102 protein-coding genes and 1 pseudogene (2 of these 103 cut by a window edge) are annotated in these 114,098 nt (G+C 65.1%); 51 read left to right on the top strand and 52 right to left on the bottom strand.

Translation table 11 applies throughout. From position 1 onward, the window contains the following. Nucleotides 1-386, top strand: partial view of a hypothetical protein gene (locus AC3A4M_RS04540; RefSeq protein ID WP_498734223.1) — the 3' portion only. Its footprint begins 211 nt before the window's first position; only the last 386 of its 597 coding nucleotides appear in the window; the start codon falls outside the window, past its left edge; it ends in the stop codon at nt 384-386. A 317-nt stretch (nt 387-703) separates the two neighbouring features. On the opposite strand, the gene AC3A4M_RS04535 is transcribed toward AC3A4M_RS04540, so the two are convergent. Next, nucleotides 704-2,074, bottom strand: coding sequence for a DUF6421 family protein (locus AC3A4M_RS04535; RefSeq protein WP_498734783.1), 1,371 nt, complete (start codon nt 2,072-2,074; stop codon nt 704-706). Nucleotides 2,075-2,366: 292 nt separating this feature from the next. On the opposite strand from AC3A4M_RS04535, the gene AC3A4M_RS04530 reads away from it, so the two are divergent. The 5 genes from AC3A4M_RS04530 to surE all read left to right on the top strand — a co-directional run bounded on the left by AC3A4M_RS04530 (nt 2,367) and on the right by surE (nt 10,432). Then, nucleotides 2,367-3,869 (top strand): amino acid permease, encoded by a 1,503-nt coding sequence (locus AC3A4M_RS04530; protein WP_498734222.1) that lies wholly within the window; start codon nt 2,367-2,369, stop codon nt 3,867-3,869. 231 nt (nt 3,870-4,100) lie between these two features. Then, entirely contained in the window at nt 4,101-6,968 is a 2,868-nt protein-coding gene (locus AC3A4M_RS04525) for a S8 family serine peptidase (protein WP_498734221.1), read from the top strand. 894 nt (nt 6,969-7,862) lie between these two features. Further along, nucleotides 7,863-8,516 carry a DUF2278 family protein gene (locus tag AC3A4M_RS04520; RefSeq protein ID WP_498734220.1) on the top strand — a complete coding sequence of 218 codons (654 nt, stop codon included), beginning with the start codon at nt 7,863-7,865 and terminating at the stop codon, nt 8,514-8,516. A gap of 156 nt (nt 8,517-8,672) precedes the next feature. Further along, nucleotides 8,673-9,659, top strand: a complete 987-nt coding sequence (locus AC3A4M_RS04515) for a 1-phosphofructokinase family hexose kinase (protein ID WP_498734219.1) — start codon at nt 8,673-8,675, stop codon at nt 9,657-9,659. After that, nucleotides 9,656-10,432 carry a 5'/3'-nucleotidase SurE gene (surE, locus tag AC3A4M_RS04510; RefSeq protein WP_498734218.1) on the top strand — a complete coding sequence of 259 codons (777 nt, stop codon included), beginning with the start codon at nt 9,656-9,658 and terminating at the stop codon, nt 10,430-10,432. The genes AC3A4M_RS04515 and surE overlap by 4 nt, the downstream gene beginning before the upstream one ends. 66 nt (nt 10,433-10,498) lie before the next feature. Here surE and AC3A4M_RS04505 read toward each other — a convergent pair whose 3' ends face one another. Next, nucleotides 10,499-11,209 carry a TetR/AcrR family transcriptional regulator C-terminal domain-containing protein gene (locus tag AC3A4M_RS04505; RefSeq protein ID WP_498734217.1) on the bottom strand — a complete coding sequence of 237 codons (711 nt, stop codon included), beginning with the start codon at nt 11,207-11,209 and terminating at the stop codon, nt 10,499-10,501. Nucleotides 11,210-11,846: 637 nt separating this feature from the next. On the opposite strand from AC3A4M_RS04505, the gene AC3A4M_RS04500 reads away from it, so the two are divergent. From AC3A4M_RS04500 to AC3A4M_RS04490, 3 genes are all read left to right on the top strand, one after another. Further along, nucleotides 11,847-13,232, top strand: coding sequence for a GAF domain-containing serine/threonine-protein kinase (locus AC3A4M_RS04500; RefSeq protein WP_498734216.1), 1,386 nt, complete (start codon nt 11,847-11,849; stop codon nt 13,230-13,232). Between the two features lie 161 nt (nt 13,233-13,393). Next, the gene (locus AC3A4M_RS04495; RefSeq protein ID WP_498734215.1) at nt 13,394-14,293 is read left to right on the top strand and encodes a diacylglycerol/lipid kinase family protein; all 900 of its coding nucleotides are present in this window, start codon (nt 13,394-13,396) and stop codon (nt 14,291-14,293) included. Nucleotides 14,294-14,489: 196 nt separating this feature from the next. Further along, a complete protein-coding gene (locus AC3A4M_RS04490) occupies nt 14,490-15,221 on the top strand; it encodes an alpha/beta fold hydrolase (RefSeq protein ID WP_498734214.1) in 732 nt (243 codons plus the stop codon). Between the two features lie 65 nt (nt 15,222-15,286). Here AC3A4M_RS04490 and AC3A4M_RS04485 read toward each other — a convergent pair whose 3' ends face one another. Next, nucleotides 15,287-16,018 carry a GAF and ANTAR domain-containing protein gene (locus AC3A4M_RS04485; RefSeq protein ID WP_498734213.1) on the bottom strand — a complete coding sequence of 244 codons (732 nt, stop codon included), beginning with the start codon at nt 16,016-16,018 and terminating at the stop codon, nt 15,287-15,289. A gap of 140 nt (nt 16,019-16,158) precedes the next feature. Between AC3A4M_RS04485 and AC3A4M_RS04480 the strand changes: the two genes are divergently transcribed. Beyond that, complete coding sequence (locus AC3A4M_RS04480; protein ID WP_498734212.1) at nt 16,159-16,956, top strand: alpha/beta fold hydrolase; 798 nt, start codon at nt 16,159-16,161, stop codon at nt 16,954-16,956. A 29-nt stretch (nt 16,957-16,985) separates the two neighbouring features. Here the strand turns inward: AC3A4M_RS04480 and AC3A4M_RS04475 are convergent, their stop codons facing one another. The 4 genes from AC3A4M_RS04475 to AC3A4M_RS04460 form a co-directional block, all read right to left on the bottom strand. Next, nucleotides 16,986-17,852, bottom strand: coding sequence for a potassium channel family protein (locus AC3A4M_RS04475; protein WP_498734211.1), 867 nt, complete (start codon nt 17,850-17,852; stop codon nt 16,986-16,988). A gap of 70 nt (nt 17,853-17,922) precedes the next feature. Then, nucleotides 17,923-18,987 (bottom strand): ROK family glucokinase, encoded by a 1,065-nt coding sequence (locus AC3A4M_RS04470; protein WP_498734210.1) that lies wholly within the window; start codon nt 18,985-18,987, stop codon nt 17,923-17,925. 63 nt (nt 18,988-19,050) lie between these two features. Continuing rightward, the gene (locus tag AC3A4M_RS04465) at nt 19,051-19,698 is read right to left on the bottom strand and encodes a DUF998 domain-containing protein (protein WP_498734209.1); all 648 of its coding nucleotides are present in this window, start codon (nt 19,696-19,698) and stop codon (nt 19,051-19,053) included. A 15-nt stretch (nt 19,699-19,713) separates the two neighbouring features. Continuing rightward, nucleotides 19,714-20,178, bottom strand: a complete 465-nt coding sequence (locus AC3A4M_RS04460; protein WP_498734208.1) for a GNAT family N-acetyltransferase — start codon at nt 20,176-20,178, stop codon at nt 19,714-19,716. A gap of 119 nt (nt 20,179-20,297) precedes the next feature. On the opposite strand from AC3A4M_RS04460, the gene ppk2 reads away from it, so the two are divergent. Next, on the top strand, nt 20,298-21,233 hold the full coding sequence (ppk2, locus tag AC3A4M_RS04455; RefSeq protein WP_498734207.1) for a polyphosphate kinase 2: 936 nt from the start codon (nt 20,298-20,300) through the stop codon (nt 21,231-21,233). Between the two features lie 48 nt (nt 21,234-21,281). Then, the gene (locus AC3A4M_RS04450) at nt 21,282-22,601 is read left to right on the top strand and encodes an alanine racemase (protein WP_498734206.1); all 1,320 of its coding nucleotides are present in this window, start codon (nt 21,282-21,284) and stop codon (nt 22,599-22,601) included. Nucleotides 22,602-22,636: 35 nt separating this feature from the next. Here the strand turns inward: AC3A4M_RS04450 and AC3A4M_RS04445 are convergent, their stop codons facing one another. Further along, complete coding sequence (locus tag AC3A4M_RS04445) at nt 22,637-24,313, bottom strand: RecQ family ATP-dependent DNA helicase (RefSeq protein WP_498734205.1); 1,677 nt, start codon at nt 24,311-24,313, stop codon at nt 22,637-22,639. A gap of 456 nt (nt 24,314-24,769) precedes the next feature. Between AC3A4M_RS04445 and AC3A4M_RS04440 the strand changes: the two genes are divergently transcribed. After that, a complete protein-coding gene (locus AC3A4M_RS04440; RefSeq protein WP_498734204.1) occupies nt 24,770-26,464 on the top strand; it encodes an amidohydrolase in 1,695 nt (564 codons plus the stop codon). A gap of 112 nt (nt 26,465-26,576) precedes the next feature. Beyond that, nucleotides 26,577-27,761, top strand: a complete 1,185-nt coding sequence (locus tag AC3A4M_RS04435; protein ID WP_498734203.1) for an MFS transporter — start codon at nt 26,577-26,579, stop codon at nt 27,759-27,761. 19 nt (nt 27,762-27,780) lie between these two features. Here AC3A4M_RS04435 and AC3A4M_RS04430 read toward each other — a convergent pair whose 3' ends face one another. From AC3A4M_RS04430 to AC3A4M_RS04420, 3 genes are all read right to left on the bottom strand, one after another. Continuing rightward, complete coding sequence (locus AC3A4M_RS04430; protein ID WP_498734202.1) at nt 27,781-28,221, bottom strand: Hsp20/alpha crystallin family protein; 441 nt, start codon at nt 28,219-28,221, stop codon at nt 27,781-27,783. Nucleotides 28,222-28,313: 92 nt separating this feature from the next. Further along, entirely contained in the window at nt 28,314-28,466 is a 153-nt protein-coding gene (locus tag AC3A4M_RS04425; protein ID WP_498734201.1) for a hypothetical protein, read from the bottom strand. 36 nt (nt 28,467-28,502) lie between these two features. Continuing rightward, nucleotides 28,503-30,329, bottom strand: coding sequence for an ABC transporter ATP-binding protein (locus AC3A4M_RS04420; protein ID WP_498734200.1), 1,827 nt, complete (start codon nt 30,327-30,329; stop codon nt 28,503-28,505). Nucleotides 30,330-30,454: 125 nt separating this feature from the next. On the opposite strand from AC3A4M_RS04420, the gene AC3A4M_RS04415 reads away from it, so the two are divergent. Both AC3A4M_RS04415 and AC3A4M_RS04410 read left to right on the top strand, forming a co-directional pair. Continuing rightward, the gene (locus AC3A4M_RS04415; RefSeq protein WP_498734199.1) at nt 30,455-30,916 is read left to right on the top strand and encodes a MarR family winged helix-turn-helix transcriptional regulator; all 462 of its coding nucleotides are present in this window, start codon (nt 30,455-30,457) and stop codon (nt 30,914-30,916) included. A 73-nt stretch (nt 30,917-30,989) separates the two neighbouring features. Beyond that, complete coding sequence (locus tag AC3A4M_RS04410) at nt 30,990-31,544, top strand: hypothetical protein (protein ID WP_498734198.1); 555 nt, start codon at nt 30,990-30,992, stop codon at nt 31,542-31,544. 25 nt (nt 31,545-31,569) lie between these two features. Here AC3A4M_RS04410 and AC3A4M_RS04405 read toward each other — a convergent pair whose 3' ends face one another. Then, nucleotides 31,570-31,917: a hypothetical protein gene (locus tag AC3A4M_RS04405; RefSeq protein WP_498734197.1), complete on the bottom strand. Its 348-nt coding sequence runs from the start codon at nt 31,915-31,917 to the stop codon at nt 31,570-31,572. A gap of 220 nt (nt 31,918-32,137) precedes the next feature. On the opposite strand from AC3A4M_RS04405, the gene AC3A4M_RS04400 reads away from it, so the two are divergent. Then, complete coding sequence (locus AC3A4M_RS04400; RefSeq protein WP_498734781.1) at nt 32,138-32,833, top strand: response regulator; 696 nt, start codon at nt 32,138-32,140, stop codon at nt 32,831-32,833. 48 nt (nt 32,834-32,881) lie between these two features. On the opposite strand, the gene AC3A4M_RS04395 is transcribed toward AC3A4M_RS04400, so the two are convergent. Then, complete coding sequence (locus AC3A4M_RS04395) at nt 32,882-34,456, bottom strand: GAF domain-containing sensor histidine kinase (RefSeq protein ID WP_498734196.1); 1,575 nt, start codon at nt 34,454-34,456, stop codon at nt 32,882-32,884. 380 nt (nt 34,457-34,836) lie between these two features. Between AC3A4M_RS04395 and AC3A4M_RS04390 the strand changes: the two genes are divergently transcribed. Then, complete coding sequence (locus AC3A4M_RS04390; RefSeq protein ID WP_498734195.1) at nt 34,837-35,094, top strand: hypothetical protein; 258 nt, start codon at nt 34,837-34,839, stop codon at nt 35,092-35,094. A 242-nt stretch (nt 35,095-35,336) separates the two neighbouring features. Next, complete coding sequence (locus tag AC3A4M_RS04385) at nt 35,337-35,687, top strand: hypothetical protein (RefSeq protein ID WP_498734194.1); 351 nt, start codon at nt 35,337-35,339, stop codon at nt 35,685-35,687. Nucleotides 35,688-35,718: 31 nt separating this feature from the next. Here AC3A4M_RS04385 and AC3A4M_RS04380 read toward each other — a convergent pair whose 3' ends face one another. Next, a complete protein-coding gene (locus AC3A4M_RS04380) occupies nt 35,719-36,222 on the bottom strand; it encodes a hypothetical protein (protein ID WP_498734193.1) in 504 nt (167 codons plus the stop codon). A 233-nt stretch (nt 36,223-36,455) separates the two neighbouring features. Here AC3A4M_RS04380 and AC3A4M_RS04375 point away from each other — a divergent pair, with 233 nt between their 5' ends. The 3 genes from AC3A4M_RS04375 to AC3A4M_RS04365 all read left to right on the top strand — a co-directional run bounded on the left by AC3A4M_RS04375 (nt 36,456) and on the right by AC3A4M_RS04365 (nt 40,555). Then, complete coding sequence (locus tag AC3A4M_RS04375) at nt 36,456-37,010, top strand: hypothetical protein (protein WP_498734192.1); 555 nt, start codon at nt 36,456-36,458, stop codon at nt 37,008-37,010. A gap of 36 nt (nt 37,011-37,046) precedes the next feature. Continuing rightward, nucleotides 37,047-38,378, top strand: coding sequence for a DUF2254 domain-containing protein (locus AC3A4M_RS04370; RefSeq protein ID WP_498734191.1), 1,332 nt, complete (start codon nt 37,047-37,049; stop codon nt 38,376-38,378). Nucleotides 38,379-38,464: 86 nt separating this feature from the next. Further along, nucleotides 38,465-40,555, top strand: a complete 2,091-nt coding sequence (locus tag AC3A4M_RS04365) for a transglycosylase domain-containing protein (protein ID WP_498734190.1) — start codon at nt 38,465-38,467, stop codon at nt 40,553-40,555. Here AC3A4M_RS04365 and AC3A4M_RS04360 read toward each other — a convergent pair. Continuing rightward, nucleotides 40,552-40,977 (bottom strand): hypothetical protein, encoded by a 426-nt coding sequence (locus tag AC3A4M_RS04360; protein ID WP_498734189.1) that lies wholly within the window; start codon nt 40,975-40,977, stop codon nt 40,552-40,554. The two genes, AC3A4M_RS04365 and AC3A4M_RS04360, sit on opposite strands and share 4 nt — an antisense overlap. Before the next feature lie 410 nt (nt 40,978-41,387). Here AC3A4M_RS04360 and AC3A4M_RS04355 point away from each other — a divergent pair, with 410 nt between their 5' ends. Further along, on the top strand, nt 41,388-41,528 hold the full coding sequence (locus AC3A4M_RS04355; protein ID WP_498734188.1) for a hypothetical protein: 141 nt from the start codon (nt 41,388-41,390) through the stop codon (nt 41,526-41,528). Between the two features lie 46 nt (nt 41,529-41,574). On the opposite strand, the gene AC3A4M_RS04350 is transcribed toward AC3A4M_RS04355, so the two are convergent. Together AC3A4M_RS04350 and AC3A4M_RS04345 are read right to left on the bottom strand one after the other, a co-directional pair. After that, nucleotides 41,575-42,618: a matrixin family metalloprotease gene (locus AC3A4M_RS04350; protein WP_498734187.1), complete on the bottom strand. Its 1,044-nt coding sequence runs from the start codon at nt 42,616-42,618 to the stop codon at nt 41,575-41,577. A gap of 67 nt (nt 42,619-42,685) precedes the next feature. Then, nucleotides 42,686-42,997: a hypothetical protein gene (locus AC3A4M_RS04345; protein ID WP_498734186.1), complete on the bottom strand. Its 312-nt coding sequence runs from the start codon at nt 42,995-42,997 to the stop codon at nt 42,686-42,688. A gap of 221 nt (nt 42,998-43,218) precedes the next feature. Between AC3A4M_RS04345 and AC3A4M_RS04340 the strand changes: the two genes are divergently transcribed. The 3 genes from AC3A4M_RS04340 to AC3A4M_RS04330 all read left to right on the top strand — a co-directional run bounded on the left by AC3A4M_RS04340 (nt 43,219) and on the right by AC3A4M_RS04330 (nt 47,614). Then, nucleotides 43,219-46,098: a GH25 family lysozyme gene (locus AC3A4M_RS04340; protein WP_498734185.1), complete on the top strand. Its 2,880-nt coding sequence runs from the start codon at nt 43,219-43,221 to the stop codon at nt 46,096-46,098. 177 nt (nt 46,099-46,275) lie between these two features. Continuing rightward, on the top strand, nt 46,276-46,758 hold the full coding sequence (locus AC3A4M_RS04335; protein ID WP_498734184.1) for an SRPBCC family protein: 483 nt from the start codon (nt 46,276-46,278) through the stop codon (nt 46,756-46,758). Between the two features lie 7 nt (nt 46,759-46,765). After that, nucleotides 46,766-47,614 (top strand): LssY C-terminal domain-containing protein, encoded by an 849-nt coding sequence (locus AC3A4M_RS04330; protein ID WP_498734183.1) that lies wholly within the window; start codon nt 46,766-46,768, stop codon nt 47,612-47,614. Here AC3A4M_RS04330 and AC3A4M_RS04325 read toward each other — a convergent pair. Then, the gene (locus tag AC3A4M_RS04325; protein ID WP_498734182.1) at nt 47,611-48,018 is read right to left on the bottom strand and encodes a hypothetical protein; all 408 of its coding nucleotides are present in this window, start codon (nt 48,016-48,018) and stop codon (nt 47,611-47,613) included. The genes AC3A4M_RS04330 and AC3A4M_RS04325 overlap by 4 nt on opposite strands. A gap of 296 nt (nt 48,019-48,314) precedes the next feature. Between AC3A4M_RS04325 and AC3A4M_RS04320 the strand changes: the two genes are divergently transcribed. The 3 genes from AC3A4M_RS04320 (at nt 48,315) to AC3A4M_RS04310 (ending at nt 50,935) form a co-directional block, all read left to right on the top strand. Next, nucleotides 48,315-48,638, top strand: coding sequence for an AI-2E family transporter (locus AC3A4M_RS04320; RefSeq protein WP_498734181.1), 324 nt, complete (start codon nt 48,315-48,317; stop codon nt 48,636-48,638). Nucleotides 48,639-48,720: 82 nt separating this feature from the next. After that, nucleotides 48,721-49,071, top strand: a complete 351-nt coding sequence (locus AC3A4M_RS04315; RefSeq protein WP_498734180.1) for a hypothetical protein — start codon at nt 48,721-48,723, stop codon at nt 49,069-49,071. A 268-nt stretch (nt 49,072-49,339) separates the two neighbouring features. Next, the gene (locus tag AC3A4M_RS04310; RefSeq protein ID WP_498734179.1) at nt 49,340-50,935 is read left to right on the top strand and encodes an LpqB family beta-propeller domain-containing protein; all 1,596 of its coding nucleotides are present in this window, start codon (nt 49,340-49,342) and stop codon (nt 50,933-50,935) included. 57 nt (nt 50,936-50,992) lie between these two features. Here AC3A4M_RS04310 and AC3A4M_RS04305 read toward each other — a convergent pair whose 3' ends face one another. The 5 genes from AC3A4M_RS04305 to AC3A4M_RS04285 all read right to left on the bottom strand — a co-directional run bounded on the left by AC3A4M_RS04305 (nt 50,993) and on the right by AC3A4M_RS04285 (nt 53,906). Next, a complete protein-coding gene (locus AC3A4M_RS04305; RefSeq protein ID WP_498734178.1) occupies nt 50,993-51,454 on the bottom strand; it encodes a DUF4383 domain-containing protein in 462 nt (153 codons plus the stop codon). A 104-nt stretch (nt 51,455-51,558) separates the two neighbouring features. After that, nucleotides 51,559-51,978 (bottom strand): hypothetical protein, encoded by a 420-nt coding sequence (locus tag AC3A4M_RS04300; protein ID WP_498734177.1) that lies wholly within the window; start codon nt 51,976-51,978, stop codon nt 51,559-51,561. Nucleotides 51,979-52,028: 50 nt separating this feature from the next. Next, nucleotides 52,029-52,454, bottom strand: coding sequence for a PRC-barrel domain-containing protein (locus AC3A4M_RS04295; RefSeq protein WP_498734176.1), 426 nt, complete (start codon nt 52,452-52,454; stop codon nt 52,029-52,031). Nucleotides 52,455-52,761: 307 nt separating this feature from the next. Beyond that, nucleotides 52,762-53,055, bottom strand: a complete 294-nt coding sequence (locus AC3A4M_RS04290; protein ID WP_498734175.1) for a DUF1540 domain-containing protein — start codon at nt 53,053-53,055, stop codon at nt 52,762-52,764. 86 nt (nt 53,056-53,141) lie between these two features. Next, nucleotides 53,142-53,906: a hypothetical protein gene (locus AC3A4M_RS04285; RefSeq protein WP_498734174.1), complete on the bottom strand. Its 765-nt coding sequence runs from the start codon at nt 53,904-53,906 to the stop codon at nt 53,142-53,144. Nucleotides 53,907-54,348: 442 nt separating this feature from the next. Here AC3A4M_RS04285 and AC3A4M_RS04280 point away from each other — a divergent pair, with 442 nt between their 5' ends. The 6 genes from AC3A4M_RS04280 (at nt 54,349) to AC3A4M_RS04255 (ending at nt 63,101) form a co-directional block, all read left to right on the top strand. Next, complete coding sequence (locus tag AC3A4M_RS04280; protein ID WP_498734173.1) at nt 54,349-58,377, top strand: Pls/PosA family non-ribosomal peptide synthetase; 4,029 nt, start codon at nt 54,349-54,351, stop codon at nt 58,375-58,377. 49 nt (nt 58,378-58,426) lie between these two features. Beyond that, nucleotides 58,427-59,362, top strand: coding sequence for a 4-hydroxy-tetrahydrodipicolinate synthase (gene dapA, locus AC3A4M_RS04275; RefSeq protein WP_498734172.1), 936 nt, complete (start codon nt 58,427-58,429; stop codon nt 59,360-59,362). Beyond that, nucleotides 59,337-60,677 (top strand): heparan-alpha-glucosaminide N-acetyltransferase domain-containing protein, encoded by a 1,341-nt coding sequence (locus tag AC3A4M_RS04270; protein ID WP_498734171.1) that lies wholly within the window; start codon nt 59,337-59,339, stop codon nt 60,675-60,677. Before dapA ends, AC3A4M_RS04270 begins: the two co-directional genes overlap by 26 nt. A gap of 42 nt (nt 60,678-60,719) precedes the next feature. Next, entirely contained in the window at nt 60,720-60,863 is a 144-nt protein-coding gene (locus AC3A4M_RS04265) for a hypothetical protein (protein ID WP_498734170.1), read from the top strand. A gap of 243 nt (nt 60,864-61,106) precedes the next feature. Beyond that, nucleotides 61,107-62,396, top strand: a complete 1,290-nt coding sequence (locus tag AC3A4M_RS04260) for a S8 family peptidase (protein WP_498734169.1) — start codon at nt 61,107-61,109, stop codon at nt 62,394-62,396. A gap of 12 nt (nt 62,397-62,408) precedes the next feature. Beyond that, on the top strand, nt 62,409-63,101 hold the full coding sequence (locus AC3A4M_RS04255; protein ID WP_498734168.1) for a TMEM175 family protein: 693 nt from the start codon (nt 62,409-62,411) through the stop codon (nt 63,099-63,101). A gap of 134 nt (nt 63,102-63,235) precedes the next feature. Here AC3A4M_RS04255 and AC3A4M_RS04250 read toward each other — a convergent pair whose 3' ends face one another. The 4 genes from AC3A4M_RS04250 to AC3A4M_RS04235 all read right to left on the bottom strand — a co-directional run bounded on the left by AC3A4M_RS04250 (nt 63,236) and on the right by AC3A4M_RS04235 (nt 66,472). Next, a complete protein-coding gene (locus tag AC3A4M_RS04250) occupies nt 63,236-63,457 on the bottom strand; it encodes an SCO4848 family membrane protein (protein ID WP_498734167.1) in 222 nt (73 codons plus the stop codon). Nucleotides 63,458-63,470: 13 nt separating this feature from the next. Then, a complete protein-coding gene (locus AC3A4M_RS04245; RefSeq protein ID WP_498728753.1) occupies nt 63,471-63,971 on the bottom strand; it encodes a DUF2505 domain-containing protein in 501 nt (166 codons plus the stop codon). Nucleotides 63,972-64,047: 76 nt separating this feature from the next. Continuing rightward, nucleotides 64,048-64,257 carry a helix-turn-helix domain-containing protein gene (locus tag AC3A4M_RS04240; protein WP_498728751.1) on the bottom strand — a complete coding sequence of 70 codons (210 nt, stop codon included), beginning with the start codon at nt 64,255-64,257 and terminating at the stop codon, nt 64,048-64,050. A 115-nt stretch (nt 64,258-64,372) separates the two neighbouring features. Continuing rightward, on the bottom strand, nt 64,373-66,472 hold the full coding sequence (locus tag AC3A4M_RS04235; RefSeq protein WP_498734166.1) for a M1 family metallopeptidase: 2,100 nt from the start codon (nt 66,470-66,472) through the stop codon (nt 64,373-64,375). A 282-nt stretch (nt 66,473-66,754) separates the two neighbouring features. On the opposite strand from AC3A4M_RS04235, the gene AC3A4M_RS04230 reads away from it, so the two are divergent. Further along, the gene (locus AC3A4M_RS04230; protein ID WP_498734165.1) at nt 66,755-67,033 is read left to right on the top strand and encodes a DUF1707 domain-containing protein; all 279 of its coding nucleotides are present in this window, start codon (nt 66,755-66,757) and stop codon (nt 67,031-67,033) included. A 9-nt stretch (nt 67,034-67,042) separates the two neighbouring features. Here the strand turns inward: AC3A4M_RS04230 and AC3A4M_RS04225 are convergent, their stop codons facing one another. Continuing rightward, entirely contained in the window at nt 67,043-67,924 is an 882-nt protein-coding gene (locus AC3A4M_RS04225) for an HNH endonuclease (protein WP_498734164.1), read from the bottom strand. 22 nt (nt 67,925-67,946) lie between these two features. Beyond that, nucleotides 67,947-69,260, bottom strand: a complete 1,314-nt coding sequence (locus AC3A4M_RS04220; protein WP_498734163.1) for a UDP-glucose dehydrogenase family protein — start codon at nt 69,258-69,260, stop codon at nt 67,947-67,949. A gap of 294 nt (nt 69,261-69,554) precedes the next feature. Between AC3A4M_RS04220 and AC3A4M_RS04215 the strand changes: the two genes are divergently transcribed. From AC3A4M_RS04215 to AC3A4M_RS04205, 3 genes are all read left to right on the top strand, one after another. Continuing rightward, nucleotides 69,555-70,397 (top strand): hypothetical protein, encoded by an 843-nt coding sequence (locus tag AC3A4M_RS04215; protein ID WP_498734162.1) that lies wholly within the window; start codon nt 69,555-69,557, stop codon nt 70,395-70,397. Between the two features lie 24 nt (nt 70,398-70,421). Beyond that, the gene (locus AC3A4M_RS04210) at nt 70,422-71,447 is read left to right on the top strand and encodes a M20/M25/M40 family metallo-hydrolase (protein WP_498734161.1); all 1,026 of its coding nucleotides are present in this window, start codon (nt 70,422-70,424) and stop codon (nt 71,445-71,447) included. Between the two features lie 205 nt (nt 71,448-71,652). Further along, a complete protein-coding gene (locus AC3A4M_RS04205) occupies nt 71,653-73,179 on the top strand; it encodes a M28 family peptidase (protein ID WP_498734160.1) in 1,527 nt (508 codons plus the stop codon). Between the two features lie 24 nt (nt 73,180-73,203). Here AC3A4M_RS04205 and AC3A4M_RS04200 read toward each other — a convergent pair whose 3' ends face one another. Together AC3A4M_RS04200 and AC3A4M_RS04195 are read right to left on the bottom strand one after the other, a co-directional pair. Beyond that, nucleotides 73,204-73,842 (bottom strand): VanZ family protein, encoded by a 639-nt coding sequence (locus AC3A4M_RS04200; RefSeq protein ID WP_498734159.1) that lies wholly within the window; start codon nt 73,840-73,842, stop codon nt 73,204-73,206. 50 nt (nt 73,843-73,892) lie between these two features. Next, complete coding sequence (locus AC3A4M_RS04195) at nt 73,893-75,611, bottom strand: sensor histidine kinase (protein ID WP_498734158.1); 1,719 nt, start codon at nt 75,609-75,611, stop codon at nt 73,893-73,895. Between the two features lie 213 nt (nt 75,612-75,824). On the opposite strand from AC3A4M_RS04195, the gene AC3A4M_RS04190 reads away from it, so the two are divergent. Next, nucleotides 75,825-76,655, top strand: a complete 831-nt coding sequence (locus tag AC3A4M_RS04190; protein ID WP_498734157.1) for a response regulator transcription factor — start codon at nt 75,825-75,827, stop codon at nt 76,653-76,655. A 49-nt stretch (nt 76,656-76,704) separates the two neighbouring features. Here AC3A4M_RS04190 and AC3A4M_RS04185 read toward each other — a convergent pair whose 3' ends face one another. The 4 genes from AC3A4M_RS04185 to deoC form a co-directional block, all read right to left on the bottom strand. Further along, on the bottom strand, nt 76,705-77,106 hold the full coding sequence (locus AC3A4M_RS04185) for a hypothetical protein (protein ID WP_498734156.1): 402 nt from the start codon (nt 77,104-77,106) through the stop codon (nt 76,705-76,707). A 263-nt stretch (nt 77,107-77,369) separates the two neighbouring features. Then, entirely contained in the window at nt 77,370-78,716 is a 1,347-nt protein-coding gene (gene nhaA / locus AC3A4M_RS04180; protein WP_498734780.1) for a Na+/H+ antiporter NhaA, read from the bottom strand. A 263-nt stretch (nt 78,717-78,979) separates the two neighbouring features. Further along, complete coding sequence (locus AC3A4M_RS04175; RefSeq protein WP_074698728.1) at nt 78,980-79,219, bottom strand: hypothetical protein; 240 nt, start codon at nt 79,217-79,219, stop codon at nt 78,980-78,982. Nucleotides 79,220-79,275: 56 nt separating this feature from the next. Then, a complete protein-coding gene (deoC, locus tag AC3A4M_RS04170; RefSeq protein WP_498734155.1) occupies nt 79,276-79,983 on the bottom strand; it encodes a deoxyribose-phosphate aldolase in 708 nt (235 codons plus the stop codon). 131 nt (nt 79,984-80,114) lie between these two features. Between deoC and AC3A4M_RS04165 the strand changes: the two genes are divergently transcribed. The 4 genes from AC3A4M_RS04165 to AC3A4M_RS04150 all read left to right on the top strand — a co-directional run bounded on the left by AC3A4M_RS04165 (nt 80,115) and on the right by AC3A4M_RS04150 (nt 85,230). Then, nucleotides 80,115-81,770, top strand: coding sequence for an ATP-binding protein (locus tag AC3A4M_RS04165; protein ID WP_498734154.1), 1,656 nt, complete (start codon nt 80,115-80,117; stop codon nt 81,768-81,770). Between the two features lie 81 nt (nt 81,771-81,851). Then, nucleotides 81,852-83,387: a putative bifunctional diguanylate cyclase/phosphodiesterase gene (locus AC3A4M_RS04160; RefSeq protein WP_498734153.1), complete on the top strand. Its 1,536-nt coding sequence runs from the start codon at nt 81,852-81,854 to the stop codon at nt 83,385-83,387. A gap of 9 nt (nt 83,388-83,396) precedes the next feature. Further along, nucleotides 83,397-84,194: a class I SAM-dependent methyltransferase gene (locus tag AC3A4M_RS04155; RefSeq protein WP_498734152.1), complete on the top strand. Its 798-nt coding sequence runs from the start codon at nt 83,397-83,399 to the stop codon at nt 84,192-84,194. 127 nt (nt 84,195-84,321) lie between these two features. After that, nucleotides 84,322-85,230, top strand: coding sequence for a formate/nitrite transporter family protein (locus AC3A4M_RS04150; protein ID WP_498734151.1), 909 nt, complete (start codon nt 84,322-84,324; stop codon nt 85,228-85,230). Nucleotides 85,231-85,240: 10 nt separating this feature from the next. Here AC3A4M_RS04150 and AC3A4M_RS04145 read toward each other — a convergent pair whose 3' ends face one another. From AC3A4M_RS04145 to AC3A4M_RS04135, 3 genes are all read right to left on the bottom strand, one after another. Then, entirely contained in the window at nt 85,241-85,462 is a 222-nt protein-coding gene (locus AC3A4M_RS04145; RefSeq protein ID WP_498734150.1) for a hypothetical protein, read from the bottom strand. A 133-nt stretch (nt 85,463-85,595) separates the two neighbouring features. Further along, complete coding sequence (locus AC3A4M_RS04140; RefSeq protein WP_498734149.1) at nt 85,596-86,432, bottom strand: hypothetical protein; 837 nt, start codon at nt 86,430-86,432, stop codon at nt 85,596-85,598. A gap of 149 nt (nt 86,433-86,581) precedes the next feature. Then, nucleotides 86,582-87,367 carry a VOC family protein gene (locus AC3A4M_RS04135; protein ID WP_498734148.1) on the bottom strand — a complete coding sequence of 262 codons (786 nt, stop codon included), beginning with the start codon at nt 87,365-87,367 and terminating at the stop codon, nt 86,582-86,584. Nucleotides 87,368-87,626: 259 nt separating this feature from the next. Here AC3A4M_RS04135 and AC3A4M_RS04130 point away from each other — a divergent pair, with 259 nt between their 5' ends. Beyond that, a complete protein-coding gene (locus AC3A4M_RS04130; RefSeq protein ID WP_498734147.1) occupies nt 87,627-89,090 on the top strand; it encodes an aldehyde dehydrogenase family protein in 1,464 nt (487 codons plus the stop codon). A gap of 146 nt (nt 89,091-89,236) precedes the next feature. Beyond that, nucleotides 89,237-89,575 (top strand): hypothetical protein, encoded by a 339-nt coding sequence (locus AC3A4M_RS04125; protein WP_498734146.1) that lies wholly within the window; start codon nt 89,237-89,239, stop codon nt 89,573-89,575. Nucleotides 89,576-89,597: 22 nt separating this feature from the next. Here the strand turns inward: AC3A4M_RS04125 and AC3A4M_RS04120 are convergent, their stop codons facing one another. From AC3A4M_RS04120 to nirB, 4 genes are all read right to left on the bottom strand, one after another. Continuing rightward, nucleotides 89,598-90,578 (bottom strand): hypothetical protein, encoded by a 981-nt coding sequence (locus AC3A4M_RS04120; protein WP_498734145.1) that lies wholly within the window; start codon nt 90,576-90,578, stop codon nt 89,598-89,600. Nucleotides 90,579-90,850: 272 nt separating this feature from the next. Further along, entirely contained in the window at nt 90,851-92,050 is a 1,200-nt protein-coding gene (locus AC3A4M_RS04115) for a uroporphyrinogen-III synthase (protein ID WP_498734144.1), read from the bottom strand. After that, a complete protein-coding gene (gene cobA / locus AC3A4M_RS04110; RefSeq protein WP_498734143.1) occupies nt 92,047-93,072 on the bottom strand; it encodes a uroporphyrinogen-III C-methyltransferase in 1,026 nt (341 codons plus the stop codon). Before cobA ends, AC3A4M_RS04115 begins: the two co-directional genes overlap by 4 nt. A 36-nt stretch (nt 93,073-93,108) precedes the next feature. Beyond that, nucleotides 93,109-95,877 carry a nitrite reductase large subunit NirB gene (gene nirB / locus AC3A4M_RS04105; protein ID WP_498734142.1) on the bottom strand — a complete coding sequence of 923 codons (2,769 nt, stop codon included), beginning with the start codon at nt 95,875-95,877 and terminating at the stop codon, nt 93,109-93,111. A gap of 398 nt (nt 95,878-96,275) precedes the next feature. Here nirB and nirD point away from each other — a divergent pair, with 398 nt between their 5' ends. After that, a complete protein-coding gene (gene nirD / locus AC3A4M_RS04100; protein WP_498734141.1) occupies nt 96,276-96,698 on the top strand; it encodes a nitrite reductase small subunit NirD in 423 nt (140 codons plus the stop codon). Further along, the gene (locus tag AC3A4M_RS04095) at nt 96,695-97,510 is read left to right on the top strand and encodes a sirohydrochlorin chelatase (protein WP_498734140.1); all 816 of its coding nucleotides are present in this window, start codon (nt 96,695-96,697) and stop codon (nt 97,508-97,510) included. Before nirD ends, AC3A4M_RS04095 begins: the two co-directional genes overlap by 4 nt. Nucleotides 97,511-97,633: 123 nt before the next feature. On the opposite strand, the gene AC3A4M_RS04090 is transcribed toward AC3A4M_RS04095, so the two are convergent. The 4 genes and pseudogenes from AC3A4M_RS04090 to AC3A4M_RS04075 all read right to left on the bottom strand — a co-directional run. Beyond that, nucleotides 97,634-99,454, bottom strand: a complete 1,821-nt coding sequence (locus AC3A4M_RS04090) for a phospho-sugar mutase (RefSeq protein ID WP_498734777.1) — start codon at nt 99,452-99,454, stop codon at nt 97,634-97,636. A 75-nt stretch (nt 99,455-99,529) separates the two neighbouring features. Next, nucleotides 99,530-100,330 carry a purine-nucleoside phosphorylase gene (locus AC3A4M_RS04085; RefSeq protein WP_498734139.1) on the bottom strand — a complete coding sequence of 267 codons (801 nt, stop codon included), beginning with the start codon at nt 100,328-100,330 and terminating at the stop codon, nt 99,530-99,532. A gap of 116 nt (nt 100,331-100,446) precedes the next feature. Beyond that, nucleotides 100,447-101,247: a nuclease-related domain-containing protein gene (locus AC3A4M_RS04080; RefSeq protein ID WP_498734775.1), complete on the bottom strand. Its 801-nt coding sequence runs from the start codon at nt 101,245-101,247 to the stop codon at nt 100,447-100,449. A gap of 249 nt (nt 101,248-101,496) precedes the next feature. Then, nucleotides 101,497-101,679, bottom strand: a pseudogene (locus tag AC3A4M_RS04075) (J domain-containing protein); the annotation flags it as partial. A gap of 159 nt (nt 101,680-101,838) precedes the next feature. Between AC3A4M_RS04075 and AC3A4M_RS04070 the strand changes: the two are divergent. Together AC3A4M_RS04070 and AC3A4M_RS04065 are read left to right on the top strand one after the other, a co-directional pair. Continuing rightward, nucleotides 101,839-103,242: an NAD(P)H-quinone dehydrogenase gene (locus AC3A4M_RS04070; protein WP_498734138.1), complete on the top strand. Its 1,404-nt coding sequence runs from the start codon at nt 101,839-101,841 to the stop codon at nt 103,240-103,242. A 193-nt stretch (nt 103,243-103,435) separates the two neighbouring features. Further along, complete coding sequence (locus AC3A4M_RS04065) at nt 103,436-104,167, top strand: SGNH/GDSL hydrolase family protein (protein ID WP_498734137.1); 732 nt, start codon at nt 103,436-103,438, stop codon at nt 104,165-104,167. Between the two features lie 235 nt (nt 104,168-104,402). Here AC3A4M_RS04065 and AC3A4M_RS04060 read toward each other — a convergent pair whose 3' ends face one another. The 4 genes from AC3A4M_RS04060 to AC3A4M_RS04045 all read right to left on the bottom strand — a co-directional run bounded on the left by AC3A4M_RS04060 (nt 104,403) and on the right by AC3A4M_RS04045 (nt 109,620). After that, on the bottom strand, nt 104,403-105,023 hold the full coding sequence (locus AC3A4M_RS04060) for a DUF3060 domain-containing protein (protein WP_498734136.1): 621 nt from the start codon (nt 105,021-105,023) through the stop codon (nt 104,403-104,405). Between the two features lie 182 nt (nt 105,024-105,205). Beyond that, on the bottom strand, nt 105,206-107,707 hold the full coding sequence (locus tag AC3A4M_RS04055) for a Tex family protein (protein ID WP_498734135.1): 2,502 nt from the start codon (nt 107,705-107,707) through the stop codon (nt 105,206-105,208). A gap of 59 nt (nt 107,708-107,766) precedes the next feature. Beyond that, nucleotides 107,767-108,072, bottom strand: a complete 306-nt coding sequence (locus AC3A4M_RS04050; RefSeq protein ID WP_498734134.1) for a hypothetical protein — start codon at nt 108,070-108,072, stop codon at nt 107,767-107,769. A 339-nt stretch (nt 108,073-108,411) separates the two neighbouring features. Continuing rightward, nucleotides 108,412-109,620, bottom strand: coding sequence for a Bcr/CflA family efflux MFS transporter (locus AC3A4M_RS04045; protein WP_498734133.1), 1,209 nt, complete (start codon nt 109,618-109,620; stop codon nt 108,412-108,414). Between the two features lie 189 nt (nt 109,621-109,809). Here AC3A4M_RS04045 and AC3A4M_RS04040 point away from each other — a divergent pair, with 189 nt between their 5' ends. Continuing rightward, nucleotides 109,810-111,213 carry an MFS transporter gene (locus AC3A4M_RS04040; RefSeq protein ID WP_498734132.1) on the top strand — a complete coding sequence of 468 codons (1,404 nt, stop codon included), beginning with the start codon at nt 109,810-109,812 and terminating at the stop codon, nt 111,211-111,213. A gap of 83 nt (nt 111,214-111,296) precedes the next feature. Here AC3A4M_RS04040 and AC3A4M_RS04035 read toward each other — a convergent pair whose 3' ends face one another. Together AC3A4M_RS04035 and AC3A4M_RS04030 are read right to left on the bottom strand one after the other, a co-directional pair. Beyond that, a complete protein-coding gene (locus AC3A4M_RS04035) occupies nt 111,297-111,563 on the bottom strand; it encodes a GlsB/YeaQ/YmgE family stress response membrane protein (RefSeq protein WP_498734131.1) in 267 nt (88 codons plus the stop codon). Nucleotides 111,564-111,802: 239 nt separating this feature from the next. Beyond that, a protein-coding gene (locus AC3A4M_RS04030) for a peroxidase family protein (protein WP_498734130.1) crosses the window boundary here: on the bottom strand, nt 111,803-114,098 show its 3' portion. Its footprint extends 2,726 nt past the window's final position; only the last 2,296 of its 5,022 coding nucleotides appear in the window; its start codon lies off the right edge, out of view; the stop codon is at nt 111,803-111,805.

Genomic DNA, 114,098 nt, shown 5'->3' with positions numbered 1-114,098 from the left:
TCACGAAGGTCAAAAAGGTTGACGGGTTCGAACCGGAGCTGCTGAAGAAGCTCAAGCAATGGCCGCCGGCCGCACCGGAGCAGCCCATCAGCCTCTCCAGTGCAGAGGCCATCATCCGCGCGGCGGGCGAGAGCCGGGAAGCCCTTACGATCCACCAGGAGAAAGACAAGCCCGATGCCTGCTTTATCGGCGCCCCGGTCGACTGGGGCAAAAATAGCGTCTGGCTGCTCGAACTCGACAGGCACGCCCGCTGGGATACAGAGATGACCAAGTACCGGCTCAAGGACATCACCCGCATCGACTTCGGCGGCGGTTACGAGGACGCCCTGCTGACCGTTTCAGGAGCCAAGCCCGATCGTAGTTCCGATGGACACGAAGGAAAGTGAGCGCGGCAACCCGATCCGTTCCTCAACCCGTTGTATGCCGGTCATTTGGCGCTTACCGTTGATTCCAACGGCAGGAGCTGGTTATGGAATTTTCCCTCTTCGTCATTGTCTTCGCACTCGCTTTCGCCCCTTTAGTGGTGCTGATCTGTGGGCCCGACATACGGCAAGGCAAACCCGTTGCGCGGCGCCACCGTGCCCCTTCAGGCGTGGCGGCTTCCCATCGGGCTAGGGGAAAAAGGATCGTTGACCCAGTACCCCGGTGAGTGGTGCAGGGATTACGACGGCGGGTGGGCACCCGCCGTCGTTGTTCGTGCGTTTCAGTCCTCCCGGGTGTCCGACGTGCCGGTGATCCCGGCGGTTGATTCGATCACCGCGCGCATCTTCTTTTCCAGCGCCTCGTAGAACATGGAGAGCGGGAACTCATCGTCGAGCACCTGGTCGGTCAGGCCGCGGGGCGGGCCGGCGAGCGGGAGGGCGGCAGGACCCTGCGCCCAGACGGACGCCGGGTGCGGCGTGACCGTCCCGCTGATCAGCTTGTAGGCGGCGAGCCAGTGGGCCGTTTTCGGTCGGTCGATGGAGCGCCAGTAGAGCTCTTCGATCCGTATGCCCAGTTCAATCACGACGTCGGGAACGTCGGCCCAGTCGATGGAGAGCTTGCCGTCCGTCCAGTGGAGAACCTTGTGCTGGTGCAGCCAGGCGAAGAGCAGTTGCCCGCCCAGCCCGTCGTAGTTGCGGGTGCGGCTGCCGGTGATCGCGAACCGGAAGATGCGGTCGAAGACGACCGCGTACTGGACGAGTTTGGCGTGCGAGCGGGCCTCGGGGGAGGACTCTTCGTCCCGCTCGATCAGGACGGATTCGCGGAAGGCGGTCAGGTCACAGCGCAGCTCCTCCAACGTGTAGAGGAAGAAGGGCATGCGCTGCTTGATCATGAAGGGATCGAACGGCAGGTCCCCGCGCATGTGCGTCCGGTCGTGGATCAGGTCCCACATCACGAAGGTTTCTTCGGCCAGGCGCTGGTCCTGCAACAGCTCCTGCGCCTCGGCGGGAAGCTCGAGGGACGTGATCTCGCTGGCGGCCCGCACCACCCGGCGGAACCGGGCTGCCTCGCGGTCGGCGAAGATGCCGCCCCAGCTGAACTGCGGGGTGCTCCGGACGGCAACGCTTTCGGGGAAGAGCACCGCCGAGTTCGTGTTGTACCCGGGGGTGAAGTCGAGGAAGCGGATGGGGACGAAGAGCTTGTTGGAGTAACTGCCGGCCTCCAGTTCGCCGACGAAGTCGGGCCAAAGCACTTCCACCAGCACGGCTTCCATGAACCGGTTGCTGCTGCCGTTCTGGGTGTACATGGGAAAGACGACGAGGTGCTTGAGCCCGTCCACACGGTGCTGCTGGGGTTGGAAGGCAACCAGGGAGTCGAGGAAGTCCGGAACCTGGAAGTCCGAGGCGGCCCACTTTTCCAGATCGGCCCGCAGGAGTGAAAGGTACTCGGTGTCATGCGGGAAGTAGCCGGCGAGCTCGCCGACCGAGTTCGCGATGACCTCGACGGCGTTACTAGCCTGGCCGTGGTGCGCCGGGTCGGGGACGGAACCGTCCTGCGCCTGCAGAAGCTGCAGCTCCGTCGCTGCCTGCTTCAGGGCGATCCAAGCAGGATGCCCGGTCAATTCGCGATCCGACACCGCCGGGTATTCGATGCGCTCAAGGGTGGTTTCCACAAAACGTCCTTTCAACTGGGAATTCGTCAACTGGAATTCGGCTCGAACGCTAGCAGAGGTCCAAGAGGTATTTACCCTCACTAGGTTCTTGCGTTAGTAAGTCTTATGCTCATGCCAGCTTTCTCCACTCCTTCCATAAGGGTTTTTCCGATTGGCCAGCAACAATTCCCGAACTCCGGTGGCGTGTGGTTATTCGTGTTAGCTTGATCACTGTTTTCCGGCGGGCCCACCGGATCACCCCACCACTCGCTGCTACTTTCCCGGAGGCACCATGGGACCTAGTTCCCCCTCGCATACCGACGTTCCAGCCGACACATCCGGTTCGCCCTCGCCGACCCCAGACCCACTATCTGCGCCGAATCCGCCCGAGTCCGGGCTGCGCCGGTCGATGGAGGCCCGCCATCTGGTCATGATCGCGATGGGCGGGGTCATCGGGTCAGGATTGTTCCTGAGCTCGGGCTATACCATCGCGCAGGCGGGACCGCTCGGGGCCGTCCTTGCCTATCTGGTGGGCGCCGTCGTCGTCTATCTGGTGATGGCCTGCCTGGGCGAGCTCGCGGTGATCTATCCGGTCTCCGGCGCCTTCCACATCTACGCTGCCCGCGCCATCGGTCCGGCCACCGGCTTTGCCACGGCCTGGCTCTATTGGCTGTGCTGGGCCGTGGCGCTCGGCTCGGAGTTCACGGCCGCCGGCCTGCTGATGCAGCGCTGGTTCCCGGACGTGGATGTCTGGATCTGGTGCCTGGTCTTCGCCGCCGTGCTGTTCACCCTCAACGCGATCTCGTCGCGGGTCTTCGGCGAATCCGAGTTCTGGTTCGCGCTGATCAAGGTCAGCGCGGTTATCGGGCTGATCGTGCTGGGCGGGGCCGCGCTGTTCGGGTTCCACCCGCTGGCCGAAGGCAACTATCCGTTCCTGGCGGAGAACTTCAACACGGCCGAAGGGCTCTTTCCCAACGGCTTCACGGGCGTGCTGGTGACGTGCCTGGTGGTGTTCTATGCCTTTTCCGGCTCCGAACTCATCGGCGTCGCGGCCGGGGAGACGGCCGACCCGGGAACCAACATTCCCAAAGCCATGCGAACCACCGTCATCCGCCTGGCCGTGTTCTTTGTCGGCGCGATCATCGTGGTCGCGGCGACCATCCCGTACGACCAGGTGACGCTGAACGAAAGCCCGTTTGTGACGGTCTTCGCCACAATCGGCATTCCGTACGCCGCGGATCTGATGAATTTTGTCATCATCACCGCCCTGCTGTCCGCGGGAAACTGCGGGCTCTTCTCCTGCGCCCGCATGCTCTTTTCGCTCTCCGACGAAGGCCATGCGCCCAAGGCGTTCAAGAAACTGACCAAGCGCGGGATCCCGCTGGTAGCCCTCTGCGTGAGCATGCTGGGCGGGCTTGCCTCCCTGGTCAGCGGTTTCGTGGCACCCTCCACGGTCTTCCTGGTGCTGGTCTCGATAGCCGGCTTCGCGACCGTGGGGGTCTGGATGTCCATCACTGCAGCGCACTTCTTCAACCGGCGGGCGTTCATCAGGAACGGCGGCGATGTGGGCACGTTGGCGTACCGGGCACCGCTGTTCCCGCTGGTGCCGATCCTGGCCTTCAGCCTCTGCGTCGTCTCCCTGATCGGCCTCGCGTTTGACCCCAACCAAGTCAGCGCGCTCTACTTCGGCATCCCGTTTGTATGCGCCTGCTATGCCTTCTTCTACCTGAAGTACGGCCGGCGGAAGGCCGGACAACCCCTGCACAGGGAGCTGGCAGAGGCGCGGGATTCCTGATCCAGCACTGACGTCTTGAAGAAGTTCATTGTTTTGATTACGACGGCGGGTGCCCGGCTAGCGGAAGCCGGGCACCCGACGTCGTAATCTCGGTCCCCATTATTTGGCTCCTCCATGGTGCGAAGCCGGGGATAAAACGTACAATCAATACCGGAAGTGTTCGCGGCGCTTCCGTTTTGAAGTGCTTTTTTTGCGCCGTCTCCCCAGCGGTGCACCATTGACAGGATGCCTATGTCTCAGCTCCGTCCCCGCCGGCTCACTTCTGGAACCGCCTCGTTCTGCGCAGCGGCGCTGCTGGGCAGCCTGCTGTTTCCCGCCGTGGCGGCCGCCGCCGAAAAACCGGCCCCGGCCGCCGAAGAGCCGCGAGCCGCAGCTGAAAAACTGCTCCCCGGCGACGGCGAAGAACCCCTTCCGGTAGCGCCGGAAGCCGGTCTCGAGCGGGAAGATGTGCCGGCGTCGGGCCGGTATGTGGTGAAGTTCAAGGAGAAGGCCGGGCGCAGTTCCGCCGGCCGCGCCCATGCCTACGGGAAGACGGCCAAAGACCTGGGCATCTCCGTCAAGGAGGTCCGGACCACCGCCACCGGAGCGCAGGTGATCGAAACCGCCGCCACGCTTGACTCCACCGCAACCGAGGACCTCGTGGCCGGGCTGGAGGCCAATCCCGACGTTGACTACGTGGAGCCGGATCCGCTGCTGCAGCCGGCAGCGGCGGCGCCTAATGACCCGCTGTATGAACTGCAATGGAACTTCTGGGAAGAACGGGCCGGGCTGCGCGTGCCCGGCGCGTGGGATGCCGGCCGCGGCGAGGGCGCCGTGGTCGCCGTCGTCGATACCGGCATTACCAACCACAGCGATCTCAACGCCAACATGCTGCCGGGCTACGACATGATCTCCGATCCCGCTATGTCCCGCGATGGAAACGGCCGCGACCCCGACGCGCGTGACGCGGGGGACTGGTACGGTGCCTACGAATGCGGCTCCAACACCGGCAGCGCTGGCTCGTCCTGGCATGGCACACACGTGGCCGGAATCGTGGGCGCGGTAACCGGCAACGGCAAGGGCGTGGCCGGCGTGGCCCCCGGCGCCAAGGTCCTCCCGGTCCGAGCGCTCGGTGCATGCGGCGGCTACATGTCCGACATCGCCGACGGCATCATCTGGGCAGCCGGCGGCACGGTGCCCGGCGTGCCGGCCAACCCGACTCCGGCGGACGTGGTCAACATGTCCCTGGGCGGCAGCGGAATCTGCTCCAACACCTCGCAGGCCGCGATCGACTACGCCTACAACGCCGGAGCCGCCGTGGTGGTCGCCGCCGGCAACGAGAACCGGGACGCCCTGAACGCGACCCCGGCGAACTGCGAGCATGTCATCACCGTGGCCGCCAGCGGCCGCGAGGGCAACCGCGCCGCATACTCGAACTACGGTTCCGTGGTGGACGTGACCGCTCCGGGCGGGGACATGAGCACCGCCAACAGCAGCGGCATCGCCTCCACACTGAACGACGGCGCCACGACGCCCGGCACCGAATCGTACTACTACTCGCAGGGCACCTCGATGGCGGCACCGCATGTGGCCGGGGTGGCTGCGCTGATGATCGCCGGCTCCGGCGGAACCATGACGCCGGCCGCCGTGGAGCAGCGGCTCAAGGACACCGCACGGCCGCTGCCGGGTGCTTGCACGCAGGGTTGCGGTGCGGGGCTGGTGGATGCAGCCGCCGCGGTGGGGTCCGCCCCGTCGCCGACCCCGGAGCCGCCCGTCGTCGAGGTGGTGCCGAAAAACGTGGTCTTCACCGACAAGGACGGCACCGCCGCCGATACCTACACGGTTCCGTCGGTCGAGGGGGTCCGCTACCAGGCCAACGGCAAGACGGTCGCTGCCGGCAGCCACCAGGGTTCGGGCACAGTAATGGTCACCGCGGCGGCGCAGCCGGGGTACACCCTGCGGGAAGGCTCCACCACGGAATGGTCCCATTCCTTCAGCGCGTCTGCCATCCAGGTGGACACCGCCGCACCGGCACTGGCCGGCTCCACCGTGACGCCGGAAACGCTGAACCTCGCGGACGGTACGGACACGGTCACCGTGAAGGTCCAGGTGACGGACGCAACCGGTGCAGTGCCGCCGTCGGTCCAACTGGAGCACCAGGGGACCGGTGAAACCGTGGGCTTCGGCGAGATGGGGCTGGTCGCCGGCGACGTCAAGAACGGCACCTGGGAGCGGGCCATGACGCTTCCCGAGGGAGCGGCTGCCGGCACGTGGGACGTGACGCTGTATCCGCTGCGGGACACCTTGGGCAACTCGTCCGGGGACTTCCGGAACCTGGGCAGCGTAGAGGTCACGGCCGACGCCGCGCCGGAGGCGAGCCCCTCGATCACGTCGCAGGGCGAGATCGTGGCCTTCGATTCCTACGGCAGGCTCTGGAACTACGGACACAGCGGAACCGGCTCCACCCGGGTCATGATCGGTGCGTCCGGCTGGACAACCATGGACGAGATCCACACGGTGGACTGGAATGCCGACGGTTACATCGACATCATCGCCCAGTCCAAGTCCGGCAGGCTTAACTACTACCAGGCCAAGCGCGACGGCGGCTTTACCCGCCACACCATCGGCAGCAGCGGCTGGGCGCCCTACGACCTGACCGTCACCAAGTGGCGGACCGGCGATAAGTACCCGGTGGTGATCGCCAAGAACAGCTCCACCGGAAAGCTCTACGTATACCCCAACGACTCCGGCACCTGGCTTTCCCCGCGGTACGTGCTGGGCAGCAGCGGCTGGAGCGACTACACACTGACCGCGATGGACTGGGACCGGGACGGGCAGAAGGACGTCGTCGCCAAAACCCCGGCCGGGCAGCTCAAGCTCTACCGCGGCAACGGCTCCGGAAAGTTCGTCAGCGAGACCCGCCAGATTGTGGGCAGCTCCGGCTGGAACTCGATGAGCAACATCGTCACCTCCAACGGCTACGCCGGGGAGGGGACCGCCGGGCTGATCGCCAGGGGCAGCGACGGCAGGCTCTGGTACTACCAGGCCAACAAGGGCAGCTGGGCCGAGCGGGACCTCATCGGTACCGGCTGGTCGAGCTACACCGTGGCCGCGCAGTAGAACCGAAGGACGACGGCGGCTCCCCGCGACACGAAAGGCTAACGTTTAATCCCGCATCTTTCGCGCGGGTATGACGATGCTGTAGTTTATTGTCAGCGGTGAAGGAAAATGTTGGTGCAGCTTCCTTCATCTGCCGGCGCAGTTGGGGCGTTGGGGAACGATACTTCCTGTTGGGGAACACTTTTTTCCTTGCGTGCCCTAGTGCGTTTAGTACTGGGATGCTCTCAGTTCTGTAACTGCCGGGCACGTGCTTCACTTGATCCCCCGAAATCGGGTCAGCGCGTGCCCGGCTCAGCAGACTGTTGTGGTCCCGTTTGGAAATACGCGATAGACAGTTGGGGAACTGCATGAATCTACGACGTTTGCGGCGCAAATGGCGCCGTATGAAACCCGAAGCGCAGCGCGGCATTGCGAACGCAACAGTAGCGGTCCTGGGCGTGATGGTCCTGGCCGCCGGAGTCTACTCCATCACCCTGTAACCGCACAGCACGCCCGTTCGTTCAGCACGGGGTCGGGGCCCCGAGGGGCAAGGACGAGCCGGCTATCCTCTTCGCCACTGACAGCCAATACGGTCAGGTCCGTCCAGTAAGAGGAACTGAGACCGCTGCTCCACGCCTCCACGCTGACGAACAGGCGAGGCAACGTACAGCTGTGTTCCGGATCGGGTGTGGTGGACTCCTTGGCCATCACCCTTTCCGTCGACAGCACCGGTCCCGTACAGCCCACCACCGTCGGAGTGAACCTGCGGCCCTAAGCCGACCACCCGCCGTCGTGCTTTGACTGTTTTTCCTGCTCAGGGGCACGGTCCAGTGTGGGATAGGTTCTGGCGGGAGGCCGGGATCCGTGCCTAGGATGTGAGGAACAGCCCAGCATCGGGCAGGTGAGGTGGTTCCTATGGCACTGAATCATGGGTACGGGGTGGTCGCGGGAGTCAAGGAGGACTACTTCCGGGATCCACCGAACGACTACGGGCAGTACTTTCACGGGAACCTGCGGCTGCGCACGCCGGCGGGTGTCTACCAGTGTGCGATCGACGTCGATAGCAAGGCCGTGCCGAACGGCGTGCAGTGGCGGGTCATCGAGTTGCGGCCCTCAATGCTCCAGGGCGTGGACAAACTCGACGACGGCTGGCATCCGCTGGAGTCCACACCGGATTCCGGTGCGCTGGACTTCATCCGCAATAAGGATCTGAGCTGGCGGCACCATCTGGGGTGCATTCCGGGCCTGCTGGCTGCGGTGTTCCGGGTGCATTTCCCCGTGCGGTGGAAGTCGGGCGTGAGTACCGAGGCGCTCGCCGACCTCGAGCCGCTGCTTGAGGTTTCGCAGCGGATCTGGGTGTTCGGCGAACCGTTCGAGGACGGGCTTGGCATGCACAACATCCACCAGAACCAGGGCGATCCGCTCGATTCGCAGTGGTCGGCGGAAAACGGGATCTGGCAGGACGGTGCCACCCTGGTGCAGCGGCAGGACGGCTCGTTTGCGATGTTCTGCAACAAGTTCGTCACCCAGTCGGTCCGGACGGACGAGCACGGGAAGCCGCGGAAATAGCGAACCCCATTGTCCGGTCCTTGAAGCGGGGTTAGTGTCGGAAGCAGGATCCATTCCATCCGAGACCGCAATCAATATCGGGCGGGGGCGCAGTTGCGCGGCTGCCCGAGGCAAGGAGGCTGGCATGGCTGAACGCCGGATTGAGAGGAGCCTGCGATGGGTTCCGTAGTGATATTTGCTCCGTCGCCGGTGCTGACCGTGACCGTGGAGGACGTGGAAGGGACCGCTGACATCCACCTCCACGCCGGCGGCCAGGGCGTGTGGCAGGCCAGGATGCTCACCGCCCTGGGGGCTTCGGTCACGATGTGCGGGGTGTTTTCCGGGGAGACCGGCCGCATTGTGCGCCATCTGATCGCCGACGAAGGCGTCCATGTCCTCTCGATCGAGGGCCAGGGCAACGGCGGCGCCTACATCCACGACCGTCGGAACGGTGGCCGGAAGGTCATCGCCGAATCTCCGGGTGACAAGCTCTCCCGCCACGAGCTCGACGAGCTGTACGGCCTGACCCTCAAGGCGGGAATGGACGCCGGAACGGTGATCCTCAGCGGCGCCGCCCGGGAAGACGCGGTACCGGCCGATGTGTACCGGCGGCTGGCGGCGGACCTCGGTACCGCGGGCTGCCGGGTCATTACCGACCTGACGGGCGAGCGGCTGGCCGCATCATTGGCCGGCGGCCTGGCCGTGGTTAAGATCGCCGACGACGAGCTCGTGGAGTCCGGCCGCGCCGCCAGCTCCAGCCCCGCCGACATTGTCGAGGCGATGCGCAAGCTGAACGAGGAAGGGGCGGAAACGGTGATTGTCACCCGCGCCCACCTGCCGTCCCTGCTGCTGGAAGAGGGCGAGGTCAGCGAGATACACATGCCGGAGATGCAGAGTGTGGACACCAGCGGAGCCGGGGATTCGCTGACTGCCGGCGTCGCGGCAACGCTGTCCGACGGCGGCTCCATGCATGAAGCTGTGGTGCTGGGAACTGCTGCGGGCGCGCTGAACGTGACCCGGCACGGCTTGGGCACCGGCGAGGCCGCGGCGATCCACAAGCTGAGCAGCCTGGTGAAGGTGGCTCCCTTCGAGGGCGAGGCCGAAGCAGACCAGTCGCAGCAAATTAGTCCGGACGAGCTCGCGCAGAAGATACGGAAACAATGAACAAGCCGAAAATGGTCCTGATCACGAACGACGACGGCATCGACTCCCCGGGGCTGCATGCTTTGGCTGCCGGTGCGGTGGAGGCCGGGCTCAACGTCACGGTTGCCGCACCGGTGGTGGAAGCCAGCGGTAGCAGCGCCTCCATCACCGCCCGGGAGGACGAGGGCCGCATCCGCATCGAGGAGCGGAATCTGGAAGGCCTAGACGGTGTTCCGGCGTTCGCGGTGCACGGCGCGCCGGGCTTCATCGCCATGATTGCTACCCATGGTGCCTTCGGCGACCCGCCCGACGTCGTACTTTCCGGAGTGAACCGCGGCGCGAATGTCGGACGCGTGATCCTGCACTCCGGCACGGTCGGTGCAGCGCTGACCGCGGGCATCAACGGCGGCCACGGGATGGCAGTGTCGTTGGATACCGGCATGCATCCCGCGCACCTGTACTGGGACAACGCCGCGCGGCTGGCGACCGGGCTGCTGCCGTTCCTGCTGGAGCAGGAGGCCGGCACGGTGCTGAACCTCAATGTGCCCAACACGGACTCGCCTGAACTGCCCGAATACCGTACGGCCACGCTTGCCGAATTCGGTATCGTCCAGACCACCATGGCCGAACGCGGGCAGCAGCATCTTCGCCTGGCCATTGCGGACAGCAAGGAGGAGGCGCCGCCGGAGAGCGACTTCGCGCTGCTGGCAGCCGGCTTCGCCACCGTGACCAGCATCCAGCCGGTGACCGAAAACAAGCTTCCGGATCTGGAGCGGAGCCTGCCGCGCACGTAACCCGGAAGGAGAAAGCCTAGCCGAACAACGCGTTGAGGAATCCGCTTCGCAGACGGGACGGAATTCCTACGTGACTGTTCGTGGACGGGACGTGAGCCGGGCTGCGAGGCCTGAGAGCAGGACGCTGAGTCCCTCATCGAGTTCGGCGGCACCGTCGTAATCTGCCAGGGCGGATGCCAGGGCGCGCAAGTGCGGGAATTGCTTTGCGGGTAAGCGGTGCAGGCCGAGGCGGAGCAGGGCTTCGTTTTCTTCGGGGTCCACGATGAATTCCTGCAGTTCGTTGAGGATGTGGCCGTACAGGAAGCCGTAGTAGGCCCGGTAGACGTGCAGGGAGTCCTCTGCACCGAATCCGGCTTCGGCCAGCAGTGACAGGATCTGCTCCAGGGGGCGGAGTGTGCCCAGGGGTCGTAATCCCAGCGGAGTGGACAGGGGACGCGTTACCAGCAGGGGAACGACGTTGGGGTGCCGGAGCGCCAGCAACCGCAGTTCATGGGCAATCCGACGCAGCTGCCCCTGCCAGTCCTGGTCGTCCGGGACGATGGCGAGCTCGTTCAGGACCAGTTCCGTTACGCCGTCCAGCAGTGCTGCACGGTTGTCGGCGTAGCGGTACAGGCTCATCGGGTCCCTGCCCAGTTCCTGCCCGAGCCGGCGCATCGTCAGGGCTTCCAGACCTTCCGCATCCACGAGTTCCAGTGCGGCCGAAAGCACCGCCTCGCGGGTCAGCCTCGCCCTGCCGTGGGGGACATGGTCCGGCCGGGAATCGTTTGAGGGGGACATCGTTTCCATCCTGATGGGAGCGGCAGCGGAACGTGGGCCGCTTTTCAGTCCGCCGGGCTTGCATTACCCGTAGTCTACGCCTAAAGTCTACAGTGTAGGGGCGTCGCTTCGACTTCGTCCTATCGGCCGCCACCCGAGTCAGGGACGGCGGCTGCTTCGGTGCTTGGTGCGCGGTTCCGAAGTCATTTGCTGCTGTAGCGAAACGGCGGCACCAAGGCACCCAGAGGAAAAGAGCCACCATGGCACACTCCCACTTCGAGCGATTCCTGCAGGAAGCTACCGCCCCTGACCTTGAATCGGACTGCACACTTGCCCCCGATCCTTTGTACGGTCTTTACGTCAGCTGGTGCGAAGTCACTCGGACTCCGCGGCGGCCGGAGAAGACCTTCCGGGCTGCCATGAGGAGCCGCGTCGGTGCCGGGCCCAACGGCCTGTGTATGAAAGGTCCGGCCGCGGCTGATTACTTCCTGGCCAGCTACCCAAGACTGACCTGAACCCGGTTCACGGCACCGCGCCGCGAGGATCCCGGCACGGCAAATCCGCCACTGGTAGTAAATGACTTGGTTCTGCCGACTTGCGTTCATCCCGCTTCGGGACTGCGTTCAGCGTCCAAGGCCACTGACTTGAGGGAAATCTGATGTTGGGCATGATTGAAAGAGGGCACCTGCTCAACGGGCGGTACCAGGTCGAGGAGCTCGTCGGCCGCGGGGGTCAATCCAGCGTATACCGGGCAGTCGATCAACTGCTGGAACGGGACGTCGCGGTCAAGGTATTCCATGGGGGCCGGCACGGCAACGCCACGCACGCCCGCCGGCAGGAATCCGAACTGCGGATTCTGGCCGGGATGAGCCACCATGCGCTTGTCACGTTGTTCGATGCCGACGTAGACCCCGCGAACGCATCCGTCTCCTATCTGGTCATGGAGCTTGTGCGCGGCCCGGATCTTCGCCGGCGCCGCGCACAGTCACCGATCTCAGCTGCGCATGTGGCCCTGATTGGCCACGATCTTGCTGACGGCCTGGCCTATATGCACCATCACGGCATCGTCCACCGGGACGTCAAACCGGCCAACGTTCTCCTAGTCGACTACAACCACCAGAATCCGAGGCCGCGTGCCAAGCTGAGTGATTTCGGCGTCGCCATGATCCTGGAAGACGACGGGCGCGACGACGGGATCGCCTCGGGAACGCCGCACTACCTGAGTCCGGAGCAGGCTGCCGGGGAACCTGTAGGCCCGTCCTGCGACGTGTACTCACTCGGACTGGTCCTGCTCGAGGCACTGACCGGCGAGGTGGCCTTTCCAGGTGCCCCGATCCAGTCGGCACTGGCCCGGTTGCTGCATCCTCCGCAGATCCCGGCCGGCCTTGCGCCCCGATGGGCCGGACTGCTGACCTCCATGCTCTCTCGCGACCCCTCCTCCCGGCCGTCAGCCCTGGAGGTCTCCCTGGCGCTGCGGCAGGAAATTTCCCGGGGCGCAGGGAGGCGCAGGGTTGACTCCTCCCCGTGGAATGATGAGGAGTCCAGGATGCAGGCGGTGCACCGGTACAGGATTCTGGACACTCTTCCCGACGGCATGTTCGACCGGGTGACTGCGATCGCGGCACGGGTATTCTCCGTGCCCGTCGCGATTGTGAGCATAGTGGACCATGACCGCATCTGGTTCAAAACCCACTACGGCACGGAGGTCGAACAAATCGGCAGGGATCCGGGCCTGTGTGCCTCAGCCATTCTTCAAGACGGCCCATGGATCATCCCGGACGCAACCACCGATCCAAGGACCCTAACCAATCCCTTGGTGGCAGGGGAATTCGGGTTGCAGTTCTATGCCGGCGTCCCGTTGCGCACACCCGACGGCTACAACCTCGGAACCCTCTGCGTGATCGACCGCGAACCGCGGGAATTCACCGACGATGACGCCCGGACACTGGAAGACCTGGCCGCGATCGTGATGAATGATCTGGAGCTGCGGCTGCAGACAAGGCAGAGCATTGCCGCGGGCCAACCGGTACCAGTCATGGCCTAGCCAGACGCGTCCGGGATAGGGGACAGCAGCGCAAGCGTTCCGGCAGGCTGCCAGTACGCGTAGCGCCGTGGATTTGGAAACCCGCAGAATCAGCGGGCACACAGTTTTTCCGATAGAGGAGGGGTCCGGCATGGTTCCCGACTCAAGTACTTGGAGTGGTCATGGATTTGGCGCGGACTTTTGAATCGATCGTCATCATTTTTAATCCCAACAGCACCGGTGACGCGCCCAAACTGGCGGGGCAGCTCCGCGACCGGTTGGGTGAACTGCTGACCTACACACCGGAAATCGTGCTGCAGCCGACCGGGCACGCCGGGCACGCCGTCACGTTGGCCCGCGACGCCGCCGCCGGAGGAGGAAATGTCCTGATCGTGTCCGTCAGCGGCGACGGCGGGTACAACGAAGCGGTCAACGGGGTCATGCAGGCCGGCAACCCCAACGCGGTGTGTGCTGTCATGGCCGCCGGAAACGCCAACGACCACCGCAGGACTACGGGCACCATGCCGCTGGCAGAAGCCATCGTCCAAGGTGGGGTACGCCATATCGACCTGCTACGGATGCACACTGGCCGGGGACCGGACACCCCTGCTGAATATGCGCACTCCTACATCGGATTCGGCCTGACACCGGTGATGGCCATCGATCTGGAAAAGGGCAGCAAAGGGGCCCTCAAAGAAATGGTCTCCGTGGTGCGCACGTTTTCAAAGTTTCAGCCCTTCGAAATACGCCAAACGGACCGCAAGCGCCGGAAGTTCGACAGCATCGTCTTCGCCAACATTGCCGAAATGGCGAAGTACGCGACGCTCAGTGAGGCCGACGACAAGCTCTCGGACGGAAAGTTCGAAGTAGTCATCTTCCCGCACCTGCCCAAGTGGCGGGTCCTGCTGACGGCCCTGCGCGCCACCACCCAAGGCCTCGGAGACCAGCCTAGCGTGAGCAGTTACGAGTTCACCACACTGAAGCCCCTGCCGTACCAGATCGACGGCGAAGTGAAGTCCGTTGACGCCGGAACTTTCGTCAAGGTCGAGTGCGCACCGTCCGCCCTGCCCATTCTCGGGTGAGCGCATTGCAGGAAAGGAAAGATCAAGGCCCCGACCGCTGGCCACGGACTGAACCCTACGCGACGGCACCTTCGCAGGGTTCACGAAAGGTAGACCGATGCAGCGCACTGCTCAGATAAGCAAGGCGGCCTTGGCCGGAGTTGCACGGACGCGCCAAACCCGCGTGGGGCCGCATGATGCGCTCACGGCAAGGATCGTGACCACAGGTTCCCTGGACGCCCACGTGTATTCTTTGGCCGGCCCTCACACGACGTCGGTTACCGCGGTTTTCGTGCTGCTGCATGGTATCGGCATGTCCCGCCGCTACTACCGCAGACTGCAGCAGATCCTAGCGGGGCACGGGGACGTCCATTCCTTCGACCTGCCGGGATTCGGCGCAGCCGCCAAACCGGACCGGCAGATTTCAGTGGCTGAGTATGCCGCGGTCATAGCCGGCACGCTCGATGAGCTGGGCACCGGACCCGTCGTGGTGATCGGGCATTCCATGGGCACGCAGTTCGCCACCGAACTTGCCCTTTTGCGCCCTGACTTAGTCTCGCACGTTGTGCTGATCGGCCCCGTTGTTGATTCAGCGCGCCGGAATGTCCTGATCCAGGCCCTCCTGCTGGGGGCCAACTCGCTCAGGGAAAGCCCGGCGGGCAACGCCATAGTGTTTACCGACTACCTGCGCTCCGGCATACGCTGGTATCTGACCGAACTGCCGGTAATGATGTCCTACGATTTGGAAAAGCGAGTGAGCCGGATCGCCCAGCCCGTACTGGTAGTCCGGGGCTCCCGCGATCCCGTGGCGCCCCGGTCCTGGTGCCAAAACCTGACCGCCATCGCGGCGCGCGGCCGCTTCCTGGAAATACCGGGCAAACCGCACATCGTCCACTACGGTGCAGCCGCTGGGACAGCAGCCGCCATACTGGCCTTCGCCCGAGCTTAGATCCGGGCCAAAGCCTTTGCCCCTGGTCGTCGCGCACGGCGGGACGAGTGACAGCGGAGTCCGGCTTAGTCCTCGAAAAAGGTCTCCGCCGGTCCTTGGCCGATGGAGGACACGATTCCCGCTGCAACTTCGCGGAGCTTGACGTTCCGGCTGCTGGAGGCGTTCTTCAGGATGCTGAAGGCCTCGTCCTGGCTGCAGCGGTTCTGGCCCATGATGATACCGACGGCCAGATCGATAGTGGTCCGCGAGTCCATTGCCCGCTTCAGGTGGTCAGCAGTTTCGGACCTGTGGGCCAGACGCAGAGCCAGCTGCAGCGACCGCGACGCCTGGGCGGCATAGCCTTCGGCGATACGCACGGCGTCCGCTCCGAAGGTGTCCGGTTCCCGCGCATAGAAGTTCAACGCGGCACCGCCGCTTTGACCCAGGATCAGCGGCACTCCCATCATGGAGTAGAAGCCGAATTCGGCAACGGCGGCGAAGTAGTCCGGCCACCGGTTATCCGTGCGCACATCGGCTATGACCGTTGTTTGCTCGGTGGCAATGGCGTGCAGACATGGCCCGTCGCCAAAACCGTACTGGACCTCGTCCAGTAGCTTGGCCTGCGCGCTGCTGCTGGCTACCGTGAGTGCCCGCTTGTCCCGCTTGAGAGTCACTCCGCAGTGCACCTCGACGCCCCCGCCAAGGATGTCGGAGGAAAAGACGGCCAGATCCTCGAGGAAGTCGTCAACATCCTCGCTGCTGAGGATCAGGTCCTGGAGCTGTTCCGCGACGGGGGTCTCCGCGTAGTTCTTGGTCATCGCTCAAGTCTAAAGTGCGTGGGCCTGAAAAGAACGGGCCTTTTGTGCCGGGGTCGGCTCGGTCGCCGCGGGGTTCTCCGCGTTCCTCGCCCTGTCGGGGCCATGGACGGGCGGTTTGGGATGCGCGTAGCGTTGTATCTATGAGCGAGATCCGTGTGAACGGGGTGTCCCTCTACTACGAGGAACATGGCGACGGCGTTCCGATCCTGTGCATCCACGGCACCGGCAGCTCGGCGAAAGTCTGGGGCGAGGCGGTGGACGAGCTTGCCAAGCGCGGACGAACGATCATCTACGACCGGCGCGGCTGCACCCGCAGTGAGCGGCCGGAACCGTACGCGATGACCTCGGTGGGTGAACATACCGAGGACGCCGCGGCGCTGCTGCAGGCACTCAAGGCGACCCCCGCCGTCGTTATTGGACGCAGTTACGGCGGCGAGATCGCCGTTGACCTGGTGCAACGCTACCCGGGGCTGGTCCGGGCCCTTGTCCTGCTGGAGCCGGCTATCGTGACCATGACGGCGGAAGCCCATGCGTGGGAGGGTGCCCTGGAGGCAAACGTCGCCGCGGCTGCCGCAACCGGTGGACCGGAGGCTGGGGCGGACTGTTTCTACCGCGAGATCCTCGGCGACGAGGGCTGGACGCACTTGCCCGATGCTTGGCGGCGCATGGTGCTCAATAACGCTCCTGCCGTTATGGCCGAACTGAAGGGCGGGTCCTCCAGGCCGGACCACGAGCAGTTGGCCCACGTGCGAAAGCCAGTGTTGATTGTTTCTGGTGCCACGTCGCCGCCGGTCTTCCGCGCCGTCGACAATGTTCTGGCCGACCTGATCCCCGGGGCACGCCACGAGGTCGTGGAGGGCGGGCATCTCATCAATCCGGCTTCCGCCGAAGTGCTGGCGTTTCTCGACGGGCAACTGGCAGACGGCGGAGGGCGTTAGGGCAGTTTCGGCCCGAGGCGGGCGGTGGCTCAGTCCCGGTGGCCGTGGTCTGCCTCGAATGCGCGGAAAACCTCGCGGGTGCTTGTGCCTTCGAGCGTGAACTCGTCCCGCAGGTAACGGGCCAGTTCCGTTAGCGAGGTCTCCAGCACCTCGGCGGTGAGGTTGACGTCCTTGCTGGGCGACTGTTGTCCGGCCGCGGAAAGATCCAATGCATAAGAGAGGGAAACGGCAAGGGATACATCAGGGGATGTATCCCGAAAGTAGTAGGTCTCCGTGGTTTGGCTCAGGTCAATGCGTGCCTGGGCAATGCTGTCCGCTACGGATTCCAGTGCGCTGCAGGCCACGGCGGGTTCGAGGTGCCGCAGTTTGTCCACGTACCCGTTTTTGCTCATTGACGACAGTTTCAGCGCCAGCGTCCTGCGGCGCGAAAGGGCAGGGTAAATCTGCATGAACCAGGAAACCGCGGCGGTGAGCAGGCCGAATCCGGTAACGGCCTGGAAGGTAGAGGCCCAGCGGATCCAGTTATCGATGGGAACGACGTCGCCGTAGCCAAGCGTGGACAGCGTCATGACCGAGACGTACAGTGCCTCCGCGGCATTCGAATACCTGGTCTCATCCAGTCCCGATGAATAGGAGAACCCGTCGGGAAAGTGCGGGTAGTAGATCAGCGCCCAGCCCACTGCTTGGAGCGCGGTCCAGGTGAGGATCACGGAGACGATGGCCAGCGGGCCGGCGTACTTCCGGATCGCTTGGTTGCCCCTGAAGAGTTTCCACATTCCGTTGACCACGAAGTGGCTCAGATGGCTCCGCCCCGTTGGCCGGAGCACGGAATGAAAAATGTCGTTCAGCCCGGCAACAATCAGAACGACGCCCAGCAGGGTGAAGAGCCACATCATCCTTATTGTCTAGCACGCCGGCCCTGCGGGTGGGGCAGGCGGGTGAAGCGTGCGTCCTGCCCAGAGCGGCTTACCGCCAGGAGAAGCGGGCAATGTCGGCGGCGCCGATAAGCCCTGCCTTCGGACCCAGTGCCGCCAGCTCAATCGGTGCTGCTGGACGGAAACCGCGGCCGGTGAGGTTGCGTCCGAATGCACGGCGGGTCGGTTCCAGCAGCAGCTCGCCTGCTTCGGAGAGTCCGCCACCGATCACGAACATCCCTGGGTCCAGGGCCGCCGCAAGGTTGGCCAGGCCCAGGCCGAGCCACTCGCCGATGTCTTCGATCAACTGGATGCTGGCCGGATCGCCCTCACGGGCCAGGGAAGTAACGACGGCGCCCGTAATCTCCTCCGCGCGGCCATCCACTGCGCGGAGCCACTCATGGGCAACCGGGGAGTTGGCGCGAGCAAGTTCCCGCGCCTCGCGGCCGAGGGCGTTGCCTGAGGCGTATTGTTCCCAGCAGCCGCGGTTCCCGCATTCACAGCGGTGGCCGTGCGGAACGATGACCTGGTGGCCGAACTCGCCGGCCACGCCCCAGTTGCCCCGTTCGAGCCGCCCGTCGATGACGATGGAACCTCCGATACCGGTTCCCAGCGTGATGCAGACCAGCCGGCTCTGGCCGCTGCCCGCGCCGAAACGGCATTCCGCCCAGGCTGCGGCATCGGCGTCGTTGGCCAGCGAAACCCTGCGGTGCAGCAGCTTTTCTAGGTTGGTGCGGACCGGCTCGTTGCGCCAGGCCAGATGCGGGCTGAACAGCACGGTGCTGCCGCTGCGGTCCATCCAGCCGGCGGCGCCGATGCCGACCGACAGGATGCGGTGGTTAGCCGACAAGGAGCGGACAAGGGAGACGATGACGTGCTCGACTTCGCGGGGATCGTGCCCCGGGGTGGCGCGGATTTCTTCGGCGAGGATGCGGCCGTCCGCGTCGACGACGCCGGCGGCGACTTTGGTGCCCCCGATATCGATCCCGATGGAAAGGCCCCGGCGGGTCAGTCTGCTGGGCAGCCGGAGCTGGGGGCGTGCACGCGGAACCCGGTCGCGACGCAGGGCAGCGGAATGGACCCTGAGGGTGCTCGGGCGGTCCGGATCAGCTCTCATTCGTCCCATATTAGGGGTACGCGGCTGGGCGACGCGGGAGCCGGGTTGGGGTGATCCGACTGATCAGGGGTCGGACCGGCGGATAGCGGCGGCGACGGCGAAAGCCCAGCCGAGGATGCCGACCAAACAGATCCGCTCCGCCAAGCCGAGCAGGTCGGGAGCAAAGCCAATGGTCATGCCAAGAGACGCGAGTCCGGCGCCGGCCAGCAGGGTGAAGGCCAGTGCTGCCGGATAGGCGCTGCGCAGTTGCGGACTGGTCCGGATCCACAGTGTCAGCAGGACGAAGGCCGCCAACGCGGCGAGGAACCCGAGACTCGCGACGTAAAGGTGGATGGTGCCTTCGGCAGTGGAAACCTGCAGACCGGATGCGCCGGCAGCATGGACATCGGCCGAAAAGAACGCCAGAACACCCGAGCACACGCCTCCGACTGCCAGGAGCCAGGAACCGGTACGCCGCAATCCCGTCGCCTGCCCCGTACCGCCGATGGCCGCAATCACGCAGAAAGTCATGACGGCGCGGCCGAGGAAATTGAGGTTCATGACCCAGCCGAACGGGCCAACCGCGAGGTTGCTCTCGGCGTCGCTGATCGGATTGTAGTGCGGCGGCAGCAGGTGAAGGACAATATCCACCGCAGCGTAGATCACGGCGCCGGCCATCGCAGCCGCCGCGTATCGGCGTCGGCCTGCCGTGAGCGGCTGCGTTGTTGTCATAGGCCCAGCATTCCACTAAAGCGGGAGCACCATCTTGTAGCTGGTCATCGCTACGCCATGTGTGACGCGGTGCTGCTCCGCGACCACGGCGAAGCCATGTTGCTCGAACAAGTGCCGCGCCGTAATGCTCGCGTTGGTATACAGCTCGGATGCGCCGGCTCCTACTGCCATGCCGTGGAGATGCGTCAGGAGGGCGCCGGCGACACCGCGCCGACCGAACTTGGGGGCGACAAACATCATCTCGATGTAGCCATCGGCTCCGACGTCGGAGAAGCCTGCGACCTCGCCTCCAATCGTGGCCACGTAGGTATTGCGTGCCTTCCTCGCCAAGTTCCATTGGACGGCATCCCGTTCAGCTGGCCGCGCCCATGCCGCGATCTGCTCCCTTGAGTAGTGCACTGAAGCCGTCTCCGTCACCGCCGCCAGGAATACGCCCAGCGTCGCTGCGGCATCGGTTTCGGCGTAGGGGCGGATCTCCATCCCCTGATTCCATCACGCACTGCGGCCGCCGGTCGTCGTCGCAGGCGGAGCGAGTTCACCAATCGTTCACCCGGCGTTGTTAGAGTGCCGTGAATTCGCGAGCCGGAAGGGGTGGTGGGATGACTCAGGACGGCAAACATTGGTCGATTGAGAATCAAGGCTGGGTCAGGGAGAACCTGCGCGAGGCCATCGACCAGCTGGTGAAGCTGGGCTACTCGGTCAGGGGCGGGCAGGGCGAGGACCCGGAGCTTATTGATCCCGGTGGTTCGGCGGTGGAGACGTGGCGGGATGACTACCCGTACGACGAACGGATGTCCCGGGAAGAATACGAGCTGGAGAAATACCGGCTGCAGGTGGAACTGCTGAAGTTCCAGTACTGGAGCCAGGACCATGACCTCAAGCACGTGATCGTTTTCGAAGGCCGGGACGCCGCGGGCAAGGGCGGGACGATCAAGCGCTTTGCGGAGCATCTGAATCCTCGGGCCGCCCGGACGGTGGCGCTGGGAAAACCCTCTGACCGCGAACAGGGCCAGTGGTATTTCCAGCGCTACATCCACCATCTGCCCACGGCCGGCGAGATCGTGCTGTTCGACCGCTCCTGGTACAACCGGGCCAACGTGGAGCGTGTGATGGAGTTCTGCAGTGCGGTGGAGTACGAGACCTTCATGGACCAGGCTCCGGTCTTCGAACGGATGCTGGTGGACTCCGGAATCCACCTCACAAAGTTCTGGTTCTCGGTGACGCGGCACGAACAACGTACCCGATTCGCGATCCGCCAGATCGACCCGGTGCGCCGCTGGAAGCTCTCGCCGATGGACCTTGCCTCCCTGGACCGCTGGGAGGACTACACCCAGGCGAAGGAAGACACGTTCCTGCGCACCGATTCGGACCACGCGCCGTGGATCACCATCAAGTCCAATGACAAGAAGCGGGCGCGGGTCAACGCGATGCGCTTTTTCCTCAACCAGTTCGACTACGAGGACAAGGACAGCTCCGTGGTTTACGAGCCGGATCCGCTGATTGTGCGTCGCGGCCGCGAGGCAGTAGGCGACTGACCCGCAAAGGTGAGCCCCGCCGTCGTTGGCCCACTACGCTGGAGACAAATGCCAACGACGACGACGAAAGGCGGGGCAACGTTGAACCCACAGCAGCAGGTACAGCAGGCCCGGATGATCAGCGCGGAGGACAAGGGGTTGCCGGTCGACGCGGCCGGCCGGACCGTTGAGGAGTACGCCGCGGCCGGTCCGGATCTGGCGGATTTCTGGACGCCCTTGTTGGTGCTGGACGAGGGAGCCCTGGCGCACAATGTCGCGTTCATGGCCGGCTGGCTGGGCGAGCGGGACCTGGAACTGATGCCGCATGGCAAGACCACCATGGCGCCGCAGCTTTGGCAGCAGCAGCTCGACGCGGGAGCCACGGGCATCACTGTGGCCAATCCGAGCCAGCTGCGGGTGGGGCGGGCCCGTTCCTTCAACGCGCTCCTGCTGGCCAACCAGCTCACGGACCCGAACGCCATCCGCTGGGTCGCCGGCGAGCTTCAGGATCCCGAGTGCTCCATCTGGTCCTGGCTGGATAATCCCGCTGCCATCGGCGTTGCCGAAGAAGCCCTGGCCGGGGTCACGCTGGCCCGGCCGCTGTCCGTGCTGGTGGAGCTCGGGGCGCCGGGAGGACGGACCGGCTGCCGCAGTGTGGACGAGGCGGTTGCGCTCGCCGAAGCGGTGAACGCCTCACCGGTCCTGCGGCTGGCCGGGGTGGCCGGCTACGAGGGAGCGCTCGGGCACGACCGGGACAAGGCGACGCTGGACTTCCTCCACCGCTACGTTTCGGATCTGTTGGAGCTGCACCGGCGGATCGGCTATCTGTACGACGACGGCGACGTGCTGGTGACCTGCGGCGGCAGCAACTATCCCGACGTCGTCAGCGAACTGTTCGCGCAGGCGCGGAAGTCCGACACGGCGCGGTACGTCCTGCGGTCCGGCGCGTACATCACCCATGACCACGGGATATACCACGCACTGTCGCCCTTCGACCCGGACCGCGCGTCCACTAGTGACGAGACCCTGGTGCCGGCGGCCCGCGCCGTGTGCAGGGTGCTGTCCCAGCCGGAGCCCGGCCTGGCCCTGCTCGACGGCGGCAAACGCGACTTCCCCTACGACGAGGGTTTTCCGATCCCGCTGACCGCCGTGTCGCGGGCGACGGGTCAGGCTTCCGACCTGCGCAGGGCCACGGTGAGCGGGATGAATGACCAGCACTCGTTCCTGCGGACGGCCGACGGCGCCGAGCCCGCCGTGGGGGATCTGGTAGTGCTGGGGCTCTCGCACCCGTGCACCATGTTCGACAAATGGCGGCTCATCCCCGCGGTTGAGACCTTCACACCCGGAGCCAGTGCCAAGGTCACCCGCCTGATCGAGACGTTCTTCTAAGCAGGGCGGGCAGCTGCGGAACGGGACCCGCGGGATTAAGCCGCGCCGCCGCCGTCGTACGTCAGCAGTCCTTCATCTTCCTCGATAGCCTTCAAGGCCAGGTCCCGGTACCCCACCGAGTCGAAGAGCACGGTGATGCGGTCCGGCTGGGTGCCCATGACAATGCCGTGGCCCCACTCGCGGTGCGTCACCGGCCGCTGGATCTCGTAGCCCTCCGGCATGGCGGCCTCGTGAGCTTCGGCTTCCGCCTTGGAACTCTCTTCACAGTTGTCGCAGTTGCCGCAGTATCCGTCCGTCTCCTCGCCGAAGTAGTTCAGCAGCCAGTCCCGCCGGCAGGTGTCCGTCTCGGCGTAGCCGCGCGCCATTTCGATGCGCGACTTGTCGATCAGCCGGCGCGATTCGGATTCGGCCAGTGCCTTCTCCACCGCTTCCTCAGTGCTGACGGAGCCGACGGCGCGATAGCCCCTGCGGTTCACCGCGATGCTGCCGCTGTGCTCGAGCAGGTTCAGCACCCGGGTCTGCTTTCGCGGCGTCAGCCCGGTGTGGTCGCGCAGCCCGGCGGCACGGATGGGGGAGTGGTCGCGGACGGTCTCGAACACCGCGGCCAGGTCCTCTTCGGCCGGGGTGCCGCCGACAAAGAACTGCTGCATCCCCAGGTCCTCGGAGCGGTAGTGCAGCACGGCGCGGGCGGGCTCGCCGTCCCGACCGGCCCGGCCGATCTCCTGGTAGTAGCTGTCCAGCGAGTCGGTGATGTCCGCGTGCACCACAAACCGCACGTCCGGCTTGTCGATCCCCATGCCGAATGCGGTGGTGGCCACCACGACATCAACCTCATTGGCGTGGAAACGCTCGTGGATGGCCTTCCGCTCCGAGGCTTTGCGGCCGGCGTGGTAGGCATCCGTCCGCAGTCCGCGCTCAGCGAGCTCCGCCGCGTAGAATTCGGTGTCCTTGCGCGTTGCGGCGTAGAGCAGCCCCGGCCCCTGGAGCTCCGCGAGCTGGTCCAGCACGGCCTCCTGCTTGCCACGTTCCTCGTGGTGGCGCTGCACGTTCAGGTTAAGGTTCGGCCGGTCAAAACTGTGCACAAAGGTATGCGGCTCGCGCATGCCCAGCCGGTCCACAATCTCGTTGCGGGTCTGCGGCGAGGCGGTGGCGGTCAGCGCGATCACCGGCGGATGGCCCAGCCGCTTCACCACCGCAGTCAGGGTGAGGTAGTCCGGCCGGAAATCGTGGCCCCATGACGAGATGCAGTGCGCCTCGTCCACCACAAACAGGCTGATGTCCTGCTTGGCGAGCCGCGCCATGGTCTCCTCGCGCGCCAGCTGCTCCGGCGCCAGGAAAATGAACTTCGCCTCCCCGTTCTCCAGCGCGTCCCACGCCGCCCGCTCGGCCTTGGCCCGCACCTGCGAGTTGATCGCGAAGGCCCGCTCCGCCTGCAGGTCCGCGTTGATGGCCTGCACCTGGTCGCGCTGGAGTGCCAAAAGCGGCGAAACAACGACGGCGGTGCCCGGCATTGCCATGCCCGGCACCTGATACACGGCCGACTTTCCGTGCCCTGTGGGCATGACGGCGAGAACGTCCCTGCCGCCGGCGGCTGCTTCCATGGCTTCGAGCTGACCCTCGCGGAGGGTCTCGATGCCGAAGGAATGCTCGGCGATGTCTCGCAGCTGCTCCGCCGTCGGCTGTTCTGAAGTTTTTTGATCTACGTTTGCCACTTCTCGATCTTCTCCCGTGATCGACCGGGATGGGGGAATAGGGCGATATTGGGCCAAGCGCCCAACATTACGCAGTTTGTAACAAACGATTCACCATTGGGTGCGGTGAATTGGCAGACTGTACAAGGCACAGCTGGCCGCGATTATCTTCCCCCAAGATATTGGCCGCTTCCGGACCGGATGCTTTCCCCCATTCATCCGTCCGGGACGCCCGAAGACCCCCGCTCCGAGACTGGCGGGGGTCTTCGCTTCTTAACCGGGCAGCTCTGCCCAACTACCCAGCGTGCTTACAGCTCGGCCAACCACCGGCGTTCACGTGTGGTTCCCCCAGATTCCTTATGGAGGCTCTTCATAATTCTCCTGCGGTAGAAAACAAGAGTCATGCACCGAGAGACAACTCGATGTCGCCCCGCGGCCCCTAGTGTGAATTGAAACACAGCAGAGGAAAGGTGCAGCATGTCGGGAATCTACGCAGATTTACTTCTCATCAACGGTGTCATCGACACTTTGGACGCTGGGCAACCACGTGTTTCAACGCTTGGAATCAGGGACGGAAAAGTGGCCGCGCTTGGCGACCAAGCCGAAAGAATGCGCGGCGCCGAGACCGAGATCGTTGACCTTCAAGGCGCGTACGTCATGCCGGGACTGCTGGACGTTCATAATCACCACATGATCGCTGGCCAGATGGATCTGTTCGAACTGGATGTTCCGCCGACGCTGAGCCTGGATGAATTCCTGACTGCGATCGGCGAATACGCGGCCGGGCTGGGGCCAGACGAGTGGGTAGTGGGCGGTAGCTGGGGATCCGGCCTCTTAGCCCAGATGAACACCGTGGAGGCGCTGGCCCGGTTCGATGCAGCCACAGGTGGGAGACCGGCACTGCTCAAAGACGATAGCAAGCACAACCGCTGGGCCAACTCCCGTGCATTGCTGCTGGCAGGAATTACGGAAGGCACGGCCGATCCAGATGGCGGCCAGATCCTGCGGGATGATACAGGCGCCGCGACCGGCGTCTTGATTGAAGCCGGCGGCGTGCTGGTCGAAAAGACCCTGGCAGAACTGCAGCCGGTGTCCACCGAGGACCTGGCGAAGGCGGCCGCCCGTGGAATCCAGATCCTCCACTCCTATGGTGTTACCGGTTTCCAAGATGCGGCGGCATCGCTGCAACTCATGCAGGCGTTGAAGGAATTGGACGTTGCCGGGCAGCTACAAGCTTGGGTCGTCACGTCGATGCAGGCCAATGACTTCATCTTCGGCACCCATCCGCTCGGGGAAGGGATCATCTCCCACCGGCAGGAACTGCGGAGCGAACACCACAGGCCTGACTTCATCAAGATCTTTTTGGACGGCGTACCGCCCGCCGGCACCGCGGCCTTCATCGAGCCGTACCTGCCGGCGGCCGGTTTCCCTGACTGCCATTGCGGCGGAACGACTATGGATCCGTCCGAGCTGGAGGGATGGTTGCTGCGGACTGCGGCCCGTGGCATATCCGCCAAAGTCCATTGCACCGGTGATGCCTCCGTACGGATGGTCCTTGACGCCGTCGAAAAGGTGCGCGCGGCTGGTTACACGAGCCCGAAATACCATGTCGCCCATGGCCAGTTTGTGCATCCCGACGACATAATCCGCTTCGCCGAGCTGGACGTTACCGCCGATATCTCGCCCTCGCTCTGGTTCCCCGGAGTAATTTCCGAAGCCATCGCTACGGTGCTCCCAGCAGAACGGGCCTCCAAGATGCAGCCGAACCGTTCGCTCATCGACGCCGGCGCACGCGTGGCGGGCGGCTCGGACTGGCCCGTCAGCGTTTCGCCGAATGCCTGGGAAGGCATTTATGGATTGGTCACGCGTCAGGATCCAACCGGCGAGTTCCCCGGGACCCTCTGGCCGGAGCAGGCCATTACTTTGGAGGAAGCAATCCGCGTGTACACCACCGCTTGTGCCGAAGCGATGGGTGTGGACGACGTAACCGGTTCCCTGAGCGTGGGCAAATCTGCCGATTTCGTTTTTCTCAGTGACAACCCCCATGCCATCGATATCGACAAGGTGCGGTACATCTCTGCCCGGCAGACGTGGTTTGCCGGGCGGAAGGTCTTCGACGCCGACTCGTTGACGGAACCTGCAGATGGGGACTTCGCTGCAGCCAGTTCCTGATCGGACAGGCGCCGCGCGCCTTTTCCGCAGATAAGACACTCCAACTGAACCGACGAGGAGCCCGGCCAGCCTAGGCGGCCGGGTGATCCGTCCTGCCCGAAAGAAGTTCCCAATGTCCACAGTTTTGAAACCACCGGGAGCGGCATCCGCTACGGATCGCGGCACCTATGTTTACATCGCGGTCTACAGCGCCGTGCTCTATACCGTCCTTTTGATCGCACCAGTGATCGCCGGAAAGCTGATCGAACAGTTTGCGCTGACTCCGGTGCAGGTAGGCACCCTGTTCTCCTTGGAACTGGGGGCATTCAGCCTGGCTACCGTACCCGCGTATTTGTGGCTGAAACGAATCAACCTACGAACGGCAACCTACCTGTTCACCGCCGTCGTCATTATCGGAAACGTCGTCTCAGGCTTCCTGGACGACTTCGGCATGCTGATGGCGGCCCGCGTTGTTACGTCTCTGGCTGCGGGCTCCATTACCGTGATCATCCTGACGCTCAGCGGCAAGACAGCGAATCCCAGCCGCGCGTTCGGCGTTTTCGTGGTATTCCAGCTGGCCATGGGCGCGCTGATCCTGGCCGTTTTCCCCGCCCTCTATGCGAACGCCGGAGTGGCAGCGATCTACTGGACTTTGGCCGGTTTTGCCGTCCTGTGCTTGCTGGTCGTCAACAGGATCGACGGCGAAGTCTTGCGGAATGCGGAACCAGTCGCAATTACCGCCGGAGCAAAGGTTCCGTTGCATAAATTCATTATCGGCATGGCTGCGGTGCTGCTGTTCTACATCGCGCTCAGCGGGGTATGGTCCTTCATGGCGCAGATTTCGGCCGGCGCCGGAATCGATCTCTCCGCCAGCAGCATTGTGCTTTCCATCGCGACGGTGGCGGGTATCGTCTCGGCTCTGGTCGCGACCATCCTGGGCGATACGCCGCGGCGGAGGATGTATCTGATCGCCGGCTATGTAGCGATGACCGCCAGCGTTGTCCTGCTTTTCGGAGCTCCCGGCCTGGTCCGCTTTGCTATCGCTGCCATCATCTTCAAATTCGCTTGGACGTTCATCCTCCCGTACCTGCTCTCCTCGCTCTCCGATCTCTCCGCCAGTGGGCAGATCATGAACACCACCAACTTGATGATCGGCAGCGGTTTTGCCATCGGGCCGATTGTCAGCGGGGCGCTGATCGAGGCCAGCGGCGGCTTCGGTGGCATGCTCATGCTGGCGCTGATGGGCGTTTTGGGCTCACTCACCTGCGTGATGGCGGTCCAGCGGAGCAAGCAACCTCGTATGACCCGTTCCAAGTAAATGCGGTAGCAGTGTCTGTTCACCCGCGGTTGATCTGCACCCTGCGCGGCGGAGCTCCAGCCGGCTTGGGCGGCATCGGCGTCCGGACTTCCAGTACGCCGTCGCGGTAGGTGGCGTTGATGTCATCCGGGTTCACGCCATCCGGCAGCGTGACATCGCGGGTGAACGAGCCGTACCTGAACTCCGAGCGGTAAGTGTCCTTGTCCCGGTGCTCGGTCTGTTCCCTGCGCTCGGCCCTGATGTGCAGGACGCCGTCCGACACGGAAACGTCCACGTCCTGGTCCGGGTCGATGCCCGGCAGTTCGGCGCGCACCACCATGGTCTGCCCGTCCACGAACTCCTCGACCCGGATGCCGGAAGAGGATTCCATTTCCGTATCGAACAGGCGGCGGAGCGGTTCCAGCAGTTCGCCGGGGGACCTACGGGGGTCGAACGGAAGCCTCTTGTGCTGCTCAGCCATGGCCGTGTCCTTTCAACGGGATTTCTTCTAGATTCCCACCGGAGCCATGCGGTGACAAGGACAAGCCCTCGACCGTGATGCGGGCCCCGCCGTTAGTCCTGTTCGCGGGTGAGCAGCAGGACGGCGCCGGAGATCACCAGCACGGCCAGGCCAACGTAGAGCAGGAACTTCACGGCCTGGACGGCGATGCCCAGCACCAGCAGGACGATGGCCGCAATCAGGAGGACGGTCAGCAATTGCTTCATGGTCCCAGTATGCCGCAGCCCCTCGCCCCTGCCCGTTCAGGCAGCCAGCGCGGCGTAGCGGCCGTTTTCTTCCACCAGCGTATGGTGCGTCCCGGTCTCAACGATCCGTCCGCCGTCGAGCACTGCAATCTGGTCAGCGTTGCGGACAGTGGAGAGCCGGTGCGCAATGGTGATGGTGGTCCGGCCCTGCGCCAGCCGGTCGAAGGCTTCCTGCACGGCGCGTTCGGTCCGGGTGTCCAGCGCGCTGGTGGCCTCGTCGAGGATGAGCACCTGCGGGTTGCGCAGCAGCGTCCGGGCGATCGCGATGCGCTGCTTTTCGCCGCCGGAGAAGCGATGGCCGCGGGAACCCACCATGGTGTCGTAGCCGTCCGGCAGCGCCATGATGTGCTCGTGGATCTGCGCGTCGCGGGCGGCCTGTTCGATCTGTGCATCGGTGGCGTCCGGCTTGGCATAGCGCAGGTTTTCGCGCACGGTGGTGTGCAGCAGGTAGGTGTCCTGGCTGACCATGCCGACCACGGAGGCCAGGTCCGCCAGCGCCATGGTGCGGATATCCACGCCGTCGATGGTGATGCGGCCGGCACCGGGATCGTGCAGGCGGGCAGCCATGGAAGCGAGCGTGCTCTTGCCCGAACCGGTCTGCCCCACCAGCGCCAGGGTGGTGCCGGCCGGGACGTCCAGGCTGACGCCGTCGATCGCGGGAAGTTCACTGCCCGGGTAGCTGAAGCTGACTTCCTCGAAGCGGACGTGGCCCTTGAGCTCGGCAGGAACAACGACGGCGGGGGAGGCCGGACCCTTGATCTCCACCGGCAAATCGAGGTACTCGAAGATGCGCGCGAACAGGGCCAGCGAGCTGGTCAGCGTGATGCCGACGTTCAGCAGTCCCATCAGGGGCCGGAACAGTCCGCTCTGCAGTGCGGTGAACGCCACCACGGTACCGATGGTCATGTTCCCGGCGGTGGCGGGCAGGCCTGCGGCGAGGTAGATGACGGCGGGCACGGCCGCGAAAATGATGCTCATGGTGGCCATCCGCCAGCGGCCTGCGAGTTCGGAGCGCAGTTCCAGGTCCGTGAGCCGCCCGGAGGACTCGGTGAAGCGGGCAGCCAGCGCCGGTCCGGTGCCCAGGGTCTTGCTGAGCTGGATGCCGCTGACGGAAAGAGACTCTTCGATGGTGACGTTCATGTTCGCCAGCTCGCGCTGCTTGCGGGCGGTGATTTCGCGCCGCATGGTGGCGACCTTGCGGGTGAGGATCACGGCCGGTGGCATCACCAGCAGCGAGATCAGGCTCAGCTGCCAGGACAAGGCCACCATGGCGACGGCGGTGGCCACCACCGTGGTCAGGTTCGCCGCGATGCTCGTGGCAGTGGAGGTGACAACCGTCTGCATGCCGCCGATGTCGTTGGTGATGCGGGACTGCACTTCGCCGCCGCGGGTGCGGGTGAAGAAGCCGATCGACTGGCGCTGCAGGTGCGCGAACACGTCAGAGCGCAGACGATGCATGACCTGCTGCCCGATCCGGGTGCTGATCCAGGTCTGGACCACGCCGAAGGCGGCCGTGATGACGGCGACGGCCAGCATGCCGGCGGTCAGGAAAACCAGCAGCCGGACGTCCTGCTCGGGCAGCGCGGTGTCGATGACGGCGCGCAGCAGGAAGGGCGAGGCCATCGAGACCACGGAGGACGCGATGATGATGGCGGTGACCAGCGTGAGCTGCCAGCGGTAGGGGCGGAACAGCGCCGCGATGCGCCGCAGCGAAACGTGCTGCGCCTGGTCGCGTTCGGTAGCAGTGGGCGCGCGGCCCGGTCCGCCGCCTCGGCCGCCGCCGGGGCCGAAGCTGATGGTATTGATGGATTCCGTGGGAACCACCCCGTTTCTCTCGAGGGGTGCCAGGCCGTTCTGATGGACGGCCGGTTGATGACTGAGGAACCAGCAGAATTGCTGAGGTAACCTCACTATGAGGGTACAACCGCTTCCGCTGATAGTCTATTCCCGTGGCTGATGAAAACCTGCTGGATTCTTTTTGGGCCGTAGCCCGGCGGCTGCGGCACCTCTCCCGGGACGCGCTGGCGCCGTGGGATGTTGCCCCATCACAGTCACGGGCGCTGGGCATGCTCAGGCGCCACGGCCAGCTGCGGCTGGGGGAACTCTCCGAACGGCTTCACATTGTTCCGCGCTCCGCCACCGAAGTCGTGGACGGACTGCAGGAGCGCGGCTGGTGTGTGCGCCAGCCGGACCCCGCCGACCGCCGTGCCACCGTTGTCACCCTGACCGATGCCGGCCGCGAGCTGTCCGAGGCCATTCGTGCGGCGCAGTTGGAGCAGGCCGAGAAGTTCTTCGCGGTCCTGGCCCACGAGGAGCGCGCCGAGCTCGCGGCCACCCTTGGCCGGCTCCTGCGGACCGAAGAAGACGCCGCCCTGGCCGCCGACCGGGCGTCCGAGAACCGCGGCCAGTAGGTCTCGCCAACGCGGGCTATCCGTGCTGTGATGGAATGACTCCAGATCGTCCCAGTCTCGCAGCGGAGCGGATATGTCCAGCCAGGAACTCATCCCCGTAAAGCTTCCGGCACTCAGCCGGGGCGCCAAGAAAACCCTTCTGGTCATCGGCGTGTACGGCGTGGGCCTGTGCTGGTTCGGGGCCATCGCACTGCTGTTCACTGTGCCCGGACTTGTCTATGCGATACCGCACCTATTGTTCTTCCCCGTGCTGTTCAGTTCAGGGCTATACGCAGCCTGGCGGCTCTGGCTGAGAGAGCCGGTTGACGTTTCTGCAGACGGGCGGCACCGGAAGCCTCCGCAGGGCCAACACCGGAAGATTGCGGGGCGGCAGCAGCACCGGCAGTCCGGTACGACGACGAAACTCGGCCGGTACCCGGCCAGCCACCCCCGCTTCTTCAACGGCCTTGCGGTGGTCGCAGCCTACGCTGCAGTGCTCTGCTGGATCGGCATGATGGGTCTGCTGGCCGCCGGCAACGGACTGGCAGGAGTCGGCCCGCTTGTCCTCATCCCCATCCTGGCGACGCTGTCTGCCGTGGCCATCGCGCGCTTCGTGAGAAGGTCCAGGCCCCGGCGGACCCTGCCCTAGCAACTAGGGGGTGCCGCCAGGAGCGTCAGAGCCAGAAGAGGAACGTCGCGGCGACCAGCCCCACCACCACGGTCGCGCCGCCGGCGATCCAGAGCGGTTTGCGGCGCGAGGCCGGCTCCGCCGTCGTTGTTTCAGGTTTTGGCGCCGGTACATAGCGCGTTGCCGAGGAGGGCTGGCCTTGCGCGGGAGGGACGATCTGGATCATTCCGGTTCGCAGTTCCTTGCGGGCGGGCAGGGCAGGCTGGGCCGGTACGGATAGTTTGGTGGGCAAGGGGACTACGGGGATCATGCCAGTTGGGGGTACCGGATCGGCAGCACCGCTGCGGATGTCGCGCCGGCGGGGGTAAGGGGCGTTTTCAGCCGGGGGATTCATCAACTCGACTTTCAGCCGGGCAAGCCGGACGTCGGATGGGAGTGTTTTCTCCATCCTATGGGCCGCGCCCGCCTCAAATGCCCTAGCCAGATAGCGTTTCGATCACATTTGGCCGAAGGAGCTTCGCCACTTGGAGAATCCGGTGGATCCGGTAAGAATGAACTAGGGGACCGGACCGTATGACGGAGCACATGGGGGTGCCATCGTGATTGGGGAACAGGTGGACGAGGCAGCGCGCGGTCAGCCGGATTCGGCGGATCGCACCATCAGGGTTTTTATTCTCGATGACCACGAGCTGGTCAGGCGCGGGCTCCAGGACCTGCTGGAGGGCGAGGGCTTCGAGGTCATCGGCCAGGCAGGCTCGGCGCGGGAGGCAACTGGCCTGATTCCCGTCCTGCGTCCGGACGTGTCCATTCTCGATGCGCGGCTGCCGGACGGCACCGGGATCGAGGTCTGCCGGGACGTGCTCTCGGTGGATCCGTCGCTGCGGTGCGTGATTCTGACAAGTTACGACGACGAACGTTCCCTGCGCAGCGCGGTCATCGCCGGAGCGCTGGGCTACGTGCTCAAGCAGATCGTCGGGACTGATCTCGTGGCGGAGCTGCGCAAGGCCGCCAACGGGGAGTCGCTTTTCGAGCCGGATCTGAAGGCCCGGATCCTGCAGGGCCTGGCCCGGCCCGAGGCGGCGGACCCGCGGCTGGAAGCGCTGAGCCCGCAGGAGCTGCGCATCCTGGCGCTGATCGGCGAGGGCCTGACCAACCGGCAGATCGGCGACCAGCTGTTCCTGGCCGAGAAGACGGTCAAGAACTACGTGTCCTCCATCCTGGCCAAGCTCGGGTTCGAACGCCGGACACAGGCGGCGGTGTTTGTGGCCAAGGCCGCCGGCGAAGCGCAGCCGGACGGGGCCGGGCAGTAGCTGGCGGGGTAGCGGTCGCCGGACGACCGCTGGCGTCCACGTGAGCGGTTATGCCAGAGGTGCCGTCCAGACCACGCTTGTGCCCTTGCCCGGAGCGCTCTTGATGTCCAGCGTGCCGTGAAGTTCCTCCGCACGCTGCTCGAGGTTGGCCAGGCCGCTGCGGCGCAGGGGATTGGCGAAGCCGCGGCCGTTGTCCTCGATGGTCAGCCGGATGCGGTTGTCGACAGCTGCCACGGAGACCTCGATATGGTCGGCATCCGAATGCCGCACCGCGTTGCTGAGCCCTTCCCGGATGACGGCCAGCAGGTGTTCGGCCACCTTGTCCGGCACGTCCGAATCGATGGGACCGGAAATTTCGAGCCGGGGGGTGAAGGCTGATGCGCGGGTACCATCCTGTACCGCCCGGACAATCCTGCTGCTGAGGACTTCCTCCTGGGCATCGGCACGCAGGGAGTAGATGGTGTCGCGCAGCTCGCGGATGGCTTCGTCGAGTTCCCGGGTGACGTCGGAGATCCGCTCCTGGGCGCTGTCCTCCATGGCGTAGCGGCGCAAGCTTTGCAAGCTCAGACCGGCGGCAAACAAACGCTGGATAACGACGTCGTGCAAATCCCGGGCAATCCGGTCCCGGTCGGCAAAGAGCACCAGCTGTTCACGCAGCCGCTGGCCCTGCGCCAGCTCCATGGTGAGCGAGGCATGCGTGCAGAAGATCTCTGCCATATCCAGATCAACGGGGTGGAAACCGTCGGCCCCGGCCGCCCGGCAGAGCACCAGCAGGCTGGGTTCGCCGCCGCGCGGGGACAGCCGGGCCACCAGCGCGGCCCCCAGCCCCTCCGCTTTTTCGGGATCCACCAGATCTGCCGCTTCGCAGAGCACGGGCTTTCCGGTCTCCAGCACGGAGCGTAGAACGGTGAGCGAGACCGGGACACTCTGGCGGACAACTTCGCCCGCACGCTCGCCCGCGGCAGCTTCGCACCGGGCGATCATCCCGTCCTGGGCCGGGGTAGCGAACACCGCCAGGGCAGCCCCGGACGGTGCCAGCGCGTGGTCGACGATCAGATCTCGCGGGTCCTGCGACTTTGAAGGCAACCGCATGCTCAATTCCATCGAGGCCTGCAGCCACTGCTCACGGCGGCGCAAGGCTTCGAACAAGCGGGCATTTTGTATCGCCACGCCTGCCGCCGCGGCAAGAGTGGAGACAAATTCCTCGTCCCGGGCCGTGAAGCTGCCGCCGCCCTTCTTCTCCGTCAGGTACAGGCTGCCGAAGACTGCGCCCCGGACGCGGATTGGCACCCCGAGGAATGACTGCATCGGCGGATGGTTGGGCGGAAAGCCATGGGCGTCCGCGTGTCCGCTGAGCGGATTGAGCCGCAGCGCCACGGGTTCGCGCAGCAGCAGCCCGAGTACGCCGTGCCCGGTTGGCAGGTCCCCGATGCGGTGGTGTTCTTCCTCGTCGAGACCCACCGTAATGAAGTGGCTCAGCGAGGTGCCGTCTTCACCGGCAACGCCCAGCGCTCCGTACTGGGCATCCACCAATTGACACGCGGATTCCACTACCCGCCGCAGGACAGTTTCCAGGCTCAGATCTTCGGCGACGGACATCACGGCTGCCAGTAGGTGTTTCATCCGGCCCTGCCGTCAGCCGGCGTATCGGGAATTCTCATACGTCCCCCAACCGATGTTCGTACTCTGCAGCCCGGCTGTTGCGCTAAAGCTCTGGACTGTTATCTAAGTTGCCGGGGGCAACACCCGTCAAGCTCTTACGGCGGCGGATCAGGCCGTCGTACTGCCACAGAGAGGTCCGGAACGTGGGAACCACCCGCCGTCGTACGTGCTGAATGGTTCAATCAGGGGCGATTTGCACCTTTATAACAATTGGGGGACGAAAGGCCCTCCTCTTTCCAAGGTCTGTAGGGCAGACTCTTGGTCATGCGGCTTCTGACGGCTGCTGCGCCGGCACAATGACGTCCGGCACAAGTCTTGAGCAAGACCGGAGGAAACCCCCTATGGTTCTACCCGCCTGGCACGATGACGAAACGGCAACAGCGGTCCCCACGATCGGGACCGGGCCGGAACTGCCCTTCTGCGAGACCTGCCGCTCGGATCAGTATTTGATTATCGAGGAGTTTGTCCCGCCCCGGCTGCAGCCCGGGACAGGTCTTACCTCGGCCGAGGCCAGCTACAGCTGCCTCAAATGCGGGCAATTCAGCGGCCATGATGTGCCCTCGGACTGGGAGCCGCCAGGGTGGTTCTGGTACGCCTGACCCGAAGGCGGGACTTTGGGCCCTATTGGCAATGGCCGGGGCACGGGAGCCTGTAGGAGGTGCATATCGGGAGCCAGCAGGGGGGACTGGCCGCACCACGTAAGTGGCAATCCCGATTCCGTACCGGTCCCGAGCAAAGGCGCACGGGTCCCCAGTACGGAAATGCAGCCGTGGACCGCCTAGGCTATCGGCGGTCCACGGCAGCCATCAGCAGTTCCCCGGAGAGTCTCAGAAGGACGGGTATGACAACCACACAGCTAGAACGCAATGCTGCAGGCCAGACCGGATTCGCCGGCGCTGCCAGTCGGAAACTCAAGGTGCTGGTGCGCCTGGACACCACGATGCAGTCCGCGCGGATCCAGGTGGGCGGAACGGTGACGATTCAAAACCTCAAGGCGCTCTATGCCATTGCCCGGCGCACCAACGCGCTGGTGCCCGGCATGGAAATAGTTGTCGATCTGTCCAAGGCCCACGCCGGTGCCGATGCACTGGCGGATCTGCAGACCGCGGTAGAGCGCGGCTGCCTGCCGGAGAAGTCCGACCCGCTGCATTCCGAATGCCGGCTGCAGGTGCTCGAGCCCCTGGCAGCTTAGATATTCCTCAGGGCGTCAGGGCGACGGCGGTCTAAGAGGCCGGATCCGAGGCCGTCTCCGAGGCGTTGGGGGACGGAGCGCCCGGCGGCAGGTACTGGCGGTAGGGTTCCAAGGTGCCGTCGAAGACCGGGACCAGCAGTTCGGCGCTCTCGGAGCCGACCGTGACGGTGACCGGCAAACGCGAGCCCGGCGGTTCGGCGACAGTCGGGAGCTGGTGGGGGTTGGTGTCGAAGCCGTAATCGGTGCCGCCGTCCACCGTTACCGTCACTTCACTGTTGGCATCCGTGATGGTGACCTCGGTGGGCTCGTCGGCGGTGTTGGAGAGCGTGCCCAGCAGGCGGCCCGGCTGGCCTTCGGCCGCGGCGACGATCAGCAGGCTCCGCACCTGCATGGGCCCAATGTCCGCGTTTACCCCGTTGGCCACCGGGTCCGTTTCTTCCACGTCCGTTTCTGCGCAGCTTGAGAGCGTGAAGGCCATGGCGAGAGCCGCCAGCACGGCGATCAGATGCCGCAGGGCGGTGCCTGGTTTTCTCATGATGGGGTCCTAACGCTGATCGTCCAACAGGTACGTATATGCCCAACATAAGCACACTGATCAATCCGGACAACGGAATTGACCGGATCGTAACCGGCCTGGCGCGGACGCAGAACGGGGAGATAACGCCGCGCGTTCCCTGGTCCCGGTTCCGTCACGTCCGTTGACCTCTCTTCCGGCGTGTTTCTACGGTGAAAGCAGCTCAATCAACCGCACACCGAAGGAGCAGGACCATGTCGATTCATCATTCCAAGAGTGAGAAATCCAGGAGCTGGATCGTCCGCCTGGGGCTTCCGGGCGCCCTCGTTTTCGCGTCACTTGGCCTGGCCGGCTGCGGAACGTCGGGACCCGAGAGCGGGGTCGACGTTGAGGACGTCCAAGAGGCTGCCGACGATCCCTTGGGCGCCGAGGCGCCGCGCTCGGCGTCCCCGTCGGTGCCCGGCGGCCCCTATGAGGGACTGTATGACCAGAAGTTCGTTGACGAACTGGACTCGCTCGAAGGCCAGACCGTCACGGTCTCGGCCGACGTGAACAAGGTGGTGGCGCCGGAGGCCTTCACGATCGCCGGCACCGAGGATACGGCTGTTGAGCCATTGCTGGTGATTTACGACGGCGACCTGGCCGACCTCGAGCCAGGCGAACCTGTGCAGGTCAAAGGCGTGGTCCACACGGTGCTGGACCTGCCGTACGTCGAAGACGATCTCGGCGCGGACCTCGACGACCCCCTTTACGCCGCATGGGACCAGGAACCGTACATCATGGCAGTCAATGTGGATATGAGCCCCTGAGACTGACAACAGCCCCGGCTGGGGCAGAATGAGGGCATGAAGAGGCGCAGTGAACGCATCCGGGACGCCCTGCGGACCCAGCTTTGGCCGGTGCCGGCGGTCGCCGTCGTTCTCTCGGTAGTTCTGGGCATTGTCCTTCCCCGCCTCGATTCAGCTGTCGACGACGACCTGCCGCCGACTGTGACGGCCCTGCTGTTCGGCGGCGGGCCTGAGGCCGCGCGTTCGGTGCTGGAAGCTATTTCCGGGTCCCTGATCACGGTTACCTCGCTGACCTTTTCCCTCACGGTGGTCACGCTGCAGCTGGCCAGCAGCCAGTTCTCCCCGCGGCTGCTGCGCACGTTCACGCGCGACCGGTTTGTGCACGTGACGCTTGCTTTGTTCCTGGCCACGTTCGTCTTCGCGCTGACCGTGCTGCGGAGTGTGCGGACCCAGCAGGACGAGGACGGGCCGTTCGTCCCGGAAATCTCCGTCACCGTCTCGTTTGTGCTGTCGCTGGCCAGCGTGATGGGACTTGTCCTGTTCCTCGCGCACCTGACGCGCGAAATCCGGGTGGAAACGATGATGCGCAACGTGCACGAGGAAACCAAAGTCACCATTGACCGGATCTTTCCCGCCGGCGCCCCGCCCCAACCGCAGGAGCCCGAACCGGGTCCGGGCAGCATTCCCATCTTCTCCGCCCGCTCGGGATTCCTGACGAGCATCGACGAAGAAGCGCTGCTGCAGGCGGCGCGGGAGACCGGGACGGTGGTGCGGATCGACCGGGAGCCGGGCAGCTCGCTGATCGAAGGCGTGCCCTTTGCCTGCGCTTGGAAGGACGGTTCCGGCGGCGCACCTGGTGCCGAGGAAGCCGCGGAGCTGGAGAAGCTGGTGAACGAGGCGGTGGCCACCGGCTTCGAGCGCACCAATGTGCAGGATGTGGCGTTCGGCTTCCGTCAGCTGGTGGACGTGGCGGCCCGCGCGCTGTCCCCGGGGATCAACGACCCGACCACGGCGATCCATGTGCTGGGCCACCTGTCCAGCCTGCTGTGCACCCTGGTGGACCGGAATCCGGGACCGCGCATGATGACTGACGACGACGACGGCGGCCGGGTCCGCGTGGTGCTTGCGCTGCCGGATCTCGAGGAGCTGCTGGACCTGGCCGTCAGCCAACCGCGTCTGTACGGCGCCAAGGACCCGATGGTGGCCGCGCGGCTGATCGAGCTGCTGCGGGAAGTGGCCTGGTGCGACAAGGACCGGCGCTACCGTGACGCCCTCGCACTGCAGTTGGACCAGTTGCGCAGCGCTGTCGAAGCGGCCTCGTTGGAGGACGCCGAGCGCAACCGCCTGATGCAGGCGGCGAACGAAACTGCCGCCCTGCTCCCAGACTGAGCGTCCCGTCGTCGTTCTCGGATTGTAATTCACAGTGGTTGCTTACTCGAAGCAAACGGTCAGGGTTGCAACTTACAGTTAAAACCATGCGCATTCACAAGACTCCTTTGCTGGACAGCTCGACGAAGCTGGGCAAACTGGCCCTCTTCTTCGGGGTGAGCGTGCTGTGCGGCGTCCTGGCGGCCGGGCTCCTGGTCCCGTCCGTCGCCGTGGCCGCCGCGGGAGCCAACACTTCGGTGGACATTTTCGACCAGCTGCCAAGCGATCTCGAGACCAGTCCCATGGATGAGCCTTCCACCATCTATTCCGCGGACGGCGAGCTCATTGCCACCTTCTATGCGGAGAACCGGGTGCCCGTGACGCTGGACGAGGTGTCGCAGCACATGCAGGATGCCATCATCTCCATCGAGGACACGCGGTACTACGAGCACAACGGGGTGGACCTGCAGGGCATCATGCGCGCCGCGGCCAGCAACCTCGCCGGCGGCAGCCTGCAGGGAGCGTCCACCCTGACCATGCAGTACGTGAACAACGTGCTGATCGACAACGGCGTGGAAGCGGGAAAGAGTGTCGATGAGCTAACCATCAGCGGCACCAAGAACATCACGGACAAACTGCGGGAGGCCAAGCTGGCTATCGCCGTCGAACGGGAGTACTCGAAAGAGGAAATCCTGCAGGGCTACCTGAACATTGTGCTGTTCAGCGGCCAGACCTACGGTGTGGAGGCGGCCGCGCAGACCTACTTCGGGATTCCGGCCGCCGAGCTGAACATCGCGCAGTCCGCCATGCTCGCCGGCATGGTGCAGTCGCCGAACTACTTCAACCCGGTCACCAATCCGGAGGCCACCAAGGAGCGCCGGGACACGGTGCTGGGGGCGATGCTGCGCAACGGGAAGATCACCCAGAAAGAGTACGACGACGCCGTCGCCTCGGATCTGGAGATTGACCTGCAAACGGTGCAGTCGGGCTGCGTGGGGGCTGAGTCCGCCGCCTACTTCTGCAACTACGTGGAAAACCTGGTGATGCAGTCCGACGCCTTCGGTGAAGATGCCGCAGAGCGCGCCAAGCTGCTGGCCCGCGGCGGCCTCAAGATCCAGACCACGCTGGATTCGCGGCTGCAGGAGGAAGCTCAGGAGCAGATCGAGGAGCAGGTGCCCGTGGGCGACGCGTCCGGCGCCGGCTCGGCCATGGTCTCGGTTGAACCGGGTACCGGGAAGATCCTCGCAATGGCGCAGAACACCAACTACACGCCCGAAGCAGGCGAGGGCAACACCGAGCTGAACTTCAACGTGGACCCGGATATGGGCGGAACGCCGTACGGCTTCCAGCCGGGCTCCACCGTGAAGCCGTTCACCACCGTTGCCTGGCTCGAGGCCGGGAATGCGTTGAGCGACGTGGTGGACGCCAGCCGCACCTACTATCCCGGCGGGTACAACTGGACGGCCAGCTGCCTGCCGGCTACCGCGTACTTCAGCGAGTGGGATTTCAAGAACGCGCTGCCCGGCTACGACCGCCCGATGACCGTGAGCGAGGGGCTGACCTCGTCGGTCAACTCGGCGACTGCGGCCCAGGCAGCCATGCTGGACCTGTGCGAAATCCGTGATGTGTATAGCAAGCTGGGCGTCCACCGTGCGGTGGACGGTGAGCCGATGGTCGTGAACAATCCGTCCTTCGTGATCGGCGGGCAGGAAGTCTCCCCGCTGACCATGGCCGCCGCGTTCGCCGCCTTCGCCAGCGGGGGAGAGTACTGCGAACCGATCGCCCTGACCGAGGTCACCGACTCCGAAGGCAAGAGCTACGAGATCCCGGAACCGGCGTGCGAGCAGGTTCTGGCACCGGGTGTCGCGGCAGCCATCAGCAAGCCGCTGCAGGACCTGGTGCAGGAGATGCCGGGTAACATCTCGCCCATCGGGGTGCCGGCCGCAGCCAAGACCGGCACCACCGACCTCTCCGAGCAGACCTGGACGGTTGGCTACACCAAGGGCATTTCCACCGCGTCCTGGGTAGGCAACTGGACGTCCTACTCGTCGCTGAACTACGTCCCGATCAACGGCGTGGTTCGCGACTATGTGGACGGCTCCACCATCGCCGGGGCGCAGTGGACCGAGTACATGCGCGAAGTGGCTCCGCTCTACGAGACCGGGGACTTCGGCGAGATTCCCTTCAGCATGCGCTAATTATCCACCAGTTCCAGCTCCGCGGTGGCAGTCACCTGCTCGCAGGCACCCACGGTGCAGGTGGCCAGGAAGATGCGGGCGACGGCGGTTCCTTCAGTGAACGCGAAGAAGCCGCCGGATGCCAGCACGGACACCTCCACGCTTTGCTCTGCGCCGGTGCAGTCGACCGGAGCGGCGAACCCGTTGCCGGTGGCGACACGGTCATCATCGATGGCTTGGGCGATTTCGGCGAAGACGTTCGCATTCTGCCCGGTGTCGCACGAGTAGGTAATGGACAAGGTGACAGCCGCGCCGTCACCGAGAAGTTCGCCCTCGTCGGGAGCGGTGATGGTGCCGGCTGCGCTCGCGGGCGCGGCGACGGAAAAGGCGGTCAGGAGTGCGGCGGCTCCGGCCGCAGCCAAAGCGCGTGACAGGGTTTTCATGATGGGGAAGTCCGATGCGACAAAAGAGCGGGAATTTGGGGAGGTCGCCTAAGTAGGCTTGGTTCCGCTGAGCCGGAGCGCACTGTGCCACTTGTTCCGCCATTTTATCCGTCCCTTCCGCACCCGGCGAGGGGGAGGAAATGTCCTTGCCAGCAGCACATAGACTCCTCCCCGATGCTATGCACTTGCACACTGACGGAGTGCCACTGCCTCCCATAGTCTGTGACCAAGACCGCAATCCTCAACCGGAAGACCGGTCCGCACTCCGTCCGGGAGTGCAGGTCCAGGGCCTCGACCGACCTCTTGCCCTGAAGTCCTGGAACCGAACGGTGCCACGGCAGCAAACCCTGCCGTGGCACCGCATCTGACCCTCCCGGCTGCAGGATGAGAAGCCGCATTAAGGACTAGCAATGACCCACACTGTTCTGGAAGACAAACCGACCGAGATCACCCTCGATTCAAACAACGGCATTGCCGCAGACTCGTTTCCGGACGCCTGCGGTTTCGGCTCCGGCCGCTGCCCCTACTGCGAAGGTCCGGAAACGGACTGAACCTCGGCGCCTGCTGCCGAGGTTCCCAGGCGCACAGGTTCGTGCGTCAAAGCTCGGGGACGCACTCGCCCTGCCCGAGGAGGGCGAGGCCGGCGCGGTCCCCGTCGGCGAGTTGCGTCTGGGAGTTGCCTCCCGCGTACATCAGCTGGCCCGGATCATCCACATGGTCCAGCCCCAGGACATGGCCCAGTTCATGCACGACGACGGACCGCGCACCTTCCCAGCCGCCGGGGTACTGCAGCACCTCGCGCATCTGCGGGCCGTCCAGCTCCACCTGCCCGGTGACATAAACCATCGTTTCGCCCTCGAGGCCAACCGGGGAGCTGCCGCCCAGGCCGATGGTGTCGCCGTCCAGATCCGGATTGTCCGCAGGCGTTGACCAGGCAATGAGCACCGGCGCCCAGCGCTCACCATAGCGGTCCGGCTGGTACTTCGGTCGGCGGGCCTGAGGCGCTTCGGTGGTTTCGCCGTCGTTAATGAACTGCAGTCCGGAAGCCTCGGAGACAATGCCGACGGCCTCCTCGATCATTTCCGCTCCGCCAGCCGGCGCGCCCTCCGCGCGGACAACATAGTGGATCGGCCGGCAGGGGTCGAAGGCGACGAAGGGCTGGTCCAGCCCGTCGAATTCCAGGAACCGGTACTGGTCCGAGCCGGTGGCGGCCGGCGGCGTGCCCAGCGGCGCATCCGCAGCTTCAACGCCCGACGGCGGCATCTCGGCTGCCGCTAAAAACCCCGGTAGGGCGTTGAGCACGCGGCTCCCCATCGTCGGGGCAAGCAGCAGGGCGCCGACAACAGTGATGGACACCGCGGTGGTCAGCCAGAGAGGGTACCGGCGGTTCCGGTGGAGGCCGCTCTGGTTCCTGCGGCGCCGGGCGCGGCGTTGATTGCGCCGGGAAGCCGGGGAAGTAGCGGGAACCGGGGGAGTTCGCCAGCCCGCCGGAGCGGGTGCCTGACCGAGGGCCTCGTCCAGCGCCCATTGCGGGATGCGGCCAGACGCGGAACGGCGCAGGGTCTCCGGTGTACCGGTGATCCTGCGGCTGACGTTTTCGGCGGGCGGAGGGTACGGTCCATCCCCACGGCTATGCGGCATTTGTTTCCCCCAACTGCCTGATTCACCCCAGCCTAGCCCGGGGCCAGGACATTTCCGCGGCCGGCAGCTACCGGCCCAGCAGCAACCAAAGGGCCCCTGCACACGCGGCGACGGCGAATGCTGCCGTAATTGTCCGGACCTGCCGCAGCCGCGGGCCCGTCCGCAGGTCCCGGCGCATCGGCAGCGGGGCGCCGGAGGGTACCTTGACCAGCGGGACAGCGGCCATCATTGCCGTGGGCGGAACGGGATCGGCGGTACCGAGGCGGATGTCGCGGCGGCGCGGATAAGCCAAGGTGTGTGTCGCGTAGCTCATGAACCTGTCTTTCAGCCGGCGACCGGCATAGGTTGCAGTGGTCAGGTGAAAAGTTACTTGGGTCACCTTGGAAATACCTTGCAGCCCCTGACAAGCCACAACACTTCCGGGCGCCAGTGAGGCGCGCGAGCGTGACCAAACCGTAACCCAAGCACGTGGTGAATCGGTTACTCTTATTCGGCGCCGCGTGTCTCGGATTGGGGCGGTGCACCAAGTCTCGTTATCTGGAGTTACCTGTGAACATAGTTCATTCGCGCCCGCCTTCCTGCGGCCCCATATATAAACGATTGACCGCGCGGAAGGCCTGGCAGCGCGCTGTCTCCGGCGCCACTGCCCTGACCATCAGCGTTGCCGGAGTGCTCATCATGCAGCCGGCAGCCGCGGCCGAATCCCTCCCCGCTCCGGCCGTCACGGTGACGGAACCAACCGAAACCCAGGCGCCGCCGTCGTCGGTTGACGCCGGGTTGGCGGAACCACAAACGCTGCCGGACGTGCTCGAGTCCGCGGAACCGGTGGAAGACGCCGCACCGGGGGAAAAACCCGCCGCCGATCCCGCCGATGAGCTGTCAGATGCGCCGGCCACTGAAGCGCCGGAGGTCCCCGAGCCGGTGCAGACCGCCACCCAACCCGCCGACGATGCGGGCGCCCCGGCGGAGGACATCCCAGTCGAAGTGGACGTGGACAAGCTGACCCAGGCGCAGAAGCTCGCGCTGCTCGAGAAGCTGCAGGGCGAACACGGCGCCGAGATGGGCAAGGGCCTGGAGATGCGCCAGGAACGCGAAGCCGAACTCCAACAGGAAGATGCGCAGGAGGAGCTCGCCGAAACGCTCGACGTCCTCGAAATCGAGCGGACGGCAGCCGTCACCATCGCCGCGGCCACCAACCGCAACCACTGGCGTGCGCCGGGCATCCAGGGCATGGACGTCTCCGGCTGGCAGCCGAGCGTGAACTGGCAGACCGAGTGGAACCTCGGCGCCCGCTTCGCCTACGTGAAGGCAACCGAGGCGACCAGCTACAAGAACCCGAGCTTCGGCAGCCAGTACTCCGGCTCCTACAAGGTGGGCATGATCCGCGGCGCGTACCACTTCGCCATTCCCAACGTCACCAGCGGCAAGGCCCAGGCGGACTACTTCGTCAACAACGGCGGCGGCTGGTCCGCCGACGGAAAGACGCTCCCGCCGCTGCTGGACATCGAGTTCAACCCGTACCCGGAGCTGGGCAACACCTGCTACAACATGAGCCCCTCGCAGCTGGTCAACTGGGTGCGCGACTTCTCGAACCAGATCAAGGCCCGGACCGGCCGCGTCCCGGCGATCTACACCAACGGCAGCTGGTGGAACCAGTGCCTGGGCTACAGCAGCGCCTTCAAGGACCACCCGCTGCACATCGCGCATTTCTCCACCGGCAACGTCACCTACCCGTGGCTGCCCGCCGGCTGGACCCGCTACGACATCTGGCAGTACAGCGAATCCGGCCCGTTCCTGGGCGACTCCAATGTCTGGCGCGGCACGCAGGCACAGCTCGTCGCCTTCGCCAAGTATCCCAACGGCGTGAGCGCCCCGGCACCCGCCGTGGCACCGAAGCCGGCCGGCGACTACACGGTCACCAGCGCGGTCCCCGGCGACTTGAACCGCGACGGCAAAACCGACATGGTCTCCCGCCGCACCGACGGCACCCTCTGGTACTACCCGGGGAACGGGGCCGGTGGCTACGGCAAGGCCGTGAAGGTCGGCGGCGGCTGGTACATCTACAACAAGCTGATCGGCGCAGGGAATTACGACGGCGATGCTTACCCTGATCTGCTGGCCCGCCACCGGGACGGCTCGCTCTGGCTCTACCGGGGCACCGGCGCCGGCGGAAGCCAGGCCTTCAAGCCCAGGGTCAAGGTCGGCTCGAGCGGCTGGAACCAGTTCACCGAGGTCATCGCCGCCGGCGATCTGAACGGTGACCGCCGGGCGGACGTGCTGGCCACGGGCGCGGACGGGAAGGTGTGGTTCTACCCCGGCCTGGGCACAGGGAAGACCGGCTCCCGGGTCCAGGTGGCCTCGGGCTGGCAGTACACCAAGCTCGCCGCTCCGGGCGACTACTCCGGCGACGGCAAGGCCGACGTCCTCGCGGTCAAGTCCGACGGCACGCTATGGCTGTACCGGGGGACCGGGCGCAAGGCGGCCATGAATGCCTCGTTCGGCGTGCCGCAGAAGGTCGGCTCCGGCGGCTGGCAGAAGTTCAGCCAGGTCCTCGGCGCGGGCGACAACAACGGCGACAGGAAGCCGGACCTGCTGGGCATCTACCCCGACAAGTCGCTGCGTTTCTACGCCGGCACCCAGATGCAGGACACCTCCGGCATGCTGCCGCGCGTGGCCGCCGGAACGGGCTGGAACGCCTACAACCTGGTGGCAACGCCGGGCGATTTCAACGGCGACGGCAGGGCCGACCTGGTGGCCAGCAAGTCCAACGGCACGCTGTGGTTCGCCGCCGGCAACGGCAGGGGCGGGCACGCCGCCGCGGTACGCATCGGCACCGGCTGGCAGATCTATACCGCGCTGGTCGGCGTGGGCGACTTCAACCGGGACGGCGCCAACGACCTGCTGGCCCGCGAGTCCGACGGCTCGCTGTGGCTCTACAAGGGCACCGGCCGGGTCAACTCCATCAGCGAAGGCTACATGCCCCGGATCCGCATCGGCGCCAGCGGCTGGAACCAGTTCAACACGCTGCTGGGCGCCGGCGACGTGAACCGGGACGGCAAGAAGGACCTGATCGGCGTGCGCCCGGACGGCACGGCGTGGCTCTATCCGGGCACCGGCACGGGCAAGGTTTCCGCGCGCAGCCGGATCGCAACCGGCTGGAACAAATACGACCACCTCACCGCCGTCGGCGATTACGACGACGGCGGCACCGGCGACCTGACGGCCCGCAAGTCTGACGGCACACTGTGGCTGCTGGCCGGACGCACAGCCGCTTCCTCGGGCGGTTGGTTCGCGGCGGAACGCAAGATCGGCAACAGCGGCTGGTCCCAGTACAACCGGATTTTCGGGCCCGGAGACGCCGGCACGGACAACAAGCCGGATCTGCTGGCCACCCGGCCGACGGGCGCCCTGTACTACTACGCCGGCACGCGCTTCACGAACAACGGCGTGAAGCCAGGGATGCTCAAGGGCACGCTGTAAGAGTCCCTCGCAGGACTCGGCAGCACCCAGCGGCAACACCAGGCGGCGGTTCCGGGCATTGGGCCGGGGCCACCGCTTTGTGCTGCCGGAATCCTTGACCGCACCGCCCGGCAGGCGGATGCTGAACTTCACTAGTGCCCCGTCCGGGGTGCGGAAGTTCAATGGAGGAGCTTTGCCGTGCAGACCTTGGATCGGGACGAGCTCACCACCTATATCGACGCTGCGCCCGAGGCCGTGTACGCCATCGTCGCGGACGTCACCAGGACACCTGAATACAGCCCGGAGGTGGCCGAATGCGTCTGGCTTGACGGCGCCTCAGGACCCAAGGTCGGTGCGAGGTTCAAGGCCCGCAACACCGTCGGCCGGGCCAGTTGGCACAATAAACCGGTGATTACCACGGCGGAGCCGGGCCGGGAGTTCGCGTTCGCCCGGACCGAACCGTTCGCCGGGACCCTGGTCTGGCGCTACCGGTTCGAGCCGGAAGGATCAGGAACCCGGGTGACCGAATTCTACGAAGTGGTGCGTCCGATCACACGGATCGGCTGGTGGATCATCGAGTCCGGCAGCAAGGAAAACAAGAACCGGCGGGCGGTCATGCACGCAGGCATGGCCCAAAGCCTCCAGCGGCTCAAGGCACTGGTCGAAGGCCAGCCGCGCTGACCGGACGATGAATACGCAGCGCGGGGACCGGGAACCGAACCACCTGATTTCAGACCTGCGCTGGTACCGCCGGATAGAGGCAACTGCCCTGCTCTGGCTGCAGCGGTTGTTCTTTTTCCTCTCCACTGCGCTGGCAGGATGGGCTGTTTACGAACTGCTGCTTGAGGAAATTGACGACGGCGGGCGCCGGTTTTGGCTGTTCCTGCCCATCTGGGTGCTGGCGGCTTACGTGCTGTTGCCACGACTGAACCGGTTACTGACGAGGATCTACGTGCCCAGCTATTTCATCGGCCGGACACGCACCGCGGACGGCTTGCTCGGTGATCCGGTGAACCTGGCGGTCATCGGCACTGCCGCGCAGCTACGGACCGCCATGCTGTCCGCCGGGTGGGCGGAAGCGGATCCGCTGACCTGGCGAACGGGCTGGCATATTGTCCGGGCCTCCCTGTTGCGGCGCAGCTATCCGGCTGCGCCCGTCAGCCCGTTGTTTGTTTTCGGGCACAAGCAAACGCTGGTGTTTGAACGGGAGGTAGCAGGCAGCCCGGCGGAACGCCACCATGTCCGGTTCTGGAAGTGTCCGCCGGGATGGCGGCTGCCCGGCGGCTTCAAGGTGGATCTGGTGGGCGCAGCCACATTCGACCGTCGGGTGGGGCTGTCCCTGTTCACCTTCCAGATCACCCATAAGATCGCAGAGAACACGGACAACGAGCGGGATCTGGTTGCGTCCGCGCTGCATTCAGCCGGTGCCGCCGTCCACACGGTCAGGCACTTCTCCACCGGGTACCACAGCAGGAACGGCGGAGGAGATGCCATCGAAACGGACGGCGACCTGCCCATCATCACCTTGGCTGGCTAAGTTTCCTGGACCTCGTCGGCGACGACAACCAGCTCCTGCTCGAATTCGACCACACGCTCCGTCTCGTCGTCGTTCAGGTCGATGCCCAGCCGTGGTTCGACGTCGCTCAGGAGGAAGCTTTGGACGGTGCCGCTGACCCGTACGTCGTCGCCTTCCTCCAGGTTTTCCGTCATGCCGGCGGCCAGGACCATGGTGTCTTCACCGACGATGAAAACGTTCGGCCCGACCACTTCTTCAACTTCGGATTCCACGGTCACGGATTCGCCCAGGATTTTGGCCGCCGCGGCAGGTCCCTCTTCCTCGGCTTCCTGGACCGGGGTTTCATTAGCGCAGCCCGTCAGCATGGCCGTACCCAGCGCTGCGGCCGAGAGCAGCAGGGCTGCCCTGTTCCTTCGTCCCATCATGGTCACCCCTCGGATGTGGTGGTGGGTGCCGGTTGGCCGGCACCCTTATGGCTCCAACGTAGGCACCGCCGTCCAGCCCGACAACGGAGGTGGCTCGATCGTCATCGGCCGCCCCTCCTGCAGTTCAATCGTTGCACCGGCTGCCGTAGGCCGCGCCTTCCGTAGGGACTGCGGAGGCGGTTTATGCGACTGTGACAAGGATGCAGGTCTGGTTGTGACTTGGGCCGTTTCTCTGGCGAAGGGGAGCGGTTATCATAGGGTGACCGCATGGAGACCGGTGAAAGCTGCTGGCCACGGTGGCCTTCCTGGGGTCCTTCGTGCCGATGGTAGGAACGATCGTCTCTTCGACCGTGATCACCCTCGCATGCCTCGCCGGTTCTCCCCAGACAGCACTGGCAGCCGGAATCTACTGTTTCGTGTACATGCAGGTTGAGGCCTACATCCTGACACCGTGGATCATTGTCAAGGCCGTGGAAGTGCCCGGCGCCCTTGTGGTGATCGCCGTGGTTGCCGGCGGAACGCTGGGCGGTGTGCTCGGCGCACTGGTGGCAGTGCCTTTGGCGGCATCTGCGGTGATCATCGTGCGGAAAGTGGTCATCCCGAGGCAAAACCTGCATTAGCGTCCCTGCTCTGGCGGCGGCATCATGCGGGCACTACGCTGGGCTGAACAAACCATCAGTCTGCTTATGAGTGGCGGGAGCCTTGGCGATGAGTGATTTAAGCGACGTGCGCGAGGGAATGGATGTCTTCGATGCATCCGGTGAAAAAGTTGGAACGGTGAAGTCGGTTAAGTTCGGCGATCCGCAGGCGACCACCGCTGAAGGGCAGACCTCCGACCGGGACCCCAATATGGTCCATGCCGTGGCGACGGCACTGAGTGGGCAGGCGAACCTGCCGGAAGAACGCAGGGAACGGCTGCTGCGACTGGGCTATGTAGAGGTGGACGGAAAGGGCTTTGGAAACAACTTCTTTGAAGCCTCCGACGCGGTAAAGAGGGTCTCCGGGAACGCTGTTTACCTGAACCACACCCGCGGGGAACGGACAAAATCCTGACCCTGCAACAAGCCCGACCGACAGCGCAGGCGCACAGCCGCCTCCCAGCATGCATGGAGGGCGCCCGAAGTTTGACCGCCTAGGGTGATGACCGGCCCAGCCGGCTGACTACCCGCGCGGGAGGTGAGCTTCCGCTGCCAAGGCGAGCGGCCGACGTCGTTGTTGGAAGGACCCTATCGTTTTGCATTCAGCGTTCAGGACACTGGCTGCCGTGTTGCTGTTTGGACTGGCCCTCGCGGGATGTTCTTCCATTCCGGAAATAGGGCCGGTGGATAAGGTCGATCCGCCGACCGAAGGGGCTCCGGTCGGGGAGTACACGTTTAATCCGCCGGGACCCGAACCTGGTGCCGGACCGGAGCAGGTCATCGAAGGCTTCCTGCTGGCGGGCACCGCGACCCAGGATGATTACGGTACGGCCCGGCAATTCCTCGCCCCGAAGCTCGCGGGCGAATGGCGGCCCACCGAGCGGACGCTGGTCTACGACGGCGGGGTGAAGATCACCAAGGCGGCCGGGGAGCACGCCTACGTCCTGAACTTCGAGGTTGCCTCCGTCATCGATGCCCGCGGTATCAGGGTTATCGCGGATCCCGGAACCACGCGTTCCGTGCCCGTGGACCTCGAACAGGTGGACGGCCAGTGGCGCATTTCCGGTATTCCGCACGGGACGGTGGTCTCCGCCTCGGACTTCCCCTCGCTGTTCGAGGGGTATACCGCGTATTTCTTCGACCCGACCTACAGCTATGCGGTACCCGACATCCGGTGGCTGGCCAGCCGCCAGGGAGTCGCGGCGAGCCTGGCAACGTTGATGCTCGAAGGTCCTGCGCCCTATTTGGCCGAAGCCGTGGTGAGCGCCTTCCCCGAAGGCACCCGGCTCGCGCAACAAGCGGTGCCGGTTGAATCGGGTGTGGCCGGCGTGGACCTGACGTCCGATGCCCTTGACGGCACGACCTTCCTGGACCGGCAGCGGATGCAGCAGCAACTGGAACTGACCCTTGGTCCGCTGAACACGGTGAGCAGCATCAGGATGTCGGTGGGCCAGCGTGATGTTGAAACCGGCGACCGGGCCGCGGCGGGATTCGAACCGGCGGTGAAGGATCCGGCGGTCGGCAGCAGGCAGATTGCCGTGCTCGACGGCGAGCTGGTCTTCTATGAAGGATCCGCTGCCGTGCCGGAGACGCAGCTGCCGGAGGTTGCGCAGCTGCATCCGCGCGAACCGGCGCTGGCTCCCAACGGGGACGAAGCAGCCTTCCTCGGCGACGGCGGACTGTTCACGATCGGTGCGGACGGAACGGTAAAGAACGTGGTTGCCGGCACCGAACTGACCGGTCCGAGCATCGGCCCGTTCGGCTGGGTCTGGACCGCCTCCGGCCACGGCGGCTCGGTGTCGGCGGTTCCGCTGGACCGGAGCGGCGGGTCTGCAGTGCCGGTTGCTGCGGAATGGCTGGCAGGTGCGGAAGTGACGGACTTGAGGATTTCGCGCGACGGAACCCGCGCCCTGCTGATCTCGCAGGAGGGCGGGGACAGCAAGGTACTGGTGGCGGGCATCGTCCGGGACGGGGACGGAGTCCCGCTCCGGCTGGGCGAGCCTAACGAACTGCGTTCCCCCGTCGCCGCCGACAGCGCAGCCTGGGCAGACGAGACTACCGTGGCGGTCCTGGACTCCGGCGGAAGCGCGGCGGCTGTGCTCCGGCTCGACGGCAGCTCCGAGGAACTGGGGGAGCTGGACGGCATGGCAGAAATTAGCGCAGGGAACGGACCGGACAACATCTACGTCCAGACCTCCGATGCGCTCTACTCGCGCGTGGGACACAGTTGGTCGGCGCAGCCACCCCCGGTGGTCCTGGATCCGGCCTTCCCCGGCTAAGCGGGAGCGGCCGGCGCCAGGGCCCGGGGCAGCTGCGCACGCTCAAAGGCGCCGGAATCACGGCCTTTCGCGGTCCAGGTTCTTCGGACCTCTGATCAGGCCGAGACCGATCAGCAGCGCGCCGAGCACCAGATGGAACCAGTTGTCCACTTCGCCCGCGGGCACCCACAAGGTCGACCCGTACCTGACATTAATGAGTCCGTAGGCCGCGCAAGCGACGTTGAACAACCCCAGCCCGATCAGGGTGGCTTTAGTCGCACCGGCGCTGCGCTGGGCAGCGGCAAAAATGCCGGCAGCGAACAGCAGCATCAGAACATTGTGCGTAATGGTGACCGGCAACAGCCCGAAGAGGAGGGCATCGGTGCCGATACCTGTTACCTCCAGCTGGCCGTACTCGGTGGTTATGCCTGGGATGAAGCCAAGGATTCCCAGGAGGCCCAGGACTATGGCGACGACTCGCGCGGTTTTCTGCACCGGCGTTGCGTGGGCCCGGCGTTCGTCCGGACGCCGTTTGTTCATGTTGACCATTTTCTTCTCCCTCGGATTGCGGCCGGCAAGGCCGTGCTTCTGTCTTTGGACCAGCCCCCGCTGTCTGCTTGTTGGCCTCCCCTTTGTTCGCTAAGTTATTCGCTAAGTGCCGTAATGAGAGCCAGGAGGGCCGCATAGAAGAGAATCCCGATGGTGAACCAGGCAAAACTGGAATTGCGGTTGGAAGGGATCTCTTCCTTGAACACGTTCAGCAAGATGGAACCGCCGAGGAAGGCGGTCAGCGCCACCAGGAAAATAGCCAGATCGAGCAGCGGCGTGGGTTCGACGACGTCGGAGAGGGCTTCGCCTATGGCCTCGTTTCCTGCGGCGATCTCCGGGAGCAGGTGAAGAAAGACATAGGTGACCGCCAGACCGCCCGCGAATGACCCGGTGGCACGTTCCGGCACCAGCGGCAGTTTGCGGATGCCCGGCGCGCTGAAATGCAGCGCGGCGAGCAGGACGGCAATAAACAACGACCCGGCCACGCTTTGCGCCACATCCATTTCAAGGGTCACCCGGCGAACTCCTTACGACGTGCGTGCGGGCGGTCAGGAAGGAAGGCCTATCACCTCACCGGGGGATAGGGGTAGCCGGGGTAGATGTACCCGGGTGCCCAGTAGGGCGCGTAGCCGTAGTAGCCGTAAAGATCCTCGTAGTAGCCGCGCTCCTCGACAATGTCGGGATCGTAAGTTGGCGCACCTGCTATCTTGTCTTTGGCCTGGTCGATACGGACCTCATCGGCAGTGATGCCGGAGACGGTTTCAACGGGAATGAACGACTTTGTCTCGCCCAGCCCGAGGAAACCTCCGGAGGCGACCACCAGGAAGCGTACTTTGTTCTCCGTCGGGTCGACCAGGAGGTCGTCGACTTCGCCGAGTTCCTCACCGTCTCTGGCTTTAACGTTCCTGCCGCGGATGTCTTCGTCATCTTGGGAGACGGTCCGGGCAATGTCGCTGAGCTTTTGGAGGCTGGCGACTTTATCGTCTGTCATGGTTTCTCCTCGTCGGCAATGCAATATCGAGCGGGTTCGGCGGTGTGTTGTGGCGGACTCCTCCATCCCGGGCCGGTCTTCTTTAGGTGCCCTGTTTTTCACGTTACGGAGGGTGCAGAGGGGCTGCAACGCATGTTATCCACCTGTGACTCCATCTGCTGCCCGGGGCGGCAGGTACATCGTTGCCCTGCCGGAATTGTGATCGACCGCTGATTTTCGGCATGGCAATGCGCTGGAGCGGTATGGGTGCCACTCCAGCGCAGGCGCCAGGCTATGAGTGCGGCGGTGGCGGTCGCCGGCAGGCCGACTACTGCTTGTGTGAGTAGGTCAGGCAGTCCGCGTTGTCTGCACCAGGGCCGACGTGGACTTCGGATGCGTTGCAGAGCAGATGTTCGTTGTGGACGCACTCCGCCCGCTGGCAGGCACCCACTTGGGCGAGGACCTTGGGCAGGCCGCCATGCTTTCCAATGTCGACAAAGGTTGCACAGGCGGCGTGGTCTTCACCCCCGCCAACGGTAATGGCAACCGCGGTACAGCCTTCATGATCATTGAACCCGCAGCGGGTTACGCTGCAGTCGGCAACACTGGTGGTAACAGTCACGACAGAACCTCCATGTCAGGTCGTCCGGGACGGACGATACCTCTTTCCACGGTAAGCCCGGATGGAGCTGAATAATTAGTGCTGATTTAATGCCCTATTTCCGCTGCCCCTGACGTGCTGGAGAGATCAAGGAAGATTCTGTGGTCGACGCCCATGACAAACCTGTCGCCGGGCACGGCGGTCTCCAGGAACCGGGTGACAGTGCCCAGATCCGTGGAGATGCAACCCCATGATTCGCTCATGCCCGCATGCAGGAAGATCGCGTAGGACAGACCCGCCCTTGGCTCCATGTCCGGCAGTCGGTTGTAGTTGATGACAGCGGCCTGTTCGTAGAGCCCTTCCTCCATCAGCGCCCACAGATTTTCGTCCGGCCAGACGCCCTTGCCCTCGAAATACTGGTTGTAATGCTCGCCCGGACGTCCGCTCCAGCGGGAGAGCTCATTGAGCTGGTGGTATTTCAACGTTGTCCCGGGATCCTGGCGCCCAAAGGCCTCGGTAACGGTGTAGGACCCGGTGGGCGTTTCCAGCGAATCCACCAGCACCTCGCCGGAACGCCCGAACCCCTCGCTGCCCGTGAATCCGGTGGCCTGCCACTCTTGGGCATAACCGCCGCGCACCTGCACGCAGCTCGTGAGAACGACCTCGGTCTCCCGGAACCGGTCCGCAATGGCGAAGGTGACGCGTTGCGCATCCCCGGTGTCGTACGCAACCAGCCCTTCGCCCAGGCTGTGGCACGGGCCGTCCACGGCTGCCGCCGGCTCGGCAGGGCCGCGGAAGGACACCGGCGCCGAGCAGGCAGTGAGCGCACAGACTGCCATCGCCATCCCCATCAGTGCTTTGCGAGTTCCCATCGTGCCCATCTTGGCAAGACTCTCCGGTACCTAGCTACACATTTGCCCAAGAAGGCGGGCTTTCCACGCTCCTCACGTAGGAAACCGAGTACTGCCCCGATGCACCGCCGGTAGGTGAAACCTGCAAGCGAGTAACCCCGCCGGCAAAACTCCGGTACCTGCTACGCATCACAGAACGGTTACGGCTTCGTAGGGTCAGGGACATGGGGGAAATCATCGTGGACCAGGTCCGATGCAAGGTTGCGCCTCGAAGCGATTGCACGCGCGCACTTTACTAAGCAGCTGCCGCCAATAGCCGGCTCTCATTCGAGCCACAGCCGGCGCTCCGGTGAGTCTCGATGCCCGCTGCGCCGTAAACAACCCTTTCGCCTGTGCCTGTCGTGCCGCGGCAGGTAGACAGGGCTGCGGGGAAAACAACACTTCATGGGGGAAACTTTTGGACTTGTCGAACAGTCCTGCAACAACGGGGGACATCGCAGACGATGTTGCAGACAGACACACGCACCACCGGATACACAGTGAGGAAGGGCCCGGGTGCCGGCATGGCTTCGGCCCCGATGCCGCCGTCTTTCCCAGCCGGGCTGCGACGGACGAGCGCACCTTGGTCGACATCATCCAGGCGACGATCGCGGCCTATCCCGCGGCGCCGGCGATCGACGACGGCGACACTCGCCTCAGCTACGCGGCGCTCGGCCTGCACATTGACGAGATAGCGCGCCGGCTCTGGGCCTCGGACATCGGCGCGGGGGACCGCGTGGGGGTCCGGGTGCCGTCTGGATCCGTCGACCTCTACATCGCCATCCTGGGGATCCTGGTTTCCGGTGCGGCCTACGTACCGGTGGACGCGGACGAGCCGGACGAGCGGGCCGAAACCGTCTGGGCCGAAGCGGCCGTGTGCGCCGTCATCGGTGAAGGGCTGGTCGTCAGACCGATGCCGGGCGTGCAGACTCTGGGCAACAGCCCGCAGCCGCACCCCGACGACGACGCCTGGATCATCTTTACCTCGGGCTCCACCGGCAAGCCGAAGGGCGTTGCCATCCAGCACCGCTCGGCGGCCGCGTGGGCGGATGCGGAGGCGGAAATGTTCCTGCCCGAGCGCCCGCTCACCCGCGGCGATCGGGTGCTGGCGGGCCTGTCCGTGGCCTTCGACGCCTCTTGCGAAGAGATGTGGCTGGCCTGGCGGAACGGCGCCTGCCTGGTTCCGGCACCCCGCTCGCTGGTCCGGTCCGGTGCGGATCTGGGACCGTGGCTGGCGGACCGGGACGTCACCGTGGTCTCCACGGTGCCCACGCTGGCGGCCATGTGGCCGGCCGAGGCGCTGGAGAACATCCGGCTGCTGATTTTCGGCGGCGAAGCGTGCCCGGCGGAACTGGTGGCGCGTCTGGCCGGCCCCAACCGCGAGGTCTGGAACACCTACGGTCCTACCGAGGCGACGGTGATCGCCTGCGGTGCCGCGCTGGATGGCAGCGGGCCGGTGCGGATCGGCCTGCCGCTGCGCGGGTGGGAGCTGGCAGTGGTGGACCCGGACGGCAACCCGGTCAGCTGGGGCCAGGAGGGCGAGCTGATCATCGGCGGCGTGGGACTGGGCCGCTACCTCGACCCGGTGAGGGACGCCGAAAAGTACGCGCCGATGGCCACGCTTGGCTGGGAACGTGCCTATCGCAGCGGTGACCTGGTGCTCGCGGACAAGGACGGTCTGGTCTTCGTGGGCCGGGCTGACGAACAGGTCAAGCTGGGCGGGCGGCGGGTGGAGCTGGGCGAGATCGATGAAGCCCTCGCCCAGCTTCCGGGCGTGGCGACGGCGGCTGCCGCCGTCCAGTCCACGCCCAGCGGCAACAAGGTACTCGCCGGGTACCTGGTCCTGGAAGCGGGTATGGAGATTGACCTGGCGGCGGCGCGGTCGCGGCTGCAGGAAATGCTGCCCGCGCAGCTGGTACCGGCGCTCGGCGTCGTCGATGAGCTGCCGGTGAAGACATCGGGCAAGGTGGACCGCAAGGCGCTGCCCTGGCCGCTGCCCGGTACCGCTGCGGCGGGAGCCGGGCACACCCTGACCGGCACCGAAGGCTGGATCGCGGATGCCTGGACCGACCTGCTGGGACCGGTGCCGCTGGAGGGGGACAGCGACTTCTTCGCCCTGGGCGGGGCCAGTGTGGCCGCGGCGCAGCTGGTAGCCACACTGCGCGGCCGGCACCCCGAAGTCTCCATCGCCGACATCTACGCCCGGCCGACGCTCGGTGGCATGGCCGCCTACCTGGACAGCCTCGGCGCCAGCACGTCCGAGCAGCGCGACGTCCGGCCCACCCCGTGGTGGACCGGCCTGGTCCAGGCCCCGCTGATCGGCGTGCTGTATTCGATCACCGGGCTGCGGTACGTGACGGGCATCGCGGTAGTTTGCTGGCTGATGTTCAACCTGACGGACGCGCCGTGGATGCCGAATCCGCCGTTGCTGCCGACGCTGGCCGCGTGGATTGTGCTCTTCACGCTGCCGTTCCGGGTACTCTTCGCCGTGGCCTCGGCCCGGCTGCTGTTGTGGGGTGTGGCGCCGGGCGTCTACGCTCGCGGCGGCTGGATGCATCTGCGGCTGTGGGCTGCGGAACGCATTGCCACCTTCTGCAAGCTGGAGCCTTTGATGGGCTCGCCGCTGGCGCCCTGGGTGGCGCGGGCATTCGGCTGCAAGGCCGGCAAGCAGGTGCATCTGGACGCCCTGCCACCGGTGACCGGACTGGCCGAGTTCGGCTCCGGCGCGACCATCGAATATGAAGTGGACCTGGCCGGCCACTGGCTAGAGGGCGACCGCCTGCATATCGGCCGCGTCCGGATCGGCGAGAACGCCCGGGTAGGCACCCGGTCCATCCTGATGAACGAGGCGCGGATCGGTGCCGGGGCCGAAGTGGAGCCCGGAACCTGCGTTAGCGGCTGGGTGCCGGACGGGGAGCGCTGGGCCGGTTCTCAGATGGAGCCTGTCGGGACGGCGGGGGAAGACTGGCCGGAGGACGACGGCGACACCCGCCCCGTGCGGGCCGTTGCGCTCCTGTACCCGCTGGGACTGGCCGGTCTGGCACTGATGCCGATTGCCGCCGTCGTACCCGGTGCTTTACTGGTGATGTCCGTGATCCGCGGAATCGGGAACCTGGATGCAGCGCTGTGGACGCTCGCGGCGTGGTCGCCCGTGTTCCTGGTGCTGGCCGTTGTCACCTATCTGGCGATGACGGCCGGGCTGGTCCGCCTGCTGAGCCTGTTGCTCAGGCCCGGCTTCCACTCGCTGCACGGCGCCGCGGCGTGGGCGGCCTGGCTGTCCAACCTGCTGCTGGCCAAGACACTGGTTTCGGTCTATCCGCTTTACGCAAGCCTGCTCACGCCGTTGTGGCTGCGGGTGCTCGGGGCGAAGGTGGGCAGGCATGTGGAGATCTCCACGATGGAGACCATCCCGCACCTGACCACGTTCTCGAGCCGCTCCTTCCTGGCAGACCACTCGCTGGTCACCGCGCCGCGCGCCCGGGCCGGCCGGCTGCACCTGGGCCCGGCGAGCGTGGGGGAGAAGTCCTTTGTGGGCAACTCCGGCATTGTCGGCGCCGACATGCAGGTGCCGGACAACTCGCTGATCGCCGTGCTGTCGTCGGCACCGAAGAACATGCCGGCATCGTCCAACTGGTTCGGCCGGCCCGCGATGGAACTGCCGCGGCCGGTGGACCACGGGGATACCGCGCGGACCTACAATCCGCCGCGGCGGCTGCTGGTGGCCCGCGCCGCCGTCGAAAGCTGCCGCCTGCTGCCGGCGGTCATCACCGCCTGGCTGGCACTGGCCACGGTCTGGGTGCTGACGCAGATCTACCTGCAGGCGGGGCTGCTCATGACCGCGGTCCTGTCCGGGCCGGTGCTGCTGGCCAGCGCGTTCGCCGCCTGCCTGGTGGCGCTGACGGCAAAGTGGGCGCTGGTGGGCCGGTTCCGGCCGTCGGAACACCCGCTCTGGACGTCCTTTATCTGGCGCAACGAGCTGGCCGACGTCTTCTCCGAATCGCTCGCCGTGCCCGGCCTCATCCGGATGAGCCTGGGCACGCCCATGTTCAACCTCTGGCTGAGGTTGATGGGTGCCCGGATTGGCCGGCGCGTTTGGTGCGAAACCTGGTGGCTGCCCGAATTCGATCTGATCAGCATCGGCGACGGGGTCAGCATCAACCGCGGCACCGTGCTCCAGACGCACCTGTTCCACGACCGCATTATGCGCATGGAGGAAGTGACGCTGGCGGACTTCGCCACGCTGGGGCCGAACAGCGTGGTGCTGCCGGGCAGCCGGCTGGAAACGCACGCGACCGTTGGCCCGGGCTCGCTGGTGATGCGCTCCGAGACCGTGCCGGCCGGCGGCACCTGGGCCGGAAACCCGCTGCGCAACTGGGACCTGGTCCAGAGCCGGCAGCGCGGGCAGCTGCTGGCCACCGCCGGCTCTTCGTCCGGTCCCGGCAACTCTTCGTGAGCGCCGGGGCCACCACAGCAGACAGATCAATCAACAGGGGGAAATTGAGATGACAACCATGGAGAACCTCGAATTTACGACGCCGGCAGCGTGCGTCTTCGGGAGCGTGCTCACTGCAATGGTCACGCCGTTCGATGGCTGCGGCCGGGTAGACCTGCCCGCGGCGGAACGGCTGGCACGGTGGCTGACCAGGGACGGCTGGAACGACGGCGTGGTGGTCAACGGCACCACGGGCGAGTCCATCGCCACTTCGGACCACGAGAAGTCGAAGATGATCGGGGCGGCCCGGCGCGCGGTGGCCGGAACCGCGAAGAAGGTCATCGCCGGAGTCGGCTCGGGGGACACCCGGCACAGCATCAAGCTGGCGCAGAACGCCGCGGACTGGGGCGCCGACGGTCTGCTGCTGGTGGCACCGTACTACTCCCGGCCGTCCCAGCGCGGACTGCTGCGCCACTTCCTGGCCATCGCGGACAGCACCGAACTGCCGATTATGCTCTACGACATTCCCAAACGGACCGGCGTCGCCATCGAGCCGACGACGCTGGACGCCGCGGCCAAGCATCCCGGGATCGTGGCGGTCAAGGATGCCAAGGGCGATCTCGAAACCAGCTCGTGGGTGATGCGGGAGACGCCGCTGTCCTACTACTCGGGGGACGACGCGCTGAACCTCCCGTTGCTCTCGATCGGGGCGGTCGGCTTCGTCTCGGTGGTGGGCCACGTGGTGGGGGACCGGCTGAACGAGCTGTTCCACCTGTACTCGCAGGGACAGATCGACCAGGCGCTCGCCGTGCACCGCGAGCTGTTGCCGGTCTACCGCGGGATGTTCCGTGCCCCGGCCGCCGCGTCGGTGAAGGCCGCACTGCAGTCGCTGGGCCTGCCCGGCGGCAGCGTCCGCTCGCCCCTGGCCGAACTGACCGAGGACGAAACCACAGCCTTGATGGCAGATATGGAGGCCTCCGGTGTTCGACGGACGATCACTGTTTGAGCCCAAGGCCGGTGCGTCGGCAGCCAAACCCAAGGCCCGCATCAGCGGAGTCGATGCCGCGCGCGGGCTGGCGCTGATCGGCATGATGACCATCCACATTCTGCCCGGCTGGAACGAGGACGCTGAACCGACGCTGGTCTGGCAGCTGTTCTCCGGCACGTCGGCCGCGCTGTTCGCGTTCCTGGCCGGCGTCTCGCTGGCCTTCGTCTCGGGAGGTGCGCGGGCTGTTGGGGGCCGCGCACTAACGGCGGCGAAGGCCTCGATGGCCGTGCGGGCCCTGATCATCGCAGGCATGGGGCTGCTGATCGGTCTGCTGGATCCGCCGGCGGCAATCATTCTGGCGTATTACGGCATGATGTTCCTGCTGGCCATCCCGCTGCTCGGGCTCAGCCCGCGGATGCTCGGTTTTGCTGCTGCAGCGTTTGCCATCGTGGGACCTGTCCTGATGCAGCAGCTCCGCCGGCCGCTGCCGGACCTGGACGGGTTCGACCCCTCGCTGAGCATGCTCTTCGACGATCCGGGGGCCGTGGTCAGTGCCTTGCTGTTCACCGGTTCCTTTCCGGCCGTTCCCTACATGGCCTACATCTGCGCTGGCCTGGCCATCGGCCGGCTTAACCTGCGCTCGCGCGATATCCAGATCCGGCTGATGGTCGGCGGAGCCATCCTCGCCGCGGCCACCTGGCTCTTCGCCCTGCTGATGCTCGGGCCACTGGGGGGACGGCAGGCGCTGATCGAGAACTCGCCGCGGCTGGGCGCGGAGGGAGTGGACAACATCCTGACGTGGGGCCCGGACTTCGGGCTGCCGGCCTCCAGCGGATGGTGGTTGACGGTCCTCTCGCCCTACTCTTCCACCCCGGTGGAAATCCTGAACACCTTGGGGATTGCCGCCGTCGTCCTTGGTTTTATGTTGTGGGTGGGTGAAAGGGTCACCTGGATCCTGGCCCCGCTCACTGCGGTCGGCGCGATGACGCTGACCGTGTATTCGGTCCATCTGGTGGTGCTGGCCACCGGCTTCCTGGCCGAACAGCCGCGTCTCTCGCTGGCCCTCCAGGTTGCCGCCGCGGTGCTCTTCGCGGTCCTGTGGCACAATTCCACCGGCAGGGCGCAGGGTCCGCTGGAGCGGATGGTTGCGCAGGCATCCGGCCGGACGCGGTCGCGCGTCCTCGCTTCCGGCGGGGCGGGCAGCGGGTCGGGGAGCGAGGCGGATCCCGGGGCAAGATCCGGGGCGGGCAGCGGGACGGTTCCATGGGAAGGCTCGGAGAGAGCCGCTCGCGGAGGGCAGAGACCGGAGCCGGACCCCGAGCAACGCCCGTGAAGAGTTTCGCCGAAACCGGGCCGATGCGGGATACTCGTATCCGTGACACTGGAGCGGGAGGCCGCGGGCAAGGCCCTGTACGAAGAGCGCATGAAACTGCTCGATGGCCTCTGGATGCCGGACGCGCCGCCGTGGGACGAACTCCCCGAAGACGTCAAGGAACGCTGGCGCACTTACGCGGACTGACCCCGATGGCCTCTGTAAACGGGGTTTCCGGGCGCTACCGTCATGCGGCGCATGATTTTGCCCCAGCTATGGACGCTTCTTCCTTCGAGGTCCATACTGTGATTCCAAAGGGGTTTATAACGATATGGTGAAGCGCTTGGGGGCAGGTGGCCGCATATCGATTTTGGGGATATTGGGATCGAACCTGCTTCGGAGGAAATCATGGGGAGTCTGCATCCAGCAGCACGCCGTTTGCTGGCCATTGTGGCTGCATCAGCAACCGCTACGGCCGGAATGGCCTTTCTCGGGTCGCCGGCACTGGCCGAGACCGAAGACGACTACATCGTCGTGCTAAAGGACTCCGCTGCCGATGTTGAGGACATCGCGGCGGACCATCAGGAGGAATTCGACGTCGACGAAACCTCGACGTACAGCGAGGCCATCTCCGGCTACGCCGCGAGCATGACCGCTGCCAACGCCGAGCAGCTGGGCAATGACCCGGCGGTGGCGTATGTCGCCCTGGACCGGCAGTTCACCTTGGCCGCGCAGAAGACGCCGGTCAGCGTAACGCGCACCGGGGCCGATCAGTCCAGCGCCAAAGCCGGTGACGGCGCAGGTTCCGTCGACGTGAACATTGCTGTCATCGACACCGGCGTGGATGCTACGCATCCGGACCTCAATGTCCGCGGCGGCGTCGACTGCAGCAGCGGCTCCGCGGTAAACGTACCGGCGCCCGTGGACGTCATGGGCCACGGAACGTCGGTGGCCGGTGTGGCGGCGGCCCGCGACAATGATCTGGGCGTGGTGGGCATGGCTCCCGGCGCACCGATCTGGTCTGTGCGGGTGCTGAGCGACGCCGGGACAATCTCGGAGTCAAGCCTGATCTGTGCGTATGACTGGGTGACCGGGACGCGGACCGATAACAATGCGGACAACGACATCGCGGTCGCCAACGTGAGCATCGCCGGACCCGGGACCGACGACGGCGCCTGCGGCAGCCAGAGCGGGGACCCCATGCATGCGGCGATCTGCCGTTCGGTGGAAGCCGGCGTGACTTACGTGGTGGCGGCCGGCAACGGCGCGACCGATGTGGCCGGCGTGGTTCCTGCCGCCTATGACGAGGTGCTGACCGCGACGGCGATCGGCGACTTCGACGGAAGGCCCGGCGGAGAGGCATCGCCGGTGTGCCTGGGCCAGGACGTGAGTGCCTACGCCAATGACGACAGGCCCGCGAGCTTCTCCAACTTCGCCACACAGGGCGACGACCAGGAGCACACCGTCGCGGGACCGGGCGTCTGCGTTGAAACAACGGCCCGCGGCGGTGGAACAGCCTCCCCGCACGGCACCAGCTTCGCCTCGCCTGCAGTAGCCGGAACCGTGGCGCTCTGCCTGAACCAGGGCACCTGCACCGGATCCGTGGCGGATGTGGTGGACAGCTTTGTGGAGGCGACCGAGCAGTACAACAACGACAATCCGGACCACGGCTACGAGGGGGATCCCCAGCGGCCGGGCTCGATCTACTACGGCCACCTCATCCGCGGTTCGCTGTTCTAACCTAGTCCGGCTTTGACGGAGGGCGCCGGCGCCGGGCAAGAGGGAGTGCCGGAGCGCCACGAGGGATTGCGGGAACGGCATCGGAGGCTCTTCGGCTCCGGTGCCTCCCTCGAGCGGCTCGTATTTTTCAGCGACGCCGTCTTTGCCATTGCCATGACGCTGTTGGTTCTGGAAATCATCATTCCCGAAGGGCTGGACCAGGAACATCTGGGCGCTGCCCTGCTGGCGGCGATGCTCGAGTTCTTCGCCTATGCTGTGAGCTTCGCCGTGATCAGCACTGCGTGGATGAACCACCACCGGAAATTCATTGTCATCCGGCGCTACGACGCCCGTCTGCAGTGGCTGAACCTGCTGCTGCTGTTCTTCATTGCGGTCCTGCCGATGCCTACCAGTTTCCTGAGCAACTATGGCGGGGAAATTTCGCCGTGGCCCGCGGTGCTCTACGCGAGCGTGACGGCGGCTGTCTTCGTGATGCTGAACCTGATCTGGATGCATGCGTGGCGGGCACAGTTGATGACCAAGGACGTGGACCGGGCCATGTACCGGTACGTGTTCTGGTCCATCCTGCCGGTGCCGCTGGTCTTCGTGCTGAGCATCCCGGTGGCGTTCTTCCACACGGATGCCGCCATGTATATGTGGCTGCTCATCATCCCCGCCGTGGTGATCACCCGGAGAATTGGCCGGAAAGGGGCTGAATCCCCCTAACCCGCCCCTTAAAACGCGAGATCGTCCCTGCCGGTACAGACGCCTCGTGGGAGGGACGATCTGGTGCGGCAGGGACGATCTCGCGAGAAAACCACGGCGATGAGGGCGGAAGCTAGCCCGCCAGAGGGCGGAAGCTAACCCGCCAGCAGTCGGAAACCGATCACCAGCGTGGCGATCCCCAGGATCATCGACGTGGTGATCAGCATGAATCGCGTGGTGAGGTAACTGGTCATATTGCCCTTGTCGTCCTTGGACCGCGGGTCCTTCCAGACTTGGAGCAGGAACGGCACCCAGGCGATGACGCTCCAGAAGCCGGCGAAGACCAGGACCCAGGCCAGGGCAGCAGGTACGTTCACAGTCGGTAAGCCCCTATGCCCGGCCGGCGATCCAGGCTTCGGCCTGCTCCGCCTGGATCCTCAGCGCCTTGCCCAGCATGGGCTCGGCTGCCGAAGCGATCTTGCCGCCGAGGAACGGGATGCCGGAGGAAACTTCGCCTTCGAGATCCACGCGGGTGGAACCGCCCTCGGAAACCAACTTCTGCACGGCCGCCACGTCAACCGGCGCACCGGCGATCTTGACGCCGACGTTGACGGTACGGGAGCCATCGGCCTCCGGGGCCTGCCACTGCTCGGTCTGCGTCACGTTTAGGAACTCGCCTAGCATCTTGCGTGCGATGTCCGGGAGCCGCGTCGTGGGAATGTTCCGGACCACGGTGAGGGTGAAGGGACCATCGACGTCGCCCTCCTGCTCCACGGAGACCAGGCTGCCGCCGACCATCTCGCTGATGTGGCGGAGGAAGTCCGCGCTGACAAAGGTCTCGGTGACCTGGGCAACGGGGTGGGACAGGTTGGTGGAGGCGCTCAAGGCCATAGGTGGACTCCAAAGATCGGTCTCGGTTGGGATCAGAGTCCATCCTACTGTCTTGTACGGATGCGGCGCCCCCGCGTCAGCTCGACGGATCCGCCTCCACCGCGGCCTCCGCCAGGTAGTCCGCGACTGCCGTCTCGTTGATCCGGAACGAGTGGCCGATGTGCACGGCTGGCATCTCGCCGGAATGCACCAGGCGGTACACGGTCATCTTGCTGACATTGAGCCGGGCTGCGACGTCCGATACTGTCAGGAAGTTGCCGATGTCCAGGTTCTGTTCACGTGACATTTTTCCTCCCCAGGAAACGTAAAGCCACTGTAGGCCTCGGCCGTGGCGTGGGTGGCGGAAACACGCTGGTGTTGTCGTTTCGATACCGCGGGTGGCCCGCCGTTACCTGACCGCGTCACAAGGCGCCGGGCTTCCCCGGGGTAAAGAGCCAGGTGTCGAACAGCTCCGTCAGATCCTGCCCCGAGTATTGCTCGGCAAACTGGATGAACTGCTTCGTCGAGACGACCTTGCCGGCTTTCCCTGTGCTCCAGCTCTTGAGCAGGCCGAAGAACGTGTCATCGCCGAGCTCCTCGCGCAGTGCCTGCAGCACCATCGCGCCGCGGGCCTGCACGGAGGCGTCGAAGACCCGCTCCGCTCCCGGATCCGAAATGCGCAGGTCCCAGAAGGGATCGTCGGCCGGAATGCCGCCGTAGAATTCGAACGCATCCTGGGCCTTGCCGAGGTCCTGTTCCTCGTTCCACAGCCACTGCGCGTAGGTGGCGAAACCGTCCGCCAGCCAGGCATCCCGCCACGAGGCGAGCGACAGGCTGCCGCCGAACCACTGGTGCGCCAGCTCGTGCACCATCATCGAGTCGGCGCTGGCCGGATCATAGAACCAGTCTTCGGAGTAGGTCGGCCGGCTCTGGCTCTCCAAGGCGAAACCGAGACCGTCAATTCCAATAACGACGCCGCCAGCCGCCTCCGCGGGATAGTCACCGAAACTGTCGGCCAGGAAACCGATGATTTCGGGCTGGCGCGCCAGTCCCTTTTCCACCCTGGCGCCGATGGAGACCGGCGTGGAAACGCCGGCTTCCCAGTCATCTTCATTCCCGGGGCTGCCCTCCGGCGCACCGGGAATGGTCCAGCCCTCCAGGCGGTCCCGGTTGCGGTCGTTCTCAAAGGACGTGGTGCCCTCGCCGGTGGAGACGATGATGTCCTCGATCAGCACGCCGTCGCGCTGGCCGTTGATGTCGCTGGCGTAGGTGATGGAGAGCTCCACGTCCGTGCCCTTGTAGTCGGACAGGTCGAACTCCCATTTCTCCCAGCCATCGCTGGTGCCGCTGGCAGCCCACCACTTGCCCGAGGTGCCTTCGGCCGTGCAGCCGCCCTCGCCGTCGTCGCTTTGGTAATGCTTGAGGAACGGGTGCACCTCGTGCCAGGCGGGGCAGGCCAGGCCGGTGTCGTCGGTGGCATGGCCGGTGGTGTCCTTGAGCGTGGTCCAGTCCTCGGCGCCGGCGGTGCGGGCCTCCACGAACGCGAAGTCCCAACCCGGTTCCGTGTCGCGTTCGAGCCAGAAGGACAGCTCGGCGCCGTCGTTGGGAATGCTGATGGTGCGGCTGAGCCGCTTGTAGGAGGAGTCCGAAGTGTGGGACCAGGCCAGGCCGTTGCCGTTGCGCGGGGTGATGACGGATTTCAGTTCCGGATCCAGCGCGTCCCAGTAATCGACGCCGTCCTTGGCGTAGGAATCGATCTCGAACTCGCCCACGCTCATCGAGGCCAGGTACGCCGGCAGTTGTTCCTTGGCTTCCCACGTCCACGTGGTCCGGCCGCTCTTGGACTTCTTGCCCTTCAACGCGCCGTTGGCGAGGGCTTCCCAGCCGTCCGGCACGGAGATGTTGTAGGTGTAGGTGGCCTTGTCCCGCGGGTGGTTGTTGGACGGGAACCAGGTGGGCGCGGTCAGCGGGTGGCCGGTGACCGTGGCGCCGGTTTCGGTGTGGATAAAGCCGGCCAGGCCGGGCTCCTTGATGGTCTTGGGCACGCCCGAGTACTTGACGACCACGGTGAACTTGTCGCCCTCGCGGATGTTCTGCGGCGACCGAACCTTCAGCTCGCCGTCCTCCGGAACGGACCAGTAGGCAGAGAGGCCGTTGACCTCGACGGAATCCACCGAGAGGCCGCGCAGGTCCAGGTTGAAGGAGGAAAGATCCTGGGCGGCACGGGCGCTGATGGTGGCAACGCCGTCGAGCTTGTCCGTGGGCGGATGGTAGGACAGATCCAATTGGTAGTGCTTGACGTCGTAGCCGCCGTTACCGGCCTGCGGGAAGTACTTATCGCCCACGCTTGCCGCGCCGGGCTGGGATTCGAACAACCGCGGATCAGGGGCCGCAAGGGCGGCGGTTCCGGGCAGGACAGCCAGGCCCGCGGCCAGCGATGCCGCAACGGCCACCGCGATACCGGTCCTGCGCCATACTGCCGGGCCGGTTGGTTCCGTGCCTGACCAGGATCTGTTGCTCATGCTGCCCCCTGAAACAGCGCAGTCGGTGTCTCTACCTTGCGCTGCTTCTGCAAGTGGTGTCAATGAATACGATCGGTGCAGTTGTTACTGCGCTCCGGTGCCATTCTTCGTCCCGGTGCTTGGGAAAAAGTTATGTTGCAACGTTTACGTTGCGGCGCCGCTCGCACCCCTGTATCTCCACGCCGGAGATGGGTAATCTGGCTATAAGGAACACCGTTCAGAGGCGACATTGCCAGCGGCTCTACGGCAAGGTTGCTTCCGCGTCGAGGGAGATGCATTGCAATGAATGCAGAATGGTTCTTGGTCGGGGGAGCCTGGCTGTTTGGCCTGGTGCTGCTGATGGTCGTGGTGCTGCTGGCTGTCATGGTGGTGCGGGCCTTTGTGACCGCAACCCGTGGCGGGCAGGAGCCGTTCCTGCTGACGCCGGCAGCAACGCATCATGCACCGCCGCCCCGAAGCGTGGCACGGCAGATCCTGGACCAGAGGCTGGCCCACGGCCAGATCACTTTGGACGAATACCAGGAGCGGCTGCGGGTCCTCGGCGAAAGCAGCAACGTGTAGGGTTTCGGGTCAGTCCTGGTTTGCGTTGCCCTTGATCTGCAGCAGCCTGGCGGCATCCCGCTGGGCCGCTTCTTCCTCCGGGCTCAGCACCGAACCGGCAACGTGCGGCGGGGCCGCCATCAAGCGCCTCAGTTCTGCGGGGGAGTAGGGGACGGGCGTGCGCCGGTGAGCCATCGCGTGGCAGTTGGCGCAGAACGGCACCAGATCGGTCAACGGATCCAGCTGATAGTCCGCGCCCTGTTCGGCGGCCGGAACGATGTGGTGGACCTGGATGTAGTCTTTGCCGAGCCCGCCGTAGGCCGCTTCGAAATTGAAACCGCAGGCCGCGCAGCTGGATCCGTGGTGGCGGATGCAGGCCGTCCTCGCCTGCGGGCTGACCTCGTATCGGTTGGCGGAAACCGTCAGCAGGGCCTCACCGGGAAGCGCACCCGGCACGGGCAGCGTCAACTCAAACTGCGACGGCCCGGCATAATCGGCCCAGACGTCCCGCAGTGCGGGAAGTTCGGCGGGCGGGATAATCTCGCCCCAGCCACGGATCAGGTCCCACGGCACGCCGGGAACGCGGCTGACCAGCTCGTCGTAGGGAACATGTTCACCCTGGCGCAGGAGGGCGTCGAAAACGACGTCGACGGCGGAGCCTGGTTCCAATCCCGCGGATCGGGGCTCGGAGACACTGTCCGGTCCCAGGGCGCCGTGGCCGATCAGACCCCGATGCTTCCCGCCCGTGAGCAGCAGCCAGACCTCGGTGCCCGGGACAAGCTCCGGCGCCGAGCCAACGATCCATCTGGTCCGGAACCCGCCGGTTTCGGCGACAAGCTCCACCACCTCGGGGAAGGCCGGTTGCCACGCATCCCAATCGGCAGGATCCCAGCCGAGGACGATCGCGTTCATGGGTTCCTCCTCGGCCGTCGGGTCAGGGGCGGCCGATGCCCTTGTAGGTCCAGCCGGCGTCGCGCCAGATTGCGGGGTCGAGGACGTTGCGGCCGTCGAGAATGTTCTTCTCGTCCACGAGATTTGCGACGGCGGCCGGGTCCAGTTCGCGGTATTCCTTCCATTCGGTCAGGAGTACCAGGGCGTGGGCCTTGGCCAGCGCGGTCTTGGTGTCCGGTTCGTAGGACAGTTCGGGGAAGCGGCCCTTGGCGTTGGGCAGCGCTTCGGGATCGGTGACGGTGACGGTGGCGCCCTGGAGCTGGAGTTGTTGGGCGACGCTGAGTGCGGGGGAGTCGCGGACGTCGTCGGACTCGGGTTTGAATGCGGCGCCGAGGACGGTGATGCGTTTGCCGATCAGGGAGCCGCCGACGAGTTCGCGGGTCAGCTCGACCACGCGGGAGCGGCGGCGCATGTTGATCGCGTCCACTTCGCGCAGGAAGGTCAGGGCCTGGTCGGCGCCGAGTTCGCCGGCGCGGGCCATGAAGGCGCGGATGTCCTTGGGCAGGCAGCCGCCGCCGAAGCCGACGCCGGCGTTGAGGAACTTGCGGCCGATCCGGTCGTCCATGCCGATCGCGTCGGCGAGGGCGGAGACGTCGGCGCCGGCGGCTTCGCAGACCTCGGCCATGGCGTTGATGAAGGAGATCTTCGTGGCCAGGAAGGAGTTCGCGGCGGTCTTGACCAGTTCGGCGGTGGCGTAGTCGACCACGAGGCGCGGAGTGTCGTTGGACAGCGGGGTGGCGTAGACCTCGTCCAGGGCGGCGGTGGCGCGGGCGCCCCGTTCGCCGGCGGGGACGCCGTAGACGAAGCGGTCCGGGGTGAGGGTGTCTTTCACGGCGTGGCCTTCGCGCAGGAACTCGGGGTTCCAGGCGAGGACGGCGCCCGGGGCCTTGGCGGCGACCATGTCGGCCAGGCGGGCTGCGGTGCCGACGGGAACGGTGGATTTGCCGACGGCGATGTCGCCGTCGTGCAGGTACGGGATGAGTTCGTAGAACGCGGAGTCGACGTAGGTCAGGTCCGCTGCGTATTCGCCTTTGCGCTGCGGGGTGCCGACGCAGACGAAGTGGACCTGGGCGCCTTCGGCGTCGGCCATCGAGGTGCTGAACTTCAGCCGTCCGGTCTCCTGGACCTCGGTCAGCAGTTCCGGCAGGCCGGGCTCGAAGAACGGTGCGCGGCCGGCCTGGAGCTCGGTGATCTTGCGCTGGTCCACATCGATGCCAACGACTTCATGACCGAGCTTGGCCATGGAAGCCGCGTGGACGGCACCTAAGTAACCACAGCCAATGACGGAGATACGCATACAGATCCTTTGAACGAGACTTCTTGGAAAAACCCTATTGACAGTATCCCGCAAACATGAAGAGAAGATTAAAACGCCACTGAACTTGAGGGGACCTTGAGGTTCATACATTAGGGTGTGGACAAGCCTAAACGCTTGTGCCATCTGGGGACGGGCAAGCGATGGGCGATTATTGGGGAGTTGGGGAACTCATATGTCTGTACTTTTTCGCGTCCAAAATGCCATCCATCACTTTGGACAGAACTACCGAAGAGCCGGCCATGCAGAACAGCAGGTGCTGCCGTGACCGGGTTCATGAGCGCACGCGTTCAAGCCGCTGCGGACAACGGAACGGTCCTGGTCGGCGTGCTGTGTCTTGCCCTGGTGTTCCTGTTTTTCGCGCTGCAGCGCAAACCGCCGCGGTTGCTGAAGACCGATCCCGCGCTGCTGCCGTCCACTTTTTTCACCGGCGTCATGGCAGCGGCCCTGTTCGCCGGGCTTACCGGCGGCGGGACTCCGGAGCTGATCGGGACAGGCCTGGCTGTCGGCGCTGCCTACGGCCTGTTCTGCAGCTTTGTCCGGCAGCGGCCCGCGCGGTCGGGCAGCCTGCACCTTGTCCGGTCTTTCCTCGAGTTCATCATCGCCGCGGCGGCGATATTCTACGCGACCACCGCCTACTTTGAACTGGCGGCGCAATCGTCTGCAGCCGGGTTGCCGCGCCCGTTCTGGACCGCGGCCTATATTGCGCTGCTGGCCGCTGCGTTCATCGCGGTGCTGCCCAATACGCTGCACAAGATGGGCAGCCACGGTTCCATTCTGGACGTGGGCATGTGCACGTATGCCGCCCTGGTGTTGCTGACCTTCTGCCTCGCGCCCACCGGCTTGGGGACGCTGGGGCTGCCCGGGGACCGCTGGATCTGGGCGATCGCCGGCGTTGCCGTGGTCCTGATTGCCAGCGTGCTGGCGCCCGGAGCGGTGACGGCGGCCGGCGGGCTGTTCCGGCTGCTCGGCGGGGTGCTGCTGGATGCCTCGGTCGGGGTGGATTTCTCGCCGTCGTCGCTTGTCTCCGCGTCGGTTCTGGGCGCTTACGCGGTCTGCTTCTGGCTGTGCCTAAGTTTGACGCGGAAAGTACTTCCACCGGTCGTGCAGATGCGCTAAGTTTCAACGCAAGGGGGAACATCCATGAAAATGCATAGAGGTGCCCGGGCAAGTCTTGCCGCTGTGGCCGCCGCCGCCGTCGTTGTTCTTGCAGGTTGTTCCGCCTCTCCGCCGCCGTTGGTTCCCACACACAGCGCCGACACCGGTGCGCTGCGCGAGGCCGTCAACGCCCGGGACATCATGGACCACCTCGAGGCGCTGCAGGACGTGGCCGATGCCAACGGCGGCCACCGGGCCGCCGGCAGTTCCGGCTACGAGGAATCCGCCCGATATGTCGAGGAGCAGCTGCGCGCGGCCGGTTACAACCCTGTTCGCCAGCATTTCACTTACGAGGACGACGACGAGAAGGTCGAGACCTTCAACATCCTCGCGGAAACCAGCGGTAGCGACGAGCACATCATTGTGGTGGGCGGGCATCTGGATTCGGTGCGCCGCGGGCCCGGCATCAACGACAACGCCAGCGGGGTGGGCGCCATCCTCGAAACGGCACTGCGGATGGCGGATTTCGGGATCGAGCCGACCAACAAGGTGCGGTTCGCGTTCTGGGGCGGCGAGGAGGAGGGGCTGTACGGATCGCAGCATTACGTGGACGAACTCAGCGGCAGCGAGACCGGGCAGCATGCGGTCTACCTGAACCTGGACATGGTGGCCTCGCCCAACGGCGTACGACTTGTGCACGACGGCGACGGCTCAACTTTCGGCGACAACGCCCCCAATGGTTCGGATGAGATCGAGGACGTTTTCGTCGACTATTTTGCCGACCGCGGGCTGGAGGTGCTGCCCACTCCGTTCTTGGACGGCGACTCCGACTACGCGGCCTTCCTCAAAGCCGGGATTCCCTCCGGGGGGCTCTTCACCGGCGACGCGGGCACCAAGAGCCGGGCCGAAGCCCAGGCCTTCGGCGGTGAGGCGGGAGTGGATTACGACAGCTGCTACCACCAGTCCTGCGACACGATCGAGAACGTGGACACGAACCTGCTGGAGGAAATGGCTGACGCGCTGGCACACGCCACCATAGCCTTCGCCACGGCCACGCCTGCGGAGGATTGAACGGGCTTAGCCTGGGCGGCAACCTCCTTAGCGGCCTCAATTCCCGAATCTGACAAGAGGTTTTGTCAACCCTTGATGGCAATTTTGCCTCCGCGAAGGGCTAACTGGTTGTGCGCTCTTCCGGCCCGAGAATCCCTCGACTAACGTCAGCCACACGACCGGTGTTGGGGGCCATGCCGGGCGACATTCAACCGAAATCAGGGGAATGACGAAAATGAATCATCGTCGCAATAAGCGTGCCGGGGCGATAACCGCCGTCGTCGCTTTGGCACTCAGCGCCGGACTGCCCGCCAACGCGGACAACGGAACGGACACGGAAAAGCTGCGTGAAGCCGTAACTGCTGAGAGCATCTTGAACCACCTTGAACAACTCCAGAAAGTGGCCACCAACAACGGCGGGAACCGTGCGGCCGGAACGGAGGGCTACGAGGCAACAGCGGAGTACATCGAGTCCGAACTGGAGGATGCCGGCTACGATCCGCAGCGCCAGTACTTCGACTACAAGCAGTTCATCGAACACACGCCCTCGGAGCTGGCCCAGGTCTCGCCGACGGAGAAGACCTATGTTAACGGAACCGACTTTACGACCATGGAGTACTCGGGTGCCGGCGAAATTGAGGCCGCGGTAACAGCGGTGGATGTTAACTTCACCGATCCAGCGGCCTCGACCAGCGGTTGCGAAGCCGCAGACTTCGAAGGCTTCACTGCCGGGAATATCGCACTGATCCAGCGGGGCACTTGCACCTTTGGGGTAAAGGCGCAGCTCGCTGCGGATGCAGGTGCTTCGGCAGCCATCATCTTCAACCAGGGCAATGGTGACGACCGGACAGGGCTGCTGAACGGAACCTTGGGAGAAGCCGCTACGATCCCGACGGTCGGTGCCACTTACGCTGTGGGCCAGGCTCTGGCCGCGGATCCGGTGACAACGGCAGGCGTCAAGGTGGATGCCGAAGTCAAGCAGTCCACCACGTTCAACATCCTGGCGGATACCGCCGGTCGGGCGGACCGCACCGTAGTGGTTGGTGCCCACCTGGACAGCGTGGCCGAAGGTCCCGGCATCAACGACAACGGCTCCGGCAGCGCTGCAATCCTCGAGACTGCCATCCAGATGGCTGAGCTGGACGATGACGGGCCGCGCAACCGCGTGCGCTTTGCGTTCTGGGGAGCAGAGGAAAGCGGGCTGATCGGCTCCACCCACTATGTCTCACAGTTGAGCAAGGAGGAGATCAAGCAGCACGCCCTCAACCTGAACTTCGACATGGTTGGCTCGCCAAACTTCGTGCGTTTTGTGTACGACGGCGACGGCGATGCTTTTGGCCAGGTCGGCCCGAACGGATCGGCCCACATTGAACATGTCTTCAACGACTACTTCGCCTCGCAGGGGCTGGCCTCAGCACCTACCGCCTTCAGTGGCCGCTCCGACTATGCTGCCTTCATCGCAAACGGCATTCCGGCAGGTGGCTTGTTCACTGGAGCCGAAGGAGTCAAAACAAAAGAAGAGGCTGCTGTCTTTGGCGGTACGGAGGGGGAAGCCTATGACCCCTGCTACCACCAGGCCTGCGACGATATCGAAAATGTGAGCATGGAGGCGCTCGATCAGATGTCCGACGCCGTCGCGCATGCCTCGCTAACCTTTGCCGAGACCACGTCTGCAGTCAACGGCACGGCCAAGGGCGGCTCCAACAGCGGTGTTGCTGACATGAAGTTCAAGGGCCACTCTGTACAGAAGTAACGCAATACGAACCCGGCATGACAGCTAGCCGTTAGCGCCGCCGTCGTTCATCTGATTCGGATGTTCGGCGGCGGCGTCCTCTTTGGCGATGCGCCGATACTCCAGGAACGCATACAGGACCACGAGGCCCAGCGCCGAACCATGGGTGTTGGCCAGCACATCCTGCATGGTCCCGAACCGGCCGGGCAGGAACGTGTCCTGGACCAGTTCGATCAGGAAGGAGACGGCGAAGGCAGCGGGCACGGCGATCCAGCGGTAGCCCGCGCGCAGGAGGGTCCCGCCGAGCAGGCCGATCGGCACGAACATCACAATGTTGGCGCTGGTCTCGACGAAGTTGTAATCGATCCAGTCCGGCGCACCGAAGGCATGCAGCTTCGCCAGCACCTGCAGGATAGTGCCGCTCGCGTCGCGGTCCACCGGCGTTGGCCACAGGACCACCAGGGCCACCGTCAACAGGTAGCCGATCAGCAGGAAGCCGGGCAGATGCCCGCGCCGCCCACCGGCAGGTGCGGTCAGCAGCCGGGCACCGTTTTTGGTATCGTGCCTTCGCCGGAACCAGGACTCTAGCCTGGCCCGGGGCCGCGGCCGGCGCACCGCCAGCACAGCGGACTTCAATCGTGCCGCCAGCGGTGCCAGTTTCGTCCCAAACTCCTTACCCTGCATGCCCAACTTCGCTGCCCACGTCCCCAGTTTGGTCCCTAACGTGTGCCGCATCAAACCCTGTCCGCCGACGTCGCCTCCGTGGGACGGATCCGGTTCCCGCCGTCGGCCGGAAGAAGGACCCTGAAAGTGGTGCCCTTGCCGAGTTCGCTGGTGAAGTTGATTGCGCCGCCGTGCGCTTCCACGATCGCTTTGGTGATCACCAGGCCAAGGCCAACTCCGGGGATGGCCGCGCGGCGGACCGTGGGGGTGCGGAAGAATTTGGTGAAGACCCCGCCCAGGTCTTCTTCCGCGATGCCCATGCCGTGGTCCTCCACCTCGAAGCCGACACTGTCCTCTGCCTGCCACGCCCGGACGGTAACGCGGCCGCCAGCGGGGGAGTACTTGATGGCATTGGAGAGCAGATTGTCCATCACCTGGCACATTCGGTCATGGTCAATGAACGCCTCAAGATCGCTGGGGCTTTCATTGACCAGCACGACGCCGGATTCCTCCGCCCGAGGTGTTGCCGAAGCCAGGCAGGATGCGATGACGTCCGCCAGATCGGCGTTCCGTTGCTCGATCTTGGCCGGGCCGGAGGCGGTGGTGAGCAGGTCCGAGACAAGCTGGAGCAGCCGCTCGGCATTGCGCAGCGCCACGCGCAGGGATACAGCCATGGAGCCATCCGGATCCTTCAGCTGGGTCTCCTCCAGCGCCAGATCGAGGTAGCCGATGATTGAGGTCAGCGGTGTGCGCAGCTCGTGCGACACGCTGGCCACGAAATCGTCTTTGGCAGCCAGGGCGTTCACCAGATCCGTGACATCGCTGAAGGCAACTACAGAACCGGCGAAGGCTCCGTCGTCGTCCCGCATGGATCTGGCGGAAATGGACATGGCCCGTTGCTGCTTGCCCTCGCCGATCCAGACCAATTCGTCGGAGAAGGTCTCCCCGCGCACGGCCCTCAGGACCGGCCGCTCATCCGGCGGGATCGGTGAAGTGCGGTCCTGTTTGTACACATGCAGCTGGCCTTCATTGGGATCAGTATTTCCTGAGGGAGCCGCCAGCATGTGGTTCTGCACTTGGCGCCGGTTCATCAGGATGTCGTGCCCGTCCTTGTCCACGGCAACCAGACCGACGCCGACCGTGTCCATCATCGTCTGCATGAGCCTGGAGCGGTCCCTGGTTTCTTCCAAGACAGCCTGAAGTTCGCGGTCTTTGGCTTCAAGGACTGACTGTTTGTCCGTCTCGCTCAGGCTGAATATCGACGCCGTGACGCAGATGGCGAGCATGATGATGGGAATCAGGAAAGGATCGGCCAGCCCGGCTGCGGTAACCGGCTCACCGGAGGTCAGAACGGGAACCCAGACCAGCATCAAGGGGGCGAAGAAGCTGATGATTCTGGCGGCAACGGGTGCAATGCCGGACCATGCCAACCAGAACACCGGGAAAACCGCCAGCATGCTCAGCCCGCTCAGGGACTCCGCACCGCCTGTCCTCAGCGCAGCTACGACAACGAAATCCAGTAGCGGGATGACCCAATAGGTGGGGTACGGCAAGCGGTCCCAGGGGACCAGAAAGCTGGCCGCTGTCAGAACTGCCAGCATGATCAGCCCCGCCTGGAAAGCGACGTTGTCAAGGGTTGCCGGGAAGAAGATTGCCGCCACCAGCGCCACGAGGGTCACGGAAATCACCAGCGGCATCTGGCTCAGGAAGACCCGGTGCCGCAGATTCAGCTCATGAAACTGCTTCCGCACGCCGATCATGGCCAGCGCGTTTTTGACGACTGCGGACATGTTCCCCGGTTTCCTGTTCCTGCAGCAGATGAGACTGGTACCCGGCACAGTTTGTTTTACCCGCCGGAAATTCAGTATAAAGGTGGGCCTGTCCCGTTCCGGCCATGGTAGCCCGGCTACGCCGGAAAAAGTGTCCGAGGTGAAAGGTATAATACGAACAGTTGTTGCATCGAGGTGCATCATGGATGTGCCGGCAAGAAGTTCGGGGGGATTTTGGAAGCATCACGGGTAGCAGTCATCGTCGAAGATGACCGCGACATACGGGACCTCATCGAAGCTGTTCTGGTTCAGTCGGGCTTCGAGGTCTACGCTGCGTCCAGCGGGGAAGAAGGCGTACAAGCCGTCGAAAAACACGACCCGTCCATCGTCACCCTGGATCTTGGCCTACCGGACATGGACGGGTTTGAAGTAGCCCGCCGCATCCGTCTCTTCAGCGATAGCTACATCATCATGCTCACCGCCCGCGCCGAAGAGCTGGACACTTTGCTGGGGCTGGAATCGGGCGCAGATGACTACATCACCAAACCGTTCCGCCCGCGCGAGCTGCGGGCCCGCGTCGCAGCCATGCTCCGGCGGCCGCGGATGGGCGAGACTGGGTCGCTTTCCGTGGGGCAGGCCCCCGTGCCAGTCGCTCCGGCCAATGGATCAGGGCAGCCGGAAGGCAACGGCCAGGCTCAGGTGGCTGAATCGGCGGCTAATGTAAACCAGCCCGGTACATACTTGCACAACGGGCTTCTGCTGAACCACCATACGCGGACCACGGAGGTCAACGGCCAGGAGATTGAGCTGACCCGCACGGAGTTCGACCTGCTCCACGCGTTGATGGAAAGCGGGCGCGTGGTGCGTACGAAGACGGACCTTGTCCGCCGGCTCCGCTACGAGGACTATGACACTGGCTCGTTTATCAGCGACGCCGATATGCGCGCCATCGAGGTCCATATCGGTAATCTGCGCAGGAAGCTGGGCGATAATTCGCGCGAGCCGCGCTGGCTGGAAACTGTTCGCGGAGTCGGTTACCGGCTAGCCCCCAAGACTCTCCGCTAACCGACCCCGCCATGTTCGGGCGTCTGGCTTCGCCCGTCCATCTGACGGATTAGTTGCCGCCGTTCCTCCGACAACCTGCCTGTGGTTCCAGGTAGTCCAGTTCTAACTGGGACATGGTGGCGCGACCGCATGCCGTGATTTCTTCCAACAGGTCCAACGTGCAGGAAGTCATAATGTCTTCGCCCAGACGAAGGAGCATTGCCTGCAGGTTCGCTGCCAACTGGGACAGTCTGCCAGCGCCGGCCATCGCGCTGGTAACCTTCACGCTCAGGACAACGTCCATGGCAGCCTTCGCATCGGAAGCCCGGATAGCCTGGCACAAACGGACTTGTCGCTCGTCCCAGATGCCGATGAAGCTCCGGACGAATGCCCGGCAGGCCTCTTCATCCTCAAGCTCATCCGCCAGCTGACGCAGCGTTTCCAGAGAGACTAGCGGCGCAACTTTCGGCATATTGCTACCGCCCTTCTGCCAGTCAATTGACCGCTCGCACTGGATCCCTGGACCTCTACCTCGCTACGACATTCATCGTGCCTTGCGATGCTCAGGATGCAGGGCAAAAAAGACTCAAGATCGGCTCAAGATTGCCTGACGTGCAAAGTTCGTCAGAATCTTGAGCAAATTTTCCGGTCTTCAATCCCGGCTGCCAGTACAAAGTGACGGTCGGATTCCAATCCTCAGGGGTGGCAACGGCATCGACAGTAAAGCGCGCTTGGTTAGCTGCGGCCCTCGCCCTCAAACACGTCGGGGATGCCGTCCTGGTCAGTGTCTGCGGTCTCGATTTCCTCGATCTTGCGGTAGTGACTGTTGCGGGCGCGCAGGATTACGGTGGCGGCCAGTGCGGAAACCAGGGAGCCGGTTAGCACCGCCACCTTCGCATGATCGTGATGCTCGGTGCCGAGGGCGAAGCTGAGGTCGTTGACCAGGAGAGAGACGGTGAAGCCGACGCCGGCGAGTATCGCGATACCGAAAACGTCGATCCACTTCAGCGTCGGGTCCAGATTGGCCTTGCTGAGTTTGGTCAAGGTCCAGGTGGTCAGCATGATGCCGATGGGCTTGCCCAGGAACAGGCCAAGGATGATACCCAAAGCAACGGTATCGGTGAGGGAGGCGCCGAAACCATCCCAGCCGCCCAACGCGACGCCGGCGGAGAAGAAGGCGAAAACGGGAACCGCGAAGCCGGTTGAGAGCGGGCGGAAGCGGTGCTCCAGCTGCTCGGCCAGACCGGGGCCGGCATCCGGGCCGCCGTCCTTTTTGCTGCGCAGCACCGGCACCATGAAGCCCAGCAGCACGCCGGCGACGGTGGCGTGAACACCGGAGGAGTGCATCAGAGCCCACGTGATGACGCCCAGCGGCAGCAGGATGACCCACGCGGCGATGTGGTTCTTGGCGAAGAACTTTGTGTACTTCTGGGTCAGGAACGCGAACAGGGCCAGCGGGACGAACATCAGGAGCAGGAACGGGACGTGGACTTCCGCAGTATAGAAGAAGGCGATGATAGCGATGGCAATAAGGTCATCCACCACAGCCAGCGTGAGGATAAAGATGCGCAGGGCGCTGGGCAGGTGCGAGCTGATGACCGCGAGGACAGCGACGGCGAAGGCGATGTCGGTCGCGGTGGGAATGGCCCAGCCTCGCAGGGCCTCGGGGCCGGCTGTCAGATTGACGATCACATAGATGAGGGCCGGGACTGCCACGCCGCCGAAGGCTGCGGCAATCGGCACGATCGCTCGGCTGGGGGATCGCAGGTCGCCTGCAACGAATTCTCGTTTAAGCTCAAGGCCCGTGAGGAAGAAGAAGATCGCCAGCAGGCCGTCGGAGGCCCATTTCCCGATGCTCAGGTCTAGATGCCAGGGCTCGTAGCCGATCTTAAAGTCACGGATAGCGAAATAGCTGTCCGCGGCGGGAGAGTTGGCCCAGATCAGGGCTGCTACCGCGGCGATCAGCAGCATGATGCCGCCGACGGTTTCCTTGCGCATCAGATCGCTGAGCCGGACATATTCCGGATAGCTGCCGCGGCTAAGAATGGTCTTCTTGCCGTTTCCGGGGGCGGGGTTAGTCAACTGGTTCTCCAGACGGTTTTTGACATCACAGACGTACTCGACGACCAGGCTTCCCGTCACACCGTGAGCCAGTTTACATCCCAGCACGTGAGGTACGTCATCTGTTACTACGTCAGCCCTGCGGCGCACATTAACTGATGTTAACGAGCTGAGCGCACAGCCTAGCTGTAGGTGCCACCGGGTTTTCGGCCAGAGCCGAGCACCGGAGTTCTCCTACAACCAAAGGCTGTGCGCCCAGGTGTGTGGGGCTGTAAAGCCTGGACTTAGCGGGAAGTGTTGAGTTCCTCGTGCGAGTCCGAGCGCCCAAGGATCTCCTTGGGGATGAAGAATGCGAGGGCAAAGAGCAGCAACCCGATGCCGAAAGCCGGAATGGCGCCGATCTGGGGCTCCAGGCCAAAGGCGACCAGGCTGGCGCAGAAGAGAACCATCATGATGACGAAGGTGATGATGTTGCTGACCAGGTGGCCTTCGCCGGAATGGGAACGCTGCTTGGGGGTTGCCATGGAACTGATTCTCCTCGTTAATGCCGTGCTAAAAGAAGTGCCCAAAATTGAGCGGATTAGTATGCGGAAGTAGCTTGCTCACCGTTAACAATAGCCACTGATGAGCTCGCTCCAATTCTTGTGGCACCGGCTTCGAGCATGGCGCGGGCGTCCTCGAGTGAACGGATGCCCCCGGAAGCCTTGACTCCGAGCTTCGGACCGACCGCCTTGCGCATCAGGGCAATGTCTTCAACGGTTGCCCCGCCGCCGCTGAAACCGGTGGAGGTTTTCACGAAATCCGCGCCCGCTTCGGCCGCGACCTCGCAGACCAGGGTCTTTTGTTCGTCGGTGAGGAAATGTGTTTCCAGAATGACCTTCAGCGCCGCCCCGCCGGCGTGCACGGCATCGGCCACGGCAGCGATGTCCGTGTACAGCGAGTTGCGGTCATTGGCGCGGGCTGCGGCGATGTTGATGACCATGTCGATTTCGTCCGCGCCGTCTAAGTTGGCACCGCGGGCCTCGTAGACCTTCACATCTGTGGGAGTGGCTCCGAACGGAAATCCGATAACGGAACAGGTCTTTACGCCGGAACCCTTGAGCGTGTTGTGCACCAGGGCAGTCCAGAGCGGGTTGGTGCAGACCGAGGCGAACTTGTGCTCCACGGCCTCCTTGCACACGGCAAGGATGTCATCGCGGGAAGCGTCCGGCTTGAGCAGCGTGTGGTCAATGTAGGAGGCGATCCCGGACATAGTCACCCTTTCGACGGCTTGTTCTGGAGCTCCCATCTTTGCATAGAAGCACTGCCCCCGCATGGGTCACGGCGAGTCGCCCGCGATGGCGGTGAACGGGTCCGCCGGCAGGCTGAAAAAGGGCGTGCCGGTAGGTTCAAGCGCCAAAGACATGGTGAGATATTGGAATGACATCTACCGCGGACTCACCGGCCGGCGGCGAGCCTGCCCCTTTGGCACTGGTCGCGGGATGTCCGGACGCGCTGACGGGCATCCCGGCGGCCCTGCGTGCAGCAGGCATCTCGGTGGTGGATGGAACCGGGGCGGCTGGAGCGGCACCGGATGTCGCCGTCGTTGCCGTGGGTCCGGACGGAAACGGTGCCGACGTGCTGGCCGGACTGTCGTCCGAAGCTGCGGAAGGAACCGGTGGAAACCTGCCGGTCATCCTGCTGGCCAGCGAGGGTATGTCCGCGGAGGAAATTGCGGCCCTGGACGTCGCCGATTTCCTGATAGGGCCTGCGCCGGAACATGAACTGCTGCTGCGGATCCGCACTTTGCTGCGACGGACAAAGCGGCAGCAGCGCCGGCGTGAGTCCACAGCACAGTTGCGCCAGCGCACCCGGGCGATTTCGGCGGCGATCCGTTCATCAAACGACCCGCAGTTCATGGCCGAACAGGTGATCGCCGGTCTGAGCGAGACTTTCGGAGCTGACCGCAGCTGGATTCGTACTTTCGGCGACGAACGCGTCCCGGCCCTGGAAATGGGCTGGGACAGCGACGGCATCAACGCCTCCGCACCGGCCCTGCCCACGGAGGAGGCAGAGCGGATGGCAGCAATGTTGTGGGAGGACGAGACGGTCCTGGCGGTGCCGGACCACGAGGGCACGGAGCTGCCCGATTGTGAATCCTTGAGCAAAGCGGCCGGCAGGGACGGGCTCAAGACCTCGGTATTAGTGCCGCTGGGCCACGGCGGCAAAGCCTTCGGGCTGCTCTGGCTCGCCGGGATAGCCAGCGCCCGTGAATGGGCGCCGATCGAGCTGTCGCTGATCCAGCACGTAGCCGGCAACCTGGCCCACGGCCTGGTGCAGGGCCAGCTGATCACCGCCCAGCGGCAGGTGCTGGACCGGGTGCGTGAACTGGATCAGGCCAAGAGTGAATTCGTCGCCACGGTCAACCACGAACTGCGGACCCCGCTGAGTTCGATCATCGGCTACCTGGACATGATCATGGACGACGGCGTGGGCCAGCTTCCGCACGAAACTGCCAGAATGCTCGAGATCGTGGATCGTAATGCCCATCGGCTGAACAACCTCGTCGAGGATGTGCTCACGCTCTCCAGAAGCGACGCCGGAAACATCCAGCAGTCCATCCAGCCGGTCAAGCTCGCCGCTTTGCTGCAGTCCGTCATTAGCACGCTGGCGCCTGCGGCAGCGTCTGGGCGAATTGATCTAAGCCTGCGGGAGCCGGCTTCGGACGTCCAGGTGGACGCGGACCAGGAACAGCTGGAGCAGGTGTTTGTGAACATCATCTCGAATGCCGTGAAGTTCACGCCCGCCGGCGGCAGCGTCGCCGTCGATATCAGCAGCAGCAGGAGTGACGCCGGGGTCCCGCGGGCTTGCGTCAAGGTACGTGACACCGGTATTGGCATCCCGGCCGACGAGGTGCACAAACTGTACGGCCGGTTCTTCCGTGCGTCCAATGCCACCGCCGCCGCCATCCAGGGCACAGGACTCGGGCTGTCCATTGTGCAGGACCTGGTGCACCAGCACGGCGGCGAACTGCACATTTCGTCCCGGCTGCATGAAGGGACCACGGTCTCCGTCCAGCTGCCCGCGCGCCGTTGATGGCCGACCGCTTGAGACAGCAACGGGAGGTAAAGGTTTCACATAAACTGGTGATGTACGTTGCCATTTTGAAGGGAACCCATGGACTCCGCACCCGCTGAGGACCCGCGGCTGCAACAGCTGGTCGAGGGTGTCGTCAAGCTGGCCGCGGGCGATCTCAGCGCCAGGATCGAGCCGTCCGAGAAACGGGATGATATCGACGCCGTCATCACCGGTGTTAACCTGCTGGCCGAGGAACTCCACTACATCTACTCGGATCTGGAACAGCGGGTGGAGGAGCGGACCGCGGCGCTGATCGAGGCGCAGTCCGAGCTGCAGCGGATGGCAATGACGGATGCGCTCACCGGCCTGGCCAACCGGGCAACTCTGCGTGAGCGGACGCAGGAAGCGTTGGCTGGTGCCGAGGGCGGGAAGCGTGCGCCGGCCGTGCTGATGCTGGACCTGGACTCGTTCAAGCCGATCAATGACAGCCTCGGCCACAGCGCCGGGGACGAGGTCCTGGTGGAAGTGGGCCGCCGGCTGAGTTCAGCCGTCCGGGACACGGACACGGTGGCCCGGCTGGGCGGGGACGAGTTCGCCATCCTCATTCCGGAGGCCACCGAAGCGGACGTCCGGGCAATTGCGGACCGTGCGCTGCGGGCGCTGCAAAGCAGCATCACCGTGGGCACCGTCTCTGTCTGGGCGATGGCCAGCATCGGCGTGAGCATCGGCGACGAGGGGACATCGGCCGCGTCCCTGCTCCGCGATGCCGACGTCGCCATGTACGAGGCCAAATCGCGCGGCCGGAACAACGTCCAGGTCTTCCACCCGTCCATGCTCCATGCCACGCAGCAGCGCTCGCGCACAGCCGCCGAGTTGCGCAACGCCATCGAGAACGGCGAACTGTCGCTGTACTACCAGCCGGTGGTGGAGCTGGCGACCGGAAGGATCATCGGGATCGAGGCGCTACTCCGCTGGGTGCACCCGACCCGCGGCATGATCATGCCAGAGAGCTTCATCCCGGTGGCCGAGGAAACCGGGCTCATCGTGGATCTGGGCCGGTGGGTACTGCAGGAGGCACTGCAACAGCTTAAGGCTTGGAACGACGTCGAACCCTTGCCTGCGCCGCTCAAGCTCCACCTGAATCTCTCGGCAGCGGAGCTGTTGCGGAACGACCTGCTGGAGGACATCGCAGGGTCGCTGGCGCGGTATGGCATCGACCCTGGGCGGCTGGTTTTCGAGATCACCGAGACCGTGCTGATGACCCGGGAAACCGAAGAGGCGCAGGTGCTGGGAAAAATCCGCGGACTCGGCGTCGGACTGCAGATCGACGACTTCGGCACGGGCTATTCCTCCATCAGCTACCTGCGGTCACTGCCCGCCGACACGGTGAAAGTGGACCAGTCCCTGATCGAGGGGATGGACAACGACGCCGGCCAACAGACCTTCGTGGCAGCGGTCCTGCAACTGATCGAGTCGGCCGGGCTGCAGGCCATTGTCGAGGGCATTGAGACCGCGGAGCAGGTTGCCCAGCTGCGCCGGCTGGGCTGCCGCTTTGGCCAGGGCTATTACTTCGGCAGGCCTGTCCCGGCGGAAGAAACCGTGGCTTTACTCAATTCACCCCTGCCGTCTGCGTAAGGTAATTTCATGCCAAAAATCTGGGACTCGGTACTGCTGCTCCCCAAGCTCGCCCGCTTGGCTTCCCGCGTACCCAAAAATCCGCATCATGCGTGGGAAAACTACTGGGCCGGCATCACCCGCACCGGCAAAGACGGCGAAGTCCTGTGGGACGCCGCCGCCGAGTCCGAGCGCCTGAGCTACCTCGCGCCGATCAAGGAGCACTTTGATCCGGCGCTGCCGGTGGTCGACGTAGGTTGCGGCAACGGAACCTACACGCGGTGGCTGGCCACCCTGTTCCCGCAGGTGCTGGGCGTGGACGTTTCCGCCAGCGCCGTCCGCCGTGCCCAGGCCGAGGCCGAAGCGGAAGGCATCCGCGATGTGGAGTTCGCGGCGATGGACGCGGTGGCCGACGGTGCCGGGGATCTGCTGCGCGAGCGGCTTGGCGGTTCCGCGAACGTGTTCCTCCGCGGCGTGCTGCATGTGCTCAAGCCGGAGGAACAGGCACGGCTGGCGGCGAACCTGCACACGCTGGTGGGGGAGCAAGGCCGCGTGTTCCTCGCCGAAACCAACTTCCAGGGCAACCGTTTCCAGTACGTGGGGCATCTCGGCGCCACCCGCCGCGGCATACCGCATCCGCTGCGGCGCGCCATCGAAGGCCTGCCCATGCCCGGACACTTCGGCCAGCGGGAGCTGACCGGAGTGTTTCCGGCCTCAAGGTGGCAGCTGCTGGTTGACGGCCCGGCCATCATCGAGGCGGTGCCGATGAAGGATGACTCGGTGACAGAGCAGATTCCCGGCTACTTCGCCGTCCTGCAGACCAACTGAGCCCTGGACCTCACTGCCGCCGCCGATGAGGGTGAGGCTCAATTTACAGAGCGGACATCAAGGCGCAATCCGGCCGGGACACCGTTTCCGTAGCGTTGCTTCGAATCAACGAGCAGCCGGCGGAAACATGTCCTACGTTAAACCGGAACGGGTGGTCGAGGCAGCCGTCGCGGCGGGCAAGGCCAAGGCGGAGGCGGGCAATCTGCAGTTGCTGATGCGCGGCATTCTTGGCGGGGCGATCTTGGCTTGCGCCACCACACTGGCGCTGGCTGCGGCCGGACAGACCACCGGAATTGTCGGCGCGATCATCTTCCCGCTGGGCTTTGTGATCATCGTGGTTCTCGGCCTGGAACTGGTTACCGGCGCCTTCGCGCTCATCCCGCTGGCCGTTTACCGGAAGCAGGCGTGCATGGCGGATATGCTGCGCAATTACGCCGTGGTCATCCTTGGGCATCTGGCCGGGTGCCTGGGTTATGCGGCAGCCTACGTCGCGGTGATCACCCGGATGGGGACTTCCGGCGCCGATCCGATGGTCGCCACGCTGGTTAACCTCGCGGAGGCGAAAACGCTGGCGTACGCCGAGCTGGGCGGCGCGGGCTTGGGGCTCGTGTTCATCAAGGCCGTCCTGTGCAACTGGATGGTCACGCTGGGGGTGGTGCTATCGCTGACCTCCACCTCCACCGGCGGCAAGATCCTGGCGATGTGGCTGCCGATCACGTGCTTCTTCGCCCAGGGCTTTGAGCACGCGGTGGTCAATATGTTCGTGATCCCGGCGGGCATGATGCTGGGCGCCGATGTGGGCCTGGGTGACTGGTGGCTGTGGAACCAGGGGCCCGTGCTACTGGGGAATTTCGTCGGCGGAGTGCTGCTAACCGGGTTCGCGCTCTACGTCGCGCACCTGAAAACCCCTGCTGCGGGGCCGTGGCCGGAGCAGCATGAGGAGTGGGGGAACGAACTGGCGGAGCAACTGCAACTGCAACTGGAACACGAACTGGAGACAGTGGCGTCCGCCCAGGCCGAGCCGGCCCAACGCTGACGCGGCAGCGCTAATCCGGATGATCGTCGTGCCCGGCATTGTGCTCGGCTTCCCGCGCCTCTTCCTTGGCTGCTTGCTGGTGCTGTTCGAGCTTTTCCTCGGCCTCGCGCCGCCGCTTCGCCACGGCCCTTGGGTCATCAACGGGCAAGGCGGCGCCCGGCTGGGCAGGCCCGGCAGGAGGGCTCTGGTCATGCCTGCCGTGGCCGGAGGATTTCGGTTCGTTTTCGTTCATGTGCGCATAGTTCCACATTCGTTACGCCGGCAAAAGGGCGTGTGCATTGAAGGAGAAGTGGTCTCTGACTCCGGGCCGTTCGCGGCCGGGTGCTCCCGGGGCTCCGCGCGGTGTCGGCCCGGCGCACCCGGAGTCAGAGCTTTTTGCCGGCCAGTAGCTTGGCCGCCGCTGTTCCCCGCGCACCGGCGCAGTTCTTGGTGTAGGTGCCGAAGATGAGTTTGCTGTTCACGCCCATCCGGAAAGCCATGCAGTCCGCTGCCTGTTCTATCCCGCCGGTACCGGTGGTTTTGTAGATCTTGTTCAGTTTGGCCCGCAGCGTTCCCTGCTGCGACGGCGGGTAGAGGCTGAACTCTCGGATGTGCGCGCATTCATGCAGGGCCGCATATTTCAGCAGGTTCCCCGCCGGCCGGCGGGCGACATTCATCCGTAGCGAGGTGCTGTAGGTGTAGCTGCGCAGCCGGTCCTCCTCCAGGATGATCACGTTGGGGCAGTATTTTTTGACCTGGTTGTAGACGGTCTTCTTGTAGCCCTTGTACGATCTGGGGTTCTCGTGCCGCAGCGTGACGTGCTTGGATTCCCACCGGGCTTCCTTGCCGCTGGCGTTGACCACCAGTCGGTACTTCTTCTTCACGGTGGCCGCGGTGTGGGTGGTCCGGACCGTGACTGCGGTGGAGGTGGCCTTCCCGGCCTGCTTCTTCCACGTCAGGCTCTGCAACGTGATCCACTTGCCATTGCGCGATTCCTGCAGCACGCCCGTCCGGTTGGTCTTGATGTTCCTCAGGATGTACTGCTGCGAGAAGCGTTTATAGGATGCGACGTAACCGCCCGCGTTGCTGAACAAGGCCTTCGAATTAGAACTTCCGACGGCCACCACCGACGTGGCGGGCAGGGCGGCTGTAGCCGGCGCCGCGGGAAGCATCACTGAGGCTGTGAGGGCACTGCAAAGCAGGGCAGTAGTTAGGCGCTTCACATCGAGGTCCTTCTCGAGTGACGGGCAAGGCCCTACTGCCCCGCTGGAGGAACTGCCCGCGAATGATTATGGATGGGACTCCATAATCGATGCACCGCGTACCCGGGTCAACGCCCCAATAATGGGGGCCCGGTATTAAGTATTCCGGGTCAGTCCTCCACTGCTGGCTCCTGCAGCACCCAGAAAATGGCACCGTGCGGATCCTGCAACATGGCTATCCGCCCCACGCCCGGAATTTCTACCGGTTCCTGCAGGACCGTCCCGCCGCCCTTCTGCGCAATAACGACGGCGGCATCCGCGTCTTCGGTGCCGAAGTAGACCTCCCAGCGCGGAGACCTGTCCTCGGTCTCGGGCTCCTTGAAGCCTGCCACGTACATCCCTGCGGCCTTGAGCATGGTGAAAGTGCCGCCGTCGACCTGCTCCTCGTGTGCCTCGCCGCCGAGCACGGCGAGGTAGAACGGCACGGCATGGTCCCAGTTGTCCGCTGCCAGTTCATGCCAGACGATGGTGCCGGGCTCGTTGATCAGTCCGGCGCCGGTGTGCTGCCCGGACTCCCACAGCAGTAGCGGCGTCCCGACCCCGTCCTCGATGGCTGCCATGCGGCCGGACCCGGACACGTCCGTGGCGGGCATGACGATCAGGCCGCCGGCCGGGATCACTTTCTCCAGCGTGGCATCAAGGTCATCGACGGCAAAGTAGGTGTTCCAGGCAGTGGGCACACCCGCTTCCACCGCTTCCGTGGTCTGCCCGGCGATCGCGGCGACGGGAACGCCGCCGATCGTGGCCGTGGCGTAACTGCCCTGGGCCGAACTGGTGCTGTCCGTGTATTGCCAGCCGAACAGGCCAGTGTAGAACGTCTTGGACGCCTCCGGATCCGGCGACTGTAGGTCGACCCAGGCCGGGGCGCCCTGCGGAAACTTTTCGACTGTGCTCATGGCTGCTCCTGTGTTCGGGCGGCTGATGTTGCAGTTCCCGGCCAGTCTAACCTCGCGCACGGACAGGATGGGCCGGAGGAGGACACCGGTCTGCCGCTTGCCCGGGGAAGCGCAAAAGGCGGGATAGACGCGCACCTATCTTTCCGCCGTCGTGCGTGGTAGCAAGGGAAGTAACCTTATTTTTCAATGCAGGCGCGGCTGTGCGTGTTGCAGTGCGTGGGCGCGAAGAGCGGGCGCCTGCCGGACAGGGAGGCACATCATGGCAATTCAGCGTGACCTGATTATCGGCGGAAAGCACGTTGCCGCAGCATCCGGCAAGACCACGGAGGACATCAACCCCTACACCGGCCAGCCCTATGCCACGGTGGCTGCCGCCGGTGCCGAGGACATGACCCGTGCTGTCGACGCCGCCGCCGGTGCCTTCGATCAATGGGCGGGCATGGCCCCCAGTGCACGGCGGAAAATCTTCCTGCGGGCGGCGGACCTCCTCGAGGAACGGGCCGAAGACGGCGTCTCCCTGATGGCTGGCGAAGTGGGCGGCGTGCGGAGCTGGGCCCTGTTCAACATTGGCCTGGCCGCGAACATCCTGCGTGAAGCGGCGGCGGCAACCACGGCTCCGCAGGGCGATGTGCTCGCCACGGATATGCCCGGCGTGTACTCCTTGGCGGTCCGGCAACCGTTCGGCGTGGTCGGCGCCATGTCGCCGTGGAACGCGCCGTTCATCCTGGGCATCCGGGCGATCGCGGTTCCGCTGGCGGTGGGAAACACTGCGGTGCTGAAGCCAAGCGAGGACGCCCCGCTGTCCTGCGGTCTGTTCCTGGCCGACGCGCTGCTTGACGCCGGGATCCCGGACGGTGTGCTGAATGTGGTGACCAATGCGCCCGAGGACGCGGCCGACGTCGTGAGCACCATGATCGCCGACGAGCGCGTCCGCTGTGTGAACTTCACCGGTTCCACTGCCGTGGGCCGGAAGATCGGCATGCAGGCGGCCGAGCACCTGAAGCCGGCCGTCCTGGAGCTCGGCGGGAAGAACAGCCTGGTGGTGCTCAAGGACGCCGACCTGGACTATGCGGTGAACGCGGCGGCCTTCGGGTCCTTCATGAATGCCGGGCAGATCTGCATGTCGGTGGACCGGGTGGTCGTGGACAAGAGCCTGGCAGCCGAGTTCACCGAACGCTTCGCGGCCAAGGTGTCCGGGCTTCCGACCGGTGATCCGACCGACCCGGAGACGGTAATCGGGCCTGCCGTCAATGCGAAGTCCGCGCAGCGCCAGTACAGCCTGATCGATGACGCGCTGGCCAAGGGTGCTACTGCGGTGGCCGGCGGCCACAAGCTGGAAAACTCCCTGGTTCCTGCCACCGTGCTGACCGGGACGACGCCGGATATGAAGATCTACCACGACGAGATCTTCGGCTCCGCGACTACCGTGCTGGAGGCCGACGGCCCGGAGCACGCAGTCGAGCTGTCCAACGACACCAAGTACGGCCTGACCGCGGGAGTGATCACCGAGAACATCCACGAGGGACTGAAGGTGGCGCAGCGGCTGCGTACCGGGATTGTCCATGTGAATGACCAGCCGGTGGCGGACGAGCCGATGGCGCCGTTCGGCGGGGTGCAGAACTCCGGCTACGGCAAGTTCGGCGGACAGGCCGGGATCGATTCGTTCAGCGAGCTGCGCTGGGTGACCATCCAGCAGTACGGTCACGCGCAGTACCCGTTCTAGCGGCAGGTACGTCTTCTTCTTGCGGTTAGATAACAAGTGAAACGAATGATCGGTAAATCCTTCCATCAACCTGTCGGACAAGGTATCGTATGTGTCTGTTGTCACTATGAGGATAGTGAACCGAGACTCCCTGGAAAGGGGACAAAATGCCGCATGAGGTGGCGATGCTACGTACCGACGCGTCGATGGTCACAAGGCCCTCCGACAGCACGTTGGAGCTTGGCGAATTTCTGGGCGCGCACGGGGAATGCCTCCTGCAGGAAATCCAAACCCTACTGGCAGAGCTCGAAGGCAAGGTCACCCGGTACACCTGGCTGAAGTCCTCCCAGGAAGCACCGAAGGAACAGCGGGCCGAGAACATGCGCTCCCTGGCGTTTATGCAGACGGCGTTGGAAGACATCACCGCCACGGTGGTCGGCATCTCTCTGAGTTCCGAGAACGGTCCGGGCGTAGAAACTACCGGCAAGCTCTCCAGCTGCGGCTAGCGTTTAATCGAGTCCGCTGGGACTACGTCGCCAAACGGAGAGCGGCGGTGCGTGCTGTTGCGCGCTCCATCGCCTTGGTGAGCCGGACCTTGAGTTCTTCCGGCTTCGATAAGTCCGACCAATCCACCCGGAAGAAGTTCCAATGGACCTCGGTGAGGGCGTTCTCCCGTTTCCGTTCATCGAGAATCACTTGGTCCGTGGGACGGTAGTCGAAGTACTTGCTCCTGCCATCGAATTCGAGGATCAGCCGGATCTCATTCCATGCGAAGTCCACCCGGTGATCACCGTGTCTCGTTGAAAGCCGAACCTGCAGTTCAGGCATCGGGATACCGAACGTACGCAGCAGTAGACGGGTGCGCGTTTCGCCTGGTGATTCGGAGCGGCCGTCGAGAAGGCTGAGGACGTGGCGTGTTTTCCTGATTCCCGGGGTGCCTGGCATCGCGTTGATCATCTCCTCCATCTTGCTCAGGCTGGCTCCGAGCCGCAGCGCATGATCGCCGATGATGACAGCTCGGTGCAGCTCCAGTTCGCGTGCGCAGTCTAATACCGTCCGCTCCAAACTTGTGGCAGTAATTGTTCTGCCTCTTGGCCCTTTTAGAACAACTGTTTCGCCGGCTGCCAGAGCGCGGTTGTGTGTTTGAACGTCCCCTCCGCTGGAGCGCCGGGTTGAGGAGAACGGTTGGCTGAGATGAATTGTCGAGTTGATATCCCAAATGTAGAGATGATGGAGCCGAGCTGCCGTGGTGTGGCTGTACGCGCCGGCATGGGGAGTGGTCAGAAAGTGTGCACGAATCCGCATGAGATTCTGTTGTTTACGCGTACTTTGTCGCCAGAACGATCCGAGTACATAGGCACCCCGTCGAATCCGAACCAGCACGCTCCAACGGACGGCTTCCATGCGTAAGCGTTCACCTATGCCGACCTCAGTGAGCTCTGCTGCTGTCAGGACATCCAGCTTCGGCCAGGCGGCAGTAACTCGTGCTTCGACAATTTTGCGCTGCATCGCACCATTTTCATGGCGTCGATTAAACCTACGAGTGTCGAGCGCGGGGAATGTGGACAGCACCGGTTATTGGGGACGCTGTGTAGGGACGGCCGATTGGGTTGGCACGGTTCGAGTTGGTGCGTAAAGGCGAAGTTTGAACGGGTTATTCGCTCTGGAACGGTTGGGGCCTGCGAAAGCGGTGCTGGTCGACACCGCTTTCGCAGGCTAGCACCGTTCTCATTAACCGAAGCAAGCTCAAGCTGGCTATGGCCCGTCGGTTGGGGCACGGGCTAGACGTTCAGGCGGTAGCCGCGCTTGATGACTGTGGCCACCAACGACGCGTCGGGCAGTGCCTGGCGGAGTCGGCTCATCGCCATGTCGAGTGCGTGTTCGCCGGGGGCGTCAGGCAGGCACTCCAGCAAGGCCTCGCGGGGCAGGACTGCTCCGCCGGCGGTGGCCAGCGCGCGGAAGATCGCCAGGGGTGTGGGGGACAGGTCCACCCGTTCGCCACGCAGGATAACCGAGCGGCCGCGGATCTCCAGCTCGCCAAGGGCGGTGTTGAAGCGCTGGATCTGGTTCCCGGACAGGTGCTCCACCACCAGCCGGATGAGCGCGCCCATGCGGTACCGCTCCGGCATGATGGGCCGGACACCGGCATCCTCCAGCGGTTTGGCGGTGACCGGCCCCACCGCGGCGGCAACGACGTCGTACTTGAAAGCAGTGACGAGCGCGTCGAAGAGACCCAGCTCGTGCGCGGTGCTCCATAGGGCGTCCACCGCCGGCGCGCTGGTAAAGGTGACCACGTCCAGTTGCCGGGTGATGACCGCCTCGATCAGCCGTCCCACCTTGCCCTCTGCACCCTCCGGCTTGATCCAGCGGTAGGGCGTCACGGTCAGGACGGTGGCGCCGGCGCCGCGCAGCCGGGCAAGCTGCTCGGCATCCGTGTAACCGTGCAGCTGGATAGCGACGGTCAGCCCTTCCACCCCTTCTGCCAGCAGCATGTCCACCATCGTGGCGGTGCGCTCGTCGTGGCTGATGCCGGCGTCGTCCAGTCCTGCGGCCCGGACCGCGCCGCGTGCTTTGGGACCGCGGACGAAGATCCGCGACGCCGCGAGGATGTCCATCAGGTCTTCGCCCAGACCGTGGGCGTCCGCGGCCTCGCACCAGCGGCGCATGCCGTAGGCCGTGGTGATCAGGGTGATGTCCGGGCGGGCGCCGAGAATGGCGGCGGTGTCCTGCATCAGCAGATGGTCTTCCGCCACCGGCGCGATCCGCAGCGCAGGGGCATGCAGGACCTGGGCACCGCGGCGTTCCAGCGCCGAGATAAGGTCCTCGGCACGGCGGTCCGAGGTGACGCCGACGCGGAAGCCGGCCAGGGCGTCCGCGTTCGGGAGCTCCGCCGGATTTCGGAGTTCCTGGTGCTGAGCGTGGGTGAGGTCCTGGCCGGGAGCGGAAGCGGGAGCGGGGACAGCGGCGGCGGCACCCATCATGCACCCAGCGTGTCGGCGAGCTCGGCCAGTTTGCCGGCGGTCTCTTCGCAGCCGTTGGCCAGCCGGACTACCTCGCCGATGACCAGGATGGCGGGCGGTTTCACGCCGGCTGCACCGGCGGCGGTGACGACGCCTGTCAGCGTGGAGACGGTGGTCCGCTGCGAGTCGCTGTAGCCTCTCTCGACGATTGCCACCGGCATGTCCGCCTTCATCCCGGCGCGGCGCAGCCCGGCAGTGAGCTGGGGGAGCGTGCCGACACCCATCAGGACCACAACGGTCCCGCCGAGACCGGCCAGGTGTTCGTATTCGGCACTGGTCAGCGGGGCGTGCCCGGAAACCACGGTGAACAGGTGGCTGACTTCGCGGTGTGTCACCGGGATGCCGGCGGCGGCCGGGACCGAGATGGCGCTGGTGATACCGGGGACCACAGTGACCGGGACGCCGGCCTTGGCGCAGCTGATGACTTCCTCGCCGCCGCGGCCAAAGACATACGGGTCCCCGCCCTTGAGCCGGACCACATTGTTGCCCTCCTGCGCGGACTGGATCATCAGCCGTTCGATCTCGGCCTGCGTGACTTTGTGGTGCCCGGGGCGCTTGCCGACGTCGATCAGCTCGGCACCCGGTGCGTACTCGGCCAGGTTCCGGTGCGGGGCCAGTCGGTCAAAGAAGAGGACGTCGGCCTCCTGCAGTACCTGCCGTGCCCGCACCGTCAGCAGGTCTTCGGCACCGGGACCGCCGCCGACCAGGGTGACCTGGCCGCCGGGTGCTGCGGCTTCCTCCCGGGACACCAGCAGTCCCCGCCTGCGGCAGGTTTCCGGCAACGCCGACCAGCGGGGGTCGCCGTCGTCAATCGCCACCACCAGGGCTACGCCGTCGAGCATTTCCGGCTTGTAGGCAGCAGGGGAGGACAGGGTGCGGACGGTGGCGCCGGCAGCACGATACCGGCGGACGGCACGCCGCGCAGCCTCGGGAGCGCCGGTGACGAGGACCGTGTAGCCGGTCAGATCCGTATTCGTGAACATAAGGCTTCTCCTTCAGGGGGCGGACGTGGGCGGCAGTTACTGGGCGGTGCGGACAGGGATCGAGGAACCGAGCAGCACCGGGCCCTCGCCGGCGGCTGCAGCGGCACGTTCGTCCTCCGTTGAGGGGCGGATCATGCCGCGCTCGCTGACATTGGCGATCGAGTTATCCTGCTGATCCGGCGCGTTCACAAACGAGCGAAAACGCCGCAGCCGGTCCGGGTTTTTCAGCGTAGCGGCCCACTCATCCTCGTAGTTATCAACGTGACGTGCCATTGCTGCCTCAAGGTCATCGGCGATCCCGAGGACGTCATTGATGACGACGTCCTTGACATGTTCGATCCCGCCGTCCAGGTCTTCGACCCAGCGGGCCGTGCGCTGCAGCCGGTCCGCCGTGCGGATGTAGTACATCAGGTAGCGGTCGATGTACTTGACCAGGGTTTCGTCGTCCAGATCCTTGGCCAGCAGCTGGGCGTGGGCCGGGTTGGCCCCGCCGTTTCCGCCTACATACAGGTTCCAGCCGTCCGCCGTGGCGATCACACCGACGTCCTTGCCCCGGGCCTCGGCGCACTCCCGGGCGCAGCCGGAAACACCCATCTTGAACTTGTGCGGGGCACGCAGCCCGCGGTAGCGCAGCTCCATCCGGATGCCCATCGCCACCGAGTCCTGGACCCCGAAACGGCACCAGGTGGAGCCGACACAACTCTTCACATTGCGCAATGCTTTGCCGTACGCCTGGCCCGATTCGAAACCGGCCTCCACCAGGTCCTTCCAGATCTCCGGCAGCTGCTCCAGCCGGGCGCCGAACATGTCGATCCGCAGGGCACCGGTGATCTTGGTGTAGAGCCCGTACTTCTCCGCCACGCGGGCAATCACGCCGAGCTTTTCCGGAGTGATTTCGCCGGCGGGGATCCGCGGAACCACGGAGTAGGTGCCGTTCTTCTGCATATTGGCCAGTGCTCGGTCGTTGGTGTCCTGCAGCGTGCCGCGACCGCCGTCGAGCGGGTATTCGGTCAGCTGCGACGCGAGGATGGAGCCGATGGCCGGCTTGCAGATGTCGCAGCCCAGCGGGGCACGGGTTGCCGTGGTGCCGTCCTTGAGCTCCAGCTCCACCGGGATGCCGAAGCGCAGGAAGATATCCTCGGCACTGGTCAGCTCCAAGGCACGTAAGGCTTCGAAGAGCTCCGCGCGGGAGAGGGAGAAGTGCTCGCACAGAGCCTTGGAGACGGTGATGCCGCTCTTGGTCAGTTCGGTTTCGAGCAGCTTCTTGAGCATCGGGACACACGAGCCGCATTGGGTGCCGGCGCGGGTGCAGGCCTTCAACCCGCCGAGGTCCTGCACCGGATCCTGACCTTCACAGGCGCCGCAACCGTTGACCGCGTCCCGGATGGAGCCGGCCGCCACGTTGTTGCACGAGCACAGGATCGCATCGTCCGGCAGGTCGGTGTCCGGGGCGTCCCCGCCGCCGGCAGCGGAGAGGTACGCCCCGGGTTCGGCAGGCAGCTCACGGCCCAGCAACGGGCGCAGGCTCTGGTACGGGGCGGCGTCGCCGACGAAGATGCCGCCGAGCAGGGTCTTGGCGTCGTCCGTGGTGACGATTTTCTGGTAGACGCCGCGGGCCGGATCCGCATAGACGATTTCCAGCGCGTGCTCTGTTTTGGCGAACGCGTCGCCGAAGCTGGCCACATCCACGCCGGAAAGCTTGAGCTTGGTGGCCGTATCGAAGCCCGTGAAGGTAGCCTGCCCGCCGGACAGCCGGTCCGCGACGATCTCCGCCATGGAGTTCGCCGGCGCCACCAGTCCTACACACAGGCCGCCGAAGTTGGCGACTTCGCCCACAGCCCAAATATTTTCGACGTCGGTGGCGCAGGTTTCGTCAATCACGATGCCGCCGCGGGGACCCATGCGGAAGACGGGGACGAAGTCCTCATCGCCCAGCTCCACCGGCATGCCGGCGGCCCGGCTGGCGGCCGCCTCGGCTTCGGCCTTGGCGCGGTTGTTGATGGTGCGCGCCAGTTCGTCGCGTGGCCGGACGCCGATGGAAACCACCACCATGTCCGCCGGGATGATCCGCCCGTCGGCCATTTCGACGCCGGTGACTACCGGTTCGCCATCCGGGTCCGGCTCAGCCAGGACGGCTTTGGGGAAGACGCCGCCGTGAACCTCCAGGCCCTTTTCGGCGACGAGCCGGCCCATGGCCTGGCCCGCGCCCTCGTCCAGCTGGGTGCCCATCAGCCACTTGCCGCCGTCGATAATCACCGGATGGGCGCCGAGGCTCTGCAGCCCGGCCGCGGCCTCCAGCCCCAGCAGCCCGCCGCCGATCGTCACCGCGTTGATGGTGCGGCCGTGCTTCGCGGTCAGTTCGGCGACCTGTTGATTGATGCCCCGGACATCCTCGAGTGTGCGGTAGACACTGGTGTGCTCGCTGCCCGGGATGGGCAGGGTGGCGGCGTTGGATCCGGTGGCCAGCACCAGCTCGTCGTACGGGTAGCGGCCGCCGCCCTCCGTGATGACTTCTTTGGCGGCGAGGTCCAGATCCACTGCACGTGCCCCGGTAACCAAGGTGACGCCGTCGTTTTCCCAGAGGCCTTTTTCGCCGAGCGTGAGGTCCACGTCCGTCTCAGTCAGCGCCTTGCTCAGCGCCACGCGGTCGTACGGCAGATGGACTTCCTCGGTCAGCACGGTGATGGCCGTTCGGCCGGCGGCGACGGCGTTCCGGGCGCACATGGCCTCCACGAAGCGGTGCGCAGCCGGGCCGCCGCCGATGACCACAATCCGGCGCGATGCAGTGGATTCCAACTGGTTCATGGGCCTACCTCTGATTAGGGTGCAGTTTCCTGGCGCCGGCCTGAGAGTCGCGGATTACTTGAGTGTTGCGAACCGCAGGTCCCGGAGCGTTGCGTTCCAGCCTAGGAGCCCGCCGTTGCGCCCTAATTTCCCTACTGTTTCCCGCAGTTGACTTTTCCCTGGCCATTTCCGGGGTTGGGCGTGAAGAATCTGAAATCTGCCCGAAACATACGACGGCGGGGCGTTGCGTTGCGCTCGGATTGACGGTTCGGCCGGGGTGGGCCGGCGCATCACAGGTGGGGTGCCGGTGCCGTGAGAAGCGTTTTACGAAGCCGAAACAGGGCCGAGGGCCGAATGAAACACGGGCTTCGTAGCGTAGTAGCCATCGACAACCGATCCAACACCGAACGGGGTTCATGATGACCGTACTTACCGCTCCCGAGATGGTTCCTGCTTCCGACATACGCCTTGATGCCCCTGCCGCCGATGCCCTCGACTGGCACACCGTTTGCCGGGTTGCCGATCTGGAAGTTGTCTGGGGCGAGGCTGCGCTGATCGACGGCGAACAGGTGGCCCTGATCAAGGTCTCCGCCAGCGAGGTCTACGCGGTTTCCCACCGCGACCCGGCCACCGGCGCCCATGTCATGGCCCGGGGCATCGTCGGCAACAAGGGCTGGCACCGGACACTCGCGTCACCCCTGCATAAAGAGGTCTACGACTTGGCGACGGGGGAGTGTTTCACCGATCCGGCCTTGTCCCTGCGCATCTACCCCGTCCGGCTGCGCGATGGCATGGTCAGCGTTGGACTGCCGGCCGGCGCCGCCGTCGGAATCGCCGCATGAGTGCCACCGAGGTGCTAAGCAACCTTGCCTGCGAGCCGTGGGGCGGCTTGGTGGATGTTCACGCCGCGACTTCGCTGGTGGCGGCGTCCCACGGCACCAGTTCGCCGGCCGGCCAGGCCGCCATTGGCAACCTGGTCCGCGCCGTGGCCAGGCGCCGACCGGACCTGAACGTGGCGGAGGCCTTCGTGGACGTGCAGCAGCCCGACGCCTCCACGGTACTCGGCCGACTCAAGGAGTTGCGTCCGGAGGCCGGAGCGGAGGAGCGCGCCGTATCCGGTGGACAAACAAGAATTGTGCCCCTGCTGCTCTCCGCCGGCTACCATGTCCACATCGACCTGGCCGAGGCCGCCGCCAAACACGACGGTGCATCGGTGGCCCGGGCGCTTGGCCCGGACCAGCGGCTGGTCAAGGTCCTGGCCCGCCGGTTGCAGGAAGCCGGTCTGCGCCGCGGCGATCTCGTCATCCTCGGTGCGGCCGGCTCCACAGATGCCCGGGCCGTGGCCGACTGCGAAACCATGGCACGCATGCTGGGGAAGTACCTCGGCATGAAGGTGGCCACCGGCTACATCTCCGCCGCACAGCCCGAACTGAAGGCAGCCGTCTCCGCCGGCAGGGCCGCGATCGCCAAGCGGCGCTTCGCGGGCAGGAACGCCCGCGTGGTGGTGGCAACCTACCTGCTGGCCCCGGGGTATTTCGCCTCGCTGGCCGCCGGCTGCGGAGCCGACATCGTCACGGAACCGCTGCTGGTCCCGGATCAGGAACCGCCCGCCGAGCTGGTCAACCTGGTACTGGATAGGTTTACCTGCGGCTGAGTTTGTCCAGAGGCCGGCCACATCAACGCGAGAACGTCTCTTAGCCACGAGATCGTTCCTCGCACGAAGACGTGGACGCCGGGAGGAACGATCTCGCGATCGGGAGCTCAAGGGCAGCTACGCCTACAGCCCCAAGGCGTCGCTGATGTCTTCCTTGATCGTCTCGAGCGTGCCGCGGACCTTGTCATGCATCGCGGGCAGCTCATCGGCACCGTCCACGGGCTGGACCACCTCGATGTAGCACTTGAGCTTCGGTTCGGTGCCGCTGGGCCGGATGATGACCCGCGAACCGTCCCGGGTCAGGTACTGCAGCCCGTCGGTCGGCGGCAGGTCGGCGCTGCCTTCCGCAAGATCCAGCGTCGAGTCCACCGGAGAACCGCCGAACGACGACGGCGGATTCTCGCGGAGCCGGTGCATCATGGCGCCCAGCAGATCCAGGCTGCCCACCCGGACGGAGAGCTGGTCGGTCGCGTGGATACCGTGCGCCAGATGGAGCTCGTCGAGTTCGTCGCGGACATCGCGGCCCTTGGCGATGGAATCGGCCGCATATTCGGCAATCAGCAGGGCGGCGGATATGCCGTCCTTGTCCTTGACCAGTTCCGGGGCCACGCAGTAACCAAGCGCCTCCTCGTAGCCGTAAGACAGGCCGGGCACGCGCGAGATCCACTTGAAGCCGGTCAACGTCTGCACGTGCGCAATGCCATGCCGCTCGGCGATCTTGCCCAGCAGCCGTGAGGACACGATGGAGTTGGCGAAGACCGGCAGAGCGCCACCGGCCGCTCCGGACTGTCCGGCGGACTGGGCGCCCCTGGAACCAGCCCCACCGGCAACGTCACCCGCGAAACCAGCGCTCCCCGTGACCGCGTCAACGGCGTCGTTGGCTGAATCCATGTCGGCCTGCGCCCTGAGCCGGCCCGCCATGTGCGTGCCCAAGAGCGCGCCCACATCGTCGCCGCGGAGCACGCCCCACTTGCCGGTTTCGGGCCACTTCACGGCGACCGCGGCGCGGTCCGCATCCGGATCATTGGCCAGCACGATGTCCGCATCGATCCGCTCGGCGAGTTCGAGTGCCAGGTCCAGCGCACCGGGTTCCTCCGGGTTCGGAAAGGCCACGGTGGGGAACAACGGATCCGGCTCGGCCTGCGCCTCCACCAGGGCGACGTCTTCAAAGCCGGCCCGCTGCAATACATTCAGGGCAGTCTTCCCGCCGACGCCGTGCATGGGCGTCAGCACGATCTTCAACCGGCGCGACGGGAAATGCCGCGGATCCGCCAGCGCGGTAATGGCGTCCACGTAGGCGTCCTCGATGGAATCGGGTTCGCCCGACGCCGGCAGCACGGTCCAGCCGCCTTCGGCCAGTGCGATCCCCTCCAGCCCGTCGAACGCAGCAATCTCGGCGGCAATCTGCCCATCTGCCGGCGCCACAATCTGTGCGCCCCGGCCGTTTTCCTCCACCGCCCGTCCGCCCAGGTACACCTTGTAGCCGTTGTCCTGCGGCGGGTTGTGGCTCGCGGTAACCATCACCCCGCCGTCGCACTCGAGGGCACGCACGGCATACGCGAGAACCGGCGTCGGAAGCGCCGACGGCAGCAGGAACGTTTCGATGCCGGACTCGGTGAAGATGGCCGCGGTCTCCTGCGCGAAAATATCCGAGTTGCGCCGGGCATCATAACCAACGACGGCGCGTGGCCGGCCATGGGTGCCCACCTTGGCTACCAGGAATCTCGCCAGCCCCGCGGCCGCATGCCGCACCACTACCCGGTTCATCCGGTTCGGCCCGGGACCAAGGGCCGCCCGCAGGCCGGCGGTGCCGAATTCGAGCCGACCGCTGAAACTGTCCGCCAGCTCCTGCCGGGCCGCGGATCCGGCCTGGCCTTCCTCGCGGGTGCGCTCCAAGAGTTCGCGGAGTTCCTGCACGGTCTGCGGGTCCGGATCCTGCGCCATCCAGGCTTCGGCGGCGGCGGTGAGGGAAGCCAACGGATCCTGTTCGGAGTCAGTCAATGGAGTTACCTAGTCCTCTTAGAGCTTGGCGATGATGTCGGCCAGCAAGCGCGAGATGCGCGCTCCGGCGGCTTGCCCGGCTTCGATCACTTCCTGGTGGCTGAGGGGAACCGGGCTGATGCCGGCGGCCAGGTTGGTGACCAGGGAAATGCCGAAAACTTCCATCCCGGCGTGGCGGGCCGCGATGGCCTCCAGCGCCGTGGACATGCCTACCAGGTCCGCGCCGATCCGCTTGGCGTACTGCACCTCCGCCGGCGTCTCGTAGTGCGGGCCGGCGAACTGCGCATAGACGCCCTCGTCCAGGCTCGGGTCCACCTCTTTGGCCAGCGCGCGGATGCGGGAGGAGTAAAGATCCGTCAGATCCACGAACGTCGCACCTTCAAGCGGCGACCGGGCCGTGAGGTTGATGTGGTCGCTGATCAGGACCGGCGTACCGGGCTTCCAATCCGGGTTGAGGCCGCCGCAGCCGTTGGTCAACACCAGCGTTTTCGCGCCGGCCGCCGCTGCGGTGCGCACGCCGTGGACCACCGCGCGCACGCCTTTGCCCTCGTAGAAATGGGTCCGGGCGCCGAGCACGAGGGCCCGCTTGCCGTCCGGAGTCAGCACCGACCGGATGGTGCCCACATGGCCCTCCACGGTCGGGGCGGAGAAGCCGGGAATCGACCAGGCGTCCAGCGTGTGGGTGGTCTCGCCGATCAGTTCGGCGGCCCCACCCCAGCCGGAACCGAGCACCAGCGCGACGTCGTGGTTCTGCACGCCGGTCTGTTTGGCTATGTACGAGGCGGCCGCGGAGGCAAGTTCAAACGGATCAGTAGTCACACAGATAACCTACCCGTTGCCCGCCGCAGGCTCCATAGCTCACGCCGGATGCCGCCGTCGTCTGCGTATTGCTGGCGTTTCTGGTGCCGCTCGCCGCAGGGAACGGCTCGAATGCTTCAGGTCTTCAAACCGGGTAGCAGCCGCGACAGCACGGTCAGGTCCGTCACGGCAACGTGGTCCGGATGGGAAAGGAACACGCCCACTTCTTCGGCAAGGGACTGCGCATTAACCAGCCGTACGGGAAGCCGGCCCGGCTCAAGATAACCGTCATGGTTCTCGATGTAGGGGGAGCGCGAGTGCCCTGCAGCGGTATGGATGACAACCCAGCCTTGCACTTCGCAATCGGGGAAAGCGGCAGCCATTTTCGCCACGGCATAACCGAATTTCAGCTGGTTCAGCTCCTTGCCACTGCGGAAAAGTGTCCGGTTGTCCCACCAGTAACTGCCGTCGCGCCATTGCTTCGAATCGATCAAAGCGATCCGCTTGCCAGCGACCATCACGTGGTCGATGTCCGCGTGCCTGCTTCCCGGCCACTGCATGCCGTGTAAAAGCCGCGCGGCCGGCATCAGCGGAAGCAGCGTTTCGGCCAGAACAGCGTGGGTGGCGCGTTCACCCTGCCTGCCCAGTTCTGCCTGCCGCTCGCCGAAGCGGGCGCCGGAGAGTCCGCGTCCCGGCTCACCGAAAACCTGGTTCATGGCGATGTCCGGGGGAACCAGCTTGTCGGCACGGACGCGCGATCCAGGCAGACGGAAGAGAGCAACGACAGCGGAAAGCACCAAGCCAAGGAGGGCCGCACAGATCATGACCGCCACAAATCCGGCGACGCCGTAGCTGATGCCGATGGATGATTCCTGCAGGAAGCTCAATCCGAAAACGACAACGGCGAGAACCAGCCCCACTTTTAATGTCCTCGGCATGATCCTTGCGGGCCACCCACGCGTGCCGGTTTTCCTCCGGATACTCTTGCCGTATTCCGGGCGGAATGAGGCCGGAGCGACCGGTGCCTGAGCGAAAAGCATCTGGCTTACATCGGCTTTTAGCGGCTGCGTTGGGCCAGGCTGCTGCGTCGGCTGATACGAGGCAGAGCGTTTTGCCGGCCGGCGCGCCGAACTGGCCGAGCTGGGACGAGACTCCTCGATACCGCGAAGGAAGCGGTCATATTCCAAGCGCGAATCGGGGGCTCCGAGTACCTCGTAGGCCAACGAGACTGCCATGAAAATGCCCGTATGACCGCCGCGGTCTGGATGAGCTGTTCTAGCCGCACGACGATACGCTTCACGGATTTCTTCCGTGGAAGCGTTCTGCGTCACATCCAAAAGGTCATAGTGCGTGATTGAGCTGTTTTTCATTTATCCCCCCGGTATCACTGCGATCTCATGCGAGGACTTCAGCCTCTGGATAAACGGTTCAACGCGGAACATCCTTATTGGTCCGAACGCAGGCATTGATGCCATTCGCTGCGGCGAGGGAGGTTGAGTGGCTTGGGCAGGTGCGACAGAATGGCGAGTGTGACGAACCAAATTGATTTCAGCGCCCCCCGTCTGGTGATCCTGGGCGGCGGCCCGGGCGGATACGAAGCCGCCATGGTGGCCAACTCACTCGGGGCGAAGGTGACCGTCATTGAGCGCAAGGGCATGGGCGGCTCGGCCGTGCTCACCGACGTTGTGCCCTCCAAAACCCTCATTGCGACGGCGGATGCCATGCGCCGGGTGGCTGGCGCCCACGATCTGGGCGTGCGCTTCGACGAAGGCTCCCGCGCCGCCTATGCCGACCTGCAGACCGTCAACTCGCGCCTGCTCAAGCTTGCCGAAACCCAGTCTTCGGACATCCACCGGGGGCTCGAACGCGCCGGCGTCCGGGTCATCATCGGCAACGGCCGTCTGGCCGATTCGAACACCATCACCGTCGAGACCGAGACCGGTACTGAGACCATCGATGCGGACGCTGTGCTGGTCGCCACCGGTGCCACTCCGCGCGAGCTGCCCTCGGCCAAGCCGGACGGGGAACGCATCTTCAACTGGACCCAGGTCTACAACCTGACCGAAATCCCGGAGCACCTGATCGTCGTCGGCTCCGGCGTCACGGGCGCTGAGTTCGCCTCCGCCTACCGCATGCTCGGCACCAAAGTCACGCTGGTCTCCTCGCGCGACCGCGTGCTGCCCGGCGAGGACGCGGACGCCGCCGAGGTGCTGGAAGAGGTCTTCGCCCGCAGCGGGATGACCGTGCTCTCGAAGTCCCGTGCCAACGCCGTGGAAAGGACCGACGACGGCGTCCGGGTCACGCTGAACGACGGACGGATCGTGGACGGGTCGCACTGCCTGCTGGCGGTCGGCGGCATTCCCAACACCTCGGGCATCGGTCTGGAAGAGGCCGGCGTGGCGCTGTCTGAAAGCGGCCACATCAAGGTCGACGGCGTCTCGCGCACCACGGCCTCGCACATCTACGCTGCCGGTGACTGCACGGGCGTCTTCGCCCTCGCTTCCGTGGCAGCGATGCAGGGCCGCATTGCCGTGGCGCACCTGCTGGGCGATTCGGTGACGCCGCTGAAGCTCAAGCGGGTTGCCTCCAACATTTTCACCAGTCCGGAAATCGCCACCGTGGGCGTGACCGAGGAGGACATCGCGGCCGGGAAGTACCAGGGGGATGTGATCAAGCTGTCGCTGAACACCAACCCGCGGGCCAAGATGATGAACGTGACGGAGGGCTTCGTGAAGATCATTGCCCGCCGCGGTTCGGGCACCGTGATCGGCGGCGTGGTGGTGGCCCCGCGCGCCTCCGAGCTGATCTTCCCGATCGCGCTGGCCGTGACGCAGAAGCTGCATGTGGATGACGTGGCCAACACGTTTACCGTCTACCCGTCTCTGACCGGCTCCATCTCCGAGGCCGCACGCCGGCTGCACGTCCACCTGTAGACGCGGCACGTGCCGTTCCGGGGCTGTAGTCCCGGAACGGCACCCGCCGCGGAAGGGCCCGCCGACATCTGTTCAAGCAGCCGCGGATCTTCCCGATAAGGTTGTGTCCGGACGGCAAGCGTGATTCATCTGAAGAGGGGCGGGGCGGGTGCACGGGCGGAACAAGATTCTCAAAAACAAGACGTTGCAGAATGTGGGACTGGCGGTCCTGCTGCTGGCCACGCTGGCGGCATTCGTCTACGCCTTCCTGCCCAAGCCGCCCGCAACACCGGTGGGCGGGACAACGCAGCCGGCGGAAGCCACGCCGTCGTCAGTACCAACGGAAACCACCACTGCCAGCCCCACGCCGTCCGCCACAGCCACGGAGACCGAGGAAGCCGAGCCGCCCGTCGCGGCCTTCCTGGGCGATTCCTACACCGAGGGCATCGGCGCTTCCAGCCAGGAGAACCGCTGGAGCACGCTGGTGGCACTGGAGCTGGGCTGGGAAGAGATGAACCACGGGATTTCGGGCACCGGCTACGCCACCAATGCCCAAGGTCCGGGATACGTGGACCGGTTGGAAGACGTTATCGCCGACAATCCTGATGTAGTGGTGGTCTCCGGCGGGCAGAACGATTTCAGCACCTATCAGTTCGACCCGCAGGGCACGCTCCAGGCCGTTTCCAGCGTCTACGAGGAACTGCGCGCGGAGCTGCCCGACGCCAAAATTATCGCCGTCGGCCCGTCCACGCCAAGCGCCGTGGACCAGACCGTCTTTGCCCTCGACGCGGCCGTGCAGGAAGCGGCGGAGCGCGTCGATGCCACGTATGTGAGCCTGCTGGATCCCGATGTGTTCACGCTCGACATGATCCAGCCGGACGGAGTCCACGTGGACGACGCCGGCCACACGGCGATCGCCGAACGCGTCATCAACGCGGTGGAGTAGAAGAGCCGGGCCGAAACTTAGACGGTCAGGACCTGGATGAGCCGCCAGCCTTCAGGAACCTGCTGTTCCAGGGCGATTTTGGCCTCGGCATAGTCAACTCCTTCGGCTTCAATTTCCTTGATTTCCACCGGTTGAATCTTTCCTTTTACCTTGACCACAGGGACAGATTAGCCTGTTCCGGGAGCGGATCGCGGGAGCGGCGCGGGTGCTTCCGGTCACCTCACCGGGCACGCACTCACTTCGCCGAGATGCTGTTGCCGGATCCCTCGTCATCGATCTGGGGATTGCCGGCGCCGAACGTGACCTGATTGCCCTGTCCCTGGAGGGCGATCTTGCCCACCTCATCGGCGTGCAGCGTGTTGTTGCTGCCCTCGGCCCGGAGCCCGGCAGCTTTCTCCACCATGACATTGTTCCGCGGCCCGTCGACATCGATTTCACTGACCGATTCGGCCCGCACAGTGGTGCCGGAAGACAGGATGTCGATCTCCTGGCAATGGCCCGTGACCGTCAGCGTAATGCCGTTCGCCAGCACTTCGATCTTCCCGCCGCCGTCACAGACCAGTTCCACGTCCGCGTCGGCCAGCGTGAGCTTGCGTTCCCGGCCAGGCGAGAGGATCGGCTGCGCCAATGCGGTGCTGCTTGCCGACGGCGGGGCAGGGGCCTCAACCGCGGCGGGAGTCTCAGCCGCGGCGGGAGCCTGGGCGGGCGCAGGTGCCTTCGGTGCGGGTGCAGACCCGTGCACAGCGCTGCCGATCGGGGTGGCGGTGTCCGTGGTGGCGTTCGCCGTGCAGCCGGACATCAGGAGTACGACGGCGGCAAGACCCACCACGACGCGCAGGGTAGGCTGGTGCTTCATCGGACACTCCCTCGATCAGCGTGCGCGATAGACACCCGTCCGCTGAGGCCGGCGGAGCCATCGCCCTACCCAGAGGCTAGCCCATGCAGGTTGGAAAATGACTGCAACGGCCCAACCTGCCGCCGATACCTAGCAACTTCGATGTCGACCGGGCCACCCGTCGACCAGGCAATCCGCCGTCGTTATTTGCCCAGACCGGCACGGCGCAGCGCTTCCGCCATCGCGGTGTTTCCCGGAGCCGGTTCCTTGCGGTTGTCCCGGCCACGCGGCGGGTTGGGGCGGCCGCCGGAACGGGGGTTGCCCTTGGATTCCCCGCGGTCACGGGACGGGCCGGGCCGGCCACCCTTGCCCGGGCCACCGTTCCCCGGCGAACCCTTGTCCGCGGAGCCGTCCCGGCCTGCCGCTGCGCGTCCGCCCTGCTTGGCTCCCGCTTCATCGTCCAGCCGCAGGGTCAGCGAAATTCGCTTGCGGTCCGGATCGGCCTCAAGAACCTTGACCTTGACTACCTGGCCGGACTTGACCACTTCGTGCGGGTCCGAGATGAACTTGTTGGACATGGCCGAAATGTGGACCAGTCCGTCCTGGTGCACTCCGACGTCGACGAAAGCGCCGAAGGCAGCCACGTTGGTGACGGTACCTTCCAGGATCATGCCCGGTACCAGATCGGAGATCTTCTCCACGCCCTCGGAGAACGATGCCGTGGTGAACGTGGGCCGCGGGTCCCGGCCGGGCTTCTCGAGTTCGGCGATGATGTCCCGCACCGTGGGCAGGCCGAAGGAGTCGTCCACGAAGGTCTGCGGATCCAGCGTTGCCAGCGAACCCACGCCGCGCGGCACATCGGTGGCCGCGGCGCCGGCAGCCGACAGGATCTTGCGGGCCACGCCGTAGGCCTCGGGGTGCACGCTGGAGGAATCCAGCGGCTCGGCGCCGCCGGTGATCCGCAGGAAGCCCGCGCACTGCTCAAACGCCTTGGCGCCCAGCCGCGGCACCTTCTTCAGGTCCGAGCGCTTGGCAAACGGGCCGTTCTCGTTCCGGAAGAACACAATGTTCTCGCTCAGCAGCGGGCCCACGCCGGCCACCCTGGCCAGCAGCGACGGTGAAGCGGTGTTCACGTCCACACCGACGGCGTTCACGCAGTCCTCCACCACGGCATCCAGCGAACGCTCCAGCTTGGTGGCCGTGATGTCGTGCTGGTACTGGCCGACGCCGATGGATTTCGGATCGATCTTCACCAGTTCGGCCAGCGGATCCTGCAGCCGGCGGGCAATGGACACGGCACCGCGGATCGAGACATCCAGCTCCGGCAGCTCGGCCGAGGCCAGGGCGGACGCCGAGTAGATGGAGGCGCCTGCCTCGGAGACCACCAGTTTCTGGATCTTCTGCTTCGGTGCCAGCAGCTTGATCAGCTCGGTGGCCAGCTTGTCCGTCTCGCGGGAGGCGGTGCCGTTGCCGATAGCCACCAGGTCCACGTTGTGCTTTTCGGACAGGCGGGCCAGGGTAACCAGCGCATCGTCCCACTTCTTGGCCGGCGCGTGCGGGTAGATGGTGTCCGTGGCGACCACCTTGCCGGTGCCATCAACCACGGCGACCTTCACGCCGGTCCGCAGGCCCGGATCCAGTCCGAGCGTGGCGCGGTTCCCGGCGGGGGCGGCCAGCAGCACGTCGCGCAGGTTGGCCGCGAAGATCCGCACGGCTTCGTCCTCGGCGTCGGTAAAGAGTCGCACGCGCAGGTCGATCGCGAGTTTGACCAGAATGCGGCGCCAGCCCAGCTGCGCCGTCTGCATCAGCCACTTGTCCGCCGGCCGGCCTTGGTCAGCGACGCCGAGTTTGTAGGCCACGGCGTTTTCGTAGCGGCCGCGCGCAGCCGCGAATTCTTCCTTGTCCGAGGCGTCGCCTTCGACAATGTTCAGGTCCAGCACGCCTTCCTTCTCGCCGCGCAGCAGCGCCAGGACACGGTGCGAGGGCAGGCCCGAAGGGACCTGCGCGAAGTCGAAGTAGTCGGCGAACTTCTGCCCCTCGGACTCCATGCCTTCGCGCACCTGCGCACGGACCAGCCCCTGCTTCCAGAGACGCTCGCGCAGTTCGGTGACCAGATCCGCGTCCTGGCTGATCCGCTCCACCAGGATGGACCGCGCTCCTGCCAACGCTTCGGCCGCGTCGTTGATGGCATGCTCGGAGTCCAGGTAACCGGCTGCTTCAGCCTCAGGCTCAAGGCCAGGGTCGGCCAGCAGGGCGTCCGCCAGCGGCTCGAGCCCGGCCTCGCGGGCGATCTGCGCCTTGGTCCGCCGCTTGGACTTGAACGGCAGATAGATGTCTTCGAGCCGGGCCTTCGTGTCCGCGGCCTTGATGCTCGCCTCCAGCTCGGCGGTCAGTTTGCCCTGCTGCGCAATGCTTTCCAGCACGGAACGACGGCGGTCCTCGAGTTCGCGGAGGTAGCGCAGCCGTTCTTCCAGGTCGCGCAGCTGGGCATCATCGAGCGTGCCGGTGACTTCCTTGCGGTACCGGGCGATGAACGGCACGGTGGAGCCGCCGTCGAGCAGCTCCACGGCGGCCTTGACCTGCCAGGGCTTGACGCCGAGTTCTTCGGCAATCTGGGCGTAGATCCGGGCGTTGAGCTGGTCCGGATCGACCGGCTTCAGAGCGGGGCTGGCGGCGGGCACTGCGGAGCTGGGCGTTTGCGTCACCCGATCCATTTTGCCGTATCCGGACGGCAGCGTGGGAAACGGTGCCGGCGCGTGGAGCGTCACTGCTCGTCCGGGTAGTAAAAGCCGTAGTCGTCGTACGGGTCCCGCCAGGCGGATTCGTCCCGGGTAATGCGTCTAACATCCGACGCCGGAACCCACTGAGTGCGCATGGAACCGTTTTCGTCCACCCACTTGAGCTGCACCGCGTTGCGGTCCCAGGAAATGGCCTTCGCATCCACGGTGTCATCGGAGCCGGCGCCAATGCGTGCGCGCACATAGGGCTCACGGCGGTAGGGCGCCCGGGTGACTGTTCCGTGCTTAACCGGGCGTCCGCCGTCGTTCCTTGCGTATTTCCTGGCGGTCACAACATCCACTTTATTCACGAACGCGAGCATGGCAGCCGGCTCGGACAATATTCGGTCCCGGCCGTCGGCGCCAGCGGATCCCTGTTATTCCCAGGGCGAGGCACTAGCATGGGGCCAACTGCCAATCATCGGGTGTGGGGATCCAATGGGACTAAGAAGGAAATGGCGCCGCTTGAGCGACGCCAAGAAGAGGAACATCGCCAATACCGTGGTGGCGGTGCTGGCCGTGCTGGTGCTGGCGGCGGTTGCCTACGCCATGCTGGCGTAGGGCCGCCGGTCCGGGCGGGGCCTGACTCCCGGCTCGGGCGGGGCCTGGAGACTGCCGGTCCGGCTCGGTACTCACGCGGCCCGGCGAGCTTCGATCCGGCCGGAGACGAGGAACAGTGCGCCGGCACAGAGGCAGCAGCCGAGCATCAACATGGCCATGGGAACGGCTGTGAAGCCTCCGCCGATGCCGGCCAGCGGTGTGACCAATGCGCCCAGCACGAACTGGGAGGCGCCCAGCACGGCTGAGCCTTGGCCCGCCGCCTGCCGGACCGTGCCGATGGCCAGGCTGGTCGTGTTGCCCATCAGGAAACCTGAGCAGCTGATGGCAAAGAAGATGGGAAGGGCCGCCCAGATGGCCGGTACGTCGGACAGAACCAGGACGAAGATGGCTGCGGTCATGATCAGCTGTGCCGTCAGGGCCGCGGCAATAATGCGCCGCACGGCGAAGCGGCGGATCAGCCGGACCGAGGCCAGGCCGCAGGCCATCATCCCCAGCGCGTTGACGGCCGCGGCCGCGCCATAGCCGATGGCGCTGAAGCCCATCAGATTCTGGTAGACAAAGGACGAGGCCGAAATATAGGAGATGATCACGCCGAAGGTGAAAGCGAACTGGAGCACGTAGGCCGGAAACAGGCCTCCCTTGAACGCCCGCCGGACCACGGCGCCGGCGGCAAGCAGGGCGGCCTTGTCACGGGCATGCGGGGGATGGGTTTCGCGGACCAGCAGCAGGACACCGCCGAGCATCACCGCGAAGATCCCTGCCAATACCCAGAAGATGCTGCGCCAGCTGCCGGCGGCAAGCAGGACGCTGCCCAGCAGGGGAGCCAGCACCGGAGCCAGGCTGGAAATGGTCAGCAGCAGGGTGAAAGCCCGCGCCGCACCGGTACCGGCGTTGAGGTCCGAAACGATGGCGCGGCCAATGACGATGCCGGCCGCCGCGGCAAAACCCTGGACAAAGCGGGCCCCGACCAGGAACCAAATATCCTGGGCCAGCGCAGCCGCAATACAAGCGACGACGGCGATGGCGACGCCCACCATGAGCGGCCGGATGCGCCCGTACCTGTCCGAAAGTGGGCCGAACGCCAGCTGCCCGAGCGCGATGCCGAGCAGCAAGGCCGTCAGCGTGAGCTGGGCGCCCGAGGCACGCACGCCCAGATCGGTGGCGATCATGGGCAGCGACGCCAGATACATGTCGGAGGACAACGGCGCGGCGGCGGCCAACAGCGCAAGGACAGCCAGCAGCGGTCCTGACATGGCCGGCGTCGTACGTTGTGCAGTCATGGCCATTATCCAAACACGCTCCGGCAGCAAGTCATGGCTGTATGACGCGCAGCTGGACTCAGGAAAACGACGGGTATTTTGGTGCCGTTTGTCCAGAGGTGTCCGTATATTGGAACGATGTCCGGATGCTGGACGAAGGGGCGTAGAATTTCCGGCGGTAATCATTCGTTTTCATCGAAAGCCGACACCATGTCTTCTGCAGCACCAGCCTCAACGGGTGCCTCCAAGGCCCCGGTCAACTCCCGCGGCCGCGTGATCGTTGCCAGCCTCATTGGCACGTCCGTTGAGTTCTACGACTTCTACGTCTACGCCACGGCCGCCGTGCTCGTTTTCCCGGCCTTGTTTTTCCCCGGCGCCGATGCCGCCACCGCTCTGCTGAGTTCGTTCGCCGTCTTCGGCGTCGCCTTCATCGCGCGGCCGCTCGGGTCCATTGTCTTCGGGCACTTCGGCGACAAGTTCGGCCGCAAGGGCACGCTGGTCGCCTCGCTGCTCACCATGGGCATCGCGACCTTCCTGATCGGCTGCCTGCCCACCGCGCAGGTCACCGGCTGGTCGTTCTGGGCTCCGGCCCTGCTGGTGGTCCTGCGCTTTGCCCAGGGCCTGGCCCTTGGCGGCGAATGGAGCGGGGCCGCACTGCTGGCGACCGAGAACGCTCCGGCGAACAAGCGGGCCATCTACGGCACGTTCCCGCAGCTGGGTGCCCCGATCGGCTTCATCATTGCCAACTCACTCTTCCTGGTGCTGAGCATCAACCTGAGCAACGAGGCGTTCATGTCCTGGGGCTGGCGCATCCCGTTCCTGGGCAGCGCCGTCATGGTCATCATCGGCCTCTGGGTCCGCCTGAAGCTGGTGGAAACTCCGGCTTTCCAAAAGGTTGTGGACAAGGGCGAGGTCACCAAGCTGCCGCTCGGCCGCGTCTTCAAGTCCAGCTGGCGCCAGCTGATCCTGGGTACCTTCATCATGCTGGCCACGTACGTGTTGTTCTACCTGATGACCACCTTCACGCTCTCCTACGGCACCGCCGCCAAGACGGTGGACGACGCGGCAGCGGCCGCGGCCGCAGCCGGCGAGGACTTCGACCCCTCCGCGTTCACCGCCGGCCTGGGTTACGCCCGCAACGACTTCCTGCTGATGCTGATCATCGGCGTCGTCTTCTTCGGGATCTTCACGATGGTGGCCGGGCCGCTGGCAGAAAAGTTCGGCCGTCGGAAGACGCTGATCTGGGTCTCCCTCGGCATCGTGGCCTTCGGTTTCCTCTGGGTTCCGCTCTTCGGCGGCGGGTTTGCCGGCACCATGCTGCACCTGATCATCGGCTTCACCCTGATGGGCCTGACCTTCGGCCCCATGGGAGCCATGCTGCCGGAGCTGTTCCCGACCAACGTCCGGTACACCGGTTCGGCCGTGGCCTACAACTTCTCCTCGATCCTCGGCGCTTCCGTAGCCCCGTTCATCGCGGTGGCGCTGTGGCAGGCGGCCGACGGCAGCACCTTCCTGGTGGGCATGTACCTCAGTGGCGCGGCCGTGGTCACGCTGATCTCCCTGTTCCTGACCAAGGAAACCAAGGACATGGATTACGAGGGATTGAGCAGCTGATCCCCCTCTGATTCGAAGTCAAAGAAGCCCGCGGTTCCAACAGGAACTGCGGGCTTCTTATCAGTTAAGGATTCGGCTGTCCGTTAGTGGACTTCCTTCCGTTTCGTGATGAAGCCCCAAATCAGCAGTACAACGAGGGCACCTGCGATGGCAACGAGCCAGGTCTGGATGCTCCAGAATTCCTCCAGCCCAACGTTGAAGATGGCGCTGCCAACCCAGCCGCCCAGCAGGGCGCCGACGACGCCGAGTACTAGGGTTGCGATCCAGCCGCCGCCTTGGTCACCCGGCAGGATCAGCTTGGCGATAGCGCCCGCAATTAGTCCGAGAATAAGAAAAGCAAGAAAACCCATGATGCTCTCTCCTTACGGTGATCAATGGTCCCCCGACGGGATTGCCGGGGAGTGTCCCTTACCAATTCCCACGGTACAACAAAGCATGCTTATTGTATTGTCTTTTTGCCAAAGGAATTTTGCGCGGCTAGGGTCTTCGCTGCGTGCGCCGTCTCCAAGACAAGCGGAAGTGTCCGCAGCCGGTAGCTGCGGACACTTCCCTCAGGCGTCACGTCTTGCGTACCGTGCGCTGTGAGCGCCTACGGTGCCGCCTGAACCTCATTTGCAGTCGGTTCGGAAACCAACTGGACGGGGGTTCCGTCGCCGCCGGTGTAGGTGACGACCACCTGAACAGTGAAGCCGACTTCGGCCTCGCCGAGAAGGAAATTGCCGGTCGTTCCGTCCTGGGTGGTGGCTGCTGCGCCCGTGTCGGGGTCAACGACCTGGAGCTCGAACCGGATGTCCGTGACCTCTGGATCGGTAATCTCCGCCGTTGCGTTTACGGTCTGTCCTTCCACGAGGTCGCCCACGTTGAGGTTGACCGTGCCGGCGGGCAGCTCAACCGGTGCTTCAACACCGTCGGAGACGTCCACCGTTTCATCGCTGAACTGCAGCTGCTCGATGTTGCGCAGAATGTCCTGGCGAATGCCGGGGTTGGCAACACTGGTGACCCGGATGGCGCCATCGGAAAGCTGCTGGATTTCGAACTCTTCGCGGGTTTCTGCGTAGACGACTGTATCGGTGGCATCAGCTTGGTTGGCGTCGGCGCCGACAACACTGCGCTCGATGAACAGATCTGCCGGGCTAATGGTCCGGTTGAAGATCCGTTCCGAGAAGGCCGAGATCGACTTGGCCGTTTCGGCTACTGCCCCGCCGGCAGGCCGCCAGACAACGTTCACGTCCAGCCATGCGTCGCCGTCGACGAAGTTGCGTCCGAGGCGGGGCTCGACGAGGTCGCTGCCCGGGCCGGCCAGCAGGATGTTGTTGTTGAAATCATCCGGTGTGGTGGGCTGACCGTCGAGGAACGGCAGGGCGTATTCGGGAAGATCACCGCCGCCCAGCAGGTCCCGAAGACCGGCGATCCGGTCCAGGTGTTCCTGGGTCATGCGGTGACCGTATCCGAGGGTGCCGATTTCCGGAGCGACGAGATCATCTTCCGATTGGGATCCGCGGATAACGTCGTTGCTGTTCCACCCGGCGACTGCTTCGACTCCGAGGTACCTGTCGCGGATACCCGACTCGACTTCGGGAACGATCTGCAGCCTGTCCATGTCGACCCTGGCCGGGAACTTGTTGTCCTTGAACGTCACCCAGTCGAAGCCAAGCATGCCGCCGAACCGCTCCGTTCCCGTGCCGGCGATCATGATGTCGTCGCCGCCTTCGGCATCGTGGTCCGCGTTGCCGGAGCCGCCGTTGAGGACGTCGTGCCCGCCGTGCCACAGGGCGGGATCGTTCATCATGGTGTTGCTCAGATCGCCGACCAACAGATCGCTGCCGCCCGGACCGCCTTCAATCCAATCGTCCCCTTCATCGCCGCGGATGTTATCCGGGCCGGTGGAGCCAAGAATGAAGTCATTCCCGAGGCCGCCAAAGACCGTGGAATTGTCCTGGCCGCCGAGGATGAAGTCCTGTCCGGAGCCGCCGAAGAGCAGGTCCGCTACGCCGGGTCCACCGCTGAGGGCATCGTTGCCGGCCTCACCCTGGAGCCTGTCGTCGCCGTTGAGATCGGTCAGGATGTCATCGCCGTCGCCTCCCATCAGGGCATCGACGCCGTCGTCACCTTCAATCCGGTCGTTGCCGGCGCGGCCCCAGAATGAGTCATCGCCGATGCCGCCCCGGAGGCTGTCGTCGCTGTCTGTCCCCTGCATGGTCGTATGTTCGCCGCCGGTAAACCGGGACCATCCGTCCAGCGTCTGCAGCCCGGCGGCGGAGAGATCCGCTGCCGGCTCGGTCAGGTCGAAGGTCGCCTGGGCTGCAGCGAAGACGTCGTGCGGCAGCTTGTCTGCGGAGGTGTTCCGCAGGATCAGCTGGGAGAACGAATTGGCTTCGAGCGTGTGGAACAAGGAGTTGCCCAGGTTCCTGGTCAGGTAGTAGAAACGGTCGCCGTTCTGCAGGTTTTCCAGCTGCTGTTCGAACACCACATTGAATGTGGTGCCGAGCATGCCGCCGAAAACGAACGGCTTTTCAGCCATGCCGCCCATCCAGAAGTCGATGTCGTTGACGCCGGTTTCTGCGGCCGGAGCGGTCATGAACGCCTCGTCCTCGATGAGCAGCGCCGCCGCTGCACGCTTTCCATCCAGCGTGTCAACGTCCAGCGACGGGTGGATTCCGTAGGCAGCCACGAAGTTCAGGATGGACTCCGGATTCTTCATCGCGAGCCGGAAGTCCTCCCAGCTGGTGTACGGGGCAAGTTCCGGGTGCCGCGAATCTTCGTAGAACGTTTGGCGTGCCACCTGCAGCGATGGAACACCGGTCTCGCGTGCCCGCAGCATATTGATGGTGGCCAGATCCAGCGGGAGTCCCAGCAGTTGGTTGCGCAGCGTATCGGTCACGAAT

Source organism: Arthrobacter sp. Soil_C_60 (assembly GCF_057656375.1).
This window is presented reverse-complemented; position numbering and strand designations above follow the sequence as displayed.

What these genes read in the sequence shown, in the direction of transcription:
- AC3A4M_RS04530 (WP_498734222.1), top strand. Translation starts at nt 2,367, where the DNA reads ATGGGACCTAGTTCCCCCTCGCATACCGACGTTCCAGCCGACACATCC.
- AC3A4M_RS04525 (WP_498734221.1), top strand. Translation starts at nt 4,101, where the DNA reads ATGTCTCAGCTCCGTCCCCGCCGGCTCACTTCTGGAACCGCCTCGTTC.
- AC3A4M_RS04520 (WP_498734220.1), top strand. Translation starts at nt 7,863, where the DNA reads ATGGCACTGAATCATGGGTACGGGGTGGTCGCGGGAGTCAAGGAGGAC.
- AC3A4M_RS04515 (WP_498734219.1), top strand. Translation starts at nt 8,673, where the DNA reads ATGGGTTCCGTAGTGATATTTGCTCCGTCGCCGGTGCTGACCGTGACC.
- surE (WP_498734218.1), top strand. Translation starts at nt 9,656, where the DNA reads ATGAACAAGCCGAAAATGGTCCTGATCACGAACGACGACGGCATCGAC.
- AC3A4M_RS04505 (WP_498734217.1), bottom strand. Translation starts at nt 11,209, where the DNA reads ATGTCCCCCTCAAACGATTCCCGGCCGGACCATGTCCCCCACGGCAGG.
- AC3A4M_RS04500 (WP_498734216.1), top strand. Translation starts at nt 11,847, where the DNA reads ATGTTGGGCATGATTGAAAGAGGGCACCTGCTCAACGGGCGGTACCAG.
- AC3A4M_RS04495 (WP_498734215.1), top strand. Translation starts at nt 13,394, where the DNA reads ATGGATTTGGCGCGGACTTTTGAATCGATCGTCATCATTTTTAATCCC.
- AC3A4M_RS04485 (WP_498734213.1), bottom strand. Translation starts at nt 16,018, where the DNA reads ATGACCAAGAACTACGCGGAGACCCCCGTCGCGGAACAGCTCCAGGAC.
- AC3A4M_RS04480 (WP_498734212.1), top strand. Translation starts at nt 16,159, where the DNA reads ATGAGCGAGATCCGTGTGAACGGGGTGTCCCTCTACTACGAGGAACAT.
- AC3A4M_RS04475 (WP_498734211.1), bottom strand. Translation starts at nt 17,852, where the DNA reads ATGATGTGGCTCTTCACCCTGCTGGGCGTCGTTCTGATTGTTGCCGGG.
- AC3A4M_RS04470 (WP_498734210.1), bottom strand. Translation starts at nt 18,987, where the DNA reads ATGAGAGCTGATCCGGACCGCCCGAGCACCCTCAGGGTCCATTCCGCT.
- AC3A4M_RS04465 (WP_498734209.1), bottom strand. Translation starts at nt 19,698, where the DNA reads ATGACAACAACGCAGCCGCTCACGGCAGGCCGACGCCGATACGCGGCG.
- AC3A4M_RS04460 (WP_498734208.1), bottom strand. Translation starts at nt 20,178, where the DNA reads ATGGAGATCCGCCCCTACGCCGAAACCGATGCCGCAGCGACGCTGGGC.
- ppk2 (WP_498734207.1), top strand. Translation starts at nt 20,298, where the DNA reads ATGACTCAGGACGGCAAACATTGGTCGATTGAGAATCAAGGCTGGGTC.
- AC3A4M_RS04450 (WP_498734206.1), top strand. Translation starts at nt 21,282, where the DNA reads ATGCCAACGACGACGACGAAAGGCGGGGCAACGTTGAACCCACAGCAG.
- AC3A4M_RS04440 (WP_498734204.1), top strand. Translation starts at nt 24,770, where the DNA reads ATGTCGGGAATCTACGCAGATTTACTTCTCATCAACGGTGTCATCGAC.
- AC3A4M_RS04435 (WP_498734203.1), top strand. Translation starts at nt 26,577, where the DNA reads ATGTCCACAGTTTTGAAACCACCGGGAGCGGCATCCGCTACGGATCGC.
- AC3A4M_RS04430 (WP_498734202.1), bottom strand. Translation starts at nt 28,221, where the DNA reads ATGGCTGAGCAGCACAAGAGGCTTCCGTTCGACCCCCGTAGGTCCCCC.
- AC3A4M_RS04425 (WP_498734201.1), bottom strand. Translation starts at nt 28,466, where the DNA reads ATGAAGCAATTGCTGACCGTCCTCCTGATTGCGGCCATCGTCCTGCTG.
- AC3A4M_RS04410 (WP_498734198.1), top strand. Translation starts at nt 30,990, where the DNA reads ATGTCCAGCCAGGAACTCATCCCCGTAAAGCTTCCGGCACTCAGCCGG.
- AC3A4M_RS04405 (WP_498734197.1), bottom strand. Translation starts at nt 31,917, where the DNA reads ATGAATCCCCCGGCTGAAAACGCCCCTTACCCCCGCCGGCGCGACATC.
- AC3A4M_RS04395 (WP_498734196.1), bottom strand. Translation starts at nt 34,456, where the DNA reads ATGAAACACCTACTGGCAGCCGTGATGTCCGTCGCCGAAGATCTGAGC.
- AC3A4M_RS04390 (WP_498734195.1), top strand. Translation starts at nt 34,837, where the DNA reads ATGGTTCTACCCGCCTGGCACGATGACGAAACGGCAACAGCGGTCCCC.
- AC3A4M_RS04385 (WP_498734194.1), top strand. Translation starts at nt 35,337, where the DNA reads ATGACAACCACACAGCTAGAACGCAATGCTGCAGGCCAGACCGGATTC.
- AC3A4M_RS04380 (WP_498734193.1), bottom strand. Translation starts at nt 36,222, where the DNA reads ATGAGAAAACCAGGCACCGCCCTGCGGCATCTGATCGCCGTGCTGGCG.
- AC3A4M_RS04375 (WP_498734192.1), top strand. Translation starts at nt 36,456, where the DNA reads ATGTCGATTCATCATTCCAAGAGTGAGAAATCCAGGAGCTGGATCGTC.
- AC3A4M_RS04370 (WP_498734191.1), top strand. Translation starts at nt 37,047, where the DNA reads ATGAAGAGGCGCAGTGAACGCATCCGGGACGCCCTGCGGACCCAGCTT.
- AC3A4M_RS04365 (WP_498734190.1), top strand. Translation starts at nt 38,465, where the DNA reads ATGCGCATTCACAAGACTCCTTTGCTGGACAGCTCGACGAAGCTGGGC.
- AC3A4M_RS04360 (WP_498734189.1), bottom strand. Translation starts at nt 40,977, where the DNA reads ATGAAAACCCTGTCACGCGCTTTGGCTGCGGCCGGAGCCGCCGCACTC.
- AC3A4M_RS04355 (WP_498734188.1), top strand. Translation starts at nt 41,388, where the DNA reads ATGACCCACACTGTTCTGGAAGACAAACCGACCGAGATCACCCTCGAT.
- AC3A4M_RS04350 (WP_498734187.1), bottom strand. Translation starts at nt 42,618, where the DNA reads ATGCCGCATAGCCGTGGGGATGGACCGTACCCTCCGCCCGCCGAAAAC.
- AC3A4M_RS04330 (WP_498734183.1), top strand. Translation starts at nt 46,766, where the DNA reads ATGAATACGCAGCGCGGGGACCGGGAACCGAACCACCTGATTTCAGAC.
- AC3A4M_RS04325 (WP_498734182.1), bottom strand. Translation starts at nt 48,018, where the DNA reads ATGATGGGACGAAGGAACAGGGCAGCCCTGCTGCTCTCGGCCGCAGCG.
- AC3A4M_RS04305 (WP_498734178.1), bottom strand. Translation starts at nt 51,454, where the DNA reads ATGAACAAACGGCGTCCGGACGAACGCCGGGCCCACGCAACGCCGGTG.
- AC3A4M_RS04295 (WP_498734176.1), bottom strand. Translation starts at nt 52,454, where the DNA reads ATGACAGACGATAAAGTCGCCAGCCTCCAAAAGCTCAGCGACATTGCC.
- AC3A4M_RS04285 (WP_498734174.1), bottom strand. Translation starts at nt 53,906, where the DNA reads ATGGGAACTCGCAAAGCACTGATGGGGATGGCGATGGCAGTCTGTGCG.
- dapA (WP_498734172.1), top strand. Translation starts at nt 58,427, where the DNA reads ATGACAACCATGGAGAACCTCGAATTTACGACGCCGGCAGCGTGCGTC.
- AC3A4M_RS04245 (WP_498728753.1), bottom strand. Translation starts at nt 63,971, where the DNA reads ATGGCCTTGAGCGCCTCCACCAACCTGTCCCACCCCGTTGCCCAGGTC.
- AC3A4M_RS04240 (WP_498728751.1), bottom strand. Translation starts at nt 64,257, where the DNA reads ATGTCACGTGAACAGAACCTGGACATCGGCAACTTCCTGACAGTATCG.
- AC3A4M_RS04235 (WP_498734166.1), bottom strand. Translation starts at nt 66,472, where the DNA reads ATGAGCAACAGATCCTGGTCAGGCACGGAACCAACCGGCCCGGCAGTA.
- AC3A4M_RS04230 (WP_498734165.1), top strand. Translation starts at nt 66,755, where the DNA reads ATGAATGCAGAATGGTTCTTGGTCGGGGGAGCCTGGCTGTTTGGCCTG.
- AC3A4M_RS04225 (WP_498734164.1), bottom strand. Translation starts at nt 67,924, where the DNA reads ATGAACGCGATCGTCCTCGGCTGGGATCCTGCCGATTGGGATGCGTGG.
- AC3A4M_RS04220 (WP_498734163.1), bottom strand. Translation starts at nt 69,260, where the DNA reads ATGCGTATCTCCGTCATTGGCTGTGGTTACTTAGGTGCCGTCCACGCG.
- AC3A4M_RS04215 (WP_498734162.1), top strand. Translation starts at nt 69,555, where the DNA reads ATGAGCGCACGCGTTCAAGCCGCTGCGGACAACGGAACGGTCCTGGTC.
- AC3A4M_RS04210 (WP_498734161.1), top strand. Translation starts at nt 70,422, where the DNA reads ATGAAAATGCATAGAGGTGCCCGGGCAAGTCTTGCCGCTGTGGCCGCC.
- AC3A4M_RS04205 (WP_498734160.1), top strand. Translation starts at nt 71,653, where the DNA reads ATGACGAAAATGAATCATCGTCGCAATAAGCGTGCCGGGGCGATAACC.
- AC3A4M_RS04200 (WP_498734159.1), bottom strand. Translation starts at nt 73,842, where the DNA reads ATGCAGGGTAAGGAGTTTGGGACGAAACTGGCACCGCTGGCGGCACGA.
- AC3A4M_RS04195 (WP_498734158.1), bottom strand. Translation starts at nt 75,611, where the DNA reads ATGTCCGCAGTCGTCAAAAACGCGCTGGCCATGATCGGCGTGCGGAAG.
- AC3A4M_RS04185 (WP_498734156.1), bottom strand. Translation starts at nt 77,106, where the DNA reads ATGCCGAAAGTTGCGCCGCTAGTCTCTCTGGAAACGCTGCGTCAGCTG.
- AC3A4M_RS04175 (WP_074698728.1), bottom strand. Translation starts at nt 79,219, where the DNA reads ATGGCAACCCCCAAGCAGCGTTCCCATTCCGGCGAAGGCCACCTGGTC.
- deoC (WP_498734155.1), bottom strand. Translation starts at nt 79,983, where the DNA reads ATGGGAGCTCCAGAACAAGCCGTCGAAAGGGTGACTATGTCCGGGATC.
- AC3A4M_RS04165 (WP_498734154.1), top strand. Translation starts at nt 80,115, where the DNA reads ATGACATCTACCGCGGACTCACCGGCCGGCGGCGAGCCTGCCCCTTTG.
- AC3A4M_RS04160 (WP_498734153.1), top strand. Translation starts at nt 81,852, where the DNA reads ATGGACTCCGCACCCGCTGAGGACCCGCGGCTGCAACAGCTGGTCGAG.
- AC3A4M_RS04155 (WP_498734152.1), top strand. Translation starts at nt 83,397, where the DNA reads ATGCCAAAAATCTGGGACTCGGTACTGCTGCTCCCCAAGCTCGCCCGC.
- AC3A4M_RS04150 (WP_498734151.1), top strand. Translation starts at nt 84,322, where the DNA reads ATGTCCTACGTTAAACCGGAACGGGTGGTCGAGGCAGCCGTCGCGGCG.
- AC3A4M_RS04145 (WP_498734150.1), bottom strand. Translation starts at nt 85,462, where the DNA reads ATGAACGAAAACGAACCGAAATCCTCCGGCCACGGCAGGCATGACCAG.
- AC3A4M_RS04135 (WP_498734148.1), bottom strand. Translation starts at nt 87,367, where the DNA reads ATGAGCACAGTCGAAAAGTTTCCGCAGGGCGCCCCGGCCTGGGTCGAC.
- AC3A4M_RS04130 (WP_498734147.1), top strand. Translation starts at nt 87,627, where the DNA reads ATGGCAATTCAGCGTGACCTGATTATCGGCGGAAAGCACGTTGCCGCA.
- AC3A4M_RS04125 (WP_498734146.1), top strand. Translation starts at nt 89,237, where the DNA reads ATGCCGCATGAGGTGGCGATGCTACGTACCGACGCGTCGATGGTCACA.
- AC3A4M_RS04120 (WP_498734145.1), bottom strand. Translation starts at nt 90,578, where the DNA reads ATGCAGCGCAAAATTGTCGAAGCACGAGTTACTGCCGCCTGGCCGAAG.
- AC3A4M_RS04115 (WP_498734144.1), bottom strand. Translation starts at nt 92,050, where the DNA reads ATGATGGGTGCCGCCGCCGCTGTCCCCGCTCCCGCTTCCGCTCCCGGC.
- cobA (WP_498734143.1), bottom strand. Translation starts at nt 93,072, where the DNA reads ATGTTCACGAATACGGATCTGACCGGCTACACGGTCCTCGTCACCGGC.
- nirB (WP_498734142.1), bottom strand. Translation starts at nt 95,877, where the DNA reads ATGAACCAGTTGGAATCCACTGCATCGCGCCGGATTGTGGTCATCGGC.
- nirD (WP_498734141.1), top strand. Translation starts at nt 96,276, where the DNA reads ATGACCGTACTTACCGCTCCCGAGATGGTTCCTGCTTCCGACATACGC.
- AC3A4M_RS04095 (WP_498734140.1), top strand. Translation starts at nt 96,695, where the DNA reads ATGAGTGCCACCGAGGTGCTAAGCAACCTTGCCTGCGAGCCGTGGGGC.
- AC3A4M_RS04090 (WP_498734777.1), bottom strand. Translation starts at nt 99,454, where the DNA reads ATGGCGCAGGATCCGGACCCGCAGACCGTGCAGGAACTCCGCGAACTC.
- AC3A4M_RS04080 (WP_498734775.1), bottom strand. Translation starts at nt 101,247, where the DNA reads ATGCCGAGGACATTAAAAGTGGGGCTGGTTCTCGCCGTTGTCGTTTTC.
- AC3A4M_RS04060 (WP_498734136.1), bottom strand. Translation starts at nt 105,023, where the DNA reads ATGAAGCACCAGCCTACCCTGCGCGTCGTGGTGGGTCTTGCCGCCGTC.
- AC3A4M_RS04045 (WP_498734133.1), bottom strand. Translation starts at nt 109,620, where the DNA reads ATGACTGCACAACGTACGACGCCGGCCATGTCAGGACCGCTGCTGGCT.
- AC3A4M_RS04040 (WP_498734132.1), top strand. Translation starts at nt 109,810, where the DNA reads ATGTCTTCTGCAGCACCAGCCTCAACGGGTGCCTCCAAGGCCCCGGTC.
- AC3A4M_RS04035 (WP_498734131.1), bottom strand. Translation starts at nt 111,563, where the DNA reads ATGGGTTTTCTTGCTTTTCTTATTCTCGGACTAATTGCGGGCGCTATC.